Here is a 113,918-nt window from a genome sequence, read left to right as displayed (position 1 = left end):
CTTTGTACACCTTACGCAGCCGCTCGATGAACAACGAACCGATCACCGCAAACACCATCCCGAAAAACAGCGGATTGACTGCGGAGAAGAAGGCGACCTTTTTGGAAATAAGCATCCCGGCAGCTACACCGGACAGCGTGACGTGTGACAAGCCATCTGCCATCATCGACAAGCGACGAACAATGAGAAATGTACCCAAAATAGGGCAGATCAGACCAATTAAAATCCCTGAAAACAGGGTATACCGCAAAAAGTCATACTGCCACCAATCAGCAAGCATGTGTATATTCCTTCTTTCTTACCCATTTACAAAGCTTAATGATGATGAGACAGCAGTCTGACCGAATCACCGTACATACTTTGCAAGATTTTTTCTTGGTTATGCTCAAAATCGTGCGCCGTTCCGTGGAAGTGAATTTTCTTCTGCACACAAGCCACCTTGGTCACCCATTGCGACATGACTCCCACATCGTGGCTGACGATCATCATCGTCAATCCGTTCTCTTCCTTCAGCGAACGAAGCAAGCTGTAAAATTGATCAATCGATTCCTGATCGACACCGACTGTAGGCTCATCGAGGATCAACAGCTCCGGTTCAGCCACGAGAGCTCGCGCTATGAATACGCGCTGTAATTGCCCGCCGGACAAGTTGCCGATGCGTTGATCCAGCTTCTCCAGCAAGCCAACACGCTCTACCGCAGCCCGTACACTCTCATGATGCTGTTTCGTCAGTCTGCGGAAAAGGCCTATTTTGCCGACCAATCCAGATGACACGACTTCTCGCACTGTCGCCGGAAATCCACCCGCTCCATGAGCGACTTGTTGAGCGACGTATCCAACGCGGTTCCATTCGCGAAACTTGGATAGCGGTTGCCCGAACAGCTCCACTGTCCCTTTGTTTGGCATTAACAGACCCAAAATCAGCTTCATCAGCGTAGATTTTCCTGATCCGTTCGGCCCGACGATGCCCACAAAGTCTCCTCGTTCCAGTGTGAATTCAACCTCATCGAGAACCTGTTTGTCTTCATATTGAAAGGAGACGCCTGTGAGCTTAATGACTGGCACCTCTTGTTTATGTGGTTCCATGAAATATCCATCCCTTAAATCGGATTTGTTCTTATTTGCTTCCCTTCATCGTACTACGATTTTGCCCGAACCACAAGCATCCTACTAATAAATGAAAAAATGCCGCCTGGCAAGCGACATCTTTTCGAGGGAAAGCTTATTGGAGTGCAGTCTTCAATGTATTCATATTGTCGCGCATAATGGACAAGTAATCACGGCCTGCCTTCACATCGTCTTCCGTCAAACCTTCCAACGGATTGAGTGTGGCTGTCTTCACGCCCGCTTCCTTCGCAATCACTTCCGCTACCTTCGGAGAAACTAACGTCTCGAACAGCACATAAGAAATGTTGTGTTCCTTTACATGCTCCACCAAGCTCTTCAACTCTGTTGTAGATGGCTCATCAGAAGGATTAACCCCTGAGATCGCTACTTGCTCCAGCCCGTAGCGTTTTGCCAGATAGCTGAATGCGCTATGAGAAACCATGAATTCTTTCTTCGGCGCTTGCGTAACCATGTCTTTGAACTCTTTATCCAGCTGTTCCAGGTCTGTTGCTAATTGTGTGTAGTTCTTTTCATAATCAGCAGCATGCGCCTGATCCTTTTGCACGAGTGTATTTTTGACCTTCTCTGCCTGTGCCTTCAGTTGCATCGGATCGAGCCATACATGAGGGTCCATATCCCCGTGGTCATGTCCTGCCTCTTCTGCGTGACCTTCTTCTGTGTGTCCTTCTCCTTCATGCTCATGCTCAGCTGTACGAATCAGCTCGAGACCTTCCGTCGCATTAACGATCGTTGTTTTGTTTTTGTCGAGGTTGGTTACAGCCTTCTCTACCCACAGCTCCAAACCACTGCCGTTATAGGCAAAAATATCTGCTCCAGACAGAGCGACCATGTCTTTTGCGGTTGGTTCGTAGTCGTGAGGCTCTACGCCAGCGGGAACCAGATTCGTTACCTCCACGTGTTCACCGCCGATTCGCTTCGCTACATATTCCAATGGATAAATCGTCGTGTATACTTTTGGCTTCCCGGACGCGTCACCGCCAGTTTGCGGAGTACCAGCCGTTTCGTTCGCTGCTCCACATCCCACTAGCCCCACTGCCGTAATGAAACTGAGGGCTGCCAACATAGCTCTTTTCATCTATATTTCCTCCTGATTCAATTCAAAATGATTCCGATTTACGTTCTCGTCGTTTTTCATTATACGGAGAGGAGCCCAAAAAGTAAATAGGATTTATTCCGATTTAAACATTATACGCACACATCTTCTCTCCCAGCTTCACAATTTCTCCATCGCATTATGATAAAATAACTGGCAGGAGGTATGTCCAAGATGAAACGTAAATCATGGTTAGCCATTACTTTTATCACCGCAGCTCTGCTAACTGGCTGTGGCTCTACTGATCAAGCTGAACAGAATCATAGCGATCACACGCAGCACGCCCCCAATGGAGACTTGCAGGAATTGACTGCTTCCGCTGATCAGCTGCCAAAATTTTTAGACAACCAAGACCCTGTTATTATCCAATCCTACAAAGTTGCTGCCGCAAATCGTGAGTTGCTCAAATCCATTCCCTGCTATTGTGGTTGTGGTGAAAGTGCTGGACACGGGCATAATGGCAACTGCTTCATCAAAGAAGAAAAATCTGATGGCTCCATTGTCTGGGATGACCACGGCACTCGCTGCGGCGTATGCATGGAAATCGCCGTTATTTCCGGCAAGCTGAAAGAAGAAGGCAAATCTATAAAAGAAATTCGTACCTATATAGACCAAACCTACGGGCAAGGCTACGGAAAACCAACTCCTACCCCGATGCCTTCCTAAACACAGATAACAAGACTTCCCGACGAGGAGGTCTTTCTTTTTTCCCTTTTATGGAATAGAATGATACATAGATATTCGAGGTATCGAAATCCGAGGTATAAGGAGGTAGCTATGGCAGTTAATAAAGAGTTGATGAAAGGCAGTACGGTCATTCTCATTCTTACCTTGCTGGAACAAAAGGCGATGTATGGCTATGAGATGATCAAGACGATGGAAACTAGCTCGAGCGGTGTGCTCTCTCTCAAGGAGGGCACCCTCTACCCCATTCTTCATACCCTTGAGTCTGAAGGAAAGGTTGAGGCGTTTTGGAGCGAAGGTGAAGGAGAGCGAAAACGCAAATATTATCAAATCACCCGCGAAGGCAAGAAGCATCTGAAAGAAAAGAAACAGGAGTGGGAATCTTTCCGTACCGCTGTTGACTCCGTGTTGGGAGGGCAGCCTACATGAACGGAAATAAACGGATTACGCATTACATAAAAGAGGTTTGCGGTCAGATTAAAAACAAAGAGGTTCATGCAGCGATTAGGCTGGAATTGGAGAATCATTTCGCTGAAAAGATCGAGGATTATCGCGAGGCTGGGTATGGGGAAGATGAAGCGACGCGGATTGCGATTGCGGAGATGGGTGATCCTGTTGATGTCGGGCGGCATCTGCATCAAGCGCATAAGCCGCGGATGGAGTGGGGAATTGTTTCGATTGTGGGAATCCTACTCGCTATCGGGCTGGTTACCCTGTATTCTCTTCATATTGTAGAAGATAGTCGCAATTTGATCGGTAGACAACTGGTCGGAATCATAATCGGAACAGTCGTCCTCGTGGCGATTCTCTTTTGGGATTACAGTAAATTAAAGAGATATAGTAAGATTCTGTATTTCGGCACGATGACCTTACTCTTATATACACTGCACGCAGGGAGACCTATAGCCGGTATTCAGTATTTGGACATCGGAGATTCTCAACTCCATTTCATTGGAATCAGTCCCTTCCTGTTCATCGTAGCCCTCGCAGGAATTTTCACCGACTGGAAGGAGCACAATCGCTACACCATCGTAAAACTGATTTCGTACTTCCTCCCCCCGTGCCTACTTCTCATGTTAGGCGAATACGAATTTGCCGTTCTCTTATATGTCGGTGGCTACATCGCCCTCATGATTGCCGCTGTGCCTAAAAAACTTGTTATAATGAGCTACCTCGCTATGGTTTTCGCGTTTGTCGGAGGGATGGTTTACCTGTTCGCTCAACCTTATCAGCTAGATCGTCTATTTCACTTCCTGAATACGTACCTCGAACCGGATGGAAGAGGATATATCACCAATCAATCCTTGAAAGCCATCCAGTCAGCTACCTTATGGGGACAAGGCTTCGGTGCCTCTCTAGATGATGCATTGCCTGCCCTTGAGTCTGACTATATTTTTGCCTACATGGTGTATATCTTTGGACCAATTGTAGGGATAGCCTTTTTCATCCTGGGCGTCTTGCTGTTGCTTCGTTTGCTTCAGACCATTAGACGAGTAAAAGATGTATACGGATCCTTGCTGTTATCCGGTATGATTGTACTCGTTTTCACGCCGTTTTTCTGGGGTATTTTCATGACTGTCGGTCTGGCTCCCCCTATCGCTGTGAATCTACCATTCGTTGGCTTTGGAATCGTGCATACCGTATTGCAGATGGCATTGATTGGACTCGCCCTGAACATTTACCGACGAAAAGACATCCAGCCCTTAACCAAAGCCTCCTAATAGAAAAAGGGAGTAAAGCCCCTGCGCTCTACTCCCTTTTTGCAATTAAGCAGGCGCTACCGCAAGCATGCGCTCCAACGAAGCACGTGCCGCATCAGCAACATCCTTCGGAACAAAAATCTCCGGCTTCATATTCTCCAGCGCCTCGACGCACTTTTTCAGGTTGTTCACCTTCATATTCGGGCAAACGAGGTACTTGGAAGCGAAAATGAACGTTTTGTCCGGACTGTCCTTTTCCAGCATGTAGCGCGTGCCGTCTTCCGTTCCGATAATAAACTCTTTGTGCGAAGACTCACGGCAGTATTTCAAAATTCCGGTCGTGGAACCAACGTAGTCAGCCAGGGATACCACTTCTGGGCGGCATTCCGGATGAACGACTACCACAGCCTCTGGGTGCTGCTGCTTCAACGTCATGATGTCTTCTACAGACAGTTGGTCATGCGTGTTGCAGTACCCTTCCCAAATAATCATTTTCTTGTCCGTGAATTGGGATACATAGTGACCGAGGTTTTTGTCCGGCACCCAAATGATCTCATCGCTGTCAATCGACTCGATCACGCGCTTCGCGTTGGACGACGTACAGCAGATGTAGGTTTCTGCTTTCACATCCGCAGAAGTATTGATGTAAGCCACTACCTTTGCATTTGGATGCTGTGCTTTGAGCTTGCGGAGCCCGTCTACGTTCACCATGTCCGCCATCGGACAGCCAGCCCGTTCATCGGGAATAATGACGGTCTTCTGGGGATTGAGAATTTTTGCACTTTCCCCCATAAAATGAACCCCACAGAACAAAATCACATCGGCATCCGTTTCTTTTGCTTTCTGCGCCAATCCAAAGGAATCGCCAATGAAGTCAGCGACCTCTTGAATCTCGGGACGTTGGTAAAAGTGAGCAAGAATGATGGCATTACGCTCTTTCTTCAGCTGCAGCAGTCGTTCACGTAACTCAGCGTTGCGCTGGGCTTTTTTTTCTAACGCTAAAGCGTCCATGGAAAAAATCCCCCTACGGTGGTGTCATAATTTTACGGTCATTGTAAGCGTATAACCTCACCTTGTCAACGTGGTACATTTTAGAACGAAAAAAGCAGAAGTCGGCCTGTTACAGACGCAGCTTCTGCTTTTTCATTCTCTTACTCGCCTTTTTCTCCGAGAACACGCTCCCGAATAAAGCGGGCTACGCCTTCCTCATTGTGGTGCGGGGCGATATATTTGGCCACCTGCTTGATCTCGTCAGAAGCATTTTCCATCGCGACGGAATATCCTGCGCCCGTTAACGCCTCACGATCGTTTTCTGCATCGCCAAATGCCATTACTTTCTCCGGGGAGATTCCCCATTTCTCACAGAAGTATTGAAGCCCTTCCCATTTGGAAACCCCTTGAGGAATTACTTCGACATTCTGCTTTCCAGATGAAGTGATGGTCACTTGCTCGCTCCAAGGCTTCAGCTGCTTTTTCACCCACTCCAGACGATCCGGGTCATGATGCCAGATGAAGAACTTGACGATCTCTACTCCCCCGGACTCTACTTTTTCCAGCATCTCTGCCAATGGCTCTACGCGTGCGAGCCTGTAGTAAGGAAAATTCAAGATAGAGAACCCTTCCACTGATGCGTCCTCGCTTATGGTCGCTTCCAAACGTTCACGGTCTTCTTTGATCATCCAGCGATTGCTGTTGGTATCATGAAGCTCATAATAAATCGTTTCTTGCCTCAGGGCATGGATCGCACCGATTACCATCTCAGTAGGAAGGAGCCATCGACGGACCAGCGTGCCATCCCCTTCGAAAACAGCCCCGCCATTGCTACAGACAAAGCCGTCAAAAGGAAAGGAATCAATCGGAATTTGAGCGGAGCCATACATCCTGCCCGTAGATAAAACGAGTTTGCAGCCTTGCTGTTGCAATTGGCGAAGTGCTTCTTTCGTTCCTTCTGTCAGCTTTGAATCGTGAGTCAGTAAGGTTCCATCCATGTCAAATGCAGCCATGCCTGGTGTAAGCAACATATCCAATCCCTCTCATTCGCTTTGAATTTGAGTCACCATAGTGGAAGAGAAGAAAAAGCACAGTTCNNTTTTTAAGTTCCGACTGGGGTGGCCTGTCAAGGTCTACGAGCCCTGTGCTTTTTCTTCTCACTAGCTTTATTGGTTCATCGACACCTTTAAAACTTAGGAGCTAAACACCCACAATATTTATACTTTCCGATATTGCAAAAAAGGGCACCTGAGGCGCCCCTTATTGTTTCGGTTCTTCGTTTGTATCTTCTTGCTTTGGTTCTTCTTTTACTTCTACTTCTTCCAGCTTCGGTTGAATGTTCACGACCACATCTTTATTAGCATCTGGATCGTTATCCATTTTACCTGTTTCGATCAATTGCTTGATCTGCTCAGCATCGAGAGTCTCTACACGGAGCAGCGTGTTCGCAATCAGATCGAGCTGATCACGGTGCTTCGTCAGCAATTCTGTACACTTTTCGTAGCACTCGTTGATAATATTTTGCATTTCGAGATCGATCTCGTAGGCAATCTTATCGGAGTAGTTACGCTCGTTGCCATAGTCGCGGCCCAGGAATACCTGTCCTTGACTCTTACCGAACTGCATCGGTCCGAGCTTGCTCATTCCGTATTCGGTAATCATGCTACGAGCGATAGCAGTCGCGCGCTGGAAGTCATTATGCGCCCCGGTACTAATATCCCCGAGCACCAATTCCTCCGCAACACGTCCACCCAACAGACCGACGATTTTGTCGAGCAGGTCTTGTTTGGTAGCAAAGAAACGGTCTTCTTTCGGCAGCATCACGGTGTATCCGCCAGCTTGGCCGCGCGGAATGATTGTTACCTTATGTACCATTTCTGCATTTCTCAGGTGGTATCCGATGATCGTATGACCAGCTTCGTGGAAAGCAACCAGACGGCGTTCGTCTTCGCTCACGACGCGAGACTTCTTCGCTGGACCTGCAATCACGCGGTCAATCGCTTCATCTACTTCTGTCATGGTGATTTGCTTTTTGTTTCTGCGGGCAGTCAAGAGAGCCGCTTCGTTCAGCAAGTTCTCCAAGTCTGCGCCCGTGAAGCCCGATGTACCACGAGCAATCACGTCCAGCTTCACGTCTTCGCCAATCGGCTTATTGCGGGCATGAACCTTGAGCACCGCTTCACGGCCTTTGATATCAGGACGATCAACTGTAATTTGACGGTCAAAACGTCCCGGACGCAAGAGAGCCGGGTCGAGAATGTCAGGTCGGTTGGTCGCAGCGATCATGATGATCCCTTCGTTTCCACCAAAACCGTCCATCTCTACGAGCAACTGGTTGAGAGTTTGCTCGCGTTCGTCGTGGCCGCCGCCGAGTCCAGCTCCGCGTTGACGACCCACGGCGTCAATCTCGTCAATAAAGATAATGCAAGGAGCATTTTTCTTAGCATTTTCAAACAGGTCACGTACGCGGGATGCACCCACCCCAACGAACATTTCCACGAAGTCAGAACCGGAGATACTGAAGAACGGCACACCAGCTTCGCCTGCAACAGCGCGAGCGAGCAAGGTTTTACCTGTACCTGGAGGACCTACGAGCAGTACCCCTTTTGGAATACGAGCGCCAACCGCATTGAACTTACGGTTGTCTTTCAGGAAATCAACGACTTCCTCCAGCTCAGCCTTTTCTTCGTCCGCTCCTGCTACGTCGTCAAAGGTAACGCGTTTCTTTTCTTCGTTGTAAAGCTTGGCGCGGCTTTTACCGAAGTTCATTACTCGGCTTCCGCCACCTTGGGCATTGTTCAGAAGAAAGAAAAACAGGATGAAGATGATGACAAAAGGAATGATTGAGGTCAAGAACGTGAGCCAAATGCTGTTGCCCTCCGCAGGATTGAACGCTACATTCTTCATCTTTTGCGCATCAATTTTCTCTTCGACTAGCTTTACAACATCTGAATCATACAAAGGAACATTGGTAAAAAATTTGTTGCTTTCCTGTCCCGGAATAGCTTTTGCCAACGTACCCTCAACCCTGTAAGTACCATTCTCTGGTCGAAGCGCCAACTCAGTGACGTTGTCAGCTTTTAGCTGTACCCGGAATTCCTGATATGTAAGTTTCCCAACCTTATCAGTACCGGAGAGGATGAAATTCACGATCCCGACCGTGACAAGAAAAATCAGTAGGTAGAACCCGGTATTACGAAAAAAGCGATTCATTCCTTACCTCCTCTCACGAACAGACACTTTTCACATTTTATCATAGAAAGTACGGTCTCCACAACAAACCTACTTCGTGTAGACCTCAGGCTTCAATACACCGATATAAGGCAGATTACGGTAGTGCTCGGCATAGTCCAAGCCATATCCCACAACGAATTCGTCTGGAACATCGTAACCCTTGTAATCCGGTGAAATATCCACCTTGCGACGCTCTGGTTTGTTCAAGAGAGTCACCACTTTTACAGAAGCAGCTTCCCGATGGCGCAACAGCTCTACCAAGCGGCTCAGCGTCAGTCCACTGTCCATGATGTCTTCTACAACCAGTACGTGTCTGTTTTCTACAGATGTATCGAGATCCTTCAAGATTTTCACCATGCCAGAGGACTCTGTTCCACTTCCGTAGCTGGAAACTGCCATGAAGTCCATTTCGCACGGAATGTTCATGTGACGAATCAGATCAGCCATGAAAATGACTGCGCCTTTCAGTACGCAGATGACCAATGGATTTTTATCCTTGTATTCTGCAGCCAGCGTCTCACCCAATTCTCGAACTTTACCCGCAATATCCTCTTCTGATAGCAAAATCTTCTCGATGTCTTGATTCATGAAAAAACCTCCCGCCAATCTTCTCCAAACTCTACCCGCACGTGTAGAAAACGCCTGGTCTGTCCATTGACAGGCGCTACGGCGGAACGGCGCACACCTGGTACCAAAATCACCTCATCGCCCGCCGTCAAAAGCGGAAGTCTGTCACGCCATGCTCGCGGAAATTTGGCATCAATCAATAAATCCTTTAGCTTCTTTCCATCTGCTGAGCCAAACAGGGTGATGCGGTCTCCAGGTTTTCGGTTACGCAAATACAGCGATCCTGGCAACTGATCGGCATCAAAGACTGCTTCATTCGCCGGGAGTCGCTCCCAATCCATGGGACCTTCCAGGTAAGTAATATGTACCGTGGCCTTGCTCTCGTCGATCCAGGTTACACCGGGAACGGCGAGCTCGTAACTATACGTATGTATGCGATCCTGTCGCTTTCTACGACGAAAAGTGATTCGCCCGTACACCCGGTCGACTACCAGGTCATTCGGCAAATGCAATTCCGCAGAAGGGCGACTTCCCCCTAGCATGTGCAAAACGGTCTCCACGTGTTGCGAAGACCATTCGGTATGTTTTGAGAGATAACTTAATATTAGAGTAATCATTCTCCTTTGTAAAGCAACGTCACAAGTTTGAAACTTGTCATTGTCCATCAAAAATGCTTCAGGTTTTTTCTCAATCGTTACCTCTTTCAAATGCTCAATCGCCAGCCTCGTTAAAAGCGCTTCGTCCTGACGGATTGCCTCTGCGGTAGCCAAAATATGCTCCCGATACTTGTCATTCACTTTTTCCAATAGGGGCATGACATCCAGACGCAGCAGATTGCGCGTATATTTGCGCGATTGGTTGCTGCTATCCTCACGGGGTACGAGTTGATGTTCCCGACAGTAGCCTTCCAGTTCTTGACGGGTTTTATGCAGGAGCGGACGCACGAGCTCAATCGGGCAACCCTCAAGCATTCTTCGCTTCGGCATCCCTGTCAATCCATGCAACCTGCTGCCTCGCACAAAACGAAAAAGAATCGTTTCCACCTGATCGTCAGCATGATGGGCCAATGCCAGCTTGGTCGCTCCCTGATCCAGACCTACCTCTCGATACAGCCGATAGCGAATGTCACGGCTTGCTTCTTGCCCGCCTAGTCCCGTTTTTTCCATATATGCGGGAACGTCATATTCAAACAGATGAAAATCTACGCCGAGCTGACGACACAGCTCTTCTGCATAGAGTGCGTCCTGCCTTGCTTCTTCCCCACGAAAGCCGTGGTTCAGATGGACAGCATGGAGCTTCCAATGATACTGGTATTGTTTATTGAGAGAAGCCAATATGTGCAACAGTGCGGTAGAATCGTTGCCACCGGATATTCCGACGACAACGGTCTCACCAGGAAGCAACAGCCCCTCAGACTCAATCTCGTTGCGCACGCTTGCCAGCATAGCGGGCTCCTTTCCAAATCGTCAGAACCGAAATTCCAAATATAAGTCCAGAAGCAATGGCTCCGGCCACCATCAATGTCTTGGTCGCCTGGGTAATCCCTCCGACATAATCGTTGTTTACAAAAGCAAGCATGGCTTTGTAAGCCAACGATCCCGGTACCAGTGGAATAATTCCCGCGACGCTAAAATTCGTAGAAGGAACTCGCAGTATAATAGATAAGAGCTGGCTGAGCAAAGAGACAGCAGCAGCCGAAACAAACGTCGACAACAAGACCTCTGCACCGTAGATAGGAAGAATCGAGTAGACGAGAAAACCGATCACTCCAGCAAAACCAGCCGCTACGATTGTTCGAACCGGCACATTGAACAGCACACACCACGCTACTGAAGAGGCGAAGCTAAGCGCCAATCCTTTTAACAACATCGTACTCACCTCGTAAACGAAAGAATAATGGCTGTGGCTACCGCTACGGAGACAGCTGTCAGCATGGCTTCTACTCCGCGTGAAACACCTGCAACCAAATCACCAGCCATCAGATCCCGAAGCGAGTTAGTGATGGCGATCCCCGGAAACAACGGAAGCATCGCACCAATAATAATGATGCTTAAATGCAACTGCGGAAAGACCGTCACGGTCAACAATGCGAAAAGTCCTCCTAGTAAAGCGGCAGAGAACTCAGTAAAAAACTTCATCCGGACAAACTGTTCTAAATATTCCTGGCTCAGGTTCACAATCAACCCGGCCATCGCAGAAGGAACCAGACTGCCCCAATCTCCCCCTGCAAGCATAGCAAAGGAGCCGCTGGCCGTAGCGGCTGCTAGATGCTGTAACCATTTCGGATAGATCTGCTTTTTCTGATCGATCTCACGCAGCGTCCGATAGGCTTGCTCCAAATTAATTTTCCCACCGACAAACTGTCGGGAAACATCATTCACGAGCGTAATTTTATTGAGGTTGGTCGTACGTTTGGGGGTACGAACCATTCTTGTATGATCCAGTCCACTGCAACGAAAGGACAGGATGATGCTTGTAGGCGTAGCCGAGCTGTTGACGTCATCCATCCCCGCTGCCTTCGCGATCAATGCCATTGTCTCTTCCGTCCGGTAAGTCTCTCCACCGTTTTTCAAAATAATCGAGCCTGCCAACAAGCAAGTATCCATCACCAAATCTGAGGACACGAACCGTCACATCCTTCACATAAACCATGCGTAATACAAAGTGCCAGCCAATAGGAGTAACGAAGCGACAAAAAGACCACTAATGCCCGCCCCTGCGTTCCCTTTCGTCCGCGTTTTCTTTTGCGGCTTTTGCGGTTTGGCGCTCATGCTATCTCGCAAGACCGCCAACAGCTCCGCCCGCATTTCTTTTGCTGTCGCAAACTTACCATGAAACGCCTTCAATAAAGGCTCCCGGTACGGGTACAGGCTGTCACTTTTTCGTATTATATCACAGAGTAATATCGTGTGACGTGGGTCACCAAGGCTGTTTTTCCACGTTTCCGGTCCAACCGTCAGACGCACCATCATCACGGCTGTCGAGAACAGGTCATAACTTACTTCAGCCCGTCTATCACCTGCGTGCCAAAAAGCTCGATCGTATTCTTCTGTAAACTGCCGAACAGCGTTGCCCAGCTTGGTCACTCCACCGAAATCAATCAAGCGTACCTGCTTGTCCGTTTGGGTAACCATCACATTCTGCGGTTTCAAATCACCAAAAATATAGCCATGCTGGTGCAAAACATCCAGTCGTGCCAGCAATTGAACCATCATCACCGCCACCCAATCCGTACCCTCTTGCTTGATATATTCATCCAATTGTAAGCCTTGAAGATACTCCATGGCATAAAACGTACACGCCTTCCCATTTACAACGAGATCGTCTACGTCGCACAGGAGCGGTCCCACTTTGGAATCCCGCCCCTGCTGTGTGCTTTTCAACACATTCACTTCCATTAAAATATCTATGCCTTCCACGCCGACCTTAACCGCGCGCTGTACGCCACCTTGGGATACCAGATACACGGTCCCGTTTGCACCACGCCCCAACTCCCGTAAGACGTGGTACGATTTTTTGTTCCATTTGCCTGTAAAGTGCTTGGGCAGGTCGGGGGTGGCTGCCTTAAAAGACATGGTCACGCAGCATTCCGTTCGAGTCGTCCTCTTCGTCTTGGTCGATGTAACGCTCTTGCAGCGAACGTGGGAGCTTGTCCTGCTCAAACAGGGTAATTGCCTCTACGATGGCGGGGCCTGTTGGAGTAATTCCGCTCATCGCCAAATCACTCGTAATTTGATGAGCCTGCTCGACCTTTTCCGTCCACGGAATGCGGATATCGAGATGCTTTTGTTTCCCCGGAAATGAACCGACCGCCATTCTGCTATGTCCACTCCGTGAATGCAGACTGATACTGAAATCGTGTATCGCTTGCTGAACAGCCGACAGCTTTGGCTTCATACTTCCTGAGGTATCGACCAGCATCACGACGTTCAAGCTGCTTTTTTCACCCAACTCGTCAACCATTCCGGCAACCTGCACTCTTTTATCAGGTGCCAGCTCCTCTATTCCGGAATCGCCCAAAATCTCTTTTAATTCTTTATTGACCACTTGATGAATAGTGCGCGTCATTGCTTTTCGCGTCAGCATTTGTACCGTTTGCGCAAGCTGTTGGGGGTACACGATGTCGCAGAGTCCACCACCTGCTTCCGCGATATCCCTGATTTCCTTCTCCCCTTTCTCACCCAGCTCACTCTTGTCGATCACGCCAATCACATTAACCGTAATTCCTTGCTCCCTTGCCAGTGCCGCCGCAGCAACAGGACTCATCCCCGAGTTGGAGCAGCCGTCTGTCACTACCAGTATTTGACGAAGTGTCGCTTCTTTCACAATAATCTCCCCATTCGATCTGTTTTGTCAGTCCCAGCTCCGTGTAGCGACCGTTCATCCACTTCACTTCGCAGGGTATTTTTAGCAACAGTATCGACGGGTAATAGAGAAAACATACTCCTAACTCACAATCCGTGGCCGCTCGAGCTTCTCCATGCCATGCACCGCGATGGCAGCCCACTGCGGTACAAAGCGGTCAATTCGCGCCACCAACACGGTCATGTCATCAACAATTTGTCCAGAATGCTGGCGAATGACTTTTTCCAATAATAAATCAGCGACCTCCTGTGGATCATTTGTCTCCAATTCGCTGATAATTCGCTTCATCCACGCTTGCCTGTTTTCAATATGGCGCGGCGCCTCATAGATGCCATCGGACATCATGACGAGCAAATCACCTGGCTTGAGCATACGAGATACGACATCCACCTCGATTTCTTCCAGAATCCCTACTGGCAGGTTGTTGGCGGTGATCGTGATGACGTCTTTATTTCTTTTGACAAAGCTTGGGGTGGAGCCGATTTTTACAAAACGGGTATGAGCGGTCTGTAAATCGATCAGAGCCAAGTCCACCGTCGCGAACATTTCCTCCTTGGAACGCAGGGCAAGCACGGAGTTAACCGTTTTGATCGAAATTTTTTCATCCATACCAGAACGAAGGAGCTGCTGGAGCATATCGAGGGCGGATTGACTCTCTATGGATGCCCGCTCGCCATTCCCCATTCCATCGCTGATTGCCAGCGCCATTTTTCCATTTCCCAAATCCATCGTTCGGAAGCTGTCACCGGATAACAGCTTGCCGTCTTTGGCTGCACCCGCGACCCCGATATCGATCTCATACGTTTTGGCGGAAGCAAGGCACATCGTGCATGAACCGTCTTTTTGCGCTTCACAATGCCGCTCGCGAACAACAATGTTTTCTCCCAATATCTCCGTGAGCATGGGAGCCACGATCTTCGCGCATTCATCGCGGCCGTAGCAAGTCGGCTGACTGATTTCGATATCGACCTTGCCTTCTTCCAAGCTGTGTATTTCTACGCGGCGTACTGACAGACCCAAGCCCTCCAATGCTTGTGAGACCTGCTTTTCCTGAAAGCTCAGCTCCATTCCCTCTCGCTGTATTTCCCGGGCAAAATCACTCATGACCCGAGAGACTCCAGATAGCTGGTCGGCTACGAGCATGCGGCTTTCCTTTATCTGCTTTTTCAGTTGGTCAAACGATTGCTGACGATCGTATTCCTGCTCCATCACAGTCATGACCTTTTCTGTTTTGACACACTTGCGCTCCCAATCACGTGGCGGTGTAACACCAGCCAAGGTACCGTGCTCGTACACTTTTTCCATTAAAAAGCGCATTCCCTCATAGGTCGATTGCGTATCTTTATCCCAGCATTGTTCTTTTTTCCAGCATTTCTGGCAGGTGAATTCAGATACACGGCTGAGAAAGGCATCGGCCTGTTCTTCTATTTCTTCAGGACCGGCTGTCTGGGCAAAGCTATGGGAGAGTTGCGTAAATAGATCGGAGAATTGCTGGATTTTGCCCGCCGTCACATCGCGGACTCTGCGCATGTATTCTTGATGAGATTGTAGATTCTCGGGAGTCCCGGGGATAAATCGGGCTACCTTTTTCCAAAGAGCAGCAGGGGTCAGAACGAAGAGAACAATCGCCAGAGAGGTTTCGATCAAGGAGAAGTAGAGTGTCTCTTCTGCTCCACCGTAAATCGCAAGAATAGCCGTACCAATCAACAATCCTGCGGATACGCCCACTTTGCCGCCTTCCTTCAGCAAGCCTGCAAGAAGACCGGAAAAAGCGAGCAGATTGATTTGTAAAAGAGCACTCACATTAGCCAGACTGAGGATGAGACCTGTGACCACACCAACAGCCGCACCGATCGTGCCACCACCGACAAAAGCAAACACGAGCAGCAAATACCGTGAAAGTACATGCTCCATCGAAATGCCCTCGACCATCCAATCCACAGTACCCGTCATCAAGGAAGCCAGTAAAATGACTAACGAAACGATCTCTTCATTTTTGAGAGGCTCATAGGGCTTCGCCAAATGAATGATCGATAAGGACTGGATGAAGATGAGCGTCAGTACAAAGCCAAGAATCGCTTCTACTGCCACCATGACGAGCTCGTAAGTCGTTACCTGATTGGTTAGAACCGCATACAACAGACGGCTGATGAAAATCGTCCCGACAACCAGTAAAGGCGTCCGTGAAAAATCTTTTTTACGCATTTTATTCATCAGCTTGCAGGCAAACAAGGCAAGTATCACACTCAAGGTGGTTTCCAGTCCAACAGGCACCGACTGGGTAAAAGCGCCGATAATAAGAGCCATCCCCGTGACAAGCAAACAATCTCGGCGAATGTAAAACATGACAATGAAATACGGTATAGCAAAGGGAGTTAGCTCTTCCACGATGAGAGCTCGTCCTAATAAGAAGCCCATGAGGATGGGGAGAACATTCCACTTCTCTATGAGATCTGCTACTTTTTCTCCCCACGTTTGGGCAGTGGTACCCATTCGATCGGACACTTGCCGCGTCCAGGCCTGTCCGGCTTGTGTTACGTTTTTGTTCGCAATCATTTCGCTCCACCCCGTTCTTGGTCAATGTGTTTCTCCATTATACGGAGGGGGCATTGTAAAATTTGTCAAAAATCCAATGAATATTCACAGAATCGTGCGACAAATTCAGTAACGCAAATGGACAAAAAAAACCGACGTTATGGCGGATAACGTCGGCTGACAGGTGATTCGCGCTTTGCGAAACGGGCTTAGGATATTTTATTCGTCAAGACTTTGAAATGACCTTCCTAATTTTACATTCAAAGTGCGCTTTTCGTGAAGAAAGAAAAGTCATAATTTTCCGAATCAAAAAGACCGGCCGCGCCCCCTTTTCTCTACGCTTTTCTTCAAGGAGGACTGCCTGTCTTCACTTTCTTTCAAAAAGCGGTTCAGCTTTTCTTCAAAGCCTTCCCTTCGCTCCCGCTGATAGCGGGGTGGCCGTTCCTTTTCCATTGTTTTTTTGATAGAAAGCCCGATCTTGCCCTCACGGAGGCTGAGGACTTTTACTTTTACCGAATCACCAATTTTTAAAAATTGATGGATGTCCCGGACGTAGACGTCAGCAATTTCACTAATATGCACCAGTCCGGTGACATCGTCTGGTAACTGAACAAACGCTCCGAATTTGGTGATACCCGTGACTTTTCCTTCCAGTATGCTCCCAACCTCGATCTCCATGACGCGGAATGCCTCCCTCTCGTTGAAGATCAGCTGTATACTCAATCCGGAATGATATAGATGCTTTCGCCTTGCTTGGTAAACAAAATTCGCTTACGTACCAGCTCTGCCAAGTAATCCTGATCGTTTAGCCGGCTTGCTTCATAGGTCAGATCGTCTTGCTTTTGCTGCAAGACCGCTGATTCTTGCTTTAAGACCTCCAGCTCTGCCTCCTTCTTGGACAACTCGCCACTTTGCAAAAACAAGGTATAGCTAGTCCAGACGAAGAAGCACAGGATCACAAAGAAAAAGAGACGCATTCTCCTTCTCTGCCCTTTTCGGTTAATGGAAGAGGTTCTTGTTTCCTTCATCAGTACGCCACCTCGAATCTACTCCCGTTTTCTCTTTGAGTGAAACCAATTCTTCCAATTGGTCCAAAATCCTGTTGTTTTTCCATACATTTTTTTCCCCAAATGTTGACCCCATCTGGCAAAAGGGGAGGTGACAAAACGCGTCACTTTCCACAAAAAGCCGAGGATCGCGAGCAACACGGAGTACAAAAATGTCAGCACCATGATGATCACTCGGAAAAGAAAGAGCACAGGACGTACAAGCAGGATGTCTAAAATATTTATGACCGTACGGTAAAACCACTGACAGAATTTTATCATGCGGTGCAAGAAAAGGATATACTTCTTACTACCTAATAAGAAATACAGCCACGCGCCAAATATCATTCCAAAGAATATTGGAAACCGAATAATCCCGTCGTTCACTTTCACCAAAATCAAGAAAACAGCGCCCATACTGCCCACCCAAAATAGGATGTCAAAGAAAAAGACCAACCAGAGTGGCAGTCTGGCCTTGCCCTTAAATACATGGTACGTATCGAATCCCATACCCATCAGTGCACCACACGTCGACATGGCCAATACCGTCTGCAACTGGATGACGATGTTCACTTGAATAACTTGCCGAAGAATCCTCTCGACCGATCGCCGGCCTGCCCTTGCTCCAGATAGGCCATCTCGTGAACAAGCCCCTCGATCGCTACTTCTCCGGTTTCCAGACTCAGATTTTTCATATGCAGGTTTTGGCCTCGTATGGTTAAAAAGCCGCCGTCCGTCTCCAAGAGGAATTCTTCGCTGTCAAAGCTTTCGACGTTTTTTACTCCCGAAATCGCTAAGCTGCGACGATTAATCATCACGACTTCATGACGTGGCCGTCTCGTGTGATCGTTCATGATTACTCCCTCCTCACGTACCCTTCTTGTACTATCGTATGGGGAGGGATGTCCTGATAGAACAAAAACGGTCAAAACCGTTTTTGTTGTGACCGCAAGCGGTCGCATTAACTCTTATGAAAAAACATCGAGATGTTTTTCACAAAAGAAAACCCCGTATGCATACGGGGTTTTTGCCAGACTGCCTTTACTTGTAAACGGTGTAATTGCCGTTCACATAGATGATTTTGTAACCGGTACGCTCCGTGATGGTTTTCAGAGGCAGGGTAGGAACGTTGTTTTTCAGCTGAACCGCTGCAGGCAGCGTTACATTTTTTCCATTGACGGTCGCTACGTTTGAACCGACCTTGAATTGCATGACCGTATTGCCGCTCACGACTTTTGCAGTCGTTTTCGTGTAGCTGATTGAAAACCCGAGGGCATCACGGAAAAACGTAGTTGGCATCAACGTATTGCCATTTACGGTATACGGTGCCACTGCGAGTCCGGTTGTTTTACCAGCCTTCGTAAAGGAAGCGACGTTCTGCTTGAAGCTTACGCCATTCAGCGCCACGATGGTCGCCGGACGAGAGAAGAGCAGACCTCTCTCCTCGGAGTTGTAGACACCAATACTGTATACACCTGGAGTAGCCGGATTCACAATGCCAGCTGTCTCGGCGATATTGACCTGAGCTGCTGTTTTTGCCGGAATATCCTGGGCAGGAATAATAATCAGATTTTGTCCGCGCACACCAACAAAGCTAGCGGCCACACCGTTCACCGTTACTGTGTTCGCTGGCAAGTAGGCTGGAACACGGAAGCCAACTGGGAGTACGACTTCAATGAAGCCCTGATTCCGAACAATCGGAGCACCCATGGCTTTGATACCGATTGAAATACCAGCAGGAGTAGAGGCAGTCGCTCTCGTCAGCCCAACCGTTGCCAATGTATTATCAACAGCGACTGGTGGAGTCACTCCAGAAACTTGAAATTCCTTCGACTTATAGGTCTTGTTGTCGATTTTGGCCGTCACGGTATAGGTTCCCGCAGTTATCGGGGTGGTCAAGTAGCCTTCGAATGCAAACTTGATACTCGCGCGGTTCGTGCTACTGAATCCGTAAGGCGTGCGGAAATAAACCTTATTTCCCAACACGCTTACATTCGTCACTTGAGCACCATTGACGGTAACGCTGTTGCTTGTAAGAATCGGCGGAACGGTTACCCCACTTGGGAATTCGACCTCGATTTCTGCGTTCGACCCCAGCTTGGAGGAAAGATCCACATCAAATGTATAGCTCGTACGCGCTCCCGCTGAACTGTCCGACAAAGAAACGCTGAATGGCGTGTGGCTTGTGTTTGTAATCTCTACATCTTTTGACTTGTATTCCTTGCTGTCATATTCGACTTCATACGAATAGTACTTGTCTGGCTTCGATGGGTTTACAATCCCCGCGGCAGAAGTAAACTCCAGCTTTATGTAGCTATCTCCGTCTGCACCGCTCGGAACCTCAATCCGAACCGAGTCACTGTCGAGAATTGAGACGTAATCCGGTTTGTACCCGTTTACCTTCACATCAGATTTGCTGATGCTCTTTGGCAGCATGTCCTTGGAGGGGAAATTGACATAAATGTATTTGCCCTTTTTCAGCTTGCTTTTCGAGGAGAGATTAAATTTTCCGAGCGTTAGGGAAATCGCGTCCTCGGCATTTTTACTGCTAGGAGAAGCCTCGAAGTCACCCTTGCTACTACTGCTGCTGCTACTGCTCGAAGACTTGCTGATCGTAATCTTTTCACCCCTGTAGCTGGTCTCCTCACTTGTTTTCACTTCGATTTCGTAGCTGCCCTTGTCTTCCGGGTTGGTGATATTATCAATGGTTAGTGTAAGTACAGTGCCTTTTTTGATCTTTTCATCGACTTCGATCTCGACCACATTCTTGCTTACATGTACACTGTCGATCGAAATTTCGTCATCGTCGTCATCTTCCAGCGTGACGTCCGATTTTTTCAATTTTTTATCTACCGAATACTCAGATGGGAACCTAACGAAAATACTGTCGCCCGATGATAGGGCCTTATTGATTTCAAACTCAATCGTATATTCTGTTTCCTTGTCCACACGTGTATCGTCTGCAGAAACATCCTCGATAGAGAGAGCATAAGCCGCTTTTGGCTCAAGCATCAGTGGACTTGCCAGTACCGCAGTCGCTAGCAGCACTGAGATCCCTTTGTTTACGCTTTTGTTCAACGGTAACGCCTCCTTATCTAAAGTTCCCTACTATGATAGGAAATGTTCGGCAGGAAAGGGTTACAGACTGGTAACGAATGATTTTCCTCACGCAAAAGAAGCTGCCCGATGACACAGGCAGCTTCTTCTTTAGAAATGTCTACTGGTTGGACAGGCTCTCCAGGATGGCATCGCCTTTCTCGCCAATTTTCACGATAGCGTATTTGGCATTCCGCTCGACTTCAAGTCCGGTTCCTTCTGGGACAAAATAGCTTTCTATGCCGTATTCCACTTGATTGCCACCGATTGTGTTTCCATTAATGATCACATCCGATGGCTGAGAATCGTATGCCCGATTCCATCGACCATTGAGCTCATAAAAGCCACTGTAGGTGTGCAAGCCATTTGCTTGTTGGCGGAGTACGACTCGAATCTTATCCCCTGAGTCAACCTGTTCATGGTCCAATGTAGATATGGTGTAGCCAAGTCTGACGTAATCACCTTGCAGCAACGAACGCGGATCGATTGGGACCAGCTCCAGCTTCACCGTTTTTCCGTTGGCCAGGATCGTCTCACTGCTCCATACTTGATAGCCAATCAAAGCAAATTGCAGCAAAATGACAGGAAGCAACACAAGCGCTTTTCTCACAAAAAGGGGAGGCTCGCTTTTCGACCACTCGATTTTCGCCCTTCGATCCCACCACAGGGTAACGCTGAAAAACACCAAGCTGAGTAGAAGAAGGCTCAGTGACTTGTGCAGCAAGCTCCATAGCATGTCGTAGTACTTCATGAGAAGAAAGGCAAACCAGAAACCGAGCACGATTCCGAACCTCACCTTATTTTGCTGATGCAATGTCCGGTACAACAAATACGTGCTGACTGCGAAAAAAGCCAGATTCACGACCACATTCATGGAGCCCGATTGAAAGCCTTCCTCTGTCAGGATCAAAAGCGAGAGTAAGGCGTACACCAACGAACTGTTTTGCAATACGACTGGCAATTGTTTTACGTAATGCAGCGCCAATTGCGTAGCAAAGATGATTAAGAGTACATATTCAAAGGATGGCAGGTACTCATCCAGCTTCGTAGCCAGGACGACTAAAAAGGTCAGCTGTGTCAAAAGCCGCGCCGGAATGGCAGAGACAGCTTTCCACACGTATAACAGGACCAACAGGAAAATGATCCAGTAAGCTCCTTCTAAAAACAGAACTGAACCGACACCCAATATATACCCCATTGTGAGCAGCGTATATCGTACCGTTGCATTCATCCCGCGCATAAACACCACAGGGCCAATAAAGCCAATTAATGAAAGGAAAAACAGCAAATCAATAACCGTTTCCTCTTCAATGATCAGAAAAAGCAGACCTGCTATCGAAATGGCTCCAATGGATGCGGCGATAGTGGTGACGAGAACGGTGAATGCCTCTTGAAAAAACACAACCCATTTGCTTTTTTGATGCGCTGATTCCTTGCGCAGCCAATTAATCCCTGCAACTGCTCCCCAAACAAGAAGTACAGTCAGCAGCAGCATCAAAACAAAGAAGCTCTCTGAAAAATACTTCACCATGTAGGATATAAAATTAACGAGTACAAACAGCGAGAGCAGCGAGGCCGTCACAATCAGAAACCCGCGACTCGGCACCCATTTTAAAAACGTAACAAACAGAATCCCGCTCGTCAGGACATATAAAAGCTCAGGGAGCGGACCATACACTTCGGTGAAGGATGAACCGAAAAGACTGACGGAAAACGTCAGAAACGATAAGTAGTAGATCGGCTTGGAATGCCATTTCCCCGTAGAGGTTAACCAGAACAGGACCATATTTCCCAACGTAATCAACCAAAACATCATGAACCACCACTCGTCTTCACGCGCTACATGATTGACGGAAGGATGGAGAAAGAAGTAAATCGCCAAATGAGCAAGGACATAGCTGATGACATAAAATGGCTGATAGCGCGTGAAAATCGCGAACAACAAATTCGGTATGAGCCATACGACGAACAGCATATAGCTATCGGCATGTGAATTGTAAATTTGACCCAACAAAGCCACACTGACCCCAAAAGCCAAGCCTCCAGCCACCAGAAGCCAATTGCTCAAAAACGAATGTCGTTTGATGAAACGCAGTCCATAGGATAATAAATAAAAAAGAACCAGGATTGCCACACTGACGCCGATCTTTTGCTCCCTAATCATGAGTGGCCAGTTCGAAGCAAAAAAGTACAGGATAGATGATAACAGAAGCGAAATGGACAAAAAGTAACCCATTCGAACTCCATTTTGTTGCATACAGCACACATCCCTTCGGAAATGCCTTAGGTACTCTCATTATATCCTCCGATTGGAAAAAAGCCTAAAAAAAGACTGCCATCCCGGCAGTCTCTTTTCGCGTACAATATTACCCTTTGAGGTAGGCGTCCTCTTCTTTTTCATCACGCGGAACGGGAACTTCGCCAATAACGGTATACAGCGAAGCTGCTTCTTCCTTCCGCGGGTTTTCTTTGATGTCCTCTACTTTTACCGACACGATTTTTTGTCCGAAACGGATCGCCAGCTTGTCGCCGATTTTCACGTTACTGGACGCCTTTGCAGGGCGATCGTTGATTTCCACACGCTGTTTGTCACACACTTCTTTGGCGAGTGTGCGTCGCTTGATCAGTCGAGACACTTTCAAATATTTATCGAGTCTCATGTTTGGCTTCCTCCCACCATTTGTCCATCTCTTGCAGGTCCGTCTGCTCAAAGGTACGGCCCGCCTCTTGTAGCTTGCCTTCAATATAGGAAAAGCGCTTCTTGAACTTGTTGTTGGTCAATGCGAGGGCTTCCTCCGGATCGAGCCCGAGGAAGCGCGCCAGATTGACTACCGCAAATAGCAAATCACCCAGCTCGCCAGCACGTTCTTCCTCTGATGCTTCTTGCAGCTCGCGGTACTCCTCTTCTACCTTTTTGTACACGTCTGCAATATCGTCCCAGTCAAAGCCGACTTGAGCTGCTTTTTTCTGCAGCTTGTACGCGTACATCAGTGCTGGCAAGTCACGCGGTATTCCCGCCAGCTGTGATTGAACCGTTACATCGATGCCTTTTGCTGCCTTTTCCTGTGCTTTGATCTCCTGCCAATTCGCCAGCGCTTCCTCGGAATCATTCGCGCTCTTTTCCCCGAATACGTGTGGGTGGCGGCGAACTAGCTTTTCATTCAGCGTTGCGACAACATCATCTACCGAGAAATATCCGTCTTCGGCTGCCATCTGTGAATGCAGCATGATTTGCATCAACAAATCACCCAGCTCCTCACACATCGCATCTGGATCATCGTCGTCAATCGTCTCCAATACCTCATACGTCTCTTCAATCAAGTTTTTGCGGATGCTTTGATGTGTTTGCTCGCGATCCCACGGGCATCCATCCGGACTGCGCAGGATCGCCACGATCTCCTTCAAGTAGGAGAATTGGCGGTACGACACCTTCTCGTCCTTCGTCGGCGGTACATACACCAGGGACAAATTCCCGAAATGATCGAGTCTGTCCAGTTCATACAACGGCACTGTCTCAATGATTTCTTGCCCCGCTACCCCTACGGCTGTCGCTACCGTCACCTCGTAGTCGTCCGGCAGCACTTCCATCAAGGTCAGCTTCACATCAGAGGCCACAAACGCATCGTATACTTGCGCGATAATCGTATGCAGACCCGGTGATACTTGATGAGCAGCGAGCGCCGTCCCATCCAGCAAAGAGAATCCCTCGATCGGGTCGATATGTAGGCGGGCAAACAACGGATCAATAAAGCTCTGTCCACCGCCAATTTGGATTTCTACACCACGGTTTGGTCCCTCTGCCAACAATAGCTGCACAGTACGTTCCGCCACCAAAGGATGACCTGGCACGGCATAGACAAGACTGCCTGCGTCGTTTACCCGTGAAAAAAGCCGTTCTACAATATCGGTGTACACATCGGAAAACGTATCGTGCTGCTCATATACATCGTCAAAGGACTCAATCGTGATGCCTTCTGCGATCAACTCGGCTACGACCGGATGCTCTTTCGTGCGCAAATACAGCTGTTCGGCAGCTTTGAGCGTACGATAGATGCCATAAGGGAGCTGGTCTAAATCTCCGGCACCAAGACCGACTACGGTAATGGTCTTATTCTTCATTTCCACTTGTCACGCCTCCTTTTCGTTCATTCTCGCTTTCTCCGCTGGGAGTAGCTTATATTTCGTTAACAGCGAAGCAATTCGCTTTCCTTTTGGCAAGAATTGAATATCGTTTCTCGTGAGTCCACCTGTTTTCAAAAGCGCCAGCAAATAGACCAATGCTCCTGAACCGACAGCAATCAAGCCTACCAGCGTATACAACAAGCGATTTGAAAGTCCGGCACTGCCGAGCACTGTAATAGCGAGCCACTCCATAATTAACACGACAATCGACATCACCACAACGGACACGAATGGCCTTTTCACCGTTTGGCGGAATCCAATGTGTGCTCCCGTGTATTTGATGACCGCTAGAACGTTAAGTCCCATAGCGACTAAATAAGCTAAAACAGTGGACACTGCTGCACCAGAGATACCCCAGAACGGGACGAGCGCCAGATTGAGGATGAGCTTCACCAATACACCAATAAACAGGTTGCGGGCAGGTCGCATGACACGTCCCAAGCCTTGCAATATTCCCGCGCTGGCAATACTCACCGTGGCGAAAAGAATCGTGAAGGACTGTACAGCGAGGGCCTCAGTACCGTTACTATCTCCGTAAAGCATGACGTTGATCGGCTCCGCCAACAGAGCAAGTCCAAAGGAAGCAGGCAGTCCCAACAGGAAGGTCAGTCGAATCGCGACTTCGGAACGATGAGAGATCAATTGATGCTGACGCTGGGCAACAGCTTCACTGATCGCAGGCACTAACGCCAGCGACAAGGATGTGGCGAAAAACGTACCAAACTGAATGAGTGGCTGACCACGGTCAAATGCACCCTTCAAAAGCTTGGCCAAGTCCTCCGGGGTCCCGCTCCATTGCAGCATATTGACGACGGTCATCGAGTCTACAAGCGGAACAAGTGGCAGAACCAATGCGCCCATACAAATCGGAACGGCATAGGTCAAGAGATGACGTAATATTTGACGATTGGTCCACGAATGCACGGTTGATTGCTGCACTTGTTTGATTGTATGTAGCCCCATCTGCTTGTCTTTTCTCCAATACCACAGCAAGACGAGAATGGCAGCAATTGCACCTGGAAAAGCAGCGAAAACGGCACCTGTACCAGCCAAATAAGGGTCTTGATACATGTTCATCGCCCAGAATGCAGCAACCAGAATGAAAATTACGCGAATGAATTGCTCAGCAACCTGAGAGACGCCAGTCGGCATCATATTTTGATGCCCCTGAAAATAACCGCGCAAGATCGCAACCATCGGCACTAACGGCAGTGACCACGCTACCGCTCGGAGTGGGGTAATCAAATGCTCATCACCCATCATACGGGCAATCATAGGTGCCCCTCCATATAACAGCAAGAAGAAAAAGATCCCGAGAACGACCAGCGATATACTGGCTACTCGAAAGGCCCTGCGCGCCCCGATCGCATCCCCGACAGCGACGCGCTCTGAGACGATCTTGGAGATGGCAATGGGGAAACCCGCCGTCGCCAAAATTAACAACGCGGTGTACAGCGGGTATACTTGCATATATACGTACAAGCCGATATCTCCGGCAATGTTTTGGTATGGGATGCGGTATACAGCGCCTAAAAGCTTGGAGACAAGACCGGCAATTCCAAGTATCGCCGCGCCCTTCACAAATTGAACGGAAGCCTTTTCTTGAGCCATGTGCGTGAAATTTCTCCTCTCCAACCTAAAACTTCGTTCATTATACCACAAGGCCATAGGCACAAGAAAAACAGCCCCAGGGTACGAGGCTGTTTTTCTTGTGCTATCTTACTGCTCCATCTGTTTTGCCAGGAAACCGGCCGCTGTTTCCGACATTTTGATCTCCAAATCACTCATCTTGGTTGACTCGTTTTTGTTCAGGAGGATTACGGACCCGATTGGGTCGCCTCCCGCTACAATCGGTGCAACGACGAACGAACCATATGTCTCGTTCATGTCACGACAAATTTCATAAGAGCCTGTGTTTTTCTCCAGTCGGGTTTTTCTTTCCTCCAAGCATTTCTCCACAATACTGCCAATCGCTTTCTCCAAGTAGTCCTTTTTGGAGGCACCTGCCACTGCAATGACACTATCCCTGTCTGAAATCAGTACGGTATGATTCATGCTTTCGTACAAAGAGTCGGCGTACTCTTTTGCAAAATCACCCAACTCTCCAATCGGTGAATACTTTTTGAGAATGACTTCTCCGTCACGATCCACAAAAATCTCAAGCGGGTCGCCCTCACGAATGCGCAGTGTACGACGAATCTCCTTAGGAATCACGACCCGACCGAGGTCGTCAATTCGACGAACGATACCAGTTGCTTTCATGTCTTGTTGCCTCGCTTTCCCTGAGAAGTGGGTAGTGAATAAATGGTGGTTGGTTAGTTGTATTTTTTCCTCAAATTCTAATTTTAACTATGGGTGATGGTATCAATTTTTGCCAGTTACTTCAGTTACTCTCCCCCGGGTGGTAGCGAGTGATAATAGTATTTGCCCACGTTTGAAGAATATGCGAGAAAACGAAAAAACAGGGAAACGAATTCCCTGTTTTTCTTCGGACTTCTTATTTCTTTGCCGGAGCATCATTTTTGGACTGCGGGATGTTGAATTTCGTAATGAGCTTGTCCAGCTCGCTCTTGGCGAAAGTATCGTACGCTTTCTCCAAAGAGCTCGCGCGGAGCTGTTCTTTCATCTCATCAAAGGTCTTTTCTTTGCGATTCTCGACCTTAATAATATGGTAACCAAAATTAGTTTTTACTGGCGGACCAACTTCGCCGACTTTTTGCGTCAGGGATGCTTCTTTAAATTCTGGTACCCATTGCGTTACATCCGCATTTTCGTACAAGCCGCCAGACTCCTTGCTACCTGGGTCATCTGTGAACTCTGTTGCCAGCTTCGCGAAGTCCTCACCCTTTTTCAGGCGCGCTACCAAGTCGTTGGAGATTTTCAACGCCTCTTCCGGTGTGCGCTTTTCGGTAGAGATCAGGATGTGGCGAACAGAAGCAACGGTACGGGAAGCTTTGTCCATTTGATCATAGGTTTGCTTCAGCGTAGCATCGTCGATATTCTTTTTCATCACATTGATGGACTGGTTGATCAGGTCCATCTGATTGATGATCATGTCCTTGGTTACGCCTTGGCCTTCCATGAGCTTGGTGAACTGAGCTTCATCCTTGCCCAAAAAGCTCATGTACTGTGTTTTAATTTTGTCGAAAGTTTTCTCAGCGAGTTCTTTGGACTCTTTTTTCATGGCCTCGTCGGAACGGCTAGCCAAAACCTTAGTAGCTGTATACTCACGAGCAAAAGCCTTCAGTGCGTTGCTATCAGCCATTTCAATCATAGTACCTTGTTGCGGGTTCATGAAGTTAATGACACGCAGGAACTCTTCGAACTCTTTTCCTGTTACAGTTCCTCCCTGATACTCCACAACGACCGCTTTCTGGTCTGCTGCGTAAGGCAGAGTGAGTTTAGGGAATTGTACCAAAGGATCGTTAGCAGCTTGATTGCTGCCATCTGTCTGATTCGCTGGAGTTTTTGTTTCTTGTTTCGCTTCTTCTGCTTTTCCGCCGCAACCAGCCATGAGTGCCACGACCAGAACAGCCGAAGATAGAATCGCTACAGAACGTTTCATAAATAAGGTTCTCCCTTCCCGGGCAAGCCCATTTTGTCAGTTAAGACACAGGGCTCTCCGTACCAGTGTCTCTTCGCACCTGGTGAAATTGACGCAGCAGCTTTTCAACCAACTGCACGCCCTCATCTTCCTTTAACCCTTTTACTTTAACAGCAATCGTGATCTGTTGTCCACCCGACAGCCCAACCCTCTTACTCCAGTTACTGGTAAGCGCAAACAAAGCTCCACCATCGATGTTGTTGTTCTGACTAGGGTGCAGGAGCAATTTAATCTCGTCTGGATTCTTTTGGCTAATTTCGGTGATGTGGTGCTTCAAGGCATACACACGCAAACGGGAAATAGTCAACAAATTATCAACCGGCTTCGGAACTGGCCCAAAACGGTCTAGCAGCTCCTCTGCCAAATCGTCTACGTCTTCCAAGGTAGACACTGCGACAAACTTTTTGTACATCTCGATTTTTTGTCGGCTATCCGTAATGTACATCGACGGAATATAGGCATCCAGTTGCAGATTAATCTCTACAGGTGTGACAATTTCGTGTTTGACTTCGCCCTTCAGCTCATCAATGGCTTCTTTCAACATCTGGCTGTACAAGTCGAATCCGACCGTATTAATAAAACCATGCTGCTCCGCACCCAGCAAATTACCCGCTCCACGAATGGACAAGTCCCGCATCGCGATTTTGAAACCAGAGCCGAGCTCGGTAAATTCCTTGATGGCTTGCAGACGTTTTTCCGCTACCTCTGTCAGCACCTTGTCCCGTTGATACGTAAAGTAAGCGTACGCAATTCGATTGGAACGACCTACACGTCCACGCAGCTGATACAGCTGAGACAAGCCCATTTTATCTGCATTGTAAATAATCAGCGTATTGACGTTCGGAATGTCCACACCGGTCTCAATGATCGTCGTGCTGACCAATACGTCAAAATTCCCTTCCAAAAAGTCGAGAATAACGCCTTCCAGCTCGCTTTCGTTCATCTGTCCATGCGCTACAGCGATGCGTGCGTCAGGAACGAGCATGGAGATCTGCTCCGCCATCTGTTCGATTCCTTGTACTTGGTTATAGAGGAAGAACACTTGCCCATCACGAGCCATCTCACGCTCAATCGCTTCGCGAACGAGAGCAGGGCTGTAATCCATCACATACGTCTGTACAGGAAAACGATTTTCTGGCGGCGTTTCGATGACAGACAAATCACGCACACCGAGCATCGACATGTGCAAGGTACGTGGAATCGGCGTAGCGGTCAGAGTCATGACATCCACATTCGTTTTAATCTGCTTCAGCTTTTCCTTGTGGCTTACACCGAAGCGCTGCTCCTCGTCTACGATTAACAAACCAAGCTCGCGGAATGTCAGGTCCTTGGAAAGCAGACGGTGTGTACCAATGACGACATCGACTGTGCCTTCCTTCAGTCCTTTTAGTGTGGCATTCTGCTCTTTGCGTGAACGGAATCGACTTAATACCTCCACGCGGATCGGATATTCCGCAAAACGCTCACGGAACGTCTCGTAATGCTGCTGAGCCAGAATCGTAGTTGGAACCAAAACAGCTACCTGTTTTCCGTCCATGACCGCCTTGAAGGCAGCACGAATCGCAACCTCTGTCTTCCCGTAACCCACGTCCCCACAAACAAGGCGATCCATCGGACGTTTGCGCTCCATGTCCGCTTTCACTTCCGAAATCGCGCGGAGCTGGTCTTGTGTTTCCTGATACGGGAACATCGCCTCAAATTCACGCTGCTCTGCCGTGTCGGGAGAGAATGTATGACCGACAGCCGCTTCGCGGGCTGCATACAGCTTGATCAAATCTTCGGCGATATCCTTTACAGACGACTGGACTTTGTTTTTGACACGTTTCCACTCGCTGCCGCCCAAGCTGTAAATCTTCGGCTGGGCCTCTTCACTCGCTACGTACTTCTGCACATGGTCGATTTGATCAATCGGAACAAACAGACTGTCTCCTGCCGCGTATTGAATATGAAGGTAATCTTTATGAATTCCGAGAATTTCCTTGGTTTCAATTCCAAGGTATTTTCCAATCCCGTGATTCACGTGCACGACGAAATCACCGGGCTTGAGCTCGAGGTAGTTTTTGATACGCTCCGCGTTGTTCATCGTCTGCTGAACTTTGCGCGCCTTGCGCTGTTTTGCGGTAAATACTTCACCTTCCGTAATAACAACCAGCTTGTTTAGAGGCAGCTCAAAGCCTGTCTGGAGGTTTCCTAAAATGATCGTAGGACGCCCCGGAGGCACCGTTTCGACTGCATCTGTTAAAACATCCGCTTCCATCTCGTAGTCATGCAAGACACGCTCAAGTCGCTTCGCTCGCTCCAAATCAGCTGCGACAAAGACGATCTGATCCTGAGACTTCTTCCAACGAGCCAGCTCTGTTTTTAGCACGTTCATCTGGCCATGGAAGTTTTGCATGGTACGACAAGTCAGATTCACGATGTTTTGCGGCTGGGTCTTCGGTGATTGTCTCAAAAATAGGGAGAGGTAAACGATCTGGCGCTTTTTCGTCGCCACGATCTCGTCGTACGTGCGCGACAGGCTGAGATTGGACATATATTCGCCCTGGATGATGCGTCCTGTCAGCCATTCCCCTTCTTCTTTTTGCAATTGCGCTGCCGTATCCAACACACGAGAAGGCTCATCAACGATCAGCAAGGTATCGGAAGGCATATAGGACAATAATGTATCGCCAGTCGGGTAAATGACAGAGATGTATGAGTACAACTGTGCAAAACGCTGTCCCTGCTTCATTCTCTCTGCATCAGAGCCGATTCGCTCCATGACTTTTTCTTTAGCAGCCCCATCCTTTAAATTGGCGATGGTTTCCCCCAGCTTTTGTTCTAAGCGAACAGCCGATTCCTGCAATAACGGAGTCGAAGCGATCATTTCTTTTGCCGGACCGAGAATATAAGTTTGGACGGATTCCAATGACCGTTGGGAGAGCATGTCAAACGTACGGATCGAGTCGATCTCCACATCAAAAAGCTCAATCCGCACCGGCCACTCCGAATCGATCGGATACAAGTCGATAATTCCACCGCGAATACTCATTTCTCCCTTGCGCTCGACCATGTCCACTCGCTCATAGCCAAGCTCAATACATCGGAGCAAAAAGGACTCGATATCGAGCTCATCACCGACGGACAACTGAATCTGCGCTTCCTTCCAAACTTGCGGAGGAACGACCAAGCGACGCAAGCCAGCAAAAGGTGCAACCAAAAAACCCGTAAAGCCTTGGGCCAGACGGTTGAATACATGAATTCGCTGCGCCAGCATCTCAGGGCTGGCAATGGCAAGCTCAGAGCCAATCAGCTCATTACCGGGATAAAGCAACACCTGATCAGAGGGAACCAACTCGATCAAATCTTCGTATACTTTTTGTGCTTGGTACATGTTATGCGTCACAACACAGACCGGACGATCTGACATTTGTTGTAATGACGCCATCAATACTTGCCGGGCGGAACCAGCTAAGCCAGAGACAAGCTGCTCATGTAGCCCCTTCTCCAAACCAGCCACGATTGTCCCGACGTTCGTGTCCTGTTTCATCGGGTTAATGATGACTTGCATTCACTAATCCCCTCTCTAATTCTTCTGTCAACTAAAATCAGAGCTTCGCTTACGTTCACAACAACCGCAGGTCAGCCATGCGAAAAGAAGCCTTAGCTCCCCAAGCTAAGGCCTTGTCAGTGCAAGCCTTCCTAATGCGTATCCACTTATTGAAGTGGGTTTCCGACTAGCGAAAGCTCTGGATGCTGAATCAGCGCTTCACGGCAGTAGTCGCACGTGATGCTGACGACCGTATCTCCACTTTGTTCTCTCGATATTATAAGAGCACGTTCCTCCGGGGTCAAGGAATCAAACCCGAGCTGCGCTTCTGTTACTTGCGATTCGTCAAATTCTGCAATCTTCATGCCGCAGCAACGACATGTATAGCGTATGCTCATGCACATACCACCCCCATACTGTTCCTATCGATTAGTATGGACGGCTGGGTGGGAAATCATACTACTTTTTCAAGCTGTTGTAATGGTTCATGACCTTTAAAAACGACTCTCTTGTCCACATGGCGCATGCATCAGCAGCTAAGCCCACCGCTTCTTGAATGTCAGCTCTTTCAGCCACTGGAAACGTATTCAAAACATAGTCGCTGACGCTCCGCCCTGGTTCAGGACGACTGATTCCTACTTTGATCCGTTTAAACTCCTGTGTGCCCAAATGCTGAATCATTGACTTGATGCCGTTGTGCCCACCAGCGCTGCCTTTTTCTCGTAGACGAAGATGTCCGGTCGGCAAATCAAGATCGTCGTAGATGACGACGAGATCGTCCGGAATCAGCTTGTAAAACTTGAGGACTTCCGCTACCGATTCACCAGAGAGATTCATGTACGTCTGCGGTTTCACCAGCAGTACCTTCTCCCCTTCGATGCGTCCTTCGCCCACGAGTGCACGAAACTTGTTTTGCGTAACAGGAATTCCCCATTTGTCGCTAATCTTATCTATGGCCATAAAGCCAGCATTATGTCTGGTGTCTTCATATTTTTTGCCGGGATTACCCAATCCGATTATGACTTTCACGCTTATTCCCTCCTACTCTCTCCCCATTGTACTCGAATGGTTACGTGAACAAAAGTAGAAGGGCAGAGATGAAATCACCTCGCCCTTCTTTTTCATGCCATGATTTTATTCGTTCGCTGTTCCTGCTTTTTCAGCCACTGCCTCTGCTTCTTGCTCTGCATCAATTGATTCATCGGACTTGACCTTCACAGGCAGTACACTGATCAGCACTTCTGTGGATTCGAGCCCTAGATCTATTCCAGGTGGGACATTCAGATCCGAAACCAGCACGACATCCCCAATATTCAATCCATCGACATCGACCAGGAACGATTCTGGTATAATACCTGGCAAGCAAGTCACTTCCACACTGTGGCGGATAAGGGTAGCCACACCCAATTCTGGATCTCCTGTCATGAGGACAGGGACAGACGTGTGTATTTTTTCATTCATATTGATCTTCTTAAAATCTGCATGCAAAATGTTCCCCTGCAAAGGATCCCGTTGCAGTTCATAAACCATAACATCGTGGGTGTTCCCGTCTACACTTAACCGGAATGGCTTGTTCGTGGCTTGGTGACGCAGGGCAGCATCCAGATCTCTTCCTTTAACCTGAATCGGCTTGTTGCCCATATCGCTGCCGTACATAATACCGGGAACCCAACCTTCATTGCGCAGTACCTTTACAGCATTGCCTGTCTTTTTTTCGCGAGACTGTGCCTGTAATTGTTCCACAAAAAAAACCTCCTTCGGACTGCTAGTAAAAGTTTCCTCACTAGCTTGTCCATCGGAGGTTTAGTTCAATCCCCTAACAGGGGATTGTATATTAATCGAACAACTTGCTTACGGAAAGCTCTTCGTGAACACGAATGATTGCTTCACCAATGATTGGCGCTACGGAAAGAACAGTAATCTTATCGATAATTTGTTCTTCTGTCAGCGGGATCGAGTTGGTCACAATCAGTTCCTTGATCTTCGAGTTAGCAATACGCTCGATAGCAGGACCAGACAGAACTGGGTGCGTGCAGCATGCATATACTTCACGTGCGCCTGCTTCTACAAGTGCATTAGCAGCCAGTGTGATCGTTCCAGCGGTATCGATAATATCGTCGATGATGATCGCTGTTTTGCCTTCGATGTTACCTACAATGTTCATTACTTCGGCTACGTTTGGTTCTGGGCGGCGTTTGTCAATAATGGCAATAGGCGCTTCCAGACGTTCTGCCAATTTACGAGCACGGGTCACTCCACCGTGGTCTGGAGATACGACAACGATATCTTTCAGACCTTTTTCAGAGAAGTGTTTACCCAAGATAGGCACACCCAGCAAATGATCTACCGGAATATCGAAGAAGCCTTGGATTTGTGTTGCGTGCAGATCCATCGTAATCACACGTTGTGCACCCGCTGTCTCGATCAGGTTCGCAACCAGCTTAGCCGTGATTGGATCGCGTGCACGTGCTTTACGATCTTGACGAGCATAACCGTAGTAAGGAATGACCACGTTGATACTCTTAGCCGAAGCGCGCTTCAATGCATCGACCATGACCAAAAGCTCCATCAAATGCTCATTAACGGGAGCAGACGTTGGCTGAATGACAAATACATCACAACCGCGAACGCTTTCATTGAGTTTGAGTTGGCATTCGCCATCACTAAAGCGCACTACTTGTGCGTTTCCGAGTGGTACGCCGATGTGTTCGGCGATTTCTTTTGCCAGTTCCGGGTTTGCGTTGCACGTAAATACCTTCAGTTTTGGGTCGCGGTAGTTAGCCATGATCTTCTCAAGAACCTCCCGTTATGATTGCTTTTTGCCCTTGCGAGGCATTTTGTTCGCGTAATCGATTTTATTTACTTGACGCTCACGTGCGATCGCAAGCGCATTATCTGGCACATCTTGATTAATGGTCGATCCTGCAGCTACATAAGCATTTTGTCCAACTGTAACTGGCGCAACCAGATTGCTGTTGCATCCGATGAATGCTCCATCTTTTACTGTTGTTTTATGCTTCACTGCGCCATCATAGTTGACGGTAATCGTTCCACAGCCAATATTGACTCCGTCTCCGATCTCCGCATCTCCTACATAGCTGAGATGAGGAACCTTCGTACCGTCACCAATTTTCGCATTTTTCAATTCCACGAAATCACCGATTTTGGCATTGCTTCCAATCTGTGATCCTGGTCGAACATAAGCAAATGGCCCAACAGATGAATTGCTTTCGACACTCGAATCAACCATCACCGAGTAAGAAATGGTCACACCACTCGCTACTTCTACATTCGTCAGATCCGCTTGGGGCCCGATTACACAATCAGCTCCAACGTTTGTTTGTCCACGCAGGAAAGAACCCGGGTGAATCACGGTATCTGCCTCAATCTTCACATCCGCTTCGATATACGTAGAAGCTGGATCGATGATTGTCACACCATTTCGCATGTGACCAGTCATAATACGTTTTTTCATGTAGGCTTCTGCTTCCGATAGCTGTACACGATCGTTCACACCCATCGTTTCCTCCGGGTCAACCGCTTCGTATCCAACTACCTTTTCACCTGCTTCACGCAAAATACCGACAACGTCTGTTACATAGTATTCGCCTTGTGCGTTGTCATTTTTCACTTCCGCCAAGGCTTTCCATAATTTTCGGTTGTCATAGCAGTATATGCCCGTATTAATTTCTCTGATCGCCCGTTCCGTTTCCGTAGCGTCCTTATGTTCCACGATTCGCAATACTTCGCCCGCCTCATTGCGTACGATACGCCCATAACCTGTTGCGTCAGGTAACACGGCGGTTAATACGGTTGCAGCCGCTTGCTGCTCCTCGTGATAGGTCAGCAAGGCCGACAACGTAGTCGCTGACAAGAGGGGAACGTCTCCATATAAAAGAAACGTAGTTCCTTCTTTATCCTGTAAAAACGGCGCTGCCTGCGAAACGGCATGTGCCGTTCCCAACTGTTCTTCTTGCAGTGCATAAGTGACGTCCTCGCCTAGCTTGGCACGGACAGCGTCAGCACCATGACCTACGACGACAACGATATCCTGGACCTGCATGGACGCCATCGTATCGACTACATGCTGAACCATAGGCTTTCCGCACACAGGGTGCAGGACTTTGTACAGCTTCGATTTCATCCGTGTACCCTGACCAGCAGCCAGAACCACGGCATGGATCTTAGACATGTCAACCCTCCATCGTAGAAGTTCCACAATGACTATATCCTAATTCATATGTGAATTTCAAGACAATCGATACAGGATTATCACTGATTCCTTGCATTGCCAGTAGTTAGACACATGGCAGACAACATTTAATTTTCTGACAGAAATGTGATATATTGTTTGGCGAAAGGGGTTATTTGAAGGAGGTAGGATGAGATGAGCGCAGAGGTATACTTGCTGACTGGGTATTTAGGAAGCGGAAAAACTACCCTTTTGCAAAAGTGGCTGACTCATTTGCGCATCACAGACCAGAAAGTAGTCGTCTTGATGAATGAAATGGGGGAGGAAGATATCGACGGGGAACAATTGCAAGGCTTCGGCTTTCCTGTCAAAAAAATGCTCGATGGCTGCATATGCTGCTCGATCAAGGGAGAGCTGACGGAGGGCTTGAAAGATATTATGAACGCCATTGCGCCAGACCGAATCCTCATCGAGACTACTGGTGTAGCTGATCCACTTGATGTCATCGATACGATTACCCACCCAGAGCTGTATGATCGACTGGAGTTAAAAGGGACCATTAGTGTTGTCGACGCCTCTCGCTTTCTGGACCTTAACTCACGATTCTCCTCGACTGCCACTCTGGTCAAAACGATTCGAAACCAAGTGCGTTACGCAGACCTGCTTCTTTTGAACAAAACAGATTTGACTAGTCCCGACGTCATAGAACGGGTCCGTCAAAAGCTCAGTGAAATCAATCCCACTGCACCCATACACGCTACTGTTCAGGCAGAAATAGAAGTCTCCCGGCTTTTGTCGGTCAAACGCACTGTTCATGAGCGGCCGCTCGACAACGAAGCAAACCGCCCCATTGCCGTACAGAAAAGCATCGGCAGAATGTCCACGATGGACAGGCTCAAGCAATCCCTTGGCCTGAAAACAAGCCAACCCACTCTCTACAATAGTATCGAAACGTTTTCCTATGCATTCACCGGACCCGTAGACCCGAAAAAATTCGAGGACTTTCTGTACGATCTCCCCAAAAACGTCTATCGGGCAAAAGGCTACGTCCAGTTCCACGGAAAGCCCGAGCTGATCTCGTTTCAACATACCGATAATCAGGTGCTTCTGTTCCCTTTTGAAAATTTCGGACCGAAAATGGTAGCTGTCTTCATCGGGGAAGGAATGGACCGAGAAATAATCTTGAACGATTTACAAAAATGTTATGGTTAACGGACGCCGAAGCACCCTGCCGCAAGTGACAGGGTGCTTTGTGATCAGGACTTTTTAAGCACCAGCTTCGATAGTGCTCTCTTCCTCTTGACCTACGCGGTCGTATTCTGTGAGTACTGCTGCCTGGATTTTTTCACGGGTAGTCGAAGAAATCGGATGTGCAATATCACGGAATTCTCCATCTGGTGTACGCTTGCTCGGCATAGCTACAAACATACCATTGTTTCCGTCAATGACACGGATATCATGAACCACAAACTCATGGTCAATTGTAATGGATGCAATCGCTTTCATCCTACCATCCGTATTCACTCGGCGAAGTCTTACGTCTGTTACTTCCATCTAGTTCACTCCCTTTATCTATGTAACGCGTTTAGGATTATTTCCACCTGCTGGGTAAATATTCCTGCTTACCATTATGTAATTTTTGAAAAAATATATAAATATGTTTATATGTCATTTTTTGGAAACATTTTCTGCAAGCACAAAAACAGCCCAATGCACGTGGCATCAGGCTGTTTTCCATTTTTTTCTAATCGATATAAGCTACGATTTCAATTTCTACTTTTACATCACGCGGCAGTCGTGCCACTTCTACAGTGGAGCGAGCTGGCTTGTGATCACCAAAATATTGGCCGTACACCTCGTTCAGTTGACCAAAATCATTCATGTCCTTGATAAATACCGTAGCCTTCACTACGTTCGTCAGGTTGCCACCGGCTTCTGCCAGTACCGCTTGAATGTTGGAAAAAACCTGGTGGGTTTGCTCCACGACGTCACCTTCTACCAAAGTGCCGTCTGCACGCAACGGAATTTGACCCGATGCAAAAAGAAATGGACCTACCTTTGCAGCCTGGCTATAAGGACCAATAGCGGCAGGAGCCTTGTCAGTTGAAACAAAAGAGATTGCCATACCTATCTACTCCCCTCTATTTTCAAAAAAACTGCCCAGCTCTATTTCAATTTGCTTGCCCTTGAAGTCTACATCCTGCAGTTTTGCAAGCGAAACGTATTCATCTACCAAACGCTCAGAAACATCCGCTGTCGTTTCAACCAGCACGCCGCATCCCACTACGGTTGCACGGAATTCCTGCAACAAATCAATCATGCCCCGCAGTGTCCCGCCAGCTTTCATAAAGTCGTCCACAATAAGGACACGAGACTGCTCAGCCAAACCGCGGCGAGCGAGTGACATGGTTTGGATTCGTTTACTGGAACCCGATACATAGTTAATGCTCACTACTGAACCTTCCGTCACCTTATTGTCACGGCGCACAATCACAACAGGCACATTCAAAAACATAGCCGTCGCATACGCAAGTGGAATCCCCTTTGTTTCCACCGTCATGACGACATCCACATTTTTATCCGCATAAGCGGTTGCAAAGAGCTTTCCGATCTTCGCCATCGTTTGTGGATTTCCGAGAATGTCGGACATGTACAAGTATCCACCTGGCAAAAGTCTCTCTGGATTAGCAAGTTGACCGATCAGTTCGCGCATGAAGTGAAGGGCCTCTTCCGTTTTGACCTGTGGAATATACTTCACTCCGCCTGCCGCTCCCGCCACCGTTTTCAACAAGCCTACCCCTTGGACTTCAAAAGCCTCTTTGATGATAGACAGGTCTTCACTGATGGATGATTTCGCTGCGCCGTATTGTTCCGCGAACAGAGTGAGAGGAGTCAGCGTATGGGGATGGGCAAGCAAGTGCTGCGTCATGTCAACCAGACGTGCACTTCTGCGCAATTTCTTCATGGCTCTTCCTCCAAAACCGAATATTATGCTGATAATGTATCATTTCCATACGGGTTTATGCAAGTATTTCCCCATCTTGAGCGCCTAACATTCGGACAACAAACACATCTTTGACAAAACCTCGCAACGCGTTGTAGATCCGATGTACTTTCGCTTCCTTTTGCACAAGAGCAAACACAGTAGGGCCGCTGCCAGACATCAGGACACCATCTGCCCCCGAAGCGACCATGAGATCCTTGATCTGTCTTACTTGTGGATGGAGCGAGAGTGTAACGTTCTCTAACACATTCCCTAGAGATTGGCACATGAGTGAAAAGTCTTGGGTCGCAATGGCTTGCAGCATTTGTTTGGTATCGGGATGATTATCGATCTGAGCCACACGCAGGTTTCCGTATACATCCGGGGTAGATACTCCGATAGGCGGCTTGGCTAGAATGATCCAGCACGGTGCAGGCGCTCCCAGATGCGCGATCTGTTCGCCCCGCCCCGTCGCCAGCGCTGTTCCACCGTAAACGCAAAATGGCACATCAGAGCCAATCTCCGCTCCGATTTTAGCCAACTCATCCCTGGTCAACCCGAGATTCCATAATTGGTTCAAGCCGCGCAGTGTTGCCGCTGCATCACTGCTGCCACCTGCCAGTCCAGCCGCAACTGGTATTTGCTTGTCGATATACAAGTGTACGCCCTGGCGTACCTGAAATTTTTCTTTCATGAGCGTTGCCGCTTTATATGCATGGTTACGGATATCATCCGGTACGAAGCTGGCAGAACAGTCCAGCGTAATCTCACCATCTTCGCGTAGAGTCATGTCCACACGATCTGCCAAGTCTACGGTTGTCATCACCATTTCTACTTCGTGATAACCGTCCGGCCGTTTGGCAAGCACGTCGAGAGTCAAATTAATTTTGGCCGGAGCTTTGACCGAGATACGCACGTAATTCACCTCTGCCTACTTTCTAAATTTCCTAGTCTCTTATTGTAGCATAGGCAAACTCTCCCATGCCACTTGATCAATTAAAAAGAATTAGGATCGAGATCATTATGGGTATTTCGAAAATTCAGCTCTCTTTGCAGAAAAAAAGGCCGGGATACCCCGACCTTGTCAACGAGTTTATATGGTGAGAAACGTCCGTACGATCAAACCCAAACGTTACAATCGCTTAGCGGCTAATGCTTCCTCAGCAAGCTGAACAGCCCGCTTGACCATGTTACCCGCGTCCCGTGTCGTGATGCCTCCCCAACCCTCAGATTTTACCGTATCGTAAAACCCAAGGTCTTTGGCCAGTTCCATCTTAAACTGCTCTGACATCAGTCCTCGTCTGCGACCCATAGCACCCTCCTTCTCGTTGACAGGCTTAGTGTGCTCCATGCCGCTCTTTTTATTGCCTCAACCAAATGTTCAGAGCTTTTCGATATAAAAAACAAAACAGTAGAACCCAAAAGGGCTCTACTGTTGTACAAATGTGATGCGGATGTGCTCGTTTTCGCGGCACACCGTCAATTCTACTGTTTCCGTCAAGATGTCAGCATAGCTGTAAGATACCCGCTCAAAAAGTTGGTCGTCATCCAGCTTTACCACAAACACAGATGGGTAAGTTTCTTCGAGGATGCCACTACGTTCAACGGTTTTGCGGCGACCGCCATTAGCCTTCAGCAGGATGCGCTCACCAATGTGTCCGTCCAAACTACGTTTAATGTCAAGTAACGCGTTTCTTGCCATTGTTCCATCCACCTCGCTTACATCTATTATAACAGCTCCCTTATATTTTGTCAAAGAAATAAAAAATTATAGCAACCCTGCCGATATTTTGTCAACGGGGTTTTTTTCATAAAAAACGTAGATATTTGTCAAATGGTATGCATAGAGGGCATAAATACGCAAAAACCCCCATTCTTGGGGGATCACGCCCAAAAATAAGGGGGTTGTCTTCATGATTTACGTAATCAGTCCGCGGCGCATACCTTCGTTCGCTAGGCGGGCAAATTCGTCCAAACTCAGTGTTTCACCACGTCGGGTCGGATCGATCCCGATGTCAGTGAGCATCTGTATTACTTCATCCTTTTGGGTTTTAGGAAACAGTCCGTTCATTAGGTTGTTCAACAATGTCTTACGACGCTGTGCAAACGAGCTGCGTACCACCCGGAAAAACACATCCTGATCATCTACTTCCACTGGCGGACGATCTCTTACCTTTAAGCGAATGACTGCCGAGTCAACATTTGGACGCGGGACAAACACACTAGCAGGCACAATCATCGCTACTTCTGTATCTGCATAGAATTGAGCTGCGACTGACAGAGAGCCATAGTCTTTCGTCCCTGGTTTGGCTGCAATCCTCTCTGCCACTTCCTTTTGAATCATAACCACGATGTTTTCGAGGGGCAACCTCTCTTCCAGCAGCTTCATCAGGATCGGTGTCGTCACATAGTAAGGCAAATTCGCCACTACGCTTAGCTTTTCCACTCCTGTCATCTTTTCTTCTATTAACTTCTTCAGATCCAGCTCCAGTACGTCCCCATGAACGACTTCAATATTTTCATAGGGTGACAGCGTGTCCTGCAAAATAGGCAAAAGACGCTGGTCGATTTCGATCGCCATTACTTTTTTGGCTGCTCGTCCCAATTGCTCCGTCAGCGCACCGATACCGGGCCCAATTTCAATCGCGCCCTTTTCCTTGGTGAGGTCTGCCTCTGAAACAATGTTATGTAAAATATTGGTGTCTATCAGGAAGTTCTGGCCCAGACTCTTCTTAAAAGAAAAGCCGTACTTCTCCAATATTTCTTTTGTGCGCGTAGGTGTGGCAATATCCTTGCCCGCTATTTGGGTCATGGCTTACTCCCTCTCTTTGTTGATGGCCGTAATGGCCGCTTCGAATTCTGCTCGACTGATCTGGAAGGCATTGAGCCGCTGCAGCATTTGCTTGGCGTTGGCGTATCCGATCCCCAATGCTTCTCCCAGCTTGATTCTGCGTTCTTTGGCATCCACTCCGGACGTCAGGCCATTTGCCAGCAAATCGTCAGAGGTAATCTCTCCAGCCGTTTCCGCCATTTCGGTACGCACTTCTGAGAGCGCACGAATAATTACGTCAGGGGTCGCGTTCTCGACGCCGATGTCGCCCTTTTTGGTCCCATCCTCCTGAGTAATAAATGCGTGCTTACAGCCTGGAACAGACTTGCTGATAATTTTTCGGATGCGCTCCCCTTGATAATCAGGGTCTGTGAAAATAATAACACCGCGTTTTTGTTGTGCCAGCCTGATTTTTTCAATCGTTCTTTTATGAATGGCAGAACCGCCAGTCTCAATCGTATCGGCATTAACCGCACGCTTGATTGCTGCAGTATCATCTCGTCCTTCCACCACGATGACTTCCTTGATCTTCATCATGTGCTCCCACTTTCGTGCAAAGTCGGTACGATACTAGTGTTCCAAAAAAAATCGTACCCAAAGCCAAAAATACATGTAACATTTGGTAAAACAGGATCGTCTAACTAACAAACAGCTTATCACAATAACCATGGAGGAAACAGAAGAACAGGAGCAATCGCTCCTGTCCTAAGGCTTCTGTGGTCCAATGATATATACAGTTTTGTTGCGCTTGCGACCGAACTTCCTCGCCTCGGATTCCGTGCTTACGAATACGTCGATTTTGCCACCTTTCATGGCACCACCCGTATCTTCAGCTCGACGATACCCAACACCTTCAATGTACACCCACCATCCATACGGAATGACTTTAGGATCTACAGCGATTGTGTGACCTGCCTTGGCTTTTGCCCCTGTCGATGTGCGTCCATATCCCGGAGAACTTGGATGTTTGCCACCTCCCGCAGGAGTATAAGCAGTCAGGGTAACCCCGTTCAGTACTTTTTTCGGCCTAAACACTTTTCCACCACGTGAGACCGGACCCGCTGCAGAAGCAACCAGGACCCGATCTGGTTGACCCTTTTTCTGCAACGTTGGGATTGCGGTACCCACGGCTACGACATTATCTTTCTTCGGTACAAGTACATCTCTTTTGACCAAATCACGGGAGACTTCTTTTCCATCTTCCATGATTAGCTTGTAGTGTGCAATTGCCTTACCTTCTTGCCCGCTTTGTAATACGCGGGTCTTACCTTTTTCCAGCGCTGGATCATTTTTGCGTATTTCTTGAAAGGTGACTCGCTCATCGACTTTTACCATTTTCTCAACAACCCGCTTTACGCTGATCGAGGAGTCCTTGGTAAGTGTAGCGGTCAATGCCGGTTCTACCCGGTCCTTCTCACCTAGCACGATGCCGCCGTCCTTCAACGCACCAGCAACATCACGACTAAGTGTCTCTATCGTTTTTTTCTGCCCGTCAACCTGGATTGGTATGGACCAGGTCGTATATAAAGTAATGAGTGCTCCGTCTTTTAGCTTCGTCTCTAGTGTCGGTTGAAGGGAATCCTTTTCCGTTACCGTAATGTTTCGCTCGGTTAAGAACTGCTCAACGGTCTTGGCTTTTGTAGCGACCGTCTTGCTTTCTCCGTCCAACGAAAAAGTGACCTGTTTTGGCTGAGTAGCCTGGGCAGAGAAATAGCCAATCATGGGAACGAGCACAAGTGCAAGGCAGCCAAACATGACTAGCCCACGATTCTTATACCTTTCCCATATCGCGCGTAACTCCATTTCCCACACTCCTTTTCCTAGAAAAGCACGAGGCTCTTCTTGTCTAGCCAGGTAAGGGTCGATGTAATTGCACTAATATTCTGGAAGTGGCCGGTACTTCACAAGGTCGGCTTTGATTGTATTTCACTTTCCCGGCTTTGTCAAATTTACCCTCCCTTTTGGCTGAAGAGATAATGGTATCAGACTAGCAAAATAGGCATGGCGAATGGTAGCAGAAACCTGTCGAGAAGCCATGTCGGATGGACAATAATCGTTCGACACATTGTTCATCGTATGCGTCGACAAAATGGAGTAGAACCCGGTTACCTCACACAAAAAAAGGGGAAATCACGTGATCAATCGTGATTTCCCCTTTTTATTAACCGTTCATGCGAAAAAGACGTCTGGCGTTGTCTGCGGTAATTTGTGCCATTTCCTCGTAAGACAAACCATGAATGTTCGCCATTTCCTCGCAGACGTAACGCACATATCCACTCTCATTTCGCTTTCCGCGGAAAGGATGCGGAGTAAGATACGGGCAATCCGTCTCTATCAACAGCTTGTCTAGCGGTACCTTCGCTGCTACTTCTTTTGGCTGCTTGGCATTTTTGAACGTAAGCGGACCACCGAACGAAATATAAAAATTCATATCGAGTACCTGCTTCGCTGTTTCCCAGCTGCCAGAGAAGCAGTGCATGATGCCGCCAACATCTGCTGCCTTCTCTTCCTTCAGGATCGTCAAAACGTCTTGGTGCGCATCGCGATTGTGGATGATGATCGGCATGTCGAGCTTGCGAGCCAGACGAATCTGTTTGCGGAATACCTCTGCCTGCACATCACGTGGCGACGTATCCCAGTAGTAGTCCAAGCCCATTTCACCCAATCCCACTACTTTCGGATCTCGACTGAGTTCCTCAATCCATTCTAGATGTTCGTCTGTCATGTCCTTGGCGTCTTGTGGATGCCAACCGATGACGGCGTAAATAAAGTCATACGCATGAGCCAAATCCATGCAGGTTGGAATTGTTTCAGCGTTGAATCCGATGTTCACAATCGTACTGACGCCATTTTCTTGCGCACGAGCAATGACCTCTGCACGATCTTCATCGAATTCCTTCGCATTTAGATGAGCATGGGTTTCAAATAACAAGATGGGTTCTTCCTTTCCTTGCCCTCGTTACTTCACGATTGCTCCGTTCGGAATACTTGGGTCAACAGTCGCAAGTGTCAACTGATCTCCTGCCGATGCTGCCAAGATCATTCCTTGAGACAGCTCACCACGGAGCTTCACTGGCTTCAGGTTCGCTACGAGGATCACTTTTTTGCCGACCATATCTTCTGGAGAGTAGTATTTCGCGATACCAGAAACAACCTGGCGCTTCTCGTAGCCGAGATCCAATTGCAGAACCAACAGCTTATCAGCATTTGGATGCTTGGCACATTCCACTACCTGTGCAACGCGCAGCTCTACTTTTCCAAAATCGTCGATGCTGATTTCTTCTTTTGCATCAGCTGGTTTGTCAGTTGATGCTTCTGTTTGATTGGTGTTTGTTTCACTCACAGGTGCTTCCCCTTTCAAAGCTGCTTGCTTTTTCTTGTTTTCCTCGGCTTGGCGACGTGCCTCTGCTGTTGAATCGTCGATGAAAGCCAGTTCCGCTTGAACATCCAGACGAGGGAAGAGCAGTTCCTTGCGGCTAACGGTGCTTCCAGCAGGCAATCCACCCCATACACTTGCAGATTCCCAGCTCGTTGCTTCTTCATTGCCCAAAATACCCAGTTGGTCCCAAATTTTCGCTGGGGCTTTGGTCATGAACGGCTGGATCAGCACGGAGCTAATGCGGATGCTTTCCACCAAATTGTACATAACGGTTGCCAGGCGACCTTTGGTTTCTTCGGATTTTGCCAAATTCCATGGCATGGTCTCATCGATGTATTTGTTTGTGCGTCCCACCAGTTCCCAGATGTGAGCCAGTGCATTGGAGAAGCGCATTTCTTCCATGTGCTCTTCCACCAACGCCTTCGTTTTCATTGCGAGGCCGATCAAGCTGTCATCCGGCTCTCCTGCATCCTGTGGAGCTGGAACGATACCATCGAAATATTTCTCAATCATCGTAGCGGTACGGCTCAGCAGGTTTCCGATGTCATTAGCCAAATCGTAGTTCAGGCGCTGTACGAATGATTCTGGCGTGAAGATGCCATCCTGACCGAAGTTGATTTCACGAAGCAGGAAGTAGCGAACGCCGTCAGAACCGTAACGGTCGATCAAAACCTTCGGGTCAATGACATTGCCCTTGGATTTCGACATTTTTCCATCCGGCATCAGAAGCCAGCCATGACCAAAAATTTGTTTTGGCAACGGGATATCCAGTGCCATCAACAGGATTGGCCAGTAGATCGTATGGAAGCGCAAAATGTCTTTTCCAACCATATGAACATTGGCTGGCCAGAAGTTACGGTATTTGCTGTCGTCTTCGGACAAATAGCCGAGAGCAGAAATATAGTTCGTCAATGCATCGATCCATACGTAAATGACGTGCTCTGGATCGCTCGGCACCTTGATTCCCCAGTCAAATGTACTGCGAGATACGGACAAATCTTGGAGGCCTGGCTTCAGGAAGTTGTTGACCATCTCGTTGCGGCGGCTCTCCGGTTGAATAAACTCAGGGTGTGCTTCGATGTGTGCAAGCAGTCTGTCCTGATACTTGGACATGCGGAAGAAGTAGTTTTTCTCCTTCACTTTTTTCACTTCGCGACCACAGTCTGGGCAAGCATATCCGTTGTCTGTTTTCGCTTGGGTTTCTGTCCAGAAAGCCTCGCAAGGTACACAGTAGAAGCCCTCGTACTCGCCCAAATAAATATCACCTTGGTCGAGCAGGCGCTGGAACACTTTTTGTACGACTTCTTTATGACGAGGCTCTGTGGTACGAATGAAATCGTCATAAGAGATGTCCAACTTTTGCCACAGGTCCTTTACCCAATCGACAATCGGGTCGATGAACTCGAGCGGTTGTTTGCCATCCTCGGCTGCACGCTCTTGGAGCTTTTGACCATGCTCATCTGTCCCTGTCAGGTAATACACATCATAGCCGCGCAAACGCTTATAACGAGCCATAGCATCACACGCGATTGTGGTGTAGGCGTTGCCGATGTGGAGTTTGTTACTTGGATAGTAGATCGGTGTTGTGATGTAGTAAGTAGGTTTCATTGCAACTATTCCCCTCCTGTTTACGTTTATTAAAATAAGGAAAAGCCCACCCCAAAAAAATTGGGGCGAGCTCTATCTCGCGGTACCACCCAAATACTCCGTCCCCTCACGGAAAACGGACTTGGTGAGTCAAAACATGACTCTACCCGTAACGTGGGCATACGTCACAAACTACTAGGTACGGTCAATGCCGTCACTGTTCATCTGCAAGACTCAGGGTCCATGTTCAGCTTGCTCGCTTATGCCGGTTTTCAGCTACCCCGGCTCTCTGAAATAAGGAGGATCGGCTTACTCTTCCCATCATGGTCGTTTGGTATCATTTGCTGTATTTATCCTCTATTGTACACGACCAACCTGTTTTGTAAACATCCTCGGCAAGCCCATTTTCCTAAGGAATTTTATCGTTCCCTCCATGCCAACTTTACAAATTACAAGCACAAAAGGGAAAACCTGGAGTTTTTGTCGAATAGCCATGTTGCAATTCGACATTCGTCGACTTATTCGACATCAATTCTCCCAGTAAATTTTATCCATAAAAATTTCCATATCGCTTCCAACGCCTTGAAAAACACCGATTTAACAGCATTTCCGTTTTGAAAAAACATTTTTCTTTTCAAGGAATTGTCAAAATCATGTTGACACCTTTGGGAATGGCTGGTATGATAATCCCAACAGAAAATGTCGAATATTGACGATAAATGATGAGCGTATAACAATAGCATCGACATATACAGACTTTTGGGAGGAGATTTTAACTATGATGAAATCAACCGGTATCGTTCGCAAAGTAGATGAATTGGGTCGTGTTGTTATTCCAATCGAATTGCGCCGCACTCTGGGTATCGCTGAGAAAGATGCTTTGGAAATCTACGTTGACGGAGAGCGTATCATCCTGAAAAAGTATGAGCCTGCATGTATCTTCTGTGGAAACGCTGACAAAGTATCTCATTTTAAAGGTAAAATTGTGTGCCAAGATTGCCTGACAGAAATGCCTGTTAAACGCTAATTTCATTTGATTACATACACATGCCTTTGTGGGACGAGCCTACAAAGGCTTTTTGTTTGCTATTTTTTCTTCAACAGCGCTCGGAAGAAGAACAGCCTGGGCCCATACAAATCAGAATAAACCACATCTTCTGGTATTTCAAAGGATACATCGCCAGAAAACTGTAACCCAACCTCCGTCAAAACTTGTTGCAGCCGCGCTAAATTGATTAGCGGATAATCAAAGGTGAGTACGAGCTGCCCATCGTCTTTTAATACTCTGTGAAATTCGCGGAATGACTGCACCATAATCGGGTCTTCAAGATGCTCGAGAACAGAGATGCAAAATATCGTATCAAACTTTTGATTCGAGTACGGCAAATAGGTCAAATTGGCCCGACAATAATGAATACCGTCAAAATAATGCGCAGGCAAGCTGTCTGCTACTCTTTCCCCAAATACGTCCACAATATCTTGATAAATCGCTTCCTTAGACAATATCCGATTATCGAGATCACAAGCGTGTACTTCTCGACAATGATCAGCCAAGTAAAATTTGAATGGGTGACAGATCCCGCATGCCGAATCAAGCACAACGTCATTCGAATTGGCAAACTGTTTGGCCCAGGCATATTCGTACGGTCTACTGTTCCATGTAACCGGCAGCGTAAATATGAAGTGATCGTCTTTTTCATCTGTATTCACAATAAAACGAGAATCACGAATGCTCACTGCTGATTTCCCCTTTCATTCCTTCCGAAAACACCGACAGCGCCCCTTAACCATCGTATTCACGCCCCCCGTTGAGATTACGAAAAGAAAAAAGCCGACCGTATCGGCCAGCTTCTCTCAGTCATTACCTTCTATTCACGATGATATTCGTTGTAAACATCTCGTTTGGATACGTTTCGATCATCGGCTGCTTGCTTGATGGCTTCCTTTTTCCCCAGGCCTTGTGCGCAGTAATGATCGACGTGCTCCACGATACTCAGCGATTGCCACCATGCATCATCGACTTCCGCTTCCAGCGGTCCAGTGTTCCCTTCGACAATGACACAAAACTCACCGCGCACCTCGCCGCTTCTGAGCCATTCCAAGAGCTCGTCCAACGTCCCGCGTGCGAATTCCTCGTAGCGCTTTGTCAGTTCTCTTGCCAGGACAGCTCGTCGATTCCCCCACGCTTCCCGCATGGCAGCAAGCGTTTTTTCCACCCGATGGGGAGCTTCGTAAAAAATCAGCGTTTCTGGATATCGCTTCAGTCGTTCCAGCTCTTCGCGTCTTTCTTTGTTTTCGCGTCCCATAAATCCGCAAAATACAAAGCGATCAGTGGGAAGACCGGATGCGATCAAAGCTGTCAACGCCGCATTAGCACCTGGAACGGGGATGACAGGGAATCCCGCTGCGGTCGCATCTCGTACCAGCTCCGCACCCGGGTCGGAAATAGCGGGCAAGCCAGCGTCGCTTACCAAAGCAATCTTCTTGCCCTCGGCAAGCCACTGCAACAGCCCATTTCCACTTGCTTCCTTATTATGCTCGTGATAGCTAACCGTCCGTTTTTCGATTTGAAAATGATTCAGCAGCTTTCTCGTCTGGCGAGTATCTTCACACGCGATGACATCGACTTCACGCAACGTATTTAGACACCGAACCGTGATATCGTCGAGATTACCGATGGGTGTAGCAACCAAATAAAGGACTCCTGCTTCTTCTGACGCAAAACTGCGTTGCACATTCATTCGGAGGCCCCTCCAATCAATTCTTCTTTTTTCTTGCGCGTTAATCGTTTGATGCTCTCTTCACGTTTGAGACCCCAGGAACGGTCTGCTCCTTCTTCCCAGTAGAGCAGCTCTACTGGCCCGCGGCCTCTCGTGTATTTGGCACCCTTTCCTTCATTATGAGCAGCCAAGCGCCGGATCAGCTCTGTCGTATATCCGGTGTAGAGTGTCCCATCCGCACAAGAGAGGATGTAGACATAGTGACTCTTACTCGAGGGAATCTCGTCTGCCATAATAGATTTCCTGTAGTTCTTCACAGTATTGCTCTCCCTTTTCATACACAATCAGCGGCGGCTGAATTCTCAGCTCCGACTTTCCACCCCTTATTCCCTCGATCAGAACCATATTCGGCTCTGCTTCCCTACGCGGATAAACCAGACGCATCCGTTTCGGCTCAATGCCGTATTGGCGCATAAGCGAGATGATGTCGATCAAACGTGTGGATCGATGCACAAGCGCCAGCTTCCCGCCGGTTTTTAGCAACTGACTCCCCACGCGAATGACATCCTCCAAGGACAACATAATCTCATGACGGGCAATCGCAAAGTGCTCGCTGATGTTTTTCTCCCCGCTCGTCGCAGACATATACGGTGGATTGCATGTGATCAAATCGTACTTCCCGTGCCCGAACAACGACACCGCATCCTTCACATCGCCGTGATGCATCGTAATTCGTTCGTTCAAACCATTCAATGTCACATTGCGGCTCGCCATACTGAACAAGCGCTCTTGAATTTCGATTCCATCAAAACTAGCTTCTGGCGTACGCGTGGTCATAATGAGCGGTATTGCTCCATTGCCCGTGCACATATCCAATACTTTTCCGCGCTTTGGCACCGATGCAAATCGCGCCAAAAGAACAGCGTCCATCGAGAAGCAAAATACTTCGTGGCTCTGGATTATTTTCATTTCATGTGTCAATAAATCATCGATGCGCTCTGTTTCGTAAAGCGGCACGTTGGTGACAGGTTCCATCTACGGCTCGTACTCCCTTTTGTTCTTGTCTTATTATTCCTATCCGGAAAAAAGCGACCTGACACGTGGCCCAGGTCGCTTTTTCATGTGGTGCTGGTTACTCACCGCTTATTTTTGAGGGCCGCCGCTCAGGAATGAGAGACAGAACAGACAATCCCCTTCTTTTCGCAGGCTGCCGAAATGTACATTGCAGATATGAAATCCTTCCGCGTACAAGCGGGCGAGGTTGTCATACCCTTCTCCGACCACTGCCTTTTTGGCTTTTTCCTTCGCGACAGGGCTTGTTCCCTTTTGTTTTGCTTGGGAGCCGGTCTTTTTCCTGTCTAGTCGGTTGCGAAGGTGCTGGTTTTCAACGAGTAATTGGGCGTTTTCCTCCATCAAAACAACGATGACGTCTTTCAGTTCACCAATTTCTTTATAAAGGTCGCCAATACGTTCTTCAATGCTCGCCATCTTGACGAAGATTTCCCGTTTGTCCACTAGCTCACCTCTCCCCTACCCCCACACTTTATTCAAAGGTGGGGAGACCTATCGCAATCTCATCCAATCCGAACTCGGTGACGCGTTTGTCGATTGAAAGCTCTACTTGGATTGATTGGTCAAGTACGTTTACGGAAACGACTCGTCCATTCCCCATCGGGGTGGTGACCATTTTGCCGACGTCCGGCATCTCATCCTTCGAGCTTTCATAATTGTCGTTCTCGTATTTTAAACAGCACATCAACCGGCCGCACAGACCAGAGATTTTGGCTGGATTCAACGAAAGATTTTGGTCCTTGGCCATTTTGATCGAGACAGGCTCGAAATCGCCGAGGAACGTCGAACAGCAAAGCAACCTGCCGCAAGGCCCGATCCCGCCGAGCATTTTGGCTTCGTCACGCACACCGATCTGGCGAAGCTCAATCCGGGTGCGGAATACGGAGGCGAGGTCTTTTACCAGCTCACGGAAATCAACCCTGCCGTCAGCAGTAAAATAAAAGATAATCTTGTTGCGGTCGAACGTGTACTCCACATCGACCAGCTTCATATCGAGCTTGTGCTCTTTGATCTTTGTCTGACATACAGCAAAAGCATTCTTGGCGGCTTGCTTGTTTTCATCCACCTGTTTTGCATCTCGCTCGTCTGCCATCCGAATGACCTTTTTCAGTGGCAACACGACATCAGACTCAGCCACTTCTTTTTTGCCAATGACGACCTTGCCAAATTCGACCCCTCGCGCCGTTTCAACGATGACGGTGCAGTCTTGCTCAATCGGCAGTCGGTCAGGGTCGAAGTAATATATTTTGCCCGCTTTCTTAAAGCGGACCCCAACAACCTCGTACAAGGGTTATCCCTCCTGGAATTGAAGAACCAACCGCTCAAGAGCCAACTGTGCGTTGGCATTTCGCTCTATCCGATTTTTCGTCTCCATGACCAAATCTATCCCACGCAAGAGCTCAGCTTTTGTCCATACCAGTGCTTGTCCTTGCAGCACATCCTGTTGGTCGCTGTTAATGAGATGGGCATGCCTGCCTACTTGCAAATACAGGATATCGCGCAGCCAAAGGATGAGCAAATCTAAAAAGAGGGGTAGTTCCTCTTTACTTTTGTCGCTCTTTTGCAACATATCATGGATCGTTAAGAGTGCAGATGAATTGCGCTGTTTACACTCCTGCACCAATTGTATCACTAGATTTCTTAGCTGTGCAAACGATTCTGATTGGCTGAGTGTCATGGCTTCTTCCACATTTGTCGTAATGTGGGAAGCAACCTGCGCCATTCCCGCCAAAACGCCCTCTGCACGCAGCTTTTCCGCAATCGATTCTGCAGAAAGTGGTGAAAATTGAACGATTTGGCAGCGAGATAAAATCGTAGGAAGAATCGCATGGCTGTGCTCTGTCAAAAGCAGTGCGAGTACACCAGCCGGCGGTTCCTCCAGAAATTTGAGCAGACTATTGGCAGCCTGTGTCGTCATTTTATCGACATGCTCGATGATATATACTTTGCGTGACGACTCAACGGCGCGCATCGCCATTTCTTTTTGCAGCGAACGGATCTGGTCGATCTTAATCGAAGCCCCATCAGGCGTAATAAACAACACATCTGGGTGATTGCCACCCTCTATGCGCCTGCATGTAACACAGGCCCCGCAGGCGTCTGCCTCCCTTTCCGAACAAAAAAGGGACTTCGCCAGATGCAGGGCCATCTGCTTTTTACCTGAACCTTTAGGACCCGCCAGCAAGTAGGCGTGTGCCAGTCGTTCGTTGCGCAAGCTATGATACAGCAGTTCCTGTGCTCGTGGCTGCTGAGAAAAACGGGTCCATGTCATGATGGTTTCACACCCACTAAAAATACAAATTGATCAACATGCCGCGGATTTCGCCAATCCTGGCTAACAAATCAATCGTTGGTGCCTGCTCGCTCAAGAGCTCATCTGTCAGTTTGAGCAGCTCTGCATCCACCTCTTTGACGATTTTGTACAGCCTGCTGCGGCCACGCCGATTCATTCCTCGTCTGTCGTCTAAGGCAATACCGAACTTCACAGCCTCTTCCATGAACTGTTTGACGAGATTTTTATAAGCATAGAAGTCACGAACGGCGCGGGAACGAGCAAGAATCTGTCCCTGCTTGTCTATGTCTGTCAGCAGCCGGGTAAGCTTCTCCTGAGACATGCGTTCGTCTTCTCCTTGAATCATCGTGCCAAAATTCAGCTTTTCCAGTTGAGGATTCTTGCGTGAATCCGTCGTTTTAATCAAGTCCAGTTTAGGCCGTAACCCATCACTGATTTTCATATCGCCACCTCCGTCGCCCGATCCAATACAGGGTGTGTCCCCATGAGATCAAGTATATACGAAAGTTGCGAAAAAAGAGAGAAGGAACCACGTTAAAATGAGTGGAACTCTCCGACATCCAATACGAATACTGCCGCACCACCCACTTGAACTTCCAGCGGATATGGCATGAATGAGTCTACAGCATTGCTGAGTGGAGAGACGGGAGTGACCATTTGTTTGCGGGATTTGCAATTATGTGCAATGATGTCGATTACTTCCGGCACGCTTTCGTCAGACGTACCGATCAAAAAAGTTGTGTTACCGGCGCGTAAAAAGCTACCCGTACTAGCCAGCTTGGTAGCACGAAAACCTTTTTTCACCAGTTGTTGAGACAGACGACCACTATCTTTATCTTGGACGACCGCAACTACCATTTTCATCGGCTATCACCCTTTCTCCCATGATCAATTCCCAATTTGACTTCTTCATTGTATGAAAAACACGTAGGCTTGGTACGTTATTTCGCTTAAACATATTATACAGCATGTACATCATCCTGCGGTACAGGGAACCTCATAATCTGTCTAGCAGTGCCTGTAGGGCAGATTGATATACTTGTTCCATCGGCTGCTCGGCATCAATGACGACAAAGCGCTTTGGGTCGCGTTCCATGACTAGCTGATACCCTTCCCGAACAAGTTCATGGAAACGCATCCCTTCCAGATCGAGTCGATTCACTTCTCGCCCACGGGAGGCATTAATCCGCGCCAATCCGGTTTCGGGCTGTACATCAAAGAACAAGGTCAATTCCGGCATGCAGTCACCGACAGCAAATCGGTTAATCTGGTAAACAGCCTCAATGCCCAACCCCCGCGCATGTCCTTGATAGGCAAGGCTACTGTCGATAAAACGGTCGCACAGTACCAGCTTGCCCTCTTCCAAAGCAGGTAACACCTTTTCCGCCAAATGCTGACCACGTGCTGCCGCATACAAGAGAGCCTCTGTTCTTTCATCCATCTGCGTGTGGGCCGGATTCAAAATAATTTCCCGAATTTTTTCGGCGATATCAATTCCACCGGGCTCACGGGTCAAAAGCACATCGACTCCCCGCGCCTTCAGCTCTTCGTACAGCTTGGCGATGACGGTGGATTTCCCAGCTCCTTCTCCGCCTTCTATCGTCATAAATCGGCCTTTTTTTCCTGTTGCCACTTCCATACTCCTTCCACCCCTGTTGTAGCAGGCCAGTTGCTTAGATTATCGTAAAACCTGTATCGTTTGTAGCTGGTCGTCCTGTACGCCGTGGAACCGCGTTTGTCCTCTCGCCAATTCCTTTAGCATCGCCAGACTTTCTTCGTCGATCCGCTCGCCTGGCACGAGCACCGGAATCCCTGGCGGATATGGAATCACCATCTCTGCCACAATGCGTCCCAGAGCCTGCTCCAAAAGAATCGACTCCCTCGGGCAATCAACGGCCTCATGCATCGGCAAAGCTTGCTCGCGCAAATAATGGGAAGACACGACTCCCGTCAAAAGAATGCGCTCCTCCCCCGGTTCTACTTGTGGCGCCATCGATTCAAGCAATCTCCACAAAGCATCCAGGTCCCGGGAGGATGTTCCTGTCGAGGCTGCAAGGAGTACATGAGAGTCATCCGCCAGCTCCGAGAAAATCCCGTGCTTTTCCATCCATTTCTGCAACTCAAATCCACTGAATCGGGCCGTTCTCAAATGGAAAAACAGCTTCAACGGGTCAAGCGTAGCGTATACGCTGTTCGTAGACAGTCGCGGCCAATCCAGCCAATCCAGTCGATCCAGTCGCTCCCGAAACTTGTCCAAAAGCGGCAACAACCTGTTCCACTCCTCGGTCGCCGCAAGCACCAGATGTCGTCTGGCTAAATCGAGTGAAGCCATTAGTACATACGACGGACTGGAAGACTGAAGCATGGCGAGATGGCGGAACAACCGTTCACGATCAATCCGTTCACCCTGAATATGCAGCATCGAGGACATCGTCATAGCCGTTCCCATTTTGTGTGTCGATTGAACCGAAGCATCCGCACCTTCCTGCATGGCAGAACGAGGAAAGGCAGGATGAAACCCGTAGTGAGCACCGTGAGCTTCGTCTATCAAAAGCGGTACGCCAAACCGGTGGACCGTAGCCGCCATTTTTGCCAAGTCGATGCCCATTCCATAGTAGGTAGGATTCGTCAAAAAAACTGCCTTGGCATCGGGGTGTGCAAGCAGCGCACGCTCTACATCTTCGCGCCTTACACCCGCAGCGACTCCTGTTGCCAGATCGACGGCAGGTACTAAAAAAATCGGAGTTGCTCTCGCCATCATAATGCCGTTGAATACAGACTTATGGCAATTGCGTTGTACGAGTATCTTGTCTCCCGGTCTGCATACCGTCATGATGAGGGCGATATTTCCTACTGTACTTCCTCCGATCAAAAACTTGGTCTGTTCCGCATGGAAGGCTTGCGCCGCCAAATCCTGCGCTTCTGCAATGACACCCTGTGGCTGATGCAGGTCATCTGTCCCGCTAATTTCCGTTACGTCCAGCTCCAAGATGTCTTGAAAGCGATTTTTCGCATGGTTGTCAAAGCTGTGGCCCATTTTATGTCCTGGCACATGAAACGGATGCGGCCGATGCTTGGCGTGCCGTTCAAGCTGTTCATAAAGGGGCGCACGCTTTTGTCGCTCCCGAAATTCAACATCTCTCTCCAACACGCGCGACTCACGTCCTTTATTTTTATTCCCCTATTTTAGCATGATTTGGACACGCATGAATCCAGCAAAAAAAAGACACCGGAATGCACCGATGCCTTCTTTCTTCACGCATCTTTTCGCAACCAAATGCGCCTCATCTGATGAATAAAAAACGGGTACTTTTCATCCTGCACATCGGTATTGACCATTTCCTGTTCGCACCGCTGACAGATAAACTGCTCACAAATGGCGATTCCGTCATTCTGCTCCTGTTCACAGACGATACATCGCTGAGCAACTTTTTCCATAGTGAAAACGCCTGCCCTTTTCCTCAATATACCAACCATTATACCCCATTATAATCAGCATCATTCCCAAACGTTCGTGTTTTCGCCGATAGCTCGGTAGGCTTGGAAGTAGGACTGGGCTTCCTGCATAGGGAAGCAAGCTGCCGCGTCAATAACATAGGTCTGCCTCATTCTGTTAACCAGCTCTGATAATGCCAACTCTGCAATAGTCGTTCCCGCAGCATTCCCGATCACGAGCAAATCCGCATCCTTTACAGCATCCTGCCACGAATCGTATAGCGGCCAACCCGTCATCCTTTTGTTCGGATTTGGCTTGTCCTCCCCCGTGTACACCGCAACATCTTTTTCAGCCAACCAGTCAGAAGGCATATGCTGCCATAGCGAATCCTCTCCCCAGAGTACAATCCGCTGTATATCGGCTTTTTGTAGAGCGAGCCTGCATGCTTTTTCAAGCCATTGAACGATGAGAGAAGAGTCCTGGCGGGAAGGGTATATCCAGCCGTGACCAATTCGTTTGTCCATTCCGAGCGAGCGACTGACTTGGAGTAGAGAAATTCCCTTCTCATCGCATCTGGCACCAAGTTCGATGTAAAACTGCTCCTTCCACGCCAAATAGCGAGGTAATTGCCGAAGCGCTTCATCCACTTCGCGCATCCCGCATACCATCGTCACCAGTGAGTAGCGGGCAAGCTGCTTACAGAGGAACCGCATCCATCTCCCATCGGGTTCCCCTCCAAGCAAAGCACGCTCGTGGGTAAATAACGCCATGCGAATGATCTCGTGCTCCCCGGTGTGCTCGTATTGGGTATGTAAAGTATTCGCCCAATCGTATGGCATGTCGCTTCCGTAGACAAGTACGAGCCATGGCCCCGTTCCCAGCTTTTGCATCCTTTTTTCCTGCAAAAGCTTGCCATCACTCTCTTTTGTCAGCAGAAATCCATTGGCGCCTCCCCCTTGTATGTCATCTGCGCTGCCAACAACCAGCTCTATTCCACATGCTCCTAGCTCATTACCGAATCTGGCTACGACCTCCTCTGAAATGACCCATAGCTTCACGCTTTTCCTCCCTCCTCCTCACGTCCTAATTCCTTTTATCCTGCCCATAACAAAAAACCGTCAGTCTAATCAGGCTAGACAAACGGCTTGTTTCATTCGCTGTATGAGCTTTCTCAAGATTTGCGACTGTGCGATAATGGAACCGCAGACTTTCATTCATCCAGACCGCTGTAAAAGGAAGTGACTTCTCATGAAGGAAACCGCCGCCCATACGATTTATAGCTACAAGCTGCTCTATCGTTTTCGCTGGCGATTCGTCGGCTACCTTTTTCAACTGTTGTTAATAGGCTTGTCCCTTATTTGGCACTCATTCACGCTGCAAGTCCCCGCTTATACGCTGATTGTGACGTTAGCGATTATACCCGTGATACCAATCTGTCATTTGGTCCTATTTCGACTGTATGCCCTTCTGCGTGGCCATAAACCAAAGACAACTGCCGATATGCTCGTCTCTCCGTGGTGGGGGGCTGGCTATCCACTTCCCATCCCGCTCTCTGTCTATCGGGGAAGTGAGCTGACGGTAATCGTGGGAAGCATGGCGATAGTAGCCGGGGCTTATGTGTGGCTTTCGGAAGGATACGGGCTCACCTTGATCAGTGGAACGTTGATCGTGGCACTGCCGCGCCTCCTCGCCCTCCTTGCTTCCTTTCGTCAGCCAAGTCGTAGCCGTGTGAAGTACGAGGATCGCGGCGTTGCTTTTTTACTTACCGATGGATAACCGAATCGATACACCTTTACATAACCCATAGCTTGATGACAATCAACGCCGCCAATCCAGGCAAACGGAGAAGTCCGACGAGCAGAGCCGTCACCGGGTTGATCGGGATGTGGAAGTTAGCCAGCTCTCCAACCAGATTGGTGAAAAACAGCAATAGCGCGCCAATCACGACTTGCATGATCCCAAATCCAATCCACCTGATCGGGCCCGTGACAGATTTGCTGGCAGCAATCACCAGCAAAATTCCAACTACAATCAGTGCTATAACCCACTCTGTAGTCATCGGCTTTTCCTCCTATGCCTGTTGGCGATTCCTCTCGCGCTTTGCTTGCGCGAGCAAATACATATACCGCTTTTCGGTCACATGCAAATAATAAATGACATCATCCAAACCGCCGTCCGGTTCACTGATCTCCGCAAGATGGCGGGCATGCTGCCAATCCATTCGCGCCTGATTGACTGCCATATCCAAGCTCGCTTCATTCCACTCCACCACGCACCGCGCTTTTTTTCTCCATCTACTCACCTGCAAGCTTCCCCCTCAGTGAAAGTAGTAAAGTACTCCTGTCATGTTGTTCAACGCATGCAACAAAACCGCTCCCCAAATGGATTGGTACCGATGTCGAACGAATCCGAGTAAAAGTCCAATGACAAAAAGCGGAGCGAACAGAGCAATATCCATATGCAGGAGCCCAAACCAGAGACTGCTCAAGAAGATACCCAAAACGGGCCCGATTCTCTTAACCAGATAAGTCTGAATCACACCGCGAAACAAAACCTCCTCCGCAATCGGAACCAATATGCCAATGACCAGAAGTGAGGTGAGCGCCGCCAAAATATCCGTATCTTTCGCCTGCACAATCTCTTTTTCGATCTGCTGCTCTCTCTCTGATGACAGAGACAGTCCAAACCAGTCCGCAATCGGGTTAGTCACCACCGCATCCAGCACTAGTGCAATCAAAAGAAACAGAGCAGCGAGCATCAGCAGCATCTGGCCTAGTCGTACAGGTCGGCGAACGCCGATTTCCCCCAGTCGTCCACGAAACCACAGCGGAATCAAAATCAACAGGAACAATTGAAAAATAGCTGATTCCAATATCCCTCCGATCGTACCGGTGGAAAAGAAGGTACCTTCCAGCAAAAAACCATACAACAGCAGTACGCCTGTTTGAAACACATGCAGCCAAGCTACAATATGCAGCACATCATTCCCTGTAAGCTCGTCATATTGCCATAGCCATGACGTCGGCTGCCGTCTTTCTCTTAGCAGGCTCACAATGAAACCAACGGTCGCAATGAAGCTAAATACCGTCACCGCAAATGCAAGTAGTCCTAGCCATATCTCTGGTTGCCCGGCGGTGGTAGCGACCCACTTTCCGTCTTCCCCCTTGTGAAAGCGAATCATGGATAACTCGGCAGCAAACATGAGCCAATACCCAATAAACAGCATGATCGCCCATGGAGTGGACTTTTGTCGCCGTACCCCACTCGCAAGCGACAGTCCTGGTCCTGTCAGCATCTCCTCACGCTCCTATTTCACTGTATGTCTCGTCCATTCAAAAAAGTCCGGCATTTCTATCAAGATTGCAAAGCTTTGACCTGTGCTTCTGCTACTTGCTTGAGATATTCATTACGCGTCCGCAAAAACCGCGTCATATACGCCTCCAGGAACAACCAATCCGCGAGCTTTCCCAGAACACCCAGTGGAGATGTGTAGTCAAAAATATCGATCATTCTCGTCTGATTGTCCGTTATCGGAATAAACTCATGCGTGTGATGAAACCTTTTGAATGCGCCAGAAACCATCTCATCCACGAAATAGCGCGGTTCCTCCATCTCTGTGATTTTCACCGTCAAATTCTGCTTGATACCGAAGTGAATGGCTTCCCAGGTAACCGTCTCCCCCAGGTTTATCAGTCCGCTCGTTACTCCTCCAATCGCTCTCTCCTTCGTGCTGGCTGTGGATTCCATATGCAAATCAATGCTTCTGGCAGCATCGAAGCAGACCTGTCGCGGAGCATCTATCAAAAACTCCATACGAATAACCGGCATCCTGCATCCTCCTCTCGAAACGAAAAAAAGACAGGCAGACCCCGTCTTCTTTTCTATCTTTATCGTACGTATCGAATTTCCTAGGATGATATTTAAAAAGTCGTCCTTTCAGCACCGAGAAAGTGGCGAGAACCTGAAGAAGGAGGAGCGGAGTGTAGGGGACCTACATGAGCACCGGACTTCGAAGGTGAACGCCAATTTTCGATGTCGAATGATCATCTAGAACTACATCGTGATCAAAGGACGACTTTTTAAATTTCCTTTACAGGTCGCGTCTGCCTTCCAATGCTTTGGTCAGCGTGACTTCATCGGCGTACTCCAAATCTCCACCGACTGGCAAGCCGTGCGCGATACGCGTCACGCGAATGCCAAAAGGTTTAATCAGCCGGGAAATGTACATCGCTGTCGCTTCCCCTTCGATATTCGGATTGGTCGCCAAAATGACTTCCTTCACCTGCTCGTCACCGAGGCGCTTCAACAGGTCAGGAATGCGAATATCCTCCGGACCGATCCCATCCATAGGAGAAATCGCCCCGTGCAAAACGTGATAATACCCTTCAAACTCTCTCGTCTTCTCCATCGCTACCACGTCCCGCGGCTCTTGCACCACACAGATGACTGAGCCGTCACGACGTTTGTCCCGACAAATATGACATGGATCAAGATCGGTAATATTGTTGCAGACCGAGCAGTAATGAAGCTGACGCTTGGCATTGACCAATGCTTTTGCCAAATCAAGCACGTCGTCCTCTTTCATATTGAGCACAAAAAAGGCAAGCCGCCCAGCCGTTTTTGGACCAATGCCGGGCAATTTCATAAAACCATCAATGAGCTTTGAGACCGGTTCTGGATAAAACATCGCCTACTCCTCTTTTCCTGCCCAATTTTTAGAACAGGCCTGGGATGTTCATGCCTCCGGTAAACTTGCCCATTTCCTTGCCTACCATTTCATCTGCTTTACGCAATGCATCGTTCACAGCAGTGAGCACCAGGTCTTGCAGCATTTCTACATCTTCAGGGTCTACTACTTCCGGCTTGATCACGATGTCTTTGATTTGCTTGTGTCCATCGATTTTCACAGTGATAGCGCCGCCACCAGCAGAACCTTCCACGATTCTCTCTTTCAAGCCTTCTTGCGCTTTTTGCATTTCTTCCTGCATTTTTTTCACTTGCTTCATCATTTGTTGCATTTGCTGCATGTTTTTCATTGAGGTATCCTCCCTAAATGGTTATGGGTGTATGATTTAGTCTTTCACTTCAACAAGACCTTCTCCGACGAGCTTGATGGCCTCCGCCAAAAACGGGTCCTCTTCTGGCTCCTCAGAAGCGTCTTTTTGACCAACCTGCTGGTCTACACTTTGCCACTCTTCCTCCATGACAGACAAGAGCTGCAAGGGCCTGCCCAGCACCGTAGACATAACGCGCTCGATCACACTCCGCAGCTCTGCCTCCATCGTCTTATCACAATGGATGGCACTGTTGAAGGTTACGACAACAGCTTCATTGCCGGCAGCTACCGGTTGACCATTGACTAGCCAAGCCTGGTACTGGATCTTAATCTTTTTCAGCTCGGTCAAAATTTGACTCCACTGCCCGCGCACCTGTCTCGTCAAATTCTCATCCATGGCCTTCGCGACTTCCCTGACTCTATTCATCGGGGTTCGCGAACCACCAGAAGCCGCAGCTATGCGCCTTGGCTCATTCTTGCGCGTTTCTTCAGCCTTTTGCTGGCCGGGAATGCTCACCTGACCTTGCATCACTTGAACCAAACGCTCTTCCAAAACGCGAATGCGAGTAGACATGGCGGTCAGTTCTTCGCTGTTAACCGGTGAGGCTCCCATAGATTCTGTCGCATTCGCATTAGGCTGGCACATTTTGACAAGCGTCAGTTCAACCAGCACCCTTGCATATGTCGACCATTTTAATTGCGACAAAGCCTGATTGCAGGTCTCAATCGCTGCATAAAGCACCGGAAACGAGTACAGCTTTGCAACCTCTGCAAACTGATCATCAATCATGGTCCGCTCGACAATCTCTTCCAACTGCGGCGCTGTCTTCAATAACAGCATGTCGCGGTAATAGTAAAGGAAATCGTGCAGGAACTGCTCCGGGTCCTTCCCTTGCACCATGACTTTATCAAATTGCTCCATGACCTGTGCAACATCATTTTCGGCAATATGTCGCGCAAGCACAGAAAAGTAAGATTGGGCAACTGTGCCCGTAATCTGCATAATATCACTAGCACGAACCTCGTCCTTGCTATAGCTAATCGCTTGGTCCAACAAGCTAAGAGCATCACGGGCTCCACCTTCAGCCATCTTTGCTACGAGCTGCAGGGCCTGCTCCTCCACCTGCACCCCTTGTGATTGGCAAATCCTTTGCAAAAGATCGACCATCACTCTCAGAGGAATTCGGTGAAAATCAAAGCGCTGGCAACGAGATATAATCGTAGCTGGCAGCTTGTGCGGCTCTGTCGTCGCCAAAATAAAAATGACGTGGGACGGCGGCTCTTCGAGGGTTTTTAACAAAGCGTTAAATGCCTCTGTCGTCAGCATATGCACCTCATCGATGATGTACACTTTATACCTGACGTCGCTCGGGGCAAATTTCACTTTGTCGCGAATGTCGCGGATCTCTTCAACACCACGGTTGGATGCCGCGTCGATTTCCAGCACATCCGTAACAGAACCGTTGGAGATGGCTCTACACGTATCGCATTGATTGCATGGCTCGCCATCTATAGGCTGCTCGCAGTTCACTGCTTTCGCCATAATTTTGGCTGCACTTGTTTTTCCCGTACCTCGGGGACCGTTGAATAAATAGGCATGGGACAGCCTATTTTCGCGTAAAGCATTACGCAAGGTTGTCGTAACATGCTCTTGTCCGACTACGTCTTGAAAAGTCTGCGGTCGGTATACGCGGTATAGCGCGGTATAAGCCATGTTCGTGTGACACTCCCCATCTGCACAGTCCTCTTCTATATCCTATTCAGTATACACGATTGCCACCGTTCGTACAAAGTGAACGGACATGTCTCACTTAAAAAACGCCCCGTTCACAATTGTGCGGGGCGCATTCTTCCTAATACGGTAGCATGATATGGAAGGTCGTCCCAAACCCTTTGGAGGAGACACGGATTTGACCGCCAATATCGTGAATGATTTTTTGGCAGACAGACAATCCGAGCCCTGTCCCTTCCTCTTTTGTCGTAAAAAACGGATCAAAAATCTTATCAATAATGTAAAGGGGGATGCCCGGACCTGAATCGTGAATATCGATACTCACTTTGTCGCCATCCTGGTCGAAATGATGGGAAATCCGAAGCGACCCTTGCTCTCCCATTGCTTCTATTCCATTTTTGCAGATATTAATGAACACTTGCTTCAAAAGCTCGTTATCCCCGACGACCATCGGAAGCTTTCCGCAAGAGGAAAATTGGACATCAATTCCGTACAGAATTGCCTGTGACTCGACGATCGGCAAAATTTCATCAAAAACGGTATTTAAGTCGACCATGGAATATTGAATATTACGCGGCTTGCTCAATAGTAGGAATTCACTGACTAAAGAATTGATGCGATTGATTTCAGTTAGCATAATTTCGGTGTACGTTTTCTCCCTGTCCATGCCACTGTCACCAAATAACTTGAGGAACATTTGGAGAAAACCTTTGATCGAGGTAAGTGGATTGCGAATCTCGTGCGCTGTACCAGCAGCAATTTGCCCGATCATCGCCAAGCGTTCATTCCGCTCGAGCTTTTGGGCGAAGGATCGCAGGTTTGTTATGTCTTTGAATAGAATAAACGCCCCTACTGTTTTCCCTGACTCGTCTTGGAGTGTATTGGCGTCGACAATCAGCTCATAGCGTTGGTTGTCATTCGTCCAGGAAGTCGCGACATTTTGCAGCTTTACGCCTTCCAACAGTTCTTTTTTAATGAACCGATGCGGTTCGGGGATGCCGCTGAATACTTGATCGACGTGTTTATTGATGACGTTCAATCTCTCCATACCAAGTAGCTTGCACGCCGTCTGGCTGGCTTCGATAATGATCGATTTCTCGTCGAGGATAAACAAGCCCATGCTTGTATCATAGGTCAGTTTGGTCAGCAATCGCTGAGACAAAAGCCGATCGCTTTCTTTTAGGAGTTGGGGGAAATGAATCATGTACAGAAGTTCTTCCGCTTGCTGTGCCATGATCATGACAGCTGTGTTCCTGTATCTTCCCTGTTTATCACACCATTCCAATTCGACCTCGCCTTTGGTTCCCACTTCTTCTTCCTTTCGCAAATATTCCTCATACAGGTGCTCTATGGAGCCTCGATGGGGAAGAAGAGAGCTGATCGGCTGATTGACAAGTTGATCGCGTGAATATCCGGTTACACGAAGCAGTTGTTCGTTGACCTCCACGATACTACCCGCTTGATTCACCAATAAAACGGCAGTAGGCAGTTGATGCATGAACCGCTGCAATCGACCGGACGAGCCAACGAGATGTAACGAAGAAAGTGCACTCATTGCTTGTCCCTCCTGGCCTATGACGTATTTTGAAAGGAAAGAAACCGAAATCCTTTCCGCCTATTATGAAAATTCGTGAAAATACTCATAAAACCTTCATTCAATCTACCTGAAAAGTATGGAAATGTTTCGCTAGTTATCGTCAAATTCCAACAAAAAATAATTGGATCGTAAAATAACAAAAATAGCATGCTTCCCTTCGGAAACATGCTATCTGTACATGCGTGATAAGTACCGTGCACCTATCTTCGATAATTCTTATCCAAGCGTTACTTATGGTAGCAGCTCAGAGCAGGCTACCCTGCGGCACACGCGATGATCCACTTATGGCTGCTTCCTTCCGGACCTGACCAGGTTCATGGGTTCGCGTTGCACAGGACCCGCTCCTCAACACCGCCGCCATAAGGCAGCCTCACATAAGAAAACCTAGGATAGGAATTCAACCCTGCTATTGCGGATTGCAGGTTACAGGGCACCGCAACCTCCCCGTCTAGCACGGTAGAACTAGAATACCAAAGTTAGTAGCCGATAGCAAGGAGTAAACCTATCCAGTGCTAGGAAATCTCTCTATCCTTACTAACTCTTCCCTTGCAATCCGCCGACTGTGTAATCTGAATAGCTCCATCCTCAAAAGCCTTCTTAAAAATCGAAACAATGGAGGGATCGAACTGTGTTTCCTGGCATCGCATAATTTCTTCGTATGCTTCTTTTGCTGACATGGCTTTGCGATAGGAACGTGTAGAAGTCATTGCATCAAACGTATCTGCAACGGCAAGAATACGCCCGATTAGCGGGATTTCTTCCCCTTTGAGCTGATCAGGGTAACCTTTTCCATCCCATCGCTCATGATGATGCCGTACCCCTGGACTGATATGCGACAGGTTTTCTATCTGCTCCACAATTTTTCCACTGATGATGGAATGAGTTTTCATGCATTCATACTCGTCAGGCGATAGCTTTCCGGTTTTTAAAAGGACGTGATCAGGAATGGCTACTTTTCCGATATCATGCATTAATCCAGCATAACGCAAATCATCTCGTGAAACTGCAAGCTGCTCCTGTTGCTGTAAATAATCGTAAATGATAAGGGCATAGTGAGTAACCCGTTCTGAATGTCCTGCTGTATAAGGGTCCTTCATCTCTACGGCTAAATAAAAGCTGCGAACGATTTGATCCAGGCTCTGTTGCGAATACTCCCGCTCTCGGGTAATTAACGCGTGCATCTGTTCTGCCATGGTGTTGAACTTATTCTCCAGCAGCGTTATTTCTTTCATCCCCTGTATCGGGACGCGTACAGAAAAATCGCCTTTTAACAAGGAGTCAGTGGCGGATACCAAGCTATAGATAGGCTCACCAATCCATTTTGACAACCGATGAGCCACAAAACAGGCAAATAAAACAACGATAAAAAGGGTGAAACAAAAAATCAGGTTCAATCGTTGTAATCGTTCATTAATCCCATCTCTCGGCAACCACTCAAAAAAAGCACCCCCGCTTTTTTCAGATACTTGGCGATAGACGTAAATGTCTTTACCTTCGATGAGCAAGGAAAAAAGTCCTTTTTCATTGGATTGTTCCCACTGACTGCGTACCATTTCATAATTAGGGAGCGCGGAAACGTGATTTCCAATCATAGCTTTATCGGTGTGAATTATAATCGTTCGGGAGGGGGAAAGGACCATCATGCCATACTCTTTTGGCACGACATAGGTACGGACCCAGTCTGTCAGTTTATTCAGATTGATTTCTACTAATAAAAGTCCCGCAGCTTTTGGATTCGAACTCTCCAGGCGCTTCTCTATAAAAAATGATTTTGGGCGCCCCTCTTCCTCCCTTTTGGTAAGAAAATTTACCCTGCTTTCTCCGGTTCCCCATTGCTCGCGTTCCAGAAATTGATTATCCGCATTCCAGCTCTGATCTTCGTTTAATGGGAAAATCCTTCCATCCTCACTGAGAAAAACAATATTTCCTACCACATTTTGATTGCGGGAGAAACGCTCGAATAAATTTTGGATGACTTGTTCCTGCGATGTCCATTCGTGCCTGAGACCCTTCTTTTTTCCTTCGACAAAAGATGGTTCCTCTGTCATACGTCTGGACAGTCTATTCGCCAATTCATCGGTATCCTTTTGGATAGACTGAAAAAGGGACAAAAGCCTTTCATCGACGAGCCCTATATTTACATCCATGTTCGTCTCGTACAGTTCAAATACTGCCTCTTCAGCTTCATCATAAAAAAGGAAGCAAATAAAAATAGTAGGCCCTAGAATCAGTAATAAAAATGTGGAAAATAATCGATCCCTCCACTTCAGGTACACAAGCCTCCCCCTTTTTTCTAAGCTGTTCACCAAAATAGCTACACCATTTGTAGTGGGTACGATTACATAGTGTCATTTCACTATTTCCCGCTGGGATCAAACGTAAACCTTTGTTCGAACCAAAAATGGAATCTTCTTCATCCATAGACAAACAGACGCTGTCGTAATATTCTAGCTAAGAATTATTATCGTATGTGAGGAGATGCATCAGATGAGATACATCCTCCTGGTTTTGCTCGGAGCATGTAGTTACGGCATACTATCAACCATCGTAAAGCTTGCCTACAAGCAAGGATATTCGCCCGCAGAGGTAATTGGTGGGCAAATGTTTTTGGGCTTTGTGCTGACCTGGATACCCGCTCTTTTCTTCCTGCGGACCAAGCCTCCCCTTCGCCAGTTGCTATTATTGGCTACCGTAGGTCTGACTGTCGGTTCAACGGGAATTATGTACTACAATGCCTTGCAATATATCCCAGCCTCGATCGCCATTGTCCTTTTGTTTCAGTTCACGTGGATGGGCGTACTGGTCGAAGCCGTGATGACTCGCCGGATGCCTGGAAAGGAGACGATTTTTTCCCTCCTCTTGCTGCTGACAGGGACCCTTCTTGCAGGCGGAATTTTTGAGAGCGGTGGATTGGCCCAATTTCATATTCTGGGTGTCATTTTCGGTCTTCTCTCAGCCGTTTCTTTTACATTGTTTATTTTGTTCAGCGGGAAAACCGCCATCGCTGTTAATCCGTGGATTCGTAGTTCCAGCATGGCGACTGGCTCTTTTCTGTTGGCCAGCCTGATTTACCCACCTGCTTTTCTATTCAACGGAGCATTGTTGGACGGGTTGTTTCCATACGTATTTTTACTCGCCTTCTTTGGGATTTTGATCCCGACGGTTTTTTTCAATTATGGTATGCCCCACATAGGACCAGGGATGGGAGCTATATTAGGAGCAGCTGAGCTACCCATGGCTGTGCTCTCCTCCTATGTCATCTTGAATGAATCTGTCTCTATACTCCAAGTGAGCGGTGTCGTGATCATTTTACTCGGAATTATCTTGCCGGAATGGCTACGCCAGCGAAACATTCGAAGAAACAAGGCTACCCCATAATTGTTGTCCAACGCCCATCCAATGTGTCTCTGCCGCACATATGGACGGGTTTTTTTATGATAAAAAGCAAAAAACCTCTGCTCCACGCAGAGGGTCGTTGACTTCGTCATTATTACATTCGGGTTACTCTTGCTGATCACGATCGATCATCAGAGGCGTTGGAGCAGCTGCCATGCTTTTTTGTTTTCTCCAAACAGTGAATCCATAATAAGCAGCAGCAATGAGAACCAGTACGCCTAAGACAGAGAAAATGACGGTTCGATTATTTAACAAGGCCACATAAGAAGTAAGCATCTCCACTTTATTTCCCATGAAATGACCGAGCAAAAACAAGATCAGTGTCCATACAAAGCCAGTTGTGTACGAAAAAAGGGCGTACCGTGGAAACGTCATTTTCCCGATCCCGACCAGGTAAGGAACGACATGCCTGACGACAGGAAAGAAATAGCTGATACATAGGGCGTAGCTGCCGTAACGATCGAGCAGCGACTGCGCTTGATTTACGTACTTGTTCATTCCTTTTTTGCGACTAATCCAGTTCAGTGCAGGTGCTCCAAGCCATCTCCCGAGCACATATCCCAATGACAGCCCAGACACAACACCCAAATAGGTCGCAATAAATGCAGGAAAAACATGCAGAAGTCCCATCGAGGTCAGCACTCCCGCAGACAGCACAATCACCTCGTCAGGAATCGGCATACCAACAATCCCTAACCATAACATAAAGAAAAGGGCAAAATAGCCAAACTGACCCACAGACTCGGACAGCATATCGACAATCATCTAGAAATCCTCCTGGCCAACACCCTTGCTATCATCTTTCCGGCAAATGTAGACAAAGGCAGGTGGCAAATTCAATGGAACCATTTTCACCGATACTTGCTCAAATACAGAGGAAAGCTGCTTTTTCATTTGCAGCGAATATTGAAAGGCGACAAATACTCCGCCCGGTTTTAGCGCATGATATACCTGATCCATAATTTGATCACGCAGTTCTTGTGGGAAGTTGGCAAATGGCAATCCTGACAAAATACAGTCCGCTTTGCCCAATCCCGCTTCCGTAAGAACCCGATCCAAATCTACCGCATCTTCGTGGAATCGTACATCGGGAAATAGTGGTTCCAGCCTTTTGCGCATCTTGGTCTCCTTTTCAAAGGATACCAGTACGGCTTCGGTCTTTTTCTTTTGCTCGATCCACTTTGTAAAAATCCCCGTTCCTGCTCCTAATTCCACAATTGTATGTGCTTGCTCCCAGTCAATGGGCGCCACCATTTGTTTACAAAGCGCACGGGAGCTAGGAGTAATACTGCCTACTTGGCCTGGTGACCGCAAAAAATTATAGAAGAACATCAGCCGATCCTTCATGCTGGATGGATGATGACAATCGATCATCATGTCTATATGCTCCCTTCTCAGTCCTTGCTTATCCATTATCTTATCTAAAAAACATTACGAATTATCTACTAAAAACGAAAGATTTTCTTACTACTATAACAGTAAACGAATGGAAATAAAAATTCCTCCGTCTATAGTCGGAACAAATAATCACACTCATGATGGTTTTTTGAGTGATTTCCATAAGTTACAATGACAGTAGATCAAGTTTTACATCTAATCGAGGAGGATTTATTTTTATGGATTATAAAGGTGTAAAAGTCATAACGCACGCTAGCACATTTTTTGCACCGATCCTTGTGCCCATTCTTGTCTGGTTGCTCGTACAAAATCGTGACGCCAAAAGCATGGCGCTGCAAGCTTTGTTCTTCCACATCATTATGACGGTGCTCATCGCTATTTCCTGGTTCTTCGTCTTCTTGTTGATTGGGATTCCGTTCCTGATTGTGTTTGGACTGATGGCGATCTACTACCCGATTAAAGGTATCATTTACTCCTTAAATGGACGCCCGTTTTCCTACCCATTCGTCGGTGGGATTGGCAGATAAATCTCGATACACAACAAAGACCAGCTATCCTGTGGTAGGAAGCTGGTCTTTTTGTTCAGGTAGAGCCTAATTCCAATCGAGATTAGGAGCCTACTGTGAAGCGCTCATTTTGATGCTTCGGATTTTCGATTTCATCGAGCAACGCCACTGCGTAGTCAGCATAGCTCACATAGCTCTGTCCGCTAGCGTTCACCAACAGATGGTCTTTTCCGAGTCGGTACGAACCTGTTCTCTCCCCTGCTGGGTCAAAAAAGGCAGATGGACTGATATACGTCCATTGAATGCCGTTTGACTCTTCCAATACACGCAAGTACTCTCCATGCTTTTGTGCAGTTGCCAAGTAAGCTTTAGGGAATTCAGGAGTTTCTACTAGGCGCAGTGTTTTAGCTTCGTCTACAAACAAACTGCCTGCACCACCTACAACGAGCAAGCGTGTAGAAGGAGCGCCCTTCAATGCTTCAATCAGAGCCTTCCCTGATTCTACGTGCAGATGTTCTTGACCTGCTGGTGCGCCAAAAGCATTTACGACTACGTCAAATCCATTCAAATCTGCGGCTGTCAGGTCAAACACATCTTTCTGAATCACAGCTACATCCTTTTGCTCGATTTTGGATGCATCACGCACAATCGCTGTCACTTGATGACCACGATCCAACGCCTCTTTCATAATCACTTTACCTGCTTTACCGCTCGCTGCTACAATTGCAATCTTCATGATGAAATTCCCTCCGTTTTGTATGTTATAGGTGTAACCGATTAAGTTACAACCCTCTCAAAAATTATAGGCGTTTACTGCGCCACCCTGTTGTAATCATTTTAGTTACAACTAATTAAAATGTCAACCCTGTTTTTTTCATCGCATAAAAAAAGCACCCGGATATTCAAACATACACCAGGTGCTAGCTGTTACTTCTTTTTTCTCGGACCATTCCAGGTAATGAACCCGCCTTGCAGATGAGCCATCTGCGAAATGCCGTGTTTCTTTAAAATTTTTGCTGCCTGCTTGCTACGCATCCCGCTCCGGCAGTATAGCAATATATCGTTTTTGCTGGAAATTTCTCTTGCACGTTGGTCGAGCTGAGACAAAGGGATGTTCACCGCTGATGGAATATGACCCGCTTTATATTCATGCGGCTCACGTACGTCGATGAGCATCACCCTGCTTTTTTGGTTAACCCGTTCCTTGAACTGATCTGACTTGAGATTCTCCAATCCCTTCACAGGAACGAAGCGAGAGATGATATACCAAATAATTACCGCATAGGCGATTAGCAAAAGAATCGTAGTGAAACTCATAGGAAGCTCCTCTCCATAATCGGTTTAACGGCTCTTAACCAAAAGCTCTACGGCTTCTTTCACCAGCTTGCTCGTGTCTCCTCCAACAGCCTGCTCTTCTAACAAACAGCGTTGCAGATTTTCCGCAACAATCTGGGCAATCGCCTTATCTGAAGCGTTGCGAACAGCGGAGAGCTGCGCTACTACGTCTTTGCAGTTTTTCTGCTCGTCCATCATTTTCAGTACACCGCGTACTTGTCCTTCAATTCGTTTTAAACGTCTTTTGATATCGTCACTGTAGTTGTAATCCATATGAATTCCTCCTGTTTCCCGACAAGGCATACGTATCAATCTTGGAACTACCTTACATACAGGTATCTTATGCGAAATCCAGGCAATGTCAAGCAAGCTGCCAATGCGGGCTGTTTTAAATAAACAGGTTTACTTTTGCCTGTGTCGCATCTCCCAAATAAGCGGCTACACCTGCATACTCCATTCCCTCGAGTAATTCCTCCTGTTTGAGACCTAGCAAGTCCATCGTCATCGTACAAGCGACCAGCTTCACTCCCTGCTCCTGTGCCAGCTCGATGAGTTGTGGAAGCGTCAGGGCATTGTGCTTTTTCATGACATGCTTGATCATCTCTGGCCCCATGCCCATCATGTTCATTTTAGAAAGCCCGAGCTTCTTGGCACCTCTTGGCATCATCCAACCAAACGCTTTTTCGAGCCACCCCTTCTCTACCTTCACGATCTCGTCCTTGCGCATGGTATTCAGTCCCCAGAAGGTGAAGAAAATCGTGACATCATGATCATAGGCAGCAGCACCGTTGGCAATAATAAAGGCTGCAATTGCTTTATCCAAGTCACCGCTGAACAACACAATCGTTGTTTTTTCTTTTTGCTTTTCCATCGTAAGAACACTCCTTAAAAATACTTATACTTGTATGGGTATTAAAATAAACAAAAGAAGCTTTTGCAACGAAAAGCATCTTTCCTTATAGAATGTCACTCCAAATCTTGATAGCCGTTCCACAGATCAGCACAATCAAGCCATAACGCAAATATTTCACATCGCTCTTGGCGCTGACCATACTGCCCACCGGCGCCCCCATAACACTGCCGATGACCGTATACAAAACGGGCATGAGCGGAATTTGCCCACCCGACAGCTTCCCGATCACACCACCTATTGCGGAGATGAATACAATAGCCAAAGATGAAGCAATCGTCACCCGCGTAGGTATTTTCAAAACGGTCAGCATAATCGGAATGAGGATGAACGCTCCCCCTGCACCGACAATCCCGGATACGATTCCTACAGCAAACGCAGTACCAGCAGCAATGAAGCGGTTATACGCTACTTCCCCTGCTGCCGCTTCTGTCCCTCTATTTTTCACGAGCATCAAAATCACGGCGATGATTGCCAGTATCCCGTACACCACATTGATGCTTTCATTCGACAGGTATTGGGAGAGAGCCGCACCAATCAGGCTACCCGCCAAGATGCTTACCCCCATATCTCTGACGAGTCCTTTATGAATCAGAGGCGAGTTTTTCCCGTTTCTTTTGCGGAAAGCCAGTACGCCGGACAGCGACGCGAAAAATACTTGAAACATCGATATCACCGAAACTTCCTGGGCGGAAAACTGCGCCACCCCTAGTGCTGGCGGTATAAACAGGAGCATCGGATAGCTGATGATCGCTCCGCCAATCCCGAGCAATCCGGAAAAAAAGGAGCCGACAAAACCAAGAGAGACCATGAGCAGAAGCAGTAAAACGTCCATATATCCTCCTCGCATTCCTACCTAACACATCGGAATGCTCAACCCTCTTTTCAAATGAACCATCATCAAGTAAAATTAATTCCAAGTAAATAACTGTGAATAAGGTGATTTAGATGATTCCCTTTTTCAAATCCATTTTTCAGCATCGCTGCCCCACCTGCCAAGAACCTTTGCGCTCACACAATAATGCCTTGTTCAGTGAAAAGCAATGCCCAAATGGCCACTACAAAGAAGAAATCTATACGCACCTTGGCGTACGTATTGTTTTTGAAAATCAGGAGTAAGCGAGCACTGCACGAACTGTTAGCCGCTTTATCCAAACGTGCTCGCTTCTGTCTCCCTACAGCTTTTTCACTAAAAATTTGTACACACCGTTCTCAACCTCATGGGAAACCAGTTCATTCCCGGTTTGCTTGACCCAAGCGGTGAAGTCGTTTAGAGAGCCTTTGTCCGTCGAGAGTACCTCCATGGTTTGACCGGATTGCATTCCGTCCATTGCTTTTTTAGCTTTGACGATTGGCATCGGGCAAGCCAGACCTTTTGTATCTACTACAATATCCGCCATGTTTTCATTCCTCCTGTTATATAAATAACTGTTCAAAAAGTCGGCTTTTCAGCACCGAGAAAGTGGCGAGAACCTGAAAAAGGAGGAGCGGAGTGCAGGGGACCTACATGAGCACCGGACTTTGAAGGTGAACGCCAATTTCGATGCCGATTCAACTTTCAGGACTACTTCGTGATCAAAAGACGATTTTTTGAACTACCTCTTGGTTATTTATCGTGAATGGCGCAGCGATTTGGTCCTACTTCCATCTCTTGTTGTTCCTCTTCGCTCGGTCTTAATTTCCCCATGTTCACTTGACGAATCTCTTGATACGCATTCGGCTGTGGCGGCAAATGATGCGTAACGATATACCGGAATTCACTTTCATCCGCAATCGTTAGCCCTGGATTGTTGCGATACAAGTCACCCAAACGGGCAGACACGGCCCCCATTGGACCAAGCTCCGTGTAGCTGCCAAAATGAGCAGGCAACACGACTAAATGCTCGGGAAGCTCTTTATATCGATTATACAAGGTGTTGTGCAGGTCTCCCACCCAATCTTCTGCTTTCCCAGCCAAATCCGGGCGTCCGATCGAAGCGACAAACAGACTGTCTCCCGTGAGAAAATACGTACCATCGACAATCAGTGACGTACTCCCGATGGTATGTCCGGGGGAATAAATCGGCAGGATCACGATTTTGGTTGCACCCACCTGGATTTCCTGCCCCTCCTCTAGCTTACTATAGGAATACGTAACTTCTTCCGCATCTTTTTCTGGAAGCCAATACGATGCATCGAGCTGATCTGCCAGCTTCTTTCCACCGGAAATATGGTCGGCATGCAGATGGGTATCGATGGTGTGCTTGATCGTCCATTGATGCTTGGCTGCAAATGCTTCGTACACATCCGTCATCCGCAATGTATCGACGACAGCCGCCTCCCCTCCAGATACGATCATGTATGACAGGCAGCCTTTTCCAATGCGGACAAACTGATAAATCGCACCGCCGTCACGGAGATCACCCACCTTCACTGGCTCCAGATGCTCACTCCACGCCTTCATGCCACCTTGCAGGTAAGAAACATCGGTAAAGCCCGCTTCTGCCAGCATCTCTGCGACAAAAATGGACGAGCCCTCTTTTGCACAGACGACCAACACCTTCTGTTTCACAGGGATTTTCTCAAGAACAGCCTCCACCCCGTCCAGCAAATCAAAGTAAGGGATGTTCATGCTCACTACACGATGCCCTTCGATTTGCCAAGCCTCGTAATCGCTCGTATTACGAACGTCGAGAATAAACAATTCCTCTTGAGCAAAAAGAAGCTGCGTTAGCTCGTGTGCTGTCATTGCCTTCACGACTGTTTGTTGTTCCATCATCTTTTTCTCCCCCTTATTGTTTTTCTGCCGGGCCATTCCAGCCGGACATACCCGGTAGCACATTGGTGATTCTGGTAAAACCTTTTTCGGCCAGCAACTGACAAGCCATGTCGCTGCGTTTGCCGGATCGGCAGATGATATAGATGTCGTCATCAGGCTGTAATTCATCCATGCGCTGCTCTAATACTCCCAGGGGTATTGAAATGGCTATAGGAATGCGGTGAAAAGCGTATTCCGCCGGTTCTCGCACATCAATCATTGTCAGCTTCTCGTTGGCTTCCAGCTTTTTTTGCAGTTCTTCATTAGAAATAGTCCGCAAGAAATTCGTCTCCTCCTTCCCTTCATGGGTACTCGCTTTTCGCAGGAAATGCTTCCATACTTCCCCCTCCTGAACCGTACCCAAAAATTCATGCCCGGTATTATTTGCCCAGCTCTTCAGGTCTGCCAATGATCCTTTATCCGTCGCCTGTACCTCCATCACTTGACCCGGTAACATCTCTTCCATCGCTTTTTTAGTGCGCACGACAGGCATTGGACATGCCAAGCCTTTGCAATCTACTGTTTTATCAGCGGAAAAATTTGATTGTACAGACATGTTGTCTACCTCCTGAATTTTTGAGTGGAAATGTGATCAATCAACTTTATACATATACCCCTATAGGTATTATGATATGCACCTAATTTTTCTTTGTCAATAGTCGAAACGTGACCGACCCACTCTTTCATACGTATTTTCTTAGAAATGATCTTGTACCGACATGGAGGGGCCCAATGAAACTAGCTGACCGGCTAAAGGAAAAGAACACGAAGACAACAGAGCTGTCTATTTGGGGACCATACTTACGGGAAGAATGGGAGAAGCATTTTGCGAGCCATCTGACCGAAGAAGACAAAGAGAGGATTTTTCTCAAAAATAAAGATGGCTACCAGGGGTATCTGTGGCATTTATTCAGCAATAAGCTGAGCGATTGTCTTGAACGAGAGGAAGCGGATGAAGCCTTTCAGCAGGTAGCCCATGAGTCGTACTATGTGTTTTACCAGCTTGAAAACGAAGTGTTGATCTTGGAAAATGCTGCGAAGTTTTCTGTGGCGGACTTGGAAAAGGAATACGATGTGTACGTCGTGGATAAGGATTTTACTTGGACGTATGTGAAGACCCATGAAACCCAATGGTGTGGGCCTTATTTTTGTAGGAAGTAGGATGGGAAAAACAAAGAGAGGAAGCATTCGGATACCTTTAGGGGTATGCCGCTATGCTTCCTTTTTTGATGGTTGGGCTGATTATCGGTGCTGGAGATACTGCAAACTGTTTACCATGATCTCTTTGAAAGGGGGCGCAACAATTTCTTGTCCCCATAATTTTACCCAGAGGTCTGTCTCCGGGTCATCAACAGCAATGTAAACCAATAGCTTTGGATCATCGCTGGGTGCAAATCCGATAAATGAATACGTATATTTTCCTTCGATGAAGTTTCCTCGCTGGTCGCGTTTCTGCACTATTCCAGTGCGCCCAGCGACTGCATGTTCTTTTATGGAAAAGGCTGTATCTGAGCCTGGTTTGTTTTTTACTATCACTTCTAAAACTTCTCGAACCTGTTTGGCTGTTTCTTCTGATATGACTCGACGCCCTTTGTCGATATGATTCTTTTCCTCCCTCGTGACATGGGGTTTCATCAATTCACCCCCGTTGGCGATGGCCCCGACAGCAGCTACTTGTTGAATGGCAGAGGCAGAACCCCCAAGTCCATAAGCTGCCATTGCTTTATCATAGGGAGTATCCATGTTTGGTATCTTTCCAGGCTGTTCATTGATTTGTTCGGTACCCGTTTTCGCTCCAAAACCGAATCGTTCAAAATATTGCTGTAATGAGTCATCGGGTATCTGTTCACTGAGCTTGGCAAAAGCGACATGCGAGGAACGTTGGATACCTTCTAAATACGTAATCTGTCCCCAGCCATAACCAACATTATGGTCTTTTATAAACTTGCCCGGGGTAATCTCGTAGGTTCCAGACTTATAAGTTTCGTTGTCATCATACTTTCCCTCTTCAATAGCAGCCGCCAACGTCACGATCGGAAATGCGGCCACAGGATCTGGCTTTGCTTTTACTATGTCTGGAACCCGGTCATTGTCATTCTGTTTTTTCAGATTCCCCATCCCAAGAATTTCCCCGGTATTTGGATCGGTAACGATTACCGTCATATTTTGGGGCTGATAGGCTTTGCTGGTCTTATGTATCGCTTCTTCTATATACTCCTGAATTTGTGAATCGAGGGTCAGAACCTTATCTGTTTGGGATGTCGGTCCTGCGGCTTGTGCCGTTTGATCCTCCTCAGCGCTCATCTGTTGTGCGCTCGGCACGGCCTCCGAAGGCATCCACTGATAGGCAATAAACAATAAAGCAAATGAAGCAGCAACGCCCCCTATGACCTTGGCATATCTTTTTCGCCTTTTCATCTGTTTGAGCAGCTCCCTTTCTCGACGGATATGACTCGCGATTTCACGTCGTTTGTCCTCGTCCATCTGAAGCGACGGAAATGATTGAAGCACTGTGCTTATCTCTTTTTCTTCAAAAGATGGCGTCATGTAGATTGACCTCCCTGCCGCTATTGCCCATTTGTTTTTGCAATTCCTTGATAGCTCTGTGTAATGTCGTGCTTACTTTTGTTTCGCTCCATCCCAAGATTTCTGCTGTCTCTGTTGTAGATGCTCCCTCTATCAAACGCAAGATCAGAACTTCTCGATACGTCCTTTTAAGGTGATTCATTGCTTCATATACTTCTTGCAATTGTTCCTTCAGCACCAAAGCTTTCTCCGGTGTACGCTCTTTGGAAATAAGGAAGCCAAGGACATTCTCCGGAAACCACTCCATCATTTTTTGCTTTCTCCGATAATCAATCGCTGCATGACGCGCAATGGTAAGAAGCCATGTCTTGGGCTGCGCTCTGCCTTCGTAACCAGATAGGGCTTTTAGCGCCTTCGTGAATACTTCCTGGACTAAATCCTCCACATCTCTTCGTCCGGTATAATATGCGATGTAATTGTAAATATCGTTGCCGTATTGCTGAAACCATCGCTCTATTCGGTCATCGGAATGCATTTGTACGCTCCTTTGTTTCGTTTGTACCTTATTAGACGCAAAAATGAGATTTGCTTACAGTTTTTGTGATATAAAAAAGAAAATGCCGGCCCACTTGAGCTATTATCTCGGGGGACAGCACCTTTTGGCGATATACATCATCTTTGTGTGTGAGCAGAACAACGAAGTAATCGGATATATCCATGGAAGTCCCTATGAATTGCTTTTTTCCGACTCTTTCGTAAACGTCCTAGGGTTTGTTGTGAAAGAAAAGGATAGGAATCAAGGTGTAGGTAGCATGTTGATTGAACATCTTGAACAGTGGGGAAAGAAGAATGGATTTTCTGGGATGAAACTGTTGTCCCACCCGAGTCGCATACATGCTCACAGGTTCTATGAACGACGTGGCTATCGATTTACAAAGGATCAGAAAAATTTTATAAAAAAGTTCTAAGCTAATGAAAAAACGCTTCTCCTGCCGCCCAGGGCAGCAGAAGAAGCAGTCTAATGTTTTAATCTATACTTTGAACTTGTTAATCTGCTCCTGAAGCTCCTCAGCCATCTTGGAGAGGGAACCCGCAGACGAAGCGATCTCCTCCGTGGAAGCCAGCTGCTGCTCCGTAGCGGCAGAGACGTTATTCACGCCGCCCGATGCTTCTTCCGCAATCGTTGAAATCTTCTCCACGTAATGGACGACCTCGTCCGTGCTTGCCGCCATCTGTTCCGCGCCTGCGGATACTTCCTGAATCTCGCCCGCGACCTTGTTGACCGCATTCGAGATGTTCTCAAATGCCTGTCCAGCTGCTGTGACAATTTCCATGCCGCTTTGCGTTTCGTCGCTGTTCATTTTGACTGCCTCAACCGCCTGCCTTGTATCATTCTGGATCAGCTGCACCAGGTCAGTAATGCGCTGCGCAGACAATGAGGATTCCTCGGCCAGCTTCCGAACCTCTTCGGCAACGACAGCGAAGCCGCGGCCATGCTCTCCAGCTCTTGCGGCCTCAATCGCCGCATTCAGTGCCAGCAGGTTCGTCTGACTCGCCAAATTATTAATGACCTCGGTGATCGTTCCGATCTCTGCCGAACGTTCTCCCAGTCCCGTAACCAGCTCCGATAGGGATGTGATAGAATTACGGACAGTATTCATCTGTTCGACCGCTGACTTGATGATCATATTTCCTTCCGCAGACTGGTTGGCCGCGTCAACGGCCGATATCGATACGCTCTGTGCCAACTGTGCGATCTGTTCCGAACCCAAAGCCATTTCGCCCATGGCCTGAGAGGAACGCTTGACAATATCCACCTGCTCGGAGGTACCCGTAGCCAATTCCTCCACTGTTAGGGTAATTTGCTCGGATGCCTTCGCATTTTGCTCTGCGCTGGCTAAAAGTTCTTCCGACGAAGCTGCTACTTGCTCAGAAGTCGTAGCTACTGATTCAATCATAGCGCGCAGATTCGCCGTCATCGTGTTGAAGGATGCTGCCAACGTGCCCAGCTCGTCCTTGTTACGCAGCACAATCGTCTCGCCCGTTAGATCGCCACTCGCAATCCGGACAGCGGCCTGATTTATTTGCTGGATTGGCTTTGAGATGATATGTGCCATGAAGAAGGCGATAAGCAGCGCAATGGCCGCCGCTACGAAAGTAGCCACAAGAATGATGACAAACGCTTGCTGGGAAAGCTCCGAAGCGCTTTGACTAACCTTTCCGGCCCCCTCATTGTATATATCGATTAATTTGACAATATTATCATTGGCCGTGTACCACAAAGGGTAGGCCACGCTATGTAACTTACTTGCTTCATCATATTTGTTTTCTCTGCCCAACTTCACGAACGCAGGCATTTTTTCCAAATAAGCATCGTATTTGGTGTTAAACTCTTCAAACAGATTGACAATCTCACTGCCTTCCGCATTGCTGGCATACACAAGCGTCTTCAGTTGTTTCCGTTCATCCTCGATCTTGGCAAGCAGTTGATCCAGAGCCTCCTTCTGCTTCGTGAGCTCCTCCTCGTTCTGTTCAACGATAATGTTGAGCGCAAGACGCTCCACGTCGGAAATGTCTCCATTCACCGTGCCAAGCAGGGTAACCGCTGGCATCCATGACTTATCGATATCCCCGGATATCATGGTCAAATCTCTGATCTGGCTTAATGCAAATGTACTCACAAATGCTAGCAGCGCAACAACTGTAAGAAACCCCGCCAGTAATTTGGTGCGAAGTGTAAGCCCTGTTTTTCCTGTTGCATTTCCCAACTTGCCGCTCATAATCCCCACTCCCCCAGCTACAAATAGATAAAATATATAATGAATATATCTAATTAATATATCGTCATATAACACAATGAAGTATAGAGTGAAAAACGAATTTTATTGCTTATACATCAACAAAATGTACGGCTTTAAGTACGACTCAAAATTGTTTCATGCTTTTGCACACGGCTGTAAGGGGTAATTATTGTTAAACCCTCCTGCTCGGCCATGTAGACCAGTATACTCAAGAATTGATCAAGGGTTTTGGAATGAAAAAGGGGGTATCTCAAAAGTCGATTTTCCGACTTAGAGACACCCCCTTTTTCTGTGAAACATTATATACAGGCAGAGCTGATGTTGAAGTATATTCTTGCCGAAAAAAATGGAAGCATATCTCCGCCTCATCGGCAAAAATATGCTTCATTCTCTTCGATCCGAAAAATCTAAGCGGAGAGAGTGGGATTCGAACCCACGCACGCCTCACGACGCCTAACGCATTTCGAGTGCGTCCCCTTATGACCACTTGGGTATCTCTCCATATTTGGTTTATCAGAAACATTACTTACTATAGCAAAATACAGTCAAAAATGCAAGTCCGATTCCTCTGCATGCCCCTTGATTTGCGCGGCTCATTAGGCCAAACTAAGAACAGCACACACGATTGGTATCCGATTAGAAGAAAAGTGAGGAAAATATATGAAACGTGAACGTTTGGACAAGGTGCTGGCCAATATGGCAATCGGCACGCGCAAGGAAGTGAAAGCATTAGTAAAACAGCGACTGATCGTCGTAGACGGCGTTGTCGCAACAGACCCGGGGATGCACGTCATTCCCGAGGAACAGGAAATCCTTGTGGATGGAGAACCGCTTAACTTTAAGCGCTGGGTATACGTTTTGCTGAACAAGCCGCCTGGGGTGGTTTCTGCTACAGAGGACAATGTCCATGAAACCGTAGTGGACTTGCTCCCGTACGAGTGGGCAATCAAAGTGCATCCAGTAGGCCGACTGGATATTGATACAGAGGGTCTCTTGCTCTTGACCAATGACGGTCAGCTCTCCCATAGCCTCTTGTCCCCGAAAAAGAAAGTGGACAAGGAGTACTTTGCACGCATCGATGGCCGGGTCACTGAGCACCATGTACAGGAGTTTGCCAAAGGCGTGGAATTAGAGGACTTCACTACACTGCCAGCCAAGCTGGAGATTATCTCTTCAGGTGAAACATCAGAGATTCGCGTCACTATCATGGAAGGAAAGTTCCATCAGGTAAAGCGGATGTTTGCTGCTTTCGACCTGCATGTCACCTATCTGCAACGGATTCGTATGGGCCCGCTTCACCTTGACCCGTCACTTGCCCCTGGTGAGTATCGCGAACTGACGGAAGAAGAGCTGAACATGCTGCAAAACGTAAACAAATAAAAACCGCCTGCATACAGACGGTTTGTCCAGACAGCCCGGTCATTCCTGTACGGGCTGTCTTTTTTTCCGCAATCCACGAAAGAAGTCCTTGAGCATCTGCCCGCATTCCTCTGCAAGAACACCCTCTATAACTGGTACCTGATGATTGAAGCGCGGTTCCGCAAGCAGGTTCATTAATGTCCCGGCACAGCCCGCCTTCGGATCGCGAGCGCCATACACGACCTGTTCGATGCGGCTTTGAACGATCGCACCCGCACACATTGGACACGGCTCCAACGTCACGTACAGTGTACATCCGATCAAGCGCCACCCACCCAAGCGTTCACTTGCCTCCCGGATCGCGATCAATTCCGCGTGTAAGGTAGGATCTTTTTGTGTTTCCCGCAGGTTGTAGCCGCGACCTACGATTTCCCCGTCGCGCACGATGACCGCACCGATCGGAACCTCGCCAATCGCAGCGGCTTTCTGGGCCTCTTCCATGGCTTGTTTCATATAATAATCATGTTCATTTGCTTGTATCACGTTTCCCTAAAGCTCCTTCAAAAACAGTCTTTCGTCCCGAACAAACGGACCATGTTTCCCAAAAAAGTTGATTCAAGAAGTTTTTGTCCTAACCCGTTCACATACTATCTGCGAGATTACATACATTAATGATGTAAGGAAGAAGTATGCAAATCATTGTTAGCCTCTTTCTGGAGGGATGTGAGTGGGCTTAACCTCTGCAAATACGTTATTTGATCGCTTTCACAGTCCGACTAGAGGTCTACTGGCAAAAGAAGAAGTGTTTTCCCACATCGAACATACCATCTCATCAATAGGTGGTCCATTTGAAATTATTGTGGGGGCCGACTCTCAATTAAAAAGCCGCGGGACTTTTTTTGCCCTTGTTATCACAGTGATCCGTCCCGGCCATGGGGGTACCTTCTTCTATCACAAATTTCAGGAACGCCGGTATTCATCCTTGCAACAGCGTATATTTCAGGAAGCGATGTACGCAGTCGGACTCGCCACAGAAGTACGCCAATATTTGCGGGACCGCCACTTGGATACTCCCATCCGCCTGCATTTTGATATCGGCACGAATGGTCCTACCCGTAAGTTTATCCAGTCTTTGTTGAGCTTAGCAGAAACCAATCACTTTCGTGCCGAGATCAAACCGAACTCCTTCTGTGCATCTACGATTGCCGACAAGTACACCAAGTAACAAAGCAGGCGGATTGCTATGAGGCGTCCGCTTGGCTTTGTTTTTCCCTTATCCCGTTGGTTCAAACAATTCGGGACAGGTTCCTGCTTCTCCTGCCAACCGTGTTTTTCCCGCTAACAGAGTGATTGACAATGTACGAGACGTGAGCTATTATATGCTTTAATTGAAGCGTTTTCACAAGGCGTGTTACTGGTAATGCAGGCATGAGCCGAGAAGATCTTTTTCTTGTTAAAAAGGTTTTTTCGGCTCTTTTTTCTGATTAACGTCATGGTTCATTGGCGTTTTTCATTAAATTGGATGTGACCGCTTGCGGTAAGCAAATACGGTCATGGACCGTTTTTGTCTATCTAAAGGTGGTGGAATGGATTGTCCCGTGAAAAGGAAAAAACGTACGCAATTACGCGTGTATTGAACCATAACGTCGTACTCGTGGAAGAACCCGGATCGAGACAAGAAATTGTCCTGTTCGGAAAAGGAATCGGATTTGGCGCAAAAACCGGGAATACCATCCCCGCCCAAGACTCGCGTGTGGAAAAGCGCTTCAGGCTCGAAAATGAAAATCATCAGAAGCAGTATCAGAACATCTTGAGCCAAGTAGATCCTGCTGTCGTAGGAATTGCGGAAGAAATTATCGCTCTTATTGCGAGTGAGATTACGCCAGAATTGAACGAACACGTCCATGTTGCCTTGCCTGACCATATCCAGTTTGCCATCTATCGGCTCAATAACGGCATGGAGATCGTGAATCCCTTCTTGTTCGAAATCCAGACGCTGTACACGAAGGAGTACGCGCTGGCGAACCGGGCAGCGGATATGATCAAAAACGCATTCAACCTGGACATTCCCGATAGTGAAATCGGTTTTCTGGCCTTGCACATTCACTCCGCGATCAGCTACGTCCCGGTAAAAAAGGCTGTCCAATTCACCAACATCATCACGGAGTTGGTAAGCCTGATTGAAGAGCGAACAGCCATTACGATTGAACGCAGTACCATTGATTACGTACGCCTCATTACCCATTTGCGCTTTGCCGTTGAGCGCATCCGTCAACAAAAATTCATCAAGAACCCGCTTCTGGACCGAGTCAAAACCACTATGCCAGAAGCATATCAATTGGCAACAGAGCTGGCTCAATACATCTCCACCCGTCTCGAGATTGCTGTACCAGAAGACGAGGTTGGTTATATGGCTCTGCACCTTTATCGCTTATTACAACAAAATTAAATCATAATCCTGCGTGTTACTAGCTCGACTAGGCATGAGCGGTGAGATCATACGGACATAGTAAGTATGTCGTCGTATGAATTCAACCGTCTCATGCCTTTTTTGGTTCAGACGCAAAAGGAGGATACTTATGCTGCGCAGTCTTTTTTCCCGTAAAAAACAACAACAAGAGGTAACCTTTCTTGCACCATTAACAGGTACCGTACTCCCCCTGTCCGAAGTACCTGATCCTGTATTCGCAGGTAAAGTCGTTGGTGATGGTGTAGCGATTCTGCCAAGTGCAGACACTCTCGTCTCCCCTGTCGATGGAAAGGTAACGCATCTTTTCCCTACTCACCATGCTATCGGGCTGTCGACTGAAAGTGGTCTTGAGATATTGATGCATATTGGAATCGACACCGTGAAATTAAACGGGAAAGGCTTTACCCCATTTGTCTCCGTTGGTGATCAAGTGAAAGCTGGCGACAAGCTCATCCAATTCGACAAGAGTGTACTGGAGGATGCTGGATGTCCGATCGTAACACCGATTGTTATTACGAACGGTGATATGGTTGCTGAAAAAAATGTAGTGGCAAAAGCAACTGTGCAAGCAGGTCAAGAGCCACTTATGACTGTCGTCTTAAAATAAACGAAGCGAATGGTTAGGGAGGTACAACATGGTTCAATTTGAGGTAACGGTCAATGTAGAGGGTGGGCTCCACGCGAGGCCAGCAGCTCTACTCGTGAATTGTTCGTCGCAATCTCAGTCAAAGATTACGCTGAGCAAAGGGACCAAACACGCAGATGGCAAAAGCATTCTTGGCATCATGACATTGGGCGTCTCCCAAGGTGACACCCTGACCGTTCAGATCGACGGAGCGGATGAACAAAACGTGGCCACTGCGATTCAGCAGCTATTGGAGCAATCCTCGTAAATCATACCGTGTAAACGACGGACAGGAAGGTGAAGGACGTATGTTGAAAGGAATCCCGGTTTCCGCTGGCATTTCGATTGCCCCTGTTTTACGCCTCACACACGAAACAGCCATCACGCAGGCAGAGTCCACCACTCCAGTGGATGCAGCTCAGGAGCTAGGACTACTTAGCAAGAGTGTAGAGCAAGCACGCGAACAACTGGAAAAGCTAAAGGAACAGACAGAGGAACAATTAGGTTCGGAAAAAGCGGCCATCCTCTCTGCTCATATTGCCTTTTTGGATGACCCGGCATTTGTCGGGGAGATGGGTGCGCTCATCGAAAATCAACAACTAGCGGCATCTGCCGCCGTCTCGCAAGTAGCCGATCAGTTTATTGCTCTCTTTGAGAGTATGGACGATGCCTACATGAAGGAACGCGCGGATGATATTCGTGATGTGAGCCGCCGTCTGATTCGAAATATTTCGGGCAGTGACACCGTCATCTCCTACCCGGAAGAGCCTTTTATCCTGGTTGCTTGGGACGTCACCCCATCCGAGACACTTCAGCTTCCGCTCCAGCATGTACGAGGAATTGTCACGGCCAAAGGCGGCGCTACCTCTCATGCAGCCATATTGGCACGCTCGCTCGGAATTCCCGCTGTCATGGGTGCAGGTGATACCTTAATGGAAAAAGTAGACTCCGGAAGCTTGCTGATCATCGACGGAACCTCTGGACAGCTAATTGTTTCGCCCGATGCAGATACACTAGCTGCCTATCAGGAAAAAGCCGCGCAGGAAGAAAAGGAACGCCAATTGTACGAAGCCATTAAAGAACTGCCTGCCGAAACAACCGATGGACACCGTGTTCACCTGATGGCAAACATGGCTGTGCCAGAAGAATCTGATGCATTGATCGCATCCGGTGTAGAAGGAATCGGGTTGTTCCGCTCCGAGTTTTTGTTCATGGATCGCAGCACCCTTCCCGATGAGGCCGAACAATTTGCTGCATACAAGCACGTAGCCGTTGCTTTTGGCGACAAGCCGGTCATCATTCGCACCTTGGATGTTGGCGGCGACAAGCATTTGCCAGCACTCGCGCTTCCACAGGAGGAAAACCCGTTCCTTGGCTTCCGCGCCATGCGCATCTCGTTAGCCAGACCGGAATTGTTCCTAGTGCAATTACGCGCTCTCTTGCGTGCAAGTGCATTCGGTCGCCTGCTGATCATGTTCCCGATGATTTCCCATTTGGAGCAGCTGCGTGAAGCCAAACGATTGCTGGAGCAAGCAAAAGCAGAGCTGCGAGCAGAAGGGACCGCTTTTGACGAGAAAATCGCCGTAGGCATGATGATGGAGATTCCGGGTGCCTGCCTGCAAGCAGATGCGTTTGCAAAGGAGGTAGACTTTTTCAGCATCGGCACGAATGATCTCGTCCAATATACCCTGGCAGTAGACCGGATGAATGCCAATATCGCCGAGCTGTACAGCTACTACCATCCAGCCGTATTACGATTGATTTCCCAAGTCATCGAAGCTTCCCATCGGGCGGGCATTTGGACCGGGCTGTGTGGGGAAATGGCGGGAGATCCGTTGGCAACCAAGCTCTTGCTCGGATTGGGGCTCGATGAGTTCAGCGGTGCCGCTTCGGTCATGCCAAAAGTCAAAGAACGTATTCGCTCCACCAGCTTAGAGGAAGCGAAGCAACTGGCCGATCACGTTCTTACCCTATCAACTGTAGACGAGGTCGTTCAATATCTGAAAGACAAAGCCTTATAAAAGGTTTTGTCGCCTGAGTAGTGAAAGCGCTTTCAATATTTCGATCAGAATGGTCTCTCTCCGGCTTATTCCTTGTGCCCTCATCATTTTGCCATTCATCCGGAGAGCGGCTTCCCTGATAAATTCATCCCATTCCAAGGAGGTTTTATCCTATGCTCGCTTTTCTGCAAAAGATTGGGAGAGCCCTCATGCTCCCGGTCGCAACGTTGCCAGCCGCAGCGATTTTGCAAAGCTTTGGTCTTCTCAAATTCGAGAAGGACCTCAATCTCGGCGCCTTTGGAGCATTTATGGACACGTACATCGCTCCGCTTTTGGCTGCTGGCGGTTCAGCCATTTTTGACAACCTGGCATTAATCTTTGCTATCGGTGTTGCGATTGGCTTGGCTGGAGATGCTGTTGCTGCTTTGGCCGCTGTCATTGCCTACGTCGTATTGACGAAAGTACTTGCAGCTGTTCCTGCTGCCATGCCTTTCATCGCGGATGATATAAAACTGAACATGGGTGTTATCGGCGGTATTATGGCGGGTGGTATTGCAGCGTTTTTCTACAACCGCTACCATTCGATCAAGCTGCCAGAATGGCTAGGTTTCTTTGGTGGAAAGCGCTTTGTCCCGATCGTCACTTCCCTTTCCATGGTGGTCGTCGGCTTGATTTTCGGGATCATTTGGGGGCCCATCCAGATTGCCCTCGACTCATTGGGCTCTTGGATCGTAGGTCTCGGCGCAACAGGTTCTTTCTTGTTCGGTTTCTTTAACCGATTGCTCGTTCCATTTGGTCTGCACCACGTACTCAATGCGATTGCCTGGTTCCAAATCGGTGACTTTACCGATGCGACAGGAAAAGTGGTACACGGCGATTTGCATCGTTTCTTTGCGGGAGACCCATCAGCAGGAATGTTTATGACTGGTTTCTATCCGATCATGATGTTCGCACTTCCTGGAGCGGCTTTCGCTATTATTCACTCAGCGCGTCCTGAAAAACGCAAAGTAGTTGCTTCTATGTTTATTGGTGCAGCTCTTGCTTCGTTCCTGACCGGGATTACCGAGGTCGTTGAATTTGCGTTCATGTTCGCTGCTCCACTCCTGTATTTCGTTCACGCGGTATTGACGGGTGTGTCCGGGTATATCGTAACCTCTCTGGGCATCAAGCACGGCTTTGGATTCTCAGCGGGTCTGATCGACTACGGTATCAACTTCCATCTGTCTACAAATGCCTGGATGATCATCCCGATCGGTCTGGCATTCTCCGTGGTCTACTACGCCCTGTTCCGTTTCATGATCGTGAAGCTGAACCTCAAGACCCCAGGGCGTGAAGATGACGAAGATCTGGCAGTTACAACTACGGGAAGGAACAATTCGATGCAGGAAAAAGCGATTCAAGTGCTCACTCACATTGGAGGAAAAGAAAACATCGTTAGCGTAGACGCTTGCATCACTCGTTTGCGCCTGGTCTTAAAAGACGACAAAAAAGTCAACGACAAAGCCTTGAAAGACCTAGGTGCAGCTGGTGTTATGCGACTCGGTCAAGGAAGCGTGCAAGTCGTCTTCGGAACCCATTCCGAGCTGCTAAAAGAAGAGATCAGCAAGCTGTAAAAGATAACGAATGCCCGGTCACGTTGAAGTCCGTACCGGGCTTTTTTCTGTTTCCTGAATGGGTAACGGACGCGACCCGGCATCATTCCCATCATGTGTCGTACTATATGGGCATCGCGCGTTGTTTTCCAACTCCTTTTCAAACATGACCAAGCGCTCGAGAAATCCCTCGCAAGCCGGCATACTCTGTGGCGCCATCATTTCAATTTCGTAAGCGACGGTCTTTCTCCATATTTCCAGCTGCCTTCTATTTGCCTCCCAAGCGTTCAAGCCATCCCACCCCTTTTGCTAAATCAGCAAATCATCCTGATAAAAAGGTCAAGCATGTTGCACCGTAGTTTTTTAGCCAATACCGGCAAATGATTAGCCTTGAAGTCATATTCTCCCTTCTCGTACTTCAAGTATGTCGAAGCATTTCGAAACCCGAGTGCTTCCGCCATTTCTTGCAAGGTCAGCTTGCACTCATTACGTCGTTGCGCGATAAACGGGAGGTTGAGTCGTTCCACCAGTTATCCCCTCCTGATTTGCAAAAATGGCAAATATTTATAGTTACATCATATCCTTTCAATTTTAGCAAAGTCAATACAGTTTTTGTTATATTAGCAATCTTGTTTTTTCCGTTTTGGAAAATTGTTAGAATGGAATTGCCAAAACGATAAAGGTGGTTTCATGATGTCCATAGTTGGTCAACGCATTAAATGGCTGCGCGAACAAAAACAATGGTCACAACTTCAATTAGCTGAAAAGCTGGGCATACATAATACGGTACTTTCGCGGATCGAGTCAGGTGACAAGAAGGGCGTCGATGCTCATCTGATATCGAAAGTCGCTGATTTATTTGAAGTATCCACCGATTTTCTCCACGGTCGCACGGAGGAACCATCTTGGCAACGCGGTTCTGTCCGGGAAACACCGGCGACCTTTTTGGATGTCGATGGCCTGACAGAGAAGGATCTGATTGAGGTCAAGCGGCATATTGAATTTTTAAAGTGGAAGGCTTTGCAGGAAAAGAACGAAGACCCTTCTTGAAGATTCATTAACGGATAACAGAAAAACCCCTGTCTCCAGAGGTTTTCATAGTGGCAAGCGTCAGGCGTACTCTCCTGATGCTTTTTTATATAAGCTGTGTTATTCTTCGCTGTCGTTAACCATTTCGTCTGCATTCAACTCGATCCAGCTCTGCGACCAAGACTCAATTCCTTTGAGCACCGGAGTCAGAGCTTTCCCCATTTCCGTTAAGGAATACTCTACACGGACAGGAGCAGAATCAGTAAACACCTGCCGATGCACGAGTCCTTCCTTCTCCAAATCCTTCAAACGCTCAGAAAGTAGCCTTCCGCTTACTGGCAGGGCCCCTTCCAATGCACAGAATCGCTGTGGTCCCGACAACAACTGGTATAGGATTAGACCTGTCCATCGCTTCCCCAACAACTGCATACCTTTTTCGAACTTTGGACAGAGGGTAGACTGTTTCATAGGTATCACCTCATTCTCCTTCCAGTATAACGCTCTTTGTTCCATCCATCAAAACCAATGATGTGAATCATCCTTGAAAATTACACTTGCCAACTACTGGGATTTTATTGAATCACTTGACTTAGGAATTTATTATTGTATACTTACTAACGAAAAGTAACTTTATTACGCATTTAAATTTTCGGAGGGATTCATACATGTCTAATCGTTTTGAATGGAGCGCACTTATTCTACGTGTGATTGCTGGTCTGACTTTTGCCATTCACGGAGTGGCTAAATTCCAAATGGGGCTGGAGAATGTCGCTGGTTTCTTCGGGACCATGGGACTCCCTGCATTCATTGCTTATCTCGTAGCCTTCTTGGAGGTAGTAGGCGGTATTGCCTTGATTCTGGGTCTGGGTACTCGCGTGTTCGCAGGTGCGTTGTCTGTTGTCATGCTTGGTGCGATCTTTAAGGCCAAGCTCGCTGCCGGCTTCCTAGGCGGTGAAGGCGGAGCTGGTTATGAATTGGATCTGGCCTTGCTTGCCATGCTGGTTTCTCTTGGAATTAGCGGCAGCACCAAGTTCGCACTGGACGCTATCCTGTTTGGAAAAAGATCGGTTGAGTAATGCCATTGTGAAACAAAAAGCCAAGTCGGAAGGTCACATTTGAGAGCCTTCTGACTTGGCTTTTATTATTCTTTTTGTGGTGATTCCTCGATCATTTTTTTATTGATGATCCTTATTTTGTCAGCTGGTGATTTCTCGTCCTTTGCACTAATAAATACGGAGTTATCTCCCGCTTCAAAAAACATGACATAATCCTGATCGGACATGCTCTTCTCTTCACTGACAGGCGCCCCCAGATTTTTACGGATCGTGTCCAGATTCGTTTCATTGAGATGAAGACCAGCCAAATCAATTCCATATACGCGATCTTGCCCATCAAAATAAATGAGTGCAGTCTCTAGCTTCTCAAAGACTTCATAGCGCCCGCCATCCCAATAATCCTGTTTCGTTACCTTTCCGTATAGCGCAGAAACCTCATCCCGCTTCATCCCGATGTGGATATCGAAGCCACTGATTTCGTTTTTGGCGAGCAGCTGCAAAAATTGCTTATCTAGATTAATTTGACGCACGGTAGCGGTTTGTTTCTCTTGCTTTTGGTCGCCACCGCTATTTCCCGCCTCTTGCTTCTGCTCAGTTACAGGCTGTGGTGTTGTATCTGTTGATACGTTCGTGTCAGGTGAACAGCCTCCTACAATCAAGCCTGCCATTACGGTCATACACACCCATTTTCTCATCCGAATTCGCTCCTTTTCTTCCTCTTGAATGGTTTCATCGCAACTTCATCACGGGTAAGCGTATCTTTTAGTAAAAGTGAGGTGTTGTATGATGCCACTCTGGTTACTCGTCGCACTTATTTTCGGAGGTCTCTTGCTGATTGGAGCCATCGTAACAACCGTGATTCCCATTCCTTTGATGAAGGATACGATCCGAGAAACAAAGACGAATATCTCAATTGATAGACGCTGCTCCCCATCATTTGGTTACGAAACCGTACGTAGCAAAAAAAGACCCCGGAAAGGGTCCCCTCACACCACAATGCTGATGATAATTCCTGACAAAATGCTGACGAGTGTTGCCCCATATAACAGCCTCAATCCAAACCGCGCAACGACATTTCCTTGTCTTTCATTCAAGCCTTTTACCGCGCCAACAATCGTCCCGATGGAGCCAAAGTTCGCAAACGAGATCAAAAACACAGACACGATGGCCACCGTTCTTTCGCTTAACTGACCTTGAATCTTCGTAAAATCGAGGATGGCGACAAACTCGTTCGCCACTATTTTAGTAGCCATGATACTTCCTGCTTGTACGGCTTCATGCCAGGGAACCCCCATAAGAAAAGCGAGCGGAGCAAAGACATACCCTAACAACGCTTGGAACGAGATACCGAATACCGCACTGAAAAACCCGTTCACCATCGCAATGAGTGCAATAAATCCGAGCAACATCGCGGCAACGACCACGGCTACTTTAAATCCATCCAGAATGTATTCCCCGAGCATTTCAAAGAAGGCCTGTCTCTCTTCTTTTCCTTGATCGAGCAAATCATCTTCCGGCTTCACTTCATACGGCGTAATAATAGAAGCAATGATAAAACCACCAAATAAGTTGAGTACCAATGCAGCTACCACATACTCCGGTTTAAGCATGGTCATGAAGGAACCCACGATCGACATAGACACGGTGGACATCGCGGAGGCGCACAGCGTGTACAACCTGTTTTCGGGAATCGCACCAAGCTGTTTTTTCACGGTAATAAACACTTCAGACTGCCCAACGATCGCCGAGGCAATCGCATTATACGACTCCAATTTTCCCATGCCATTCACTTTGCTCAATACGAGTCCTACATAATGAATAAATAATGGGAGGATTCTCGTGTACTGCAAAATGCCGATCAGTGCCGATACGAACACAATGGGCAGCAAAACTTGTAAGAAAAACGGCGACGCATCCGGATTCGCAATGCCACCGAAAACAAAATTGATCCCCTCGTAGGCATACTTCAGAAGTGTGGAAAAACTGCTGGCAATACCTGATATGAGAATGAGTCCAATATTGGTTCGCAACAGCAGCAAGCCAAACAAGATTTGAATCAGAATCATGATGAGGATAGGGCGATACCGAATGTGCTTTTTATCGCTACTTGCCAGCCAAGCAAGCAAAAATACCGTAATCAAACCTATTCCTGCGATGATATAATTCATGCAACCAACTCCGATCCACTTATCTCGCTCCATAATCTTCCCAAAAGAGCACAAAAAAACCCTCCTGAACGATGAATAATCGGACAGAAGGGGGATGGGACAACTATATATCTGCCACGGCGATGGCCTCAATCTCAATCAACAGCTCGTCCCTGATGAGCTTGCTCACTTCCACTGCTGAGCTTGCTGGCGGGGTTTCTGTATTCACGTACTGATCTCGAATCTCACGGACAATGTGCATCTTGGAGATGTCCGTCACGAAAAAAGTCAATTTCACTACATGATCAAAGCTGACTCCTGCCGCTTTTAACGCGAATTGAATATTTTCGAAAACTTGTTTTGTCTGTGCGGCTAAATCGCCTGTGCCGACCACTTGGCCTTCCTTGTTGAGTGCCACCTGACCCGATACATAAATCGTCCGTGCATTCCGAACCTCTACGGCATGGGTGTAGCCAAATGTAGGTGGCATTGTTTCAGGGTTAATGAATTTGATTCGCTTATCATCTTGCATTCGACATGCTCCCTCCGATTCACATTTGTTGGTAAGTCATTCTATCATACCCGGAAAATTCTGACCATTCTTCGAGTTTTCAAAGAAAGAGAGAAAAGCCTCATGATGAATAACCCGTCTCCAGCTAGGTTGAGGACGGGCTTTGCTTTTTACTGTTTTCTATTGGAGGAATTAAATTGATCAAATAGTCCGCTTCCAGAGCTTTTTGGCTGTTCTTTTTTGTTTGCGGCTTCAAATTGCTGAAACAATCCGCTGTCATACTTCTTCTTTTCTTCTACTCTTATTTCTTTCTTTTTGGGTAGGGACTGCTGAATTGGTGTTCTTTCTGGCTTTACCGACTTTACAGGCTTTACAGGCTTTACAGGCTCTACATTCTTTTTCTTTCTCGTACTTTTCGTATTTTTCGTCATGATCCTGTTAGGAGGTTGCTTCTTCTTCTTTCTTTTTCTGTTCATAAACCAATAAGCTAAAGGAAAAATGCCGAGCATAATCGTACCCGCTGTAATCAAATACAGCTTCCAGATCGATCGCCTTTTCTCTTCCGCTTGTTTTTCTTCCCGCATCTTTTGGACAACTTGTTCGAAATCACGAACCTTATAGTTTTCTTTAACAGATGACAGGTTCTTTACAAACCCTACGGAACGGCTTCCATAATAGATAAAATGTCGCGGGGCATTGTTCACTGTCATCTGGTATATGTATCCTGTGGGGACCCCTGAATCTTGGATTTTTTCTTCTATCTCACCTAGAAGATCAGGAGAAGTCGGATCAATCATTTGGTCATATTCCAGAACTTCATAGTTCTTAAGTTCTTTTTTTCCTACTAACTGAATATTTTCTTCATTGTTAAACAGAAAATACCTTGGAATCCTATTGATATTCTTCCGATAGACCTTGTTTTTCGGAAAATTATGCAAGGCCATTTCGTTGCTATGCCTGTCCAGTATCTGCTCTGACAGCAGTACCTCTTTTGCTTCTATGATAGGGAGGTTTTTCTCTAAGGCTTCATATTGAGGGAGCCATTGAATGGTACCATCCGAGCGTAAAAACAAGTAAATATCCTGATATTGAAAGGATGTCACATAGATTTGATCCGTTGGTAGACTATGAAGATAAAACTCTTTTTCAAATGGTGTTGGGTCGAAATTGTATGGGATGTTAAATACTGTTGCCCCATTTATCTCACTCTCATCTACCTCTTCTATCTGTCCGTTATTATGTACGGTAAAGTATAGGGAGCCATCATGAGTTGATTCCCCCCATACAGTCGTTTGATAAAATTGATTGGATCGTAAATGATATGGTCCAATACCTCCGTCGATTTGTAATAAGATTTCATCCCGCTTGATTCTTTCCTCTTCCGCAGCGGCTTCTTCGTTCGTCTCCTCTTCTTGGCTTGTTTCTTCTTCCACGTTTTCATCATCATCGTCGTCATCGTCATGCTTTTTGATTTTAACTGGCTTGGATGATTTGAAGCCGCTTGACGGTTTTGCGCTTTTTATCGTGGAGCTTGAACTTTTGCTGGTTGAGCCTGAGCTTTTTCCTGAAGAGTACGAGCTTCTGCTGGACGAACCTGAGCTTTTGCTTGAGGAGGATGAGCCTGTACTAGATGATCCCGAGCTTCTGCCGGACGAATAGGAGCCTGTACTCGATGACCCTGAGCTTTTACCGGACGAATAGGAGCTGGTACTAGACGAACCTGAGCTTCTGCCTGAACTACTGGAGCTAGATGAACTTGAGCCTCTAGATGACGCGGGTTCTACAGGAAGGATTAATAGACTAATCATTACAGCGCTAAGAAAATAGGCAAGTAAGTTCCGCATGAAATATGACCCCTCTATGAACCAACCAATGGTTCTCTCTAGATAACAGTTAAATACTACCACCTCAGATCATGGAAATGCTACAAAATTCCTATCCTTCCTTCTTCACCCTCTTATGACTTTTTACCGAAAAGTCTATCCTGTATAATTTTTGGGAAATAGGAAAATAGAAAGAGAGGTTTTGTTAGTGACAACGGTATACGATAAAGCGAAATATCATTACGAAAACTTTGAGTACGACGATCTTCCTCAAAAGCAGGCATACGTGCATACAGGCTTTTTCATTGGCTGGTTGATTGAGAAGGATATGGTTAGCGAGGATTTTCAAAAGAGCTTTGAAAACCTAATCGCTGATTTTAAACAAAGGAAGATGACTGGTCCTGAAGTCTATGAGAAGACGGGTGGAGTATTTGCTAAAGACATGCTGACTGAAGAAGGAAACCAGTTCGCGATGTTTTACTTCGATTTCGATACGGGGGAGTATCGGTATCATTATCTAGAAGCGTTTGATTGTGAGCCGAGTGTGTATCACGTCGAAGATACTTGGGAGAATTACGACCATATTAAAAATTGGATCGACAATGAGTACGAGTACTGGTGCGAGAAAAATGAATAAGACCGCGTGACTACGCGGCCTACAATCAAGTCGGTATCCTATTTCTTCAGGATGAAATCAGACATGACTGCCTTTTCCCATTGGATTCCTTTTGGACTCACATTGGTGTAAAGGGTTATGGTGTCCGAATCTTCAACTACGGCTTTCAAATGAAAGCTCATGTCCTTGGGCTGCAAATATTCATCATACAGCTGTTGGTAGTTGGGGTCGTTCTTTTCTTTTGCAGCTTTGATGTAGTCCACGGTGTCAGGGTCTTTCTCAAAGTTTTTGTATTTCACCTGATATCCGAATGTCGCTTCTACTTTTCCGTCAACGGTTTTCTCTTCGTAATCCGACAGGGTAAACTCGAGCAGCTCATAGTAGGGGGAGAAAGCTTTGGTGCTCTCTTCTTGCAAGTAGCCCGCAATTTTGTCAAAGCTTGAAGAGCTTTCTACGGGTTGTTTCTGGTCTGTGCCAGCGTTCGTTACCTCTTTTACAGGTGGCGCGGCAGTCGGATTTTGAACGACCGCATCTGAGCTGCAACCGCTGATGAAAATCGCCAAGACCATGCTTACAATCACTTTTTTCAAAGGAAACACCCCTTATCTCCATCGTTTTCTGCTACAAGTTATACGTTGAAGACATGTTCTACGTCTCAGTATTTTCCAAATGAGCGATATGGGGGCCTGTGTATAAAAAAGAAAAAACCTTGGTAACCAAGGTTTTTCCTAAATGGCGTCCCCGAGAGGATTCGAACCTCCGACCTACAGTTTAGGAAACTGACGCTCTATCCTGCTGAGCTACGGGGACAAGTATGATTTGTGGCAAGGAGACTTTTTCTGACGCCGCACCTACTTTCTTATTATATGTGTTTATCCATTTTTCGGCAAATACAAGTCGGATGTGAAGATAGCAAAAAAACCTTGGCATCCCAAGGTTTTTTGCATCTCAAATCATATTTTGCCCAAAAACATGCTCTTTTCCACAGTCAACCATAACAGATTGGCTTCATGATCCGTTGACGACCGGAAAAAGTGGCAATCTCCTTTACCCCCATTGAATGGAGGATCTCGAGATTCACCGCCACGTATCTCCCAATATCGTCGGGAAAGTGCGCGTCAGACGAGAGTGTCAGTGGAACGCCATGCGCCACCAAAACGTCGAGGAAAGCAGGACTGGGGCACATTTCCTGAACCGGATAGCGGTAGTACAGGCCCGCATTGATTTCGGTTGCTGTATCCGTTTCTTTCAAAGCAGTTGCGATTTGGTGGTAATAGGGAACAAGCTCCGATTCCTCTGGGCGGTAGGAGAACACTTTCAGATTGTCCAGATGAGCAACAAAATCAAACAAGTTGCTCCTAATCATGGACTCAACTGTGCGGAAAAAGTCCGCGTATAGCTGCTTCAGGTCATGCTGCTCAAACAGATGGCGCGTCTCGGGATTGTCAAAGCCCCATCCTTGTAAAAAATGAACAGAACCGATCACATAATCCCACGAAGTGCCTGCCAGCAAGCTTTCCAATTCTGCTTCCCCGCCGATAAAGTAATCCGCTTCGATCCCCAGTCGCAACTCCACACCGCTTGCCGCCCAACGCTGCTTTGCTGCCTCAATGGCCACACAAAAGTCGCTGAAGCTCTCGGTGCATACTTGATCAAGCCACGTTCGCTGCAAGCGACCCAAATCGGTATCACCCAGCTCCATATACCGTTCAAAGTAGGGACGGGCTTCACGAAAGCGGTATAAATGATCGACAATCCCCACTTCCTTCAAGCCTTTGTTTAACGCTTCACGCAAATACAGATCGATCCAGGACGGGTCGTATGCCCCAAGAGACATCCGGTTATTTAATCGCGCAAGACTGTCCAGCAGCCAGGCGCGGGTATGTCGAGGTTCAGTTAACGGATAAAAGTGGTCGAGGGCCACATTGGTACGATCGAGCCAACGCAATGAAAAAGGCCCTTCTTCCAGGTGAAGATGATAGTCGATCAGCATGTGAAGTCTCTCCTTTCCGGATGTTCGCTTATCCAGGTAGTTTGCATGCCAGACGAAAGCCATTCATCTGGCATCGGCTGGTCACAAACAACCGCGCTGACATCTTGCCAGCCGCAAATACGAAAAAATTGCGTTTGGCCGATCTTGGATGTGTCCCCCAATACATAGACTTGCTCCGACCTCTGTACCATCATGGTCGAGCACAGCGTTTCTTCCATGTCATAATCGGTGATGCCATCAGCCGTCATTCCTCCACAGGAAATAAAAGCTTTATCAAAATGAAAACGAGAGAGTAGCTCGCAGGTAAACGCCCCGGCAACCGATTGTTGGGCCGGATGGGTCAGCCCCCCCAGCATAATGACCTGACCGTTGAATTGCTTGGCTTCCAACAGCTCGTTTAGTAAAGAAGCGGCGGGGAGTGAATTCGTGACTATCGTTAATTGGTTGATGCCCTTGATAGCACGTGCCAATTCCAGTGTTGTCGTCCCGACATCGAGCGCGATGGTATCCCCGTCAGACAAAAGTTCTGCCGCGATTTGCCCAATTTTCGTTTTTGCCGTCTGTTGGATCGCCTGTTTCTTTTCAAAGTGCGGCTCGCGTTTCGCCAAATGATAAGGGATTGCTCCTCCGTACACTCGTTTTAACAAACGTTGCTGTTCCAAATGGTCCAGATCACGTCGTATTGTCTCCGGTGTTACTGCCAGGTTTTTTGCCAGACTCATCACCTGAATTTTACCGTGGCGGTTCAATTCGTCCAGAATCACTTGCTGTCGTTCTTCAGGCAATAGTGTCATAAAGCGGAATCACATCCTTGGGACTTACATACAATGTTTTTGTTGTGCCTATCTGCTCCTGCTCGAGGGACAGGTGAAGAGTGTCCACCAGTACAGGAACATCACCCATGTTCAGCTCGTAACGGGTAATGTTGCCAAGCATGGTTACCTGAGCGATATTCCCGGTCAAACAGATGTCCTCCCCAGCCAACCGCTGTTCGCGAAACGTCTCAGGGCGAATTGCGAATCGTTCAACTGCCGGATGAGACAGATTAGGCGCGATTCGGTTAAGCTGCTCGGCAGTCAGCACGTTGTAATTGCCGATGAAGCGAGCAACAAATTCAGAGCGAGGTTGCGTGTAAATCTCTTGAGGACTGCCGTGCTGAACGATTCGTCCACCATTCATGATATAGATGCGGTCACTGACAGCCATGGCTTCTTCCTGATCGTGAGTAACCAGCACAGTCGTCATGTTTAACTCACGTTGGATGGTGCGTAGCTGCTTTTGCAAATTTTTGCGAATCTGGGCATCGAGCGCACTAAGCGGCTCATCCAGCAAAAGCACTTTTGGCCGGGTAACCAGAGAACGGGCGAGTGCCACACGCTGCTGCTGGCCGCCAGACAATTCACGTGGGTAAGCCTTCTCCTTTCCCACTAATCCCACCAGCTCGATCATTTCCTGAACACGCAGCCGAATCTCCGTTTTCGAGATTTTGTTCATTTCCAGACCAAAGGCAATGTTTTGACTGACCGTTAGATTGGGAAAGAGCGCATACGATTGGAACACCATGCCGATCTGCCTATTTTTTGGCGACACGTCCGTCACATCTTTGCCGTCAATGTAGATCATGCCTGTATCAGGAGCCGTCAAACCGCTGAGGATGCGTAACAGCGTACTTTTGCCACACCCGCTAGGGCCAAGCAAAGTGACCAGCTCGCCTCTTTCAATCGCAAGATCGAGTTGCTGCAACACGTGTTGACCGTGAAAGGTTTTGGACAAGTGTTCGATTTGGACGTAGCTCATTAGGGGACCTCCTTGCGTGCGAAGCTTCGGCGCGTGAATTTTACAACCAGGCCAGTGATAATAGCCATCAGGACAAAATAAGTGACGGTAATCGCGCTGGCGACATGACCACTAGACGCTAGCTTGGCGTACAAATACATCTGCAGGGTTTCGTATCTTCCTCCCACCAAGATGTTAATCAGAACGAATTCACCAAATAAAATGGAGAACGACAATAGCGAGGACACGAAAATTCCAGACATGATATTCGGAACGATAATCCGTACGAACGCCTGCCAGTGGCTCGCACCCAATAGCTCGGCTGCCTCCATCAACGAACGTGCCTGCATCGCAAGCAGGCTGTTGCGCGTTCCCTGATAAAGATACGGAAGCAAACCGACCAAATAGGCCCCAGCAATGATGATCACCATTGGAATTCCGTTCCCTGAATAAGTACGGATCAATCCGACCGCCATAATGACACCCGGAACGGCATAGGTCAGCATCACCAAAATCTGAACCAGCCTCTCCATCCGGGGAGCGTAGACGATTATGGAGAATACAGCAGGAACAATAATGACCACGGCAACGACAGTCGTCAGAAAGCTGAGCAGAAAAGAACGCCCGAATGCCTGCAAGAATCGGGGATCAGCATACAGCTCCGCGAACCATTTTCCTGTGAGTCCTTCCGGCAAAACCGTACTGTTCCACTCAGTTGCCAGTGAGTAAAGGATGGTAGCCGCTACTGGCAAAAACAAATACAGCATGACCAACGCAAACGACAAGGATGGCAAACTGATCCGCTTCAAGACAAATCCCTCCGAATCTTCCGCGTCAGCCACTCGTTCACGAGTAAGGCTCCGGCAAGCGTCAGTCCAAGCAATACTGCGAGTGCGCTACCCAGCTCGGGTCTGGCAAAAATGTCACCGGAGACAAGCGCGCCAATCCGAATGGGCACCAGATTGTAGTTGCTCCCGGTGAGCGCGTAGGCAGAAGCATAGGCACCCATTGCATTGGCAAACAGAATGCTGAATGTGCCGACGATGCCTGGAAGCAGTACCGGAAAACCGATCCTCAGCCAAAACTTCCAGGGACTAGCCCCAAGCAGCTCGGCCGCTTCCATCCATTGCTTTTGAATGGCGTTGTACAGGGGATACAAAAGCATTACCGCCAGTGGCAGTTGAAAATAAATATAAACAAGCGTCAAGCCGCTCCATGAATACAGAGTAAATGACTGGCCAAAATCAATCCCCAGCTGCTTCGCGAGCAAAACAAACAATCCACTGTTTCCCAACAGGACAATGAAGGCAAATGCGAGCGGAATTCCCGCAAAATTGGAGGTTAGATTGGTAATGACAAGCACTCGCTGTTGCAGAGATTGCGGGAAACGGGTAATCGCGTAGGCGGCGAAAACAGCAACGACGATTCCAATGAGAGCAGACAGAATCGAGATGAGCACGCTGTTCTCAAAAGCCTGCAAGTAATACGGATTTGAAAAAATCTCCCGATAGTGACTGATTGTAAAACCGCCGCCCCCCTCAGCCTGAAAGCTCCCTCCAATCATGGAAAGCAATGGGACGAGGAGAAACAGAGCGATCATTGCAAAGAACGGAATCGTCGTGATCCAAAGCATACTGACAAATCGTTTCATCGCAAAAGCTCCTTTCTTAGAGGAAAAGACGCCCCCTTAGGGAGACGTCTTACTCAGCCCTCCTACGTTCTTCAATGGCTGCATCTCTTTCGAGGGGGAGATGCCGAGCAAATGGCAGGCAAGCGGAGCCACCTGCAATTGCGGAATTGCCTCCTCGCGAATACCGGGAGATATCAGGTCGCTGATGACAAACAAGGGAACGTCCCGGTCAGCGCTAGAAGTGCCACCATGATTTCCATCGTCTGTCATCCCGTGATCGGCTGTTACAATGATTTGATAACCCGCATCGATCCACGCAGGAAGTACATTAGCCAGTATCGAATCTGCCGCCAGAACGCGATTTCGATATCGTGCGGAATCGGCCGTATGCTTATGTCCGTCATCATCGATATTCATGGAGTGGACGTAAAGAAAATCCGGATTGTATCCATTCAACAAAAAGTTGGCGTCAGCAAATAGGTGTGTATCCGGATAGTGATCTTCCCAGTAGAACATCCCGTTTTGTATCGGCTTGTCGGTGTTCAATTGGATTCTGTCGTGAAACGGATTGAACGGAGCCTTGTTATAAAGCTCGCTTACCCAGAAATAAGCCGCAGCAGCGTTGGACATTCCGTTTTTCTGCGTCAGGTGAAAGAGACTCTCCTGGTGCGAAAGCCGAACCGTCTGATTGCTGGAAATGCCATTCTTCCACACAGGGGTTCCCGTTAACAGAACCTCGTACAAAGGGCGAGAGAGACTGGGTAATTCCGATCGTACCTGAAAGCGGGCCGCAATGCCGTACTCAACCAAATGATGCAGGTACCCCATGTGCGTGACGGCTGTGTCAAATCTCAATCCGTCCAGCACAATCATGGCCAGCTTTCTAGCGCACATGGATTAACACCTTCTCTTGCCACAACTGCGGCAATTTTTTGGCTGTCTCTTCCCAAGCAGTCAAATCGCTAACCGGACGTGCGTTTTTATACATGTCATCCGGGAGCAGCATGGCTTTAGCGGATTCATCCAGCTTGGCGTTAGCGCGAATCGGTCGTGCATAGCCGCGAGCCAAATTAGACTGTCCAGCGTCGGAGAGGATGTATTCACGAGCCAGCATGGCAGCGTGTGGGTGCTTAGCGTACTTGTTGATAACCGTAGCGTATCCGCTGCTGACCGATGCTTCTTCCGGGATAAGGACATCAAAGCGGTTTTTGTCGATTTTGTCCCGATACCCGAGCGCGTTGAAATCCCACAAGATAGCAACTTCGACCTCACCCTTTTCTAGATTGGCAAGACTCGGATCGCTCGTACTGAGCCGCTTGTTCTTTGCCAGCTCAGCGAAAAAGTCAATGCCGGGCTGAATATTTTTCTCATCTCCGCCATTTGCATAGGCGGCGGCCAGAACGGCAAATTGCGCCTGATTCGCTTTCATGACATCGCCAATCGCGACCTTGTAGCTTCCGTTTTTCAAATCTGCCCAGGACTTGGGAGGATTTTGCACCTTTGTCTTGTCAGTGATAAAAGCCAGTGTTCCCGTATAGCCCAGCAACCAATGTCCTTCATCATCTTTTGCCCAGTCGGGAATGTCGTTCCAGTAAGAGGTTTTGTAAGGCAGCGTCAGCCCTTTTTGCTTGGCTAACGGTCCAAAAGCGATGCCTACGTCACCGATGTCTGCTGTGGCATCTTCTTTTTCTGCTTCAAACTTAGCCAATTCTTCTGCGCTCGACATGTCGGTGTCCGTATGCTTCAAGCCATATTCCTTTGCAAGATTGCTCCAGGTCTCCCCCCAGTTTGCCCACGTGTCCGGCATTCCCACGGAGTTGACTTCTCCCTCCTGCTTTGCTTTTTCCACGATTTGATCCAGGGTCAATTGCGACGTATCCAGAGAAGTGCCTGATTTCGTCTCGGTGGCACATCCCGCAAGCAGAAAAACGGAAGTCATGACAACAACGGTTCGTTTCCAGCTTAACTGGTTCCCTATCATCTTTAAGGCCCCTTTTCGTTTTTATTTGTGTTTGATCTTTTGGTTTTTTCTAACCCAATCGTAAACAACCAAAATGAAACTGATATAAATGCGTTGTTAAAAAGCTATTAAGACTCTATGAAAAATAGAAGTGAACGCAAAAAGTGGCCCTCTGAATATCAGAGAGCCACCTAGTCCTTCGTTTTTCCTGTTTAATTATGAGCAAATTGCTCCTCTTCCGTCGATCCGCTGAGTGCAGTCGTAGAGGAATTGCCGCCAGAGATAACTTGCGCAACCTCATCGAAGTACCCGGTACCAACCTCACGCTGATGACGAGTGGCTGTATAGCCATGTACTTCGCTAGCAAACTCAGCCTGCTGCAACTCAGAGTAAGCAGCCATTCCGCGGTCACGATATCCCCGCGCCAATTCAAACATGCTGTAATTCAGGGAGTGGAAGCCAGCGAGCGTGACAAATTGGAACTTGTAGCCCATCTCGCCGATCTCTTCCTGGAAGCGAGCGATAGTCTGTTCATCCAGCTTCTTTTTCCAGTTGAAAGAAGGAGAGCAATTGTACGCTAACAGCTTGCCCGGATATTTGGCATGAATCGCTTCTGCAAAGCGGCGTGCTTCCTCCAAATTCGGCTCAGAAGTCTCGCACCAGATCAAATCTGCATAAGGAGCGTACGCTAGACCACGTGCAATCGCTGCATCCAATCCGCCGCGTAGACGGAAGAATCCTTCTGCTGTTCGTTCACCCGTCAGGAATGGTTTATCCTGCTCGTCAATGTCGCTGGTAATCAGGAAAGCGCCATTGGCATCGGTACGTGCCACGATAATCGTCGGGACTCCCATCACATCTGCTGCAAATCGAGCTGAAATCAGATTACGCACAGCTGCTTGCGTCGGAATCAGTACCTTTCCGCCCATATGTCCGCATTTTTTCTCGGAAGCAAGCTGGTCTTCAAAATGCACCCCTGCTGCCCCCGCTTCAATCATACCCTTCATCAATTCGAAGACATTCAGTGGGCCACCAAAGCCCGCTTCTGCGTCTGCTACGATCGGAGCAAACCAATGTGTGTCGGTACCACCCTCTGATTGATCGATCTGATCAGCCCGTTGCAATGCCTGATTTATTCTTTTTACGACTTGTGGAACACTGTTTGCCGGGTAGAGGCTTTGATCAGGATACATCTGACCAGACAGATTGGCATCGGCTGCTACCTGCCAGCCACTCAAATAAATCGCTTTTAATCCTGCCTTTACCTGCTGAATCGCTTGATTCCCGGTCAAAGCCCCCAACGCTTTAATATGATGCTCGGTATGCAAGAGGTTCCACAGACGCTCTGCTCCGAGACGAGCCAGCGTATGTTCGATTTGTACAGAACCGCGCAAACGAATGACATCTTCTGCCGTATATGGACGTGTAATTCCTTGAAAACGCTCGCCTCGCCAGCTTTGCTCCACCTGTTGAATCGCTTCTTGCTTGTTTACTTTCGTCATTTTCATTTCCCCCACTCATTTTTATTTTTACAAATAGCGATAACCCGGTACCGTTAGGAAGTCTTCAAAATCTTCTGTCGTTACTAATTGCAAGAACAGATCACCAGCAGTCGGATACTTGCTGTTGTTGTACCTCTCCTGGCCGATTGCTTGCTTGATCGCTTGCAGCTCCTCACTCAGCCACTGCTTTACCAAGCCTTCCGTCACCTTTCTACCATCCTGCAAAACTCCGTGACGATGACGCATCCATTGCCAGACTTGTGCCCGCGAAATTTCTGCTGTCGCCGCATCCTCCATCAGATTGTTGATTGGCACAGCCCCAGAGCCTCGCAACCAAGCCTCGATGTACTGCAAGCTGACGCTAATGTTCGTACGGACACCCGCTTCTGTAATCGTGCCCTCTGGGACTGCCAGCAGTTGCTTTGCAGATACGTCTACGTCTTCACGTTTGTACCAGATTTGGTTCGGCTCTCTCATCAAGCGATCGAACACTTCCATGGCTACTGGCACGAGCCCTGGATGAGCAACCCAAGTCCCATCATGTCCATCGTACGCTTCCCGCTCTTTGTCAGCGCGCACTTTGGCGATGGCTTCTGCATTTTGTACCGGGTCATTTTTCACCGGAATTTGTGCCGCCATTCCGCCAATGCAAGGCGCCATCCGTTTATGGCAAGTCTTCACGGCCAGCGTCGTGTATGCTTTCATGAACGGAACTGTCATGGTTACTTGCGCACGATCCGGTGTAATGACATCAGGCTGATTCCGTAGCTTTTTGATATAGCTGAAAATGTAATCCCAACGTCCGCAATTCAGTCCTGCACTATGCTCGCGCAGCTCATACAGAATCTCATCCATTTCAAAAGCCGCGAGAATCGTTTCGATCAATACTGTCGCGCGAATCGTGCCGCGTGGAATATTCAATTCATCCTGCGCGAAAAGGAAGACGTCGTTCCAGAGTCGAGCCTCCAAATGGCTCTCCAGTTTCGGTAAGTAGAAATACGGTGCTGTTTGATTCGCGATAAGAGCATCTACGTTATGGTAAAAGTAAAGTCCGAAGTCAAGCAGGCTGCCGGAGATCGGTTTTTGATCAAGGAGGATGTGCTTTTCTTCAAGATGCCAGCCACGAGGACGCACGATCAAAACCGCTGTCTTTTCATTGAGGGTGTATGATTTGCCTTCTGGACTGATATAAGAGATATTGCGGCGTACCGCATCCTTCATGTTGATTTGGCCTTGGATGGTGTTCTCCCAGGTCGGTGAGTTCGCGTCCTCAAAGTCAGCCATGAAAAGCCGAGCACCCGAGTTCAGCGCATTGATGACCATTTTCCGGTCACCCGAAGGTCCCGTGATCTCCACCCGTCTGTCTTGCAAATCTTTGGGCAACGGAGCAACAGTCCATTCTCCTCTACGAATGTCCGCTGTTTCTTGTAAAAAATCGGGCAGTTGACCTGCATCGATCTGCAATTGACGCTCCACGCGTTTAGCCAACAATTCTTGTCGTCTGTCGCCAAACCTTTGCTCCAGCTTCATTACGAATTGGATTGCTTCTGGTGTCAGGATATCTTGATAACCGGGGTGCATCTCACCGGAAATCTGCACCTCCGGCGGATATGGATTCGTTGGTACGGTAGTCAAAACAGCTCCTCCTCCCTCAACTTAAAGTTATTATGGTACAGATTAATAAAATAATTTTTATTATATAACAGCGGTGGCAAAAAAAATGTCCTTATTCCTGATACCCGCTGCCACTGCAATGGCTGCAGCTTACATGCCCGTCTCCCAAGCAATTGTGGCAAGCCGCTCCGTTGGCATCACGACCAACGCCTCCACATCTTGGGCAATTTTGTTCTCCGTTTCCTTCACACCGATAGCAGTCCATTCTCCATTCCTCCCTCTCTGTATTAAAACAATATTCTTAAAATTTGTTTTTATTATATAACAGAGATTAATACAGTGCAACACGTTTTTTAAAAAATTCCACCTGTATTAGTACACAATATAAAACAGCCCTTGACCCGTTATGGATCAAGAGCTGCCTTCAAAATCTCTCGCTTATTACTTCGGTGCGATCTTGTCTACTCCGCCCATGTACGGACGAAGAGCTTCTGGAATTACGATTGTTCCGTCTGCCTCTTGGTAGTTCTCCAAGATTGCTGCTACTGTACGTCCAATCGCCAAACCAGAACCATTCAATGTATGCACAAATTCCGGCTTCGATTTCGTATCGCGACGGAAACGGATATTGGCACGGCGTGCTTGGAAATCCTCAAAGTTCGAGCAAGACGAGATTTCACGGTATGTGCCGCCGCTTGGAATCCAAACTTCCAGGTCGAATTTCTTCGCAGCCGTAAATCCTAGATCGCCTGTGCACATGCTCAGCACACGGTATGGAAGTCCAAGCAGTTGAAGCACCTTCTCAGCGTTTTTCACCAGTTTGTCGAGTTCGTCATAAGACTCTTCTGGTTTCACGAATTTCACCAGCTCAACTTTGTTGAATTGATGCTGACGAATCAACCCACGCGTATCACGACCAGCAGAACCCGCTTCCGAACGGAAACATGCGCTGAAAGCAGTGTAGTAGCGAGGGAGATCCGCTCCATCCATGATTTCATCACGATGCATATTGGTGACTGGCACCTCAGCAGTTGGAATCAGGAAGTAATCTGGTCCCTCGATTTTGAATGCATCCTCTTCGAACTTAGGCAATTGGCCCGTTCCCGTCATGCTCGTACGGTTGACGATATACGGTGGGATTACTTCTTCATAGCCATGCTCATTCGAGTGCAAATCCATCATGAAGTTCATCAGTGCGCGCTCCAGACGTGCCCCCAAGCCTTTATAGAAAACAAAACGGCTTCCTGTTACTTTTGCCGCGGTTTCAAAATCGAGGATGCCTGCTTGGCTAGCCAGCTCCCAGTGAGGCTTAATCTCGAAGTCAAATGCACGTGGCTCTCCCCATGTCCAAGCGATCACGTTATCGTCTTCTGTCGTACCGATCGGCGTGCTCTCATGCGGCAGGTTCGGGAGGCTCAGCAAAATGAACTCCAGCTGCTCATCCAGTTGGCGCAGCTCTTCATCCAAAGCCTTGATGCGTTCATTTACTTCTTTCATTTCAGCGATCAGATGGTCTGCATTTTCCTTATTTCGTTTCATAACCGCTACTTGCTCGGATACCGTGTTACGCTTATTTTTCAGTGCTTCTGCTTCTTGAATGACTTCGCGACGCTTTTCATCTACTTCTACGAATTGATCCAACGCAGAAATATCTTCATTGCGGTGAGCCAAACGGCGTTTCACTTCTTCCAAATCCTGGCGTAATACTTTTACGTCCAACATGTGTAAATCCCTCCGAATCGTATTAAAAAAAACAAAAAACACCCATCCCCTGGTAAGGGACGAGTGTTGTATACCCGCGTTGCCACCCTCGTTGACGCATGCAGAAATTCTTTATGCATATGCCCACTCTTCCGTCATAACGGGACGGTTCCGGGCAAAGTTGCTGTTCCTTTGCCACTCCGAGATGGATTCCTTCACATAACCGGATCGGTTCGCACCTACCACCGACTCTCTAGGCCTGGCTCTTGTGAAGTACTTGTTCTCATCATCGCATTCTCATTCATGAATACTATTATTGTTAACTGTACTACAGGTTCTATACGTATGTAAAGAGCAGCCCACCTCGATCTTTACAGAAAAAAGAAGATCGGCGCCTTTATACGGCCGATCTTCCCGGTATGACAGCTAGCTTCTGTATTCCTTGACCATGTCGAGAAAGTATTTGTGTAGTCTTGTATCTTCGGTCAATTCTGGGTGAAAGGCGGCTGCCAAATAGTGACCGCTTCGGGCGACAACAATCTTGTCTTCGTGCTTGGCCAAGACTTGACCGTTCTCTCCCACTTCCATGATATACGGTGCCCGGATGAACACTGCCGGGTAATCCGCCGCCACACCAGCAACAGGCATCAAGACTTCAAAGCTCTCCTTTTGGCGACCAAAAGCATTCCGCTCCACTTTGATATCCATCAAGCCTAAATGGAAATCGTCTTGTCCTTGAATCCGTTTCGCCAGAAGAATCGCTCCTGCGCAAGTTCCGAAGATCGGTTTGTTCGCCTTGCCGAACTCTTGAACCGCCTCCATGAATCCGTACTTGTGCATCAGCTTGCTAATCGTGGTGCTTTCCCCGCCGGGAATAACCAGACCGTCTAGGTCATCCAGTTCTTCTACTTTTTTGACCGGGACAGCTGTGGCGCCAACCTCTTCTAGCATTCTCACATGTTCTGCTACAGCCCCTTGTAGAGCGAGTACGCCGATTTTCATGCTACTCACCTTACCAGCCGCGCTCTTGCATGCGATCAGCTTCGCGAATTTTGGAGATTTCGATTCCCGGCATTGCCGTCCCCAAGCCTTTGGATACGCGAGCAATCAGTTCGTAATCCGTGTAGTGGGTGGTCGCTTCCACAATCGCGCGAGCAAACTTCTCTGGATTCTCTGATTTAAAGATACCAGAGCCAACAAACACGCCATCGGAGCCCAGTTGCATCATCAGGGCAGCATCTGCTGGTGTTGCTACTCCACCTGCTGCGAAGTTTACGACTGGCAGCTTACCTGTTTTGTGTACCTCTTCAAGCAGCTCGTATGGGGCACCCAGATTTTTGGCTTCCGCCATCAGTTCATCGTAGGACATCGCTTGCACTTTGCGAATTTGGGACATCATTGTGCGCATGTGACGAACAGCCTCTACGATGTTTCCGGTTCCTGGCTCACCTTTTGTGCGGATCATGGATGCACCTTCCCCGATACGGCGGAGGGCTTCACCTAGATCACGGGCGCCACATACAAACGGTACAGTGAACTCTTTTTTATTGATATGATACAAGTCATCTGCCGGAGTGAGCACTTCACTCTCATCGAGATAATCTACACCCAGAGACTCGAGAACACGCGCTTCAACAAAATGACCGATACGAGCTTTTGCCATAACAGGGATGGAAACAGCATTCAGTACTTCCTCTACAATGCTAAGGTCCGCCATACGAGCAACTCCACCAGCTGCACGAATGTCAGACGGCACACGCTCCAAAGCCATTACAGCAACAGCACCCGCTGCTTCTGCAATTTTCGCTTGTTCAGCATTCACGACGTCCATGATGACGCCGCCTTTTTGCATTTCAGCCATACCTCTTTTAACGCGGGACGTTCCTACTTGTACCATTACAAATACCCCCTACATCATGAGTCAGAACCGAAACTGTTATGCGGTGTTATGGTTCCTGTTACCGTCATTGTAAACGATAGATGTAGGGGAAAACAATAGTTATTTAATTTCCTGTGCCACTGCTAAACAAATTGCTGAAAAACTCTATGATGCTGCGGAAGAACAGACGAATCCAGCTGGCTTCCTCTACTGCCTGTCCTGCTACGATATCCACGCCTGCTTTTGCTGCGTCTTCAGGCTGCAAGTAATCCGATTCCTTCATACCTTCTTCTTTCAAAACGATCTTACCGACAACTTGTCCTTGCTGAATCGGTGCAGTTAGCTCCTGGAAGGTAACCGTTGGTGTGTATTTTGCTTCCGTACCGGTTTTTGTGATCATATTTACTTCACTGCCTGTAACAACTGGTACCGTTACCTCTACACCGTTTTTCACAGGAGCTGTTTCAAATCCTTTGACTGGTACATTCTTGTCCATTTGTTTTGTGAGTTTGAAATTGCCAAAACCGTAGTCAAACAGTTTTCTCGTCTCAGCAAAACGCTTTGTCTCGGTACTTGCATTCATCACGACGCTAATCAAGCGCATGTTGTCGCGAACAGCCGTACCTGTAAAACAATAACCTGCTGCATTTGTATGCCCCGTTTTTAATCCGTCTACACCTGGGTAATAGCTAATCAGACTAGGCAGCATCCAGTTATAGTTTTTCTTGGTCCACTCATTTGGTGTACCTGTACGGAAGGTGAAGATTGGTTTTTTGGAGGTCTCCAACGCATCCGGGAAATCGTGAATTAGCGCACGAGCAAGGATCGCTGCATCACGAGCAGACATCAGGTTTTCTGTTTGATCGGTCTGAACAGAATATGGACCTAACTCATTGGCTGGCAAACCAGTAGAAGTGACAAACGAAGTATTTTTCATACCAAGCTCTGCTGCCTTTTTGTTCATCAATTCAACAAAGGCTGGCTCACTGCCTGCGATCTTCTCAGCCAACAGTACAGTAGCATCATTGGCCGATACAATTGCCATCGCTTCGTACAATTGTTTAACCGTAAAGGATTCGCCTAAATTCAAATACACACCAGACGAATCAGAAATTTTAGCGATATAAAACGCATAATCACTTACAGGGACAACATCATCCCATTTCATTTTCTTTTGCTTGATGGCATCATGAACCAGATATTCGGTCATCATTTTACTCATACTCGCAGGAGGAAGTGCTACGTCAGGATCTTTACTATAGAGAACCTTTCCCGTCGATGCCTCAACAAGAATGGCAGACTTCGCTTCCAGTTGTAGATTCGCTTGAGATGCTACAGGGGCAGCTTCCACCTTTGAAACCATTCCTCCCATTGCTGTAGCAAAAACAGCGACAGAAAGGAACAGACCCGTCAATCGCTTTGTCCATGTCTTTCGCTTCATGTAATCTCTCACTCTCCTATTTCTGTCGATTTCATTTTTTCGTGAAACAAGCACACAATTGTAAGTGTACCATAGGTTGCATGGTGGCTTGAAGCGAGATTCCCCCTATCTCCATATGTTGGTCGCTAGTAAAAATCCCCTCTCTTTATAAAAGAAAGGGGACGTAGGTCTTCCGTACCATTTTTCGCTTAGGAAATCGAGTAGTTAGGTGATTCTTTAGTAATTTGTACATCGTGTGGGTGGCTTTCACGCAAGCCAGCGCCGGTAATGCGAACGAACTGGGAGTTTTGAATCAAATCTTCGATGGTCTTCGCTCCGCAGTATCCCATACCTGCACGCAGTCCACCAATCAACTGATATGTGACATCCGCCAATGGGCCTTTGTAAGGAACGCGGCCTTCGATCCCTTCCGGAACGAGCTTTTGTGCGTTCTCTTGGAAATAACGGTCCTTACTGCCGGCTTTCATCGCGCCAATCGATCCCATTCCGCGATATACCTTGAAACGTCGACCTTGGAAAATCTCGAATTCGCCTGGGCTTTCTTCTGTACCAGCGAACAGACTTCCAATCATGATCACTGAAGCGCCTGCACCAATTGCTTTTGGCAAATCACCGGAGTATTTAATGCCGCCGTCGGCAATAATTGGAATATTGTACTCCCGCGCTACCTGTGCACAATCGTGGATCGCTGTAATTTGTGGAACCCCGATACCTGCTACAACACGAGTTGTACAAATGGAACCAGGACCGATACCAACCTTCACCACAGATGCACCGGCTTCGATCAGATCGCGAGTAGCTTGTCCAGTTGCAACGTTTCCTGCGACGATAGTGAGCGTTGGGTATTCTTTGCGAACTGCTTTTACCGTTTCAATTACGCCTTTGGAATGCCCATGTGCCGTATCGATTACTAGAACGTCCACGCCAGCTTGTACAAGTGCTGCTGCACGCTCAAACGTGTCTGCAGATACCCCAACAGCTGCACCACACAGCAAGCGGCCTTGGTTATCTTTAGCTGCATTTGGGTATTGGATTGCTTTTTCAATATCTTTAATTGTAATGAGTCCACGCAGGATGTTGTCCTCGTCCACCAACGGGAGCTTTTCAATCTTATGTTGCTGCAAAATCAATTCTGCCTGTTGCAGTGTAGTACCGACAGGAGCCGTCACCAGATTTTCCTTGGTCATAACCTCTTTGATCTTGATAGAGAAGTCATGCACAAAGCGAAGATCGCGGTTGGTGAGAATTCCAATCAGTTTTTGATTCGCATCGACAATCGGAACACCGGAGATACGATATTTACCCATGAGAGCATTCGCTTCTTCGACGGTATGTTCTTGGGTCAAAGAGAATGGATTGGTAATAACGCCACTTTCAGAGCGTTTTACACGGTCTACTTCGCTTGCTTGTTGCTCGATGGACATGTTTTTATGGATAATCCCGATACCACCCTGGCGAGCCATGGCGATTGCAAGTCCAGACTCCGTTACGGTGTCCATCCCAGCACTGATCAGAGGAATATTCAGCTTCACATTCTCACTCAATTGTACTCGCAAATCAACATCCCTTGGCAAAACTTCAGATTTTGCTGGAATGAGCAATACATCGTCAAACGTTAAGCCCTCTTTAACAAATTTGTCTTCCCGCACAGTTGAAAGCTCCTCTCGGCGAATAGTTTAAGACAGTTTAACAAACGGCTTAATTTACTGTCAAGAAATGAGTATATTGTTCGGTTATAGAACTTATTAGACAGATAAATCAAAAAACAATTAGGGAAACTTAACCATATTACGAAAATTGGTAAAGGTGGGTATCATGGATAACGCTTGGAAAACATTACGCTATTTTGAGACAGAACCAACTGCACGTAAATATTTGGCTGCCTGCTATTATGACATGGGTGTTGAGCATTCCGATCGACTAGCATTTCAACAAAGCTCGCGTTTCCTGTATCTCTGGAGACAAGCCAGACATTTTTATTCCACTTCCGCTGTTGCTGAATTGTCGATCCAGCCATTGCTTCTGTTTTATGGCTGCTCTCACTTGTTGAAGGCGATGTTATTGACTCGTGATCCGTATTATCCCCAAAACAGTCGTGTTCTGCAACATGGTGTCACGACACGAAAGCTTAAACGAAACGCCTATATGTTAATGGAGGACGAGGTTCGTCCACAAAAGGAAGGTTTTTTTGCGCAATTAGCTCACGCATTCCAGCTTGCGCCGTTACAAGACCGCTATTCAGTCCATGACTTATTTTCATCCATCCCTAGCGTAAGCGATAGTTACGGAATTGTTACAGGTAAACCACGTAACTGGTTAACGCCAAAGATTAAGCATATAAGTCAGGATGACTCGGTTCGCATTACCTTTCCTGAAAAAACGGACGGGACATTATCTTATTCAACTGAGACCTTCATCCAGTACATTCGTCGGCTGGCTCCATCTGCGTGCAACTTGGAAAAGCTCTCATGGGAAAACAACAAAAACATAAAGGAACTGACCCTTCCTCAGTGTGCCCTGTCTGAACTGGATCAACACCCGTTATTTCGTTTGCATCAGAACGTCCTGTTCTTTTGGAATGGCTCTGCTTCTTCTCTACCTCTTCCTGAATGGGCCAGCCATTACTTGCTGCTATATTTACTCAGCATGCTTTGCCGATATGAAACGGAGTGGTGGGGAGAGTTAACGATGTCTCACGGACTTGTTGAGCGATATTTGGTCGAACATTTTTTGGATAATCACATGGATACCTTTCCCTCGGTTATTCGAAAGCAATTTTACCGAAACCACCGGATACCCCTTCCCTCTGATCCATATTAACTTTCATGTCACTGCTTTATCTACACGAAAAAACCTTCCTGCCATCATGAGCAAGAAGGTTTCTTTTATTCCCTGAA

At 47.7% G+C, this 113,918-nt stretch carries 119 protein-coding genes, 2 tRNA genes, 1 other RNA gene, 2 pseudogenes and 2 other annotated features (1 of these 126 running past the window's edge); of the genes and pseudogenes, 22 read left to right on the top strand and 102 right to left on the bottom strand.

What is annotated here, in order from left to right; all coding sequences use genetic code 11:
• The 3 genes from C7R94_RS23925 to C7R94_RS23915 form a co-directional block, all read right to left on the bottom strand.
• Window positions 1-280: the 5' end (the start) of a metal ABC transporter permease gene (locus C7R94_RS23925; RefSeq protein WP_106785233.1), read on the bottom strand. It extends 560 nt beyond the left edge of the window; only the first 280 of its 840 coding nucleotides appear in the window; it begins with the start codon at window positions 278-280; its stop codon lies beyond the left edge, outside the window.
• A gap of 35 nt (window positions 281-315) precedes the next feature.
• The gene (locus C7R94_RS23920) at window positions 316-1,086 is read right to left on the bottom strand and encodes a metal ABC transporter ATP-binding protein (RefSeq protein WP_106785232.1); all 771 of its coding nucleotides are present in this window, start codon (window positions 1,084-1,086) and stop codon (window positions 316-318) included.
• Between the two features lie 136 nt (window positions 1,087-1,222).
• Entirely contained in the window at window positions 1,223-2,203 is a 981-nt protein-coding gene (locus tag C7R94_RS23915; RefSeq protein ID WP_106785231.1) for a metal ABC transporter substrate-binding protein, read from the bottom strand.
• A 192-nt stretch (window positions 2,204-2,395) separates the two neighbouring features.
• Here C7R94_RS23915 and C7R94_RS23910 point away from each other — a divergent pair, with 192 nt between their 5' ends.
• From C7R94_RS23910 to C7R94_RS23900, 3 genes are all read left to right on the top strand, one after another.
• Window positions 2,396-2,887, top strand: coding sequence for a PCYCGC domain-containing protein (locus tag C7R94_RS23910; protein ID WP_106785230.1), 492 nt, complete (start codon window positions 2,396-2,398; stop codon window positions 2,885-2,887).
• 111 nt (window positions 2,888-2,998) lie between these two features.
• Complete coding sequence (locus tag C7R94_RS23905) at window positions 2,999-3,334, top strand: PadR family transcriptional regulator (protein WP_106785229.1); 336 nt, start codon at window positions 2,999-3,001, stop codon at window positions 3,332-3,334.
• A complete protein-coding gene (locus C7R94_RS23900; protein WP_106785228.1) occupies window positions 3,331-4,626 on the top strand; it encodes an FtsW/RodA/SpoVE family cell cycle protein in 1,296 nt (431 codons plus the stop codon). Before C7R94_RS23905 ends, C7R94_RS23900 begins: the two co-directional genes overlap by 4 nt.
• Before the next feature lie 45 nt (window positions 4,627-4,671).
• On the opposite strand, the gene nadA is transcribed toward C7R94_RS23900, so the two are convergent.
• The 27 genes from nadA to glmU all read right to left on the bottom strand — a co-directional run bounded on the left by nadA (window position 4,672) and on the right by glmU (window position 35,945).
• On the bottom strand, window positions 4,672-5,616 hold the full coding sequence (nadA, locus tag C7R94_RS23895) for a quinolinate synthase NadA (RefSeq protein ID WP_017246967.1): 945 nt from the start codon (window positions 5,614-5,616) through the stop codon (window positions 4,672-4,674).
• 140 nt (window positions 5,617-5,756) lie between these two features.
• Window positions 5,757-6,626, bottom strand: coding sequence for an HAD family hydrolase (locus tag C7R94_RS23890; protein ID WP_106785227.1), 870 nt, complete (start codon window positions 6,624-6,626; stop codon window positions 5,757-5,759).
• Between the two features lie 229 nt (window positions 6,627-6,855).
• Window positions 6,856-8,808, bottom strand: coding sequence for an ATP-dependent zinc metalloprotease FtsH (gene ftsH, locus C7R94_RS23885; protein ID WP_106785226.1), 1,953 nt, complete (start codon window positions 8,806-8,808; stop codon window positions 6,856-6,858).
• Between the two features lie 69 nt (window positions 8,809-8,877).
• Window positions 8,878-9,417, bottom strand: coding sequence for a hypoxanthine phosphoribosyltransferase (gene hpt / locus C7R94_RS23880; RefSeq protein WP_106785225.1), 540 nt, complete (start codon window positions 9,415-9,417; stop codon window positions 8,878-8,880).
• Complete coding sequence (tilS, locus tag C7R94_RS23875; protein WP_106785224.1) at window positions 9,414-10,841, bottom strand: tRNA lysidine(34) synthetase TilS; 1,428 nt, start codon at window positions 10,839-10,841, stop codon at window positions 9,414-9,416. Before tilS ends, hpt begins: the two co-directional genes overlap by 4 nt.
• Window positions 10,813-11,265 (bottom strand): threonine/serine exporter family protein, encoded by a 453-nt coding sequence (locus C7R94_RS23870; protein WP_106785223.1) that lies wholly within the window; start codon window positions 11,263-11,265, stop codon window positions 10,813-10,815. The genes tilS and C7R94_RS23870 overlap by 29 nt, the downstream gene beginning before the upstream one ends.
• A 5-nt stretch (window positions 11,266-11,270) precedes the next feature.
• Window positions 11,271-12,020: a threonine/serine exporter family protein gene (locus tag C7R94_RS23865; RefSeq protein WP_047074500.1), complete on the bottom strand. Its 750-nt coding sequence runs from the start codon at window positions 12,018-12,020 to the stop codon at window positions 11,271-11,273.
• Window positions 12,021-12,035: 15 nt separating this feature from the next.
• Window positions 12,036-12,971, bottom strand: a complete 936-nt coding sequence (locus C7R94_RS23860) for a serine/threonine protein kinase (RefSeq protein ID WP_233220645.1) — start codon at window positions 12,969-12,971, stop codon at window positions 12,036-12,038.
• Window positions 12,961-13,722, bottom strand: coding sequence for a VWA domain-containing protein (locus C7R94_RS23855; RefSeq protein WP_106785221.1), 762 nt, complete (start codon window positions 13,720-13,722; stop codon window positions 12,961-12,963). Before C7R94_RS23855 ends, C7R94_RS23860 begins: the two co-directional genes overlap by 11 nt.
• 120 nt (window positions 13,723-13,842) lie before the next feature.
• Entirely contained in the window at window positions 13,843-16,317 is a 2,475-nt protein-coding gene (gene spoIIE / locus C7R94_RS23850; RefSeq protein ID WP_106785220.1) for a stage II sporulation protein E, read from the bottom strand.
• Window positions 16,318-16,602: 285 nt separating this feature from the next.
• Window positions 16,603-16,974 carry a S1 RNA-binding domain-containing protein gene (locus C7R94_RS23845; protein ID WP_106785219.1) on the bottom strand — a complete coding sequence of 124 codons (372 nt, stop codon included), beginning with the start codon at window positions 16,972-16,974 and terminating at the stop codon, window positions 16,603-16,605.
• 41 nt (window positions 16,975-17,015) lie between these two features.
• Complete coding sequence (locus C7R94_RS23840; protein ID WP_106785218.1) at window positions 17,016-17,324, bottom strand: FtsB family cell division protein; 309 nt, start codon at window positions 17,322-17,324, stop codon at window positions 17,016-17,018.
• A gap of 18 nt (window positions 17,325-17,342) precedes the next feature.
• Complete coding sequence (gene yabQ, locus C7R94_RS23835; RefSeq protein ID WP_047074490.1) at window positions 17,343-17,915, bottom strand: spore cortex biosynthesis protein YabQ; 573 nt, start codon at window positions 17,913-17,915, stop codon at window positions 17,343-17,345.
• Window positions 17,912-18,196 carry a sporulation protein YabP gene (gene yabP / locus C7R94_RS23830; RefSeq protein WP_007726414.1) on the bottom strand — a complete coding sequence of 95 codons (285 nt, stop codon included), beginning with the start codon at window positions 18,194-18,196 and terminating at the stop codon, window positions 17,912-17,914. The genes yabQ and yabP overlap by 4 nt, the downstream gene beginning before the upstream one ends.
• 187 nt (window positions 18,197-18,383) lie before the next feature.
• Window positions 18,384-20,420 carry a copper amine oxidase N-terminal domain-containing protein gene (locus tag C7R94_RS23825; protein WP_106785217.1) on the bottom strand — a complete coding sequence of 679 codons (2,037 nt, stop codon included), beginning with the start codon at window positions 20,418-20,420 and terminating at the stop codon, window positions 18,384-18,386.
• Window positions 20,421-20,559: 139 nt separating this feature from the next.
• Window positions 20,560-22,695 (bottom strand): GDYXXLXY domain-containing protein, encoded by a 2,136-nt coding sequence (locus C7R94_RS23820; RefSeq protein WP_106785216.1) that lies wholly within the window; start codon window positions 22,693-22,695, stop codon window positions 20,560-20,562.
• Window positions 22,696-22,804: 109 nt separating this feature from the next.
• Window positions 22,805-23,098, bottom strand: a complete 294-nt coding sequence (locus tag C7R94_RS23815) for an RNA-binding S4 domain-containing protein (RefSeq protein ID WP_012683879.1) — start codon at window positions 23,096-23,098, stop codon at window positions 22,805-22,807.
• Window positions 23,085-24,557, bottom strand: coding sequence for a bifunctional methyltransferase/pyrophosphohydrolase YabN (gene yabN / locus C7R94_RS23810; RefSeq protein ID WP_197238004.1), 1,473 nt, complete (start codon window positions 24,555-24,557; stop codon window positions 23,085-23,087). The genes C7R94_RS23815 and yabN overlap by 14 nt, the downstream gene beginning before the upstream one ends.
• 9 nt (window positions 24,558-24,566) lie before the next feature.
• A complete protein-coding gene (locus C7R94_RS23805; protein WP_106785214.1) occupies window positions 24,567-26,231 on the bottom strand; it encodes a putative polysaccharide biosynthesis protein in 1,665 nt (554 codons plus the stop codon).
• Window positions 26,232-26,339: 108 nt separating this feature from the next.
• Window positions 26,340-26,882: a stage V sporulation protein T gene (gene spoVT / locus C7R94_RS23800; RefSeq protein WP_106785213.1), complete on the bottom strand. Its 543-nt coding sequence runs from the start codon at window positions 26,880-26,882 to the stop codon at window positions 26,340-26,342.
• A 235-nt stretch (window positions 26,883-27,117) separates the two neighbouring features.
• Window positions 27,118-28,185, bottom strand: coding sequence for a peptidylprolyl isomerase (locus C7R94_RS23795; protein ID WP_106785212.1), 1,068 nt, complete (start codon window positions 28,183-28,185; stop codon window positions 27,118-27,120).
• Between the two features lie 40 nt (window positions 28,186-28,225).
• Complete coding sequence (gene mfd / locus C7R94_RS23790) at window positions 28,226-31,774, bottom strand: transcription-repair coupling factor (RefSeq protein ID WP_106785211.1); 3,549 nt, start codon at window positions 31,772-31,774, stop codon at window positions 28,226-28,228.
• Between the two features lie 146 nt (window positions 31,775-31,920).
• A complete protein-coding gene (locus C7R94_RS23785) occupies window positions 31,921-32,151 on the bottom strand; it encodes an anti-sigma-F factor Fin (RefSeq protein WP_007726431.1) in 231 nt (76 codons plus the stop codon).
• 61 nt (window positions 32,152-32,212) lie between these two features.
• Window positions 32,213-32,782, bottom strand: a complete 570-nt coding sequence (pth, locus tag C7R94_RS23780) for an aminoacyl-tRNA hydrolase (RefSeq protein ID WP_047074477.1) — start codon at window positions 32,780-32,782, stop codon at window positions 32,213-32,215.
• A 105-nt stretch (window positions 32,783-32,887) separates the two neighbouring features.
• Window positions 32,888-33,496, bottom strand: coding sequence for a 50S ribosomal protein L25 (locus C7R94_RS23775; RefSeq protein WP_106785210.1), 609 nt, complete (start codon window positions 33,494-33,496; stop codon window positions 32,888-32,890).
• A 91-nt stretch (window positions 33,497-33,587) separates the two neighbouring features.
• Window positions 33,588-34,538 (bottom strand): ribose-phosphate diphosphokinase, encoded by a 951-nt coding sequence (locus C7R94_RS23770; RefSeq protein WP_106785209.1) that lies wholly within the window; start codon window positions 34,536-34,538, stop codon window positions 33,588-33,590.
• Between the two features lie 21 nt (window positions 34,539-34,559).
• Window positions 34,560-35,945 carry a bifunctional UDP-N-acetylglucosamine diphosphorylase/glucosamine-1-phosphate N-acetyltransferase GlmU gene (glmU, locus tag C7R94_RS23765; protein ID WP_106785208.1) on the bottom strand — a complete coding sequence of 462 codons (1,386 nt, stop codon included), beginning with the start codon at window positions 35,943-35,945 and terminating at the stop codon, window positions 34,560-34,562.
• A 195-nt stretch (window positions 35,946-36,140) separates the two neighbouring features.
• Between glmU and C7R94_RS23760 the strand changes: the two genes are divergently transcribed.
• Window positions 36,141-37,157, top strand: coding sequence for a CobW family GTP-binding protein (locus tag C7R94_RS23760; protein ID WP_106785207.1), 1,017 nt, complete (start codon window positions 36,141-36,143; stop codon window positions 37,155-37,157).
• 54 nt (window positions 37,158-37,211) lie between these two features.
• On the opposite strand, the gene spoVG is transcribed toward C7R94_RS23760, so the two are convergent.
• From spoVG to metG, 11 genes are all read right to left on the bottom strand, one after another.
• The gene (gene spoVG, locus C7R94_RS23755) at window positions 37,212-37,499 is read right to left on the bottom strand and encodes a septation regulator SpoVG (protein ID WP_007719936.1); all 288 of its coding nucleotides are present in this window, start codon (window positions 37,497-37,499) and stop codon (window positions 37,212-37,214) included.
• Between the two features lie 190 nt (window positions 37,500-37,689).
• Window positions 37,690-38,070 (bottom strand): RidA family protein, encoded by a 381-nt coding sequence (locus C7R94_RS23750; protein ID WP_106785206.1) that lies wholly within the window; start codon window positions 38,068-38,070, stop codon window positions 37,690-37,692.
• Window positions 38,071-38,076: 6 nt separating this feature from the next.
• The gene (gene purR, locus C7R94_RS23745; RefSeq protein WP_007719934.1) at window positions 38,077-38,910 is read right to left on the bottom strand and encodes a pur operon repressor; all 834 of its coding nucleotides are present in this window, start codon (window positions 38,908-38,910) and stop codon (window positions 38,077-38,079) included.
• Between the two features lie 55 nt (window positions 38,911-38,965).
• Window positions 38,966-39,844: a 4-(cytidine 5'-diphospho)-2-C-methyl-D-erythritol kinase gene (gene ispE, locus C7R94_RS23740; RefSeq protein ID WP_106785205.1), complete on the bottom strand. Its 879-nt coding sequence runs from the start codon at window positions 39,842-39,844 to the stop codon at window positions 38,966-38,968.
• 216 nt (window positions 39,845-40,060) lie between these two features.
• On the bottom strand, window positions 40,061-40,240 hold the full coding sequence (locus tag C7R94_RS23735) for a small, acid-soluble spore protein, alpha/beta type (protein WP_106785204.1): 180 nt from the start codon (window positions 40,238-40,240) through the stop codon (window positions 40,061-40,063).
• A gap of 117 nt (window positions 40,241-40,357) precedes the next feature.
• Window positions 40,358-40,630: a biofilm formation stimulator Veg gene (veg, locus tag C7R94_RS23730; protein ID WP_005830485.1), complete on the bottom strand. Its 273-nt coding sequence runs from the start codon at window positions 40,628-40,630 to the stop codon at window positions 40,358-40,360.
• A 216-nt stretch (window positions 40,631-40,846) separates the two neighbouring features.
• Complete coding sequence (gene rsmA, locus C7R94_RS23725) at window positions 40,847-41,740, bottom strand: 16S rRNA (adenine(1518)-N(6)/adenine(1519)-N(6))-dimethyltransferase RsmA (RefSeq protein WP_047074462.1); 894 nt, start codon at window positions 41,738-41,740, stop codon at window positions 40,847-40,849.
• Window positions 41,741-41,743: 3 nt separating this feature from the next.
• Window positions 41,744-42,292: a ribonuclease M5 gene (gene rnmV / locus C7R94_RS23720; protein WP_047074537.1), complete on the bottom strand. Its 549-nt coding sequence runs from the start codon at window positions 42,290-42,292 to the stop codon at window positions 41,744-41,746.
• A 171-nt stretch (window positions 42,293-42,463) separates the two neighbouring features.
• The gene (locus C7R94_RS23715; RefSeq protein WP_106785203.1) at window positions 42,464-43,561 is read right to left on the bottom strand and encodes a resuscitation-promoting factor; all 1,098 of its coding nucleotides are present in this window, start codon (window positions 43,559-43,561) and stop codon (window positions 42,464-42,466) included.
• Between the two features lie 358 nt (window positions 43,562-43,919).
• Window positions 43,920-44,690, bottom strand: coding sequence for a TatD family hydrolase (locus C7R94_RS23710; protein WP_106785202.1), 771 nt, complete (start codon window positions 44,688-44,690; stop codon window positions 43,920-43,922).
• 27 nt (window positions 44,691-44,717) lie between these two features.
• Window positions 44,718-46,745, bottom strand: coding sequence for a methionine--tRNA ligase (metG, locus tag C7R94_RS23705; RefSeq protein ID WP_106785201.1), 2,028 nt, complete (start codon window positions 46,743-46,745; stop codon window positions 44,718-44,720).
• A 58-nt stretch (window positions 46,746-46,803) separates the two neighbouring features.
• Window positions 46,804-47,058, bottom strand: a binding site (T-box leader).
• A 444-nt stretch (window positions 47,059-47,502) separates the two neighbouring features.
• Here metG and C7R94_RS23700 point away from each other — a divergent pair.
• Entirely contained in the window at window positions 47,503-47,751 is a 249-nt protein-coding gene (locus tag C7R94_RS23700) for an AbrB/MazE/SpoVT family DNA-binding domain-containing protein (protein WP_007719913.1), read from the top strand.
• 59 nt (window positions 47,752-47,810) lie between these two features.
• Here C7R94_RS23700 and C7R94_RS23695 read toward each other — a convergent pair whose 3' ends face one another.
• From C7R94_RS23695 to C7R94_RS23635, 13 genes are all read right to left on the bottom strand, one after another.
• Window positions 47,811-48,461: a class I SAM-dependent methyltransferase gene (locus C7R94_RS23695; RefSeq protein ID WP_106785200.1), complete on the bottom strand. Its 651-nt coding sequence runs from the start codon at window positions 48,459-48,461 to the stop codon at window positions 47,811-47,813.
• A 131-nt stretch (window positions 48,462-48,592) separates the two neighbouring features.
• Complete coding sequence (gene rsmI, locus C7R94_RS23690) at window positions 48,593-49,465, bottom strand: 16S rRNA (cytidine(1402)-2'-O)-methyltransferase (RefSeq protein ID WP_106785199.1); 873 nt, start codon at window positions 49,463-49,465, stop codon at window positions 48,593-48,595.
• Window positions 49,462-49,737: a GIY-YIG nuclease family protein gene (locus tag C7R94_RS23685; protein ID WP_007719905.1), complete on the bottom strand. Its 276-nt coding sequence runs from the start codon at window positions 49,735-49,737 to the stop codon at window positions 49,462-49,464. Before C7R94_RS23685 ends, rsmI begins: the two co-directional genes overlap by 4 nt.
• On the bottom strand, window positions 49,712-50,479 hold the full coding sequence (locus tag C7R94_RS23680) for a tRNA1(Val) (adenine(37)-N6)-methyltransferase (protein WP_106785198.1): 768 nt from the start codon (window positions 50,477-50,479) through the stop codon (window positions 49,712-49,714). The genes C7R94_RS23685 and C7R94_RS23680 overlap by 26 nt, the downstream gene beginning before the upstream one ends.
• Before the next feature lie 108 nt (window positions 50,480-50,587).
• On the bottom strand, window positions 50,588-50,959 hold the full coding sequence (gene yabA, locus C7R94_RS23675) for a DNA replication initiation control protein YabA (protein WP_012683858.1): 372 nt from the start codon (window positions 50,957-50,959) through the stop codon (window positions 50,588-50,590).
• 28 nt (window positions 50,960-50,987) lie between these two features.
• The gene (locus C7R94_RS23670) at window positions 50,988-51,803 is read right to left on the bottom strand and encodes a PSP1 domain-containing protein (protein WP_007719901.1); all 816 of its coding nucleotides are present in this window, start codon (window positions 51,801-51,803) and stop codon (window positions 50,988-50,990) included.
• 3 nt (window positions 51,804-51,806) lie between these two features.
• Window positions 51,807-52,787, bottom strand: coding sequence for a DNA polymerase III subunit delta' (holB, locus tag C7R94_RS23665; protein ID WP_047074446.1), 981 nt, complete (start codon window positions 52,785-52,787; stop codon window positions 51,807-51,809).
• A 16-nt stretch (window positions 52,788-52,803) separates the two neighbouring features.
• The gene (locus C7R94_RS23660) at window positions 52,804-53,250 is read right to left on the bottom strand and encodes a YaaR family protein (protein ID WP_012683855.1); all 447 of its coding nucleotides are present in this window, start codon (window positions 53,248-53,250) and stop codon (window positions 52,804-52,806) included.
• A 92-nt stretch (window positions 53,251-53,342) separates the two neighbouring features.
• Window positions 53,343-53,672, bottom strand: a complete 330-nt coding sequence (locus tag C7R94_RS23655; protein WP_007719896.1) for a cyclic-di-AMP receptor — start codon at window positions 53,670-53,672, stop codon at window positions 53,343-53,345.
• Window positions 53,673-53,805: 133 nt separating this feature from the next.
• A complete protein-coding gene (tmk, locus tag C7R94_RS23650; protein WP_106785197.1) occupies window positions 53,806-54,447 on the bottom strand; it encodes a dTMP kinase in 642 nt (213 codons plus the stop codon).
• 39 nt (window positions 54,448-54,486) lie between these two features.
• Window positions 54,487-55,959, bottom strand: coding sequence for an aminotransferase class I/II-fold pyridoxal phosphate-dependent enzyme (locus C7R94_RS23645; RefSeq protein ID WP_106785196.1), 1,473 nt, complete (start codon window positions 55,957-55,959; stop codon window positions 54,487-54,489).
• A gap of 104 nt (window positions 55,960-56,063) precedes the next feature.
• Window positions 56,064-56,246 (bottom strand): sigma factor G inhibitor Gin, encoded by a 183-nt coding sequence (locus C7R94_RS23640; protein ID WP_007719893.1) that lies wholly within the window; start codon window positions 56,244-56,246, stop codon window positions 56,064-56,066.
• 60 nt (window positions 56,247-56,306) lie between these two features.
• Window positions 56,307-57,302: a hypothetical protein gene (locus C7R94_RS23635; protein WP_106785195.1), complete on the bottom strand. Its 996-nt coding sequence runs from the start codon at window positions 57,300-57,302 to the stop codon at window positions 56,307-56,309.
• 190 nt (window positions 57,303-57,492) lie between these two features.
• Here C7R94_RS23635 and C7R94_RS23630 point away from each other — a divergent pair, with 190 nt between their 5' ends.
• Window positions 57,493-58,020 carry a hypothetical protein gene (locus tag C7R94_RS23630; RefSeq protein ID WP_106785194.1) on the top strand — a complete coding sequence of 176 codons (528 nt, stop codon included), beginning with the start codon at window positions 57,493-57,495 and terminating at the stop codon, window positions 58,018-58,020.
• Between the two features lie 16 nt (window positions 58,021-58,036).
• On the opposite strand, the gene C7R94_RS23625 is transcribed toward C7R94_RS23630, so the two are convergent.
• The 10 genes from C7R94_RS23625 to C7R94_RS23580 form a co-directional block, all read right to left on the bottom strand.
• Window positions 58,037-58,303: a pro-sigmaK processing inhibitor BofA family protein gene (locus C7R94_RS23625; protein WP_106785193.1), complete on the bottom strand. Its 267-nt coding sequence runs from the start codon at window positions 58,301-58,303 to the stop codon at window positions 58,037-58,039.
• Between the two features lie 12 nt (window positions 58,304-58,315).
• The gene (locus C7R94_RS23620) at window positions 58,316-58,546 is read right to left on the bottom strand and encodes a DUF2508 family protein (RefSeq protein ID WP_106785192.1); all 231 of its coding nucleotides are present in this window, start codon (window positions 58,544-58,546) and stop codon (window positions 58,316-58,318) included.
• 15 nt (window positions 58,547-58,561) lie between these two features.
• Complete coding sequence (locus tag C7R94_RS23615) at window positions 58,562-59,539, bottom strand: CPBP family intramembrane glutamic endopeptidase (RefSeq protein ID WP_106785191.1); 978 nt, start codon at window positions 59,537-59,539, stop codon at window positions 58,562-58,564.
• A gap of 59 nt (window positions 59,540-59,598) precedes the next feature.
• Window positions 59,599-60,072, bottom strand: a complete 474-nt coding sequence (locus tag C7R94_RS23610; protein WP_106785190.1) for an SRPBCC family protein — start codon at window positions 60,070-60,072, stop codon at window positions 59,599-59,601.
• A gap of 262 nt (window positions 60,073-60,334) precedes the next feature.
• Window positions 60,335-60,931 (bottom strand): recombination mediator RecR, encoded by a 597-nt coding sequence (gene recR / locus C7R94_RS23605; protein ID WP_017246916.1) that lies wholly within the window; start codon window positions 60,929-60,931, stop codon window positions 60,335-60,337.
• 28 nt (window positions 60,932-60,959) lie between these two features.
• Window positions 60,960-61,271 (bottom strand): YbaB/EbfC family nucleoid-associated protein, encoded by a 312-nt coding sequence (locus C7R94_RS23600; RefSeq protein ID WP_026134079.1) that lies wholly within the window; start codon window positions 61,269-61,271, stop codon window positions 60,960-60,962.
• A gap of 45 nt (window positions 61,272-61,316) precedes the next feature.
• On the bottom strand, window positions 61,317-63,014 hold the full coding sequence (gene dnaX, locus C7R94_RS23595) for a DNA polymerase III subunit gamma/tau (protein WP_106785189.1): 1,698 nt from the start codon (window positions 63,012-63,014) through the stop codon (window positions 61,317-61,319).
• Window positions 63,015-63,153: 139 nt separating this feature from the next.
• A complete protein-coding gene (locus C7R94_RS23590; protein WP_106785188.1) occupies window positions 63,154-64,587 on the bottom strand; it encodes a PAS domain-containing sensor histidine kinase in 1,434 nt (477 codons plus the stop codon).
• A gap of 234 nt (window positions 64,588-64,821) precedes the next feature.
• Window positions 64,822-65,086: signal recognition particle sRNA large type (gene ffs / locus C7R94_RS23585), an RNA gene on the bottom strand.
• Window positions 65,087-65,141: 55 nt separating this feature from the next.
• Window positions 65,142-66,905: an HD domain-containing phosphohydrolase gene (locus C7R94_RS23580; RefSeq protein ID WP_106785187.1), complete on the bottom strand. Its 1,764-nt coding sequence runs from the start codon at window positions 66,903-66,905 to the stop codon at window positions 65,142-65,144.
• A gap of 211 nt (window positions 66,906-67,116) precedes the next feature.
• Between C7R94_RS23580 and C7R94_RS23575 the strand changes: the two genes are divergently transcribed.
• The gene (locus C7R94_RS23575; RefSeq protein ID WP_106785186.1) at window positions 67,117-68,007 is read left to right on the top strand and encodes an EamA family transporter; all 891 of its coding nucleotides are present in this window, start codon (window positions 67,117-67,119) and stop codon (window positions 68,005-68,007) included.
• A gap of 123 nt (window positions 68,008-68,130) precedes the next feature.
• On the opposite strand, the gene C7R94_RS23570 is transcribed toward C7R94_RS23575, so the two are convergent.
• A complete protein-coding gene (locus C7R94_RS23570) occupies window positions 68,131-68,790 on the bottom strand; it encodes a DedA family protein (protein ID WP_106785185.1) in 660 nt (219 codons plus the stop codon).
• Window positions 68,791-69,402, bottom strand: coding sequence for a class I SAM-dependent methyltransferase (locus C7R94_RS23565; protein WP_106785184.1), 612 nt, complete (start codon window positions 69,400-69,402; stop codon window positions 68,791-68,793). It lies immediately after the preceding gene.
• Between the two features lie 239 nt (window positions 69,403-69,641).
• Here C7R94_RS23565 and C7R94_RS23560 point away from each other — a divergent pair, with 239 nt between their 5' ends.
• The gene (locus C7R94_RS23560) at window positions 69,642-69,950 is read left to right on the top strand and encodes a DUF4870 domain-containing protein (protein WP_047074417.1); all 309 of its coding nucleotides are present in this window, start codon (window positions 69,642-69,644) and stop codon (window positions 69,948-69,950) included.
• 82 nt (window positions 69,951-70,032) lie between these two features.
• On the opposite strand, the gene C7R94_RS23555 is transcribed toward C7R94_RS23560, so the two are convergent.
• From C7R94_RS23555 to C7R94_RS23515, 8 genes are all read right to left on the bottom strand, one after another.
• Window positions 70,033-70,665, bottom strand: coding sequence for an NAD(P)-dependent oxidoreductase (locus tag C7R94_RS23555; RefSeq protein ID WP_106785183.1), 633 nt, complete (start codon window positions 70,663-70,665; stop codon window positions 70,033-70,035).
• A gap of 191 nt (window positions 70,666-70,856) precedes the next feature.
• Window positions 70,857-71,246, bottom strand: a complete 390-nt coding sequence (locus C7R94_RS23550) for a rhodanese-like domain-containing protein (protein ID WP_106785182.1) — start codon at window positions 71,244-71,246, stop codon at window positions 70,857-70,859.
• A gap of 24 nt (window positions 71,247-71,270) precedes the next feature.
• Window positions 71,271-71,537, bottom strand: coding sequence for a metal-sensitive transcriptional regulator (locus C7R94_RS23545; protein ID WP_106785181.1), 267 nt, complete (start codon window positions 71,535-71,537; stop codon window positions 71,271-71,273).
• A 115-nt stretch (window positions 71,538-71,652) separates the two neighbouring features.
• On the bottom strand, window positions 71,653-72,135 hold the full coding sequence (locus C7R94_RS23540; RefSeq protein WP_106785180.1) for a DsrE/DsrF/DrsH-like family protein: 483 nt from the start codon (window positions 72,133-72,135) through the stop codon (window positions 71,653-71,655).
• An 85-nt stretch (window positions 72,136-72,220) separates the two neighbouring features.
• Window positions 72,221-73,009: a sulfite exporter TauE/SafE family protein gene (locus C7R94_RS23535; RefSeq protein ID WP_106785179.1), complete on the bottom strand. Its 789-nt coding sequence runs from the start codon at window positions 73,007-73,009 to the stop codon at window positions 72,221-72,223.
• Between the two features lie 340 nt (window positions 73,010-73,349).
• The gene (locus C7R94_RS23530) at window positions 73,350-73,574 is read right to left on the bottom strand and encodes a sulfurtransferase TusA family protein (RefSeq protein ID WP_007719853.1); all 225 of its coding nucleotides are present in this window, start codon (window positions 73,572-73,574) and stop codon (window positions 73,350-73,352) included.
• 206 nt (window positions 73,575-73,780) lie between these two features.
• A complete protein-coding gene (locus C7R94_RS23520; RefSeq protein WP_106785178.1) occupies window positions 73,781-74,932 on the bottom strand; it encodes an MBL fold metallo-hydrolase in 1,152 nt (383 codons plus the stop codon).
• Window positions 74,933-74,945: 13 nt separating this feature from the next.
• Window positions 74,946-75,527: a sulfurtransferase TusA family protein gene (locus C7R94_RS23515; RefSeq protein WP_106785177.1), complete on the bottom strand. Its 582-nt coding sequence runs from the start codon at window positions 75,525-75,527 to the stop codon at window positions 74,946-74,948.
• A 176-nt stretch (window positions 75,528-75,703) separates the two neighbouring features.
• Here C7R94_RS23515 and C7R94_RS23510 point away from each other — a divergent pair, with 176 nt between their 5' ends.
• Window positions 75,704-76,132 carry a DUF4275 family protein gene (locus C7R94_RS23510; protein ID WP_106785176.1) on the top strand — a complete coding sequence of 143 codons (429 nt, stop codon included), beginning with the start codon at window positions 75,704-75,706 and terminating at the stop codon, window positions 76,130-76,132.
• Between the two features lie 81 nt (window positions 76,133-76,213).
• Here C7R94_RS23510 and C7R94_RS23505 read toward each other — a convergent pair whose 3' ends face one another.
• The gene (locus C7R94_RS23505) at window positions 76,214-77,518 is read right to left on the bottom strand and encodes a penicillin-binding transpeptidase domain-containing protein (RefSeq protein ID WP_106785175.1); all 1,305 of its coding nucleotides are present in this window, start codon (window positions 77,516-77,518) and stop codon (window positions 76,214-76,216) included.
• Complete coding sequence (locus C7R94_RS23500) at window positions 77,502-78,032, bottom strand: RNA polymerase sigma factor (protein ID WP_106785174.1); 531 nt, start codon at window positions 78,030-78,032, stop codon at window positions 77,502-77,504. Before C7R94_RS23500 ends, C7R94_RS23505 begins: the two co-directional genes overlap by 17 nt.
• Window positions 78,033-78,168: 136 nt before the next feature.
• On the opposite strand from C7R94_RS23500, the pseudogene C7R94_RS23495 reads away from it, so the two are divergent.
• Window positions 78,169-78,465, top strand: a pseudogene (locus tag C7R94_RS23495) (GNAT family N-acetyltransferase); the annotation flags it as partial.
• A gap of 63 nt (window positions 78,466-78,528) precedes the next feature.
• Here the strand turns inward: C7R94_RS23495 and C7R94_RS23490 are convergent.
• A complete protein-coding gene (locus C7R94_RS23490; RefSeq protein ID WP_106785172.1) occupies window positions 78,529-80,277 on the bottom strand; it encodes a methyl-accepting chemotaxis protein in 1,749 nt (582 codons plus the stop codon).
• Between the two features lie 433 nt (window positions 80,278-80,710).
• A tRNA-Ser gene (locus C7R94_RS23485) sits at window positions 80,711-80,799 on the bottom strand.
• A gap of 159 nt (window positions 80,800-80,958) precedes the next feature.
• On the opposite strand from C7R94_RS23485, the gene C7R94_RS23480 reads away from it, so the two are divergent.
• On the top strand, window positions 80,959-81,678 hold the full coding sequence (locus C7R94_RS23480; RefSeq protein WP_047074394.1) for a pseudouridine synthase: 720 nt from the start codon (window positions 80,959-80,961) through the stop codon (window positions 81,676-81,678).
• Between the two features lie 39 nt (window positions 81,679-81,717).
• On the opposite strand, the gene tadA is transcribed toward C7R94_RS23480, so the two are convergent.
• A complete protein-coding gene (tadA, locus tag C7R94_RS23475) occupies window positions 81,718-82,200 on the bottom strand; it encodes a tRNA adenosine(34) deaminase TadA (protein ID WP_047074393.1) in 483 nt (160 codons plus the stop codon).
• 184 nt (window positions 82,201-82,384) lie between these two features.
• Here tadA and C7R94_RS23470 point away from each other — a divergent pair, with 184 nt between their 5' ends.
• The 6 genes from C7R94_RS23470 (at window position 82,385) to nagE (ending at window position 88,365) form a co-directional block, all read left to right on the top strand.
• Window positions 82,385-82,882, top strand: a complete 498-nt coding sequence (locus tag C7R94_RS23470) for a ribonuclease H-like YkuK family protein (RefSeq protein WP_012683824.1) — start codon at window positions 82,385-82,387, stop codon at window positions 82,880-82,882.
• Window positions 82,883-83,248: 366 nt separating this feature from the next.
• Window positions 83,249-84,106 carry a glucose PTS transporter transcription antiterminator GlcT gene (gene glcT, locus C7R94_RS23465; RefSeq protein ID WP_106785171.1) on the top strand — a complete coding sequence of 286 codons (858 nt, stop codon included), beginning with the start codon at window positions 83,249-83,251 and terminating at the stop codon, window positions 84,104-84,106.
• A gap of 130 nt (window positions 84,107-84,236) precedes the next feature.
• The gene (locus C7R94_RS23460) at window positions 84,237-84,734 is read left to right on the top strand and encodes a PTS sugar transporter subunit IIA (protein ID WP_048035526.1); all 498 of its coding nucleotides are present in this window, start codon (window positions 84,237-84,239) and stop codon (window positions 84,732-84,734) included.
• 28 nt (window positions 84,735-84,762) lie between these two features.
• Window positions 84,763-85,020 carry an HPr family phosphocarrier protein gene (locus tag C7R94_RS23455; RefSeq protein ID WP_007719815.1) on the top strand — a complete coding sequence of 86 codons (258 nt, stop codon included), beginning with the start codon at window positions 84,763-84,765 and terminating at the stop codon, window positions 85,018-85,020.
• 40 nt (window positions 85,021-85,060) lie between these two features.
• Complete coding sequence (ptsP, locus tag C7R94_RS23450; protein WP_106785170.1) at window positions 85,061-86,773, top strand: phosphoenolpyruvate--protein phosphotransferase; 1,713 nt, start codon at window positions 85,061-85,063, stop codon at window positions 86,771-86,773.
• 152 nt (window positions 86,774-86,925) lie between these two features.
• Entirely contained in the window at window positions 86,926-88,365 is a 1,440-nt protein-coding gene (nagE, locus tag C7R94_RS23445; RefSeq protein WP_106785167.1) for an N-acetylglucosamine-specific PTS transporter subunit IIBC, read from the top strand.
• Window positions 88,366-88,383: 18 nt separating this feature from the next.
• Here nagE and C7R94_RS23440 read toward each other — a convergent pair whose 3' ends face one another.
• The gene (locus C7R94_RS23440) at window positions 88,384-88,635 is read right to left on the bottom strand and encodes a hypothetical protein (protein ID WP_106785164.1); all 252 of its coding nucleotides are present in this window, start codon (window positions 88,633-88,635) and stop codon (window positions 88,384-88,386) included.
• Window positions 88,636-88,658: 23 nt separating this feature from the next.
• Window positions 88,659-88,871: a helix-turn-helix domain-containing protein gene (locus C7R94_RS23435; RefSeq protein WP_047074382.1), complete on the bottom strand. Its 213-nt coding sequence runs from the start codon at window positions 88,869-88,871 to the stop codon at window positions 88,659-88,661.
• Window positions 88,872-89,034: 163 nt separating this feature from the next.
• Here C7R94_RS23435 and C7R94_RS23430 point away from each other — a divergent pair, with 163 nt between their 5' ends.
• Entirely contained in the window at window positions 89,035-89,394 is a 360-nt protein-coding gene (locus C7R94_RS23430) for a helix-turn-helix domain-containing protein (RefSeq protein WP_233220644.1), read from the top strand.
• Between the two features lie 99 nt (window positions 89,395-89,493).
• On the opposite strand, the gene C7R94_RS23425 is transcribed toward C7R94_RS23430, so the two are convergent.
• On the bottom strand, window positions 89,494-89,841 hold the full coding sequence (locus C7R94_RS23425; RefSeq protein WP_106785160.1) for a winged helix-turn-helix transcriptional regulator: 348 nt from the start codon (window positions 89,839-89,841) through the stop codon (window positions 89,494-89,496).
• 197 nt (window positions 89,842-90,038) lie between these two features.
• On the opposite strand from C7R94_RS23425, the gene C7R94_RS23420 reads away from it, so the two are divergent.
• Entirely contained in the window at window positions 90,039-90,449 is a 411-nt protein-coding gene (locus C7R94_RS23420) for a DoxX family protein (protein ID WP_106785158.1), read from the top strand.
• A 65-nt stretch (window positions 90,450-90,514) separates the two neighbouring features.
• Here the strand turns inward: C7R94_RS23420 and C7R94_RS23415 are convergent, their stop codons facing one another.
• The 4 genes from C7R94_RS23415 to C7R94_RS23395 form a co-directional block, all read right to left on the bottom strand.
• Window positions 90,515-91,123: a hypothetical protein gene (locus tag C7R94_RS23415; protein ID WP_199197959.1), complete on the bottom strand. Its 609-nt coding sequence runs from the start codon at window positions 91,121-91,123 to the stop codon at window positions 90,515-90,517.
• 291 nt (window positions 91,124-91,414) lie between these two features.
• Complete coding sequence (locus C7R94_RS23410; protein WP_106785237.1) at window positions 91,415-92,596, bottom strand: NupC/NupG family nucleoside CNT transporter; 1,182 nt, start codon at window positions 92,594-92,596, stop codon at window positions 91,415-91,417.
• 103 nt (window positions 92,597-92,699) lie between these two features.
• Complete coding sequence (locus C7R94_RS23405; RefSeq protein ID WP_106785155.1) at window positions 92,700-93,107, bottom strand: RidA family protein; 408 nt, start codon at window positions 93,105-93,107, stop codon at window positions 92,700-92,702.
• 149 nt (window positions 93,108-93,256) lie between these two features.
• Window positions 93,257-94,519 (bottom strand): hypothetical protein, encoded by a 1,263-nt coding sequence (locus tag C7R94_RS23395; protein WP_106785151.1) that lies wholly within the window; start codon window positions 94,517-94,519, stop codon window positions 93,257-93,259.
• A gap of 49 nt (window positions 94,520-94,568) precedes the next feature.
• On the opposite strand from C7R94_RS23395, the gene C7R94_RS30750 reads away from it, so the two are divergent.
• Together C7R94_RS30750 and C7R94_RS23385 are read left to right on the top strand one after the other, a co-directional pair.
• Entirely contained in the window at window positions 94,569-94,745 is a 177-nt protein-coding gene (locus C7R94_RS30750) for a hypothetical protein (RefSeq protein ID WP_233220643.1), read from the top strand.
• 372 nt (window positions 94,746-95,117) lie between these two features.
• On the top strand, window positions 95,118-95,546 hold the full coding sequence (locus C7R94_RS23385) for a DUF7832 domain-containing protein (protein WP_106785149.1): 429 nt from the start codon (window positions 95,118-95,120) through the stop codon (window positions 95,544-95,546).
• A gap of 38 nt (window positions 95,547-95,584) precedes the next feature.
• On the opposite strand, the gene C7R94_RS23380 is transcribed toward C7R94_RS23385, so the two are convergent.
• From C7R94_RS23380 to guaB, 16 genes and pseudogenes are all read right to left on the bottom strand, one after another.
• A complete protein-coding gene (locus C7R94_RS23380) occupies window positions 95,585-96,124 on the bottom strand; it encodes a hypothetical protein (RefSeq protein ID WP_106785147.1) in 540 nt (179 codons plus the stop codon).
• 134 nt (window positions 96,125-96,258) lie between these two features.
• Window positions 96,259-96,335, bottom strand: a tRNA-Arg gene (locus C7R94_RS23375).
• Between the two features lie 178 nt (window positions 96,336-96,513).
• Entirely contained in the window at window positions 96,514-97,518 is a 1,005-nt protein-coding gene (locus C7R94_RS23370; RefSeq protein ID WP_106785144.1) for a histidinol phosphate phosphatase domain-containing protein, read from the bottom strand.
• Window positions 97,512-98,312, bottom strand: a complete 801-nt coding sequence (locus tag C7R94_RS23365; protein ID WP_106785142.1) for a DeoR/GlpR family DNA-binding transcription regulator — start codon at window positions 98,310-98,312, stop codon at window positions 97,512-97,514. The genes C7R94_RS23370 and C7R94_RS23365 overlap by 7 nt, the downstream gene beginning before the upstream one ends.
• The gene (locus tag C7R94_RS23360) at window positions 98,296-99,315 is read right to left on the bottom strand and encodes an ABC transporter ATP-binding protein (RefSeq protein WP_106785140.1); all 1,020 of its coding nucleotides are present in this window, start codon (window positions 99,313-99,315) and stop codon (window positions 98,296-98,298) included. Before C7R94_RS23360 ends, C7R94_RS23365 begins: the two co-directional genes overlap by 17 nt.
• Window positions 99,315-100,103: an ABC transporter permease gene (locus C7R94_RS23355; protein ID WP_106785138.1), complete on the bottom strand. Its 789-nt coding sequence runs from the start codon at window positions 100,101-100,103 to the stop codon at window positions 99,315-99,317. Before C7R94_RS23355 ends, C7R94_RS23360 begins: the two co-directional genes overlap by 1 nt.
• Complete coding sequence (locus C7R94_RS23350; protein ID WP_106785136.1) at window positions 100,100-100,945, bottom strand: ABC transporter permease; 846 nt, start codon at window positions 100,943-100,945, stop codon at window positions 100,100-100,102. Before C7R94_RS23350 ends, C7R94_RS23355 begins: the two co-directional genes overlap by 4 nt.
• Window positions 100,946-100,981: 36 nt before the next feature.
• Window positions 100,982-101,818, bottom strand: coding sequence for an alkaline phosphatase family protein (locus C7R94_RS23345; protein WP_106785134.1), 837 nt, complete (start codon window positions 101,816-101,818; stop codon window positions 100,982-100,984).
• Window positions 101,808-102,905, bottom strand: coding sequence for an ABC transporter substrate-binding protein (locus C7R94_RS23340; protein WP_106785132.1), 1,098 nt, complete (start codon window positions 102,903-102,905; stop codon window positions 101,808-101,810). The genes C7R94_RS23345 and C7R94_RS23340 overlap by 11 nt, the downstream gene beginning before the upstream one ends.
• 191 nt (window positions 102,906-103,096) lie before the next feature.
• Window positions 103,097-104,386, bottom strand: a complete 1,290-nt coding sequence (gene aceA / locus C7R94_RS23335; protein WP_047074349.1) for an isocitrate lyase — start codon at window positions 104,384-104,386, stop codon at window positions 103,097-103,099.
• 27 nt (window positions 104,387-104,413) lie between these two features.
• Window positions 104,414-106,041, bottom strand: a pseudogene (aceB, locus tag C7R94_RS23330) (malate synthase A).
• A 400-nt stretch (window positions 106,042-106,441) separates the two neighbouring features.
• Entirely contained in the window at window positions 106,442-107,722 is a 1,281-nt protein-coding gene (gene serS, locus C7R94_RS23320; RefSeq protein WP_106785127.1) for a serine--tRNA ligase, read from the bottom strand.
• A 52-nt stretch (window positions 107,723-107,774) separates the two neighbouring features.
• Window positions 107,775-108,000: a binding site (T-box leader), on the bottom strand.
• A 127-nt stretch (window positions 108,001-108,127) separates the two neighbouring features.
• Complete coding sequence (gene pdxT / locus C7R94_RS23315; RefSeq protein WP_106785125.1) at window positions 108,128-108,703, bottom strand: pyridoxal 5'-phosphate synthase glutaminase subunit PdxT; 576 nt, start codon at window positions 108,701-108,703, stop codon at window positions 108,128-108,130.
• A gap of 10 nt (window positions 108,704-108,713) precedes the next feature.
• Window positions 108,714-109,598 (bottom strand): pyridoxal 5'-phosphate synthase lyase subunit PdxS, encoded by an 885-nt coding sequence (pdxS, locus tag C7R94_RS23310; RefSeq protein WP_012683798.1) that lies wholly within the window; start codon window positions 109,596-109,598, stop codon window positions 108,714-108,716.
• Window positions 109,599-109,704: 106 nt separating this feature from the next.
• Window positions 109,705-111,021: a D-alanyl-D-alanine carboxypeptidase family protein gene (locus C7R94_RS23305; RefSeq protein WP_106785123.1), complete on the bottom strand. Its 1,317-nt coding sequence runs from the start codon at window positions 111,019-111,021 to the stop codon at window positions 109,705-109,707.
• Between the two features lie 188 nt (window positions 111,022-111,209).
• Entirely contained in the window at window positions 111,210-112,670 is a 1,461-nt protein-coding gene (guaB, locus tag C7R94_RS23300; RefSeq protein ID WP_106785121.1) for an IMP dehydrogenase, read from the bottom strand.
• Between the two features lie 166 nt (window positions 112,671-112,836).
• Here guaB and C7R94_RS23295 point away from each other — a divergent pair, with 166 nt between their 5' ends.
• A complete protein-coding gene (locus C7R94_RS23295) occupies window positions 112,837-113,841 on the top strand; it encodes a YaaC family protein (RefSeq protein WP_106785118.1) in 1,005 nt (334 codons plus the stop codon).
• Window positions 113,842-113,918 lie beyond the last annotated feature (77 nt).

It is taken from the genome of Brevibacillus sp. NRRL NRS-603 (assembly GCF_003013445.1).
In the GTDB taxonomy this organism is placed as follows: domain Bacteria; phylum Bacillota; class Bacilli; order Brevibacillales; family Brevibacillaceae; genus Brevibacillus; species Brevibacillus formosus.
The sequence above is the reverse complement of the archived record's forward strand: the minus strand, read 5'-3'. Positions and strand labels throughout refer to the sequence as shown.

What these genes read in the sequence shown, in the direction of transcription:
- pdxT (WP_106785125.1), bottom strand. Translation starts at nt 108,703, where the DNA reads ATGAAAATCGGCGTACTCGCTCTACAAGGGGCTGTAGCAGAACATGTG.
- spoVT (WP_106785213.1), bottom strand. Translation starts at nt 26,882, where the DNA reads ATGAAAGCAACTGGTATCGTTCGTCGAATTGACGACCTCGGTCGGGTC.
- C7R94_RS23500 (WP_106785174.1), bottom strand. Translation starts at nt 78,032, where the DNA reads ATGCATTCCGATGACCGAATAGAGCGATGGTTTCAGCAATACGGCAAC.
- C7R94_RS23750 (WP_106785206.1), bottom strand. Translation starts at nt 38,070, where the DNA reads ATGGCAATCTCTTTTGTTTCAACTGACAAGGCTCCTGCCGCTATTGGT.
- C7R94_RS23870 (WP_106785223.1), bottom strand. Translation starts at nt 11,265, where the DNA reads ATGTTGTTAAAAGGATTGGCGCTTAGCTTCGCCTCTTCAGTAGCGTGG.
- rsmI (WP_106785199.1), bottom strand. Translation starts at nt 49,465, where the DNA reads ATGAATGTGCAACGCAGTTTTGCGTCAGAAGAAGCAGGAGTCCTTTAT.
- pdxS (WP_012683798.1), bottom strand. Translation starts at nt 109,598, where the DNA reads ATGGTACAAGTAGGAACGTCCCGCGTTAAAAGAGGTATGGCTGAAATG.
- nagE (WP_106785167.1), top strand. Translation starts at nt 86,926, where the DNA reads ATGCTCGCTTTTCTGCAAAAGATTGGGAGAGCCCTCATGCTCCCGGTC.
- C7R94_RS23890 (WP_106785227.1), bottom strand. Translation starts at nt 6,626, where the DNA reads ATGTTGCTTACACCAGGCATGGCTGCATTTGACATGGATGGAACCTTA.
- C7R94_RS23815 (WP_012683879.1), bottom strand. Translation starts at nt 23,098, where the DNA reads ATGAGACTCGATAAATATTTGAAAGTGTCTCGACTGATCAAGCGACGC.
- C7R94_RS23295 (WP_106785118.1), top strand. Translation starts at nt 112,837, where the DNA reads ATGGATAACGCTTGGAAAACATTACGCTATTTTGAGACAGAACCAACT.
- C7R94_RS23535 (WP_106785179.1), bottom strand. Translation starts at nt 73,009, where the DNA reads ATGGACGTTTTACTGCTTCTGCTCATGGTCTCTCTTGGTTTTGTCGGC.
- C7R94_RS23845 (WP_106785219.1), bottom strand. Translation starts at nt 16,974, where the DNA reads ATGGAGATCGAGGTTGGGAGCATACTGGAAGGAAAAGTCACGGGTATC.
- aceA (WP_047074349.1), bottom strand. Translation starts at nt 104,386, where the DNA reads ATGACGAAAGTAAACAAGCAAGAAGCGATTCAACAGGTGGAGCAAAGC.
- C7R94_RS23480 (WP_047074394.1), top strand. Translation starts at nt 80,959, where the DNA reads ATGAAACGTGAACGTTTGGACAAGGTGCTGGCCAATATGGCAATCGGC.
- C7R94_RS23840 (WP_106785218.1), bottom strand. Translation starts at nt 17,324, where the DNA reads ATGAAGGAAACAAGAACCTCTTCCATTAACCGAAAAGGGCAGAGAAGG.
- C7R94_RS23490 (WP_106785172.1), bottom strand. Translation starts at nt 80,277, where the DNA reads ATGAGCGGCAAGTTGGGAAATGCAACAGGAAAAACAGGGCTTACACTT.
- C7R94_RS23560 (WP_047074417.1), top strand. Translation starts at nt 69,642, where the DNA reads ATGGATTATAAAGGTGTAAAAGTCATAACGCACGCTAGCACATTTTTT.
- C7R94_RS23735 (WP_106785204.1), bottom strand. Translation starts at nt 40,240, where the DNA reads ATGGGTCGCAGACGAGGACTGATGTCAGAGCAGTTTAAGATGGAACTG.
- C7R94_RS23615 (WP_106785191.1), bottom strand. Translation starts at nt 59,539, where the DNA reads ATGCTGACAGGACCAGGACTGTCGCTTGCGAGTGGGGTACGGCGACAA.
- purR (WP_007719934.1), bottom strand. Translation starts at nt 38,910, where the DNA reads ATGAAGAAATTGCGCAGAAGTGCACGTCTGGTTGACATGACGCAGCAC.
- C7R94_RS23600 (WP_026134079.1), bottom strand. Translation starts at nt 61,271, where the DNA reads ATGCAGCAAATGCAACAAATGATGAAGCAAGTGAAAAAAATGCAGGAA.
- spoVG (WP_007719936.1), bottom strand. Translation starts at nt 37,499, where the DNA reads ATGGAAGTAACAGACGTAAGACTTCGCCGAGTGAATACGGATGGTAGG.
- C7R94_RS23655 (WP_007719896.1), bottom strand. Translation starts at nt 53,672, where the DNA reads ATGAAAATGGTAGTTGCGGTCGTCCAAGATAAAGATAGTGGTCGTCTG.
- serS (WP_106785127.1), bottom strand. Translation starts at nt 107,722, where the DNA reads ATGTTGGACGTAAAAGTATTACGCCAGGATTTGGAAGAAGTGAAACGC.
- C7R94_RS23420 (WP_106785158.1), top strand. Translation starts at nt 90,039, where the DNA reads ATGTCTAATCGTTTTGAATGGAGCGCACTTATTCTACGTGTGATTGCT.
- C7R94_RS23555 (WP_106785183.1), bottom strand. Translation starts at nt 70,665, where the DNA reads ATGAAGATTGCAATTGTAGCAGCGAGCGGTAAAGCAGGTAAAGTGATT.
- C7R94_RS23415 (WP_199197959.1), bottom strand. Translation starts at nt 91,123, where the DNA reads ATGAGAAAATGGGTGTGTATGACCGTAATGGCAGGCTTGATTGTAGGA.
- C7R94_RS23365 (WP_106785142.1), bottom strand. Translation starts at nt 98,312, where the DNA reads ATGACACTATTGCCTGAAGAACGACAGCAAGTGATTCTGGACGAATTG.
- C7R94_RS23515 (WP_106785177.1), bottom strand. Translation starts at nt 75,527, where the DNA reads ATGTCTGTACAATCAAATTTTTCCGCTGATAAAACAGTAGATTGCAAA.
- mfd (WP_106785211.1), bottom strand. Translation starts at nt 31,774, where the DNA reads ATGCAAGTCATCATTAACCCGATGAAACAGGACACGAACGTCGGGACA.
- yabN (WP_197238004.1), bottom strand. Translation starts at nt 24,557, where the DNA reads ATGAAGAATAAGACCATTACCGTAGTCGGTCTTGGTGCCGGAGATTTA.
- ptsP (WP_106785170.1), top strand. Translation starts at nt 85,061, where the DNA reads ATGTTGAAAGGAATCCCGGTTTCCGCTGGCATTTCGATTGCCCCTGTT.
- C7R94_RS23785 (WP_007726431.1), bottom strand. Translation starts at nt 32,151, where the DNA reads ATGAGCATACGCTATACATGTCGTTGCTGCGGCATGAAGATTGCAGAA.
- C7R94_RS23430 (WP_233220644.1), top strand. Translation starts at nt 89,035, where the DNA reads ATGATGTCCATAGTTGGTCAACGCATTAAATGGCTGCGCGAACAAAAA.
- C7R94_RS23410 (WP_106785237.1), bottom strand. Translation starts at nt 92,596, where the DNA reads ATGAATTATATCATCGCAGGAATAGGTTTGATTACGGTATTTTTGCTT.
- spoIIE (WP_106785220.1), bottom strand. Translation starts at nt 16,317, where the DNA reads ATGATTGCGAACAAAAACGTAACACAAGCCGGACAGGCCTGGACGCGG.
- C7R94_RS23660 (WP_012683855.1), bottom strand. Translation starts at nt 53,250, where the DNA reads ATGAAAATCAGTGATGGGTTACGGCCTAAACTGGACTTGATTAAAACG.
- C7R94_RS23820 (WP_106785216.1), bottom strand. Translation starts at nt 22,695, where the DNA reads ATGCAACAAAATGGAGTTCGAATGGGTTACTTTTTGTCCATTTCGCTT.
- C7R94_RS23900 (WP_106785228.1), top strand. Translation starts at nt 3,331, where the DNA reads ATGAACGGAAATAAACGGATTACGCATTACATAAAAGAGGTTTGCGGT.
- C7R94_RS23590 (WP_106785188.1), bottom strand. Translation starts at nt 64,587, where the DNA reads ATGAGTGCACTTTCTTCGTTACATCTCGTTGGCTCGTCCGGTCGATTG.
- C7R94_RS23305 (WP_106785123.1), bottom strand. Translation starts at nt 111,021, where the DNA reads ATGAAGCGAAAGACATGGACAAAGCGATTGACGGGTCTGTTCCTTTCT.
- C7R94_RS23575 (WP_106785186.1), top strand. Translation starts at nt 67,117, where the DNA reads ATGAGATACATCCTCCTGGTTTTGCTCGGAGCATGTAGTTACGGCATA.
- C7R94_RS23570 (WP_106785185.1), bottom strand. Translation starts at nt 68,790, where the DNA reads ATGATTGTCGATATGCTGTCCGAGTCTGTGGGTCAGTTTGGCTATTTT.
- C7R94_RS23915 (WP_106785231.1), bottom strand. Translation starts at nt 2,203, where the DNA reads ATGAAAAGAGCTATGTTGGCAGCCCTCAGTTTCATTACGGCAGTGGGG.
- C7R94_RS23910 (WP_106785230.1), top strand. Translation starts at nt 2,396, where the DNA reads ATGAAACGTAAATCATGGTTAGCCATTACTTTTATCACCGCAGCTCTG.
- C7R94_RS23360 (WP_106785140.1), bottom strand. Translation starts at nt 99,315, where the DNA reads ATGAGCTACGTCCAAATCGAACACTTGTCCAAAACCTTTCACGGTCAA.
- C7R94_RS23770 (WP_106785209.1), bottom strand. Translation starts at nt 34,538, where the DNA reads ATGGCTAACTACCGCGACCCAAAACTGAAGGTATTTACGTGCAACGCA.
- C7R94_RS23795 (WP_106785212.1), bottom strand. Translation starts at nt 28,185, where the DNA reads ATGAAACGTTCTGTAGCGATTCTATCTTCGGCTGTTCTGGTCGTGGCA.
- C7R94_RS23805 (WP_106785214.1), bottom strand. Translation starts at nt 26,231, where the DNA reads ATGGCTCAAGAAAAGGCTTCCGTTCAATTTGTGAAGGGCGCGGCGATA.
- C7R94_RS23425 (WP_106785160.1), bottom strand. Translation starts at nt 89,841, where the DNA reads ATGAAACAGTCTACCCTCTGTCCAAAGTTCGAAAAAGGTATGCAGTTG.
- veg (WP_005830485.1), bottom strand. Translation starts at nt 40,630, where the DNA reads ATGGCAAGAAACGCGTTACTTGACATTAAACGTAGTTTGGACGGACAC.
- C7R94_RS23540 (WP_106785180.1), bottom strand. Translation starts at nt 72,135, where the DNA reads ATGGAAAAGCAAAAAGAAAAAACAACGATTGTGTTGTTCAGCGGTGAC.
- C7R94_RS23685 (WP_007719905.1), bottom strand. Translation starts at nt 49,737, where the DNA reads ATGGCAGACGAGATTCCCTCGAGTAAGAGTCACTATGTCTACATCCTC.
- C7R94_RS23405 (WP_106785155.1), bottom strand. Translation starts at nt 93,107, where the DNA reads ATGCAAGATGATAAGCGAATCAAATTCATTAACCCTGAAACAATGCCA.
- rsmA (WP_047074462.1), bottom strand. Translation starts at nt 41,740, where the DNA reads ATGACCCAAATAGCGGGCAAGGATATTGCCACACCTACGCGCACAAAA.
- C7R94_RS23340 (WP_106785132.1), bottom strand. Translation starts at nt 102,905, where the DNA reads ATGATAGGGAACCAGTTAAGCTGGAAACGAACCGTTGTTGTCATGACT.
- holB (WP_047074446.1), bottom strand. Translation starts at nt 52,787, where the DNA reads ATGACATGGACCCGTTTTTCTCAGCAGCCACGAGCACAGGAACTGCTG.
- C7R94_RS23510 (WP_106785176.1), top strand. Translation starts at nt 75,704, where the DNA reads ATGAAACTAGCTGACCGGCTAAAGGAAAAGAACACGAAGACAACAGAG.
- C7R94_RS23860 (WP_233220645.1), bottom strand. Translation starts at nt 12,971, where the DNA reads ATGTCTTTTAAGGCAGCCACCCCCGACCTGCCCAAGCACTTTACAGGC.
- C7R94_RS23625 (WP_106785193.1), bottom strand. Translation starts at nt 58,303, where the DNA reads ATGACTACAGAGTGGGTTATAGCACTGATTGTAGTTGGAATTTTGCTG.
- C7R94_RS23505 (WP_106785175.1), bottom strand. Translation starts at nt 77,518, where the DNA reads ATGACGCCATCTTTTGAAGAAAAAGAGATAAGCACAGTGCTTCAATCA.
- dnaX (WP_106785189.1), bottom strand. Translation starts at nt 63,014, where the DNA reads ATGGCTTATACCGCGCTATACCGCGTATACCGACCGCAGACTTTTCAA.
- recR (WP_017246916.1), bottom strand. Translation starts at nt 60,931, where the DNA reads ATGTTTTATCCAGAACCGGTCTCAAAGCTCATTGATGGTTTTATGAAA.
- C7R94_RS23630 (WP_106785194.1), top strand. Translation starts at nt 57,493, where the DNA reads ATGAAGGAAACCGCCGCCCATACGATTTATAGCTACAAGCTGCTCTAT.
- C7R94_RS23545 (WP_106785181.1), bottom strand. Translation starts at nt 71,537, where the DNA reads ATGGATTACAACTACAGTGACGATATCAAAAGACGTTTAAAACGAATT.
- metG (WP_106785201.1), bottom strand. Translation starts at nt 46,745, where the DNA reads ATGAAACCTACTTACTACATCACAACACCGATCTACTATCCAAGTAAC.
- C7R94_RS23550 (WP_106785182.1), bottom strand. Translation starts at nt 71,246, where the DNA reads ATGAGTTTCACTACGATTCTTTTGCTAATCGCCTATGCGGTAATTATT.
- C7R94_RS23460 (WP_048035526.1), top strand. Translation starts at nt 84,237, where the DNA reads ATGCTGCGCAGTCTTTTTTCCCGTAAAAAACAACAACAAGAGGTAACC.
- ftsH (WP_106785226.1), bottom strand. Translation starts at nt 8,808, where the DNA reads ATGAATCGCTTTTTTCGTAATACCGGGTTCTACCTACTGATTTTTCTT.
- tmk (WP_106785197.1), bottom strand. Translation starts at nt 54,447, where the DNA reads ATGGAAGTGGCAACAGGAAAAAAAGGCCGATTTATGACGATAGAAGGC.
- C7R94_RS23520 (WP_106785178.1), bottom strand. Translation starts at nt 74,932, where the DNA reads ATGATGGAACAACAAACAGTCGTGAAGGCAATGACAGCACACGAGCTA.
- C7R94_RS23700 (WP_007719913.1), top strand. Translation starts at nt 47,503, where the DNA reads ATGATGAAATCAACCGGTATCGTTCGCAAAGTAGATGAATTGGGTCGT.
- tilS (WP_106785224.1), bottom strand. Translation starts at nt 10,841, where the DNA reads ATGCTGGCAAGCGTGCGCAACGAGATTGAGTCTGAGGGGCTGTTGCTT.
- C7R94_RS23455 (WP_007719815.1), top strand. Translation starts at nt 84,763, where the DNA reads ATGGTTCAATTTGAGGTAACGGTCAATGTAGAGGGTGGGCTCCACGCG.
- nadA (WP_017246967.1), bottom strand. Translation starts at nt 5,616, where the DNA reads ATGGACGCTTTAGCGTTAGAAAAAAAAGCCCAGCGCAACGCTGAGTTA.
- C7R94_RS23610 (WP_106785190.1), bottom strand. Translation starts at nt 60,072, where the DNA reads ATGCCGGTTATTCGTATGGAGTTTTTGATAGATGCTCCGCGACAGGTC.
- glmU (WP_106785208.1), bottom strand. Translation starts at nt 35,945, where the DNA reads ATGTCTAAGATCCATGCCGTGGTTCTGGCTGCTGGTCAGGGTACACGG.
- C7R94_RS23760 (WP_106785207.1), top strand. Translation starts at nt 36,141, where the DNA reads ATGAGCGCAGAGGTATACTTGCTGACTGGGTATTTAGGAAGCGGAAAA.
- C7R94_RS23920 (WP_106785232.1), bottom strand. Translation starts at nt 1,086, where the DNA reads ATGGAACCACATAAACAAGAGGTGCCAGTCATTAAGCTCACAGGCGTC.
- C7R94_RS23565 (WP_106785184.1), bottom strand. Translation starts at nt 69,402, where the DNA reads ATGATGATCGATTGTCATCATCCATCCAGCATGAAGGATCGGCTGATG.
- C7R94_RS23370 (WP_106785144.1), bottom strand. Translation starts at nt 97,518, where the DNA reads ATGCTGATCGACTATCATCTTCACCTGGAAGAAGGGCCTTTTTCATTG.
- C7R94_RS23680 (WP_106785198.1), bottom strand. Translation starts at nt 50,479, where the DNA reads ATGGAACCTGTCACCAACGTGCCGCTTTACGAAACAGAGCGCATCGAT.
- yabP (WP_007726414.1), bottom strand. Translation starts at nt 18,196, where the DNA reads ATGAACGATCACACGAGACGGCCACGTCATGAAGTCGTGATGATTAAT.
- C7R94_RS23345 (WP_106785134.1), bottom strand. Translation starts at nt 101,818, where the DNA reads ATGTGCGCTAGAAAGCTGGCCATGATTGTGCTGGACGGATTGAGATTT.
- C7R94_RS23715 (WP_106785203.1), bottom strand. Translation starts at nt 43,561, where the DNA reads ATGGAGTTACGCGCGATATGGGAAAGGTATAAGAATCGTGGGCTAGTC.
- C7R94_RS23640 (WP_007719893.1), bottom strand. Translation starts at nt 56,246, where the DNA reads ATGGAAAAAGTTGCTCAGCGATGTATCGTCTGTGAACAGGAGCAGAAT.
- C7R94_RS23530 (WP_007719853.1), bottom strand. Translation starts at nt 73,574, where the DNA reads ATGGCGGATATTGTAGTAGATACAAAAGGTCTGGCTTGCCCGATGCCA.
- C7R94_RS23350 (WP_106785136.1), bottom strand. Translation starts at nt 100,945, where the DNA reads ATGAAACGATTTGTCAGTATGCTTTGGATCACGACGATTCCGTTCTTT.
- C7R94_RS23905 (WP_106785229.1), top strand. Translation starts at nt 2,999, where the DNA reads ATGGCAGTTAATAAAGAGTTGATGAAAGGCAGTACGGTCATTCTCATT.
- hpt (WP_106785225.1), bottom strand. Translation starts at nt 9,417, where the DNA reads ATGAATCAAGACATCGAGAAGATTTTGCTATCAGAAGAGGATATTGCG.
- rnmV (WP_047074537.1), bottom strand. Translation starts at nt 42,292, where the DNA reads ATGAAGATCAAGGAAGTCATCGTGGTGGAAGGACGAGATGATACTGCA.